Source organism: Paenibacillus thalictri (assembly GCF_004307995.1).
GTDB classification, from domain to species: domain Bacteria; phylum Bacillota; class Bacilli; order Paenibacillales; family NBRC-103111; genus Paenibacillus_AF; species Paenibacillus_AF thalictri.
Genome location: NZ_SIRE01000032.1, coordinates 1 through 111,009 on the forward strand (window position 1 = coordinate 1; position 111,009 = coordinate 111,009).

Sequence of the window (111,009 nt, forward strand, 5' to 3'; positions counted from 1 at the left end):
TTTTCAATGCGATGCTCTTCACAACAGGTCCTTCTTTTTTCGACGTTACATCCAGCGAGCTGCTGATCATGTTTTGTTTGCCGTCCATGAACACTGTTGTAATTTTCGATGTGCCGTCTTTGACGCCAACTACCCAGTTGCCCGCTACGTCAGCCGCTTGCGTGTCGCTCGAAGAGACGGACACGATGTTTGACGGTACCGCTACTTCTTCGCCGCTGCTGTTTTTCGCTTTAACTTTCACTTCTTTGGCGAATCCTTTGTAGTTGTCGTACACGTTCTTCGCTGCTCCGCCCGCTGCGTCCCCGGCTTTGAAGTAATCGTCGGTGGCCAGCAAGGTGTTGTTGGATTTATCCAAGTACGCTTCATACGTGATCTTGTTGTTCACGTTGTTTGGATCGAGCACTTCCATCGTTGTCGACAGGTTGTTCACTTCGACGTATTTCTTATCGGCGATCGTAGCTGTTCCCGCCGCATCTTGTTTGTACAAGGTTGCTTTGAACGTGTAGGATGCCGATTTAGCCAAATCCGTCGTGTAGAATTTGAACGATTTGTCAAAGATGCTGTCTACGCTATCCGACGAGTTTTTCGCCAGTGTAAAGTCTTTCGTGAGTGCTGTGCCGATCGTGTTTGGCTGCATCACGTATTTACGGGCCGATGTGGCATCGTTTTGGTCCACTCTTTGCTTGCTTGCCAGGCTCGTTGCTCCCAAGCTTGCTGCGTCGCCGCTGTTCGCTGTGAGCGAATATCTGACGAGGAATTGGCCGTTGGTGTCGTATTTCATTTCGCTGCCGAATTGGTCGTACACCTTCAGCTTCATTTCATTGTCAGTGCCGGCGATCATATATTTTTTCGGTGTTGTGGAGAACTTAATACCGTCGGCTTTGCGTTCGTCATATACGTTCATGTCCAGCTTCGTGCTTGCCGATGGGTTGTCCTTCAGTTGCACGGTGATCGATGCGGCGCCTTTGTTATCTGCGCTTTGGATCGCAATCATACCTTTGTGCGCGCCGGAGTTCGAGATCGGCTGGTCAGCGAGCTTGATGCCGCCGCTGGCGAAGATCGTAAATTTGTCTTTGTTGTCATAGATGTCTTGACCGGTCAGCACGTTGCCCGCTTGGTCTTTTACAACCATCGGCACATACATTTTGCCGTCGACTTCATCGTCGCCTGTGGGTACGTCGCCTTTAGCCAAGTTGTAGTTGTAGGCGCCGAATTCAAGTGTATTTGGCACACGAGTTGCGCCGATGGCGATTTTTTTCGTTACGGATTCGCCGGTGCCGTTAGCATAGACGCTGATCGTAATTTCTTTGGCTTTATCCGATACGGAGCGCAGTTTCAAGTCCGCTGCGTCGTCGCCAATTGCGTTATCCACGTAAGCGCCGGTGTCGCCTTCGTTGCCTTTGGCCAAGTCTCCGTCAGGAATGGTTACAGTGACACCTTGGTTTAACTCGTCTTTGTTTTCGATACGCAAGCCGTATTGGTCATATACTTTGGTATCCAAGTACGCATAACCGTTGGCGTCGATCGACTCCACTTTGTTGCCGGAGCTGTTCAACAGGTCGCCGACTTCCACTTTGGATACGATACTCTTGTCGCCCAACGTAAACGATTTGTTCACTTGTTTGTTGCTGTCTTGATGGATGATCGTCAAGGCGATGATGCTGTTGCGGTCAAGTCCTTCAGGAAGCGTCAGGTAAAAAGCTTGTTCGCCGCCGATTGGCGTGATCGTGCCGTTGCTTGTGAACACGTCGAATTCGCTGGCCGGCATTTGTGTTTTTACGCCGTATTGGTTGGTCGCTTTGAAGTCAACGCGCAATTTTTTGCCAGGGTTGTTCGGCAGTGTGTCGCTCGACGTCAAAAACTCGATTTTTTCGATTTTTTCTTTGTTTGTTGCTACTTTAGCTGTTTTGTTTGCTTCGTCGATGTTTTTCAGGCCGCTCAGTGTGACGGTCCAGTTCGAGTCGTCAAACTTGCTGTCGAACACCAAGGTAGCTGTCATTTTTTTGTCGTCCCATTTCACTTCGTAGCCACCGTTTACCGCCGCGCCGTTCTTTTGAACGTCGAAGTGAACAAGGGAAGTATCTTCTACTGCGCCGTTTAATTTCACGGTCATTTGGTTGGCGTCGGTAGCTTTTAAGGAAGCAATCGCGTATTGGCCGTTAAAATGCGGCACGTATTGCTGTTTGGCTTCGTATGAAGAAAGTACCAGCAGATCGCGTGTTGCCGCGGTGGTGCCGCCGAATTTGCCGTCTTTGCCGTTTTCCAGCAGTTTATCCTGCAAAGCTACAGTTACGTAACCTTTCGCCCAGTCGGACACGGTGTCGTCTTTGACGCCTTCGGCTTTTTTCGCCGCTTCTTCTTGTCCTAAACCGCGAACCAGGAAGGTAGCCAGTTGTTCTCTGGTTACTTCGCCGGCCGGATCGTATTTGTCTGCTGCCACGCCGTCCGTCAGGCCTGCTTTGACGATCGCTTCGATGTAAGGAAGCGCGTAGCCGTTAGCCGGGTCGGTTGCTTTGACGTCAGCGAAGCTGGATGTTTTTAAGGTGTTGTCCACCGGCAAATCAAACACCAGTGCGGCCACTTTTGCAAACTGCGCACGGTTCATTTTGTCGGTCAGGCCAAACGTGCCTTCTTTCACACCGTCAAAAATGCCGGCGGAAATCATCGTATCGAATTTTGCCTTCGTTGCTGTGTCCAGGTCTTTCAAGTCCGTGAAATCACCGGTCGATTTTGGTGCCGCTGCAAGGGCCATCGAAGAAAACATCGAAAAGGCTACAGCCAAGGACAAAATCGTAGATAGGCTCTTTTTCATATGTGAAGTACCTCCATGTAGTGGGATTTTTTTGATTTGGGCAAAACAAAAAGCAAGCACGAATTGTACGAGTGATGCAACCTGTCAACCTGTCGGTGGGGCATCGGATCTATCAGCTCGTCTATCACTATCGCGTCTCGCTTGCTACATGAATGAGTATACTATGATTTCATCCGCCGAGTCATCGCAAAGAATCTCCCATGGAAGGAATGTCATTGGCAGCCGATCATTTGCCGTGCTTGTCCGCGAAAAATCGCTTGGTGCCTCGCGCGGTTATTGGTTGCGGCGGGCGCCAGACTGACCCAAATTCATCACGGTTTTTATGCGTGCTGGGCGATATAGCTGTTCGGTGCTTTAAGATATTTCAGGCGCGTTGGATGGGAATGAGCCTGGGGTTCCAACCGCCAATTAAAATCATGGCCCTTGAAATGAAATACGAAAAGGGTCGGGCCATGATTTTAAACGCGGCCGCTTCGCTTTTCCACCCCAGGCTCATTCCTTGGCTCTACGTCGTGCTCATTTGCAACTTAAAGTATGAACCCTACTGGCGCTGCGCGCGGCTGGGTTGGCCGAACTTAGCGTCTCAATTGCTGATGTAATCCGGCAACCTCGCGCGGCAGATGTACCCCAGTAAAAAAACCTATAGCAAAACCTTAAGATAAAATGCACCGCTTTGATATCCAGCAGTGCAGAATCCACACCTACTTAGTTTTGCTTTCATCGTATCGAGTGCTTTAGTTAGATTAATGAATAGCGCGGGTAACCTTGGCTACTTGACTGGTCCTTTTGCTTACGATTGTTTCTTGCAGGGTAACCTTGTTATTGGCTAGTCCTTTTCTTTGCGATTGTTCCCGCAGGGAATAAAAAAAGCATCCTCAGCCTTTCTTAATGAAAGGTGAGAATGCTTCATGGCGAATGTCTTGCTACTGAAAGACTATCTGCGATAAGGGCGTTTGGCGCGAGGCGGGCCTAATATCTCCGCCCACATTACGCCTTCGATCTGCCGTGAGGCCGCCATATTCGGCGTTAGAAGCGGCGGAACCGCGGCGGAACCGGAAGGCTGTGCCGAAACCGCAGGGCCGTCTAAAGGGCTTTCAGGCACGTCAAACGCGTCGGTTATGCCCGAAGCCGGAACACGTTGCGTCAAGTCGGCCGAAATCGTACCCGAAGCACCGGATGGCCTTGTCGATGACGGGCGTTGTCCCGCAACCATCGGCCGTGTCTCCGACCGGGAAGCATCATTTGGACGCAGCTCGCGGTTTGCAGGCCGTTCGGTGTTCTGTCGCAGGATCATAGGCCGCTCCGTTCGCTCCTGCTCAGCATCCGGACGGCGTGCTTCTGCAGAACGGTCCGCGGCCGCAGTCGGCCGTTTGGACGACAGCGGCACCCGCGGCTTCGGTTCACCGCCGAAAGGCGGCATCCCGCCTCGCGGCGGCTGCCCGGATCCGGACTTCCGTTTGCTGCGGAAAACCGTATAGATCGCGTATATAATCAGCAGGAGATACCAATTTTGCAGCAAAAATTGAATTAGATTCATGTTCTCACGCTCCTTCCGCGCCGGGATCGGAGTAATGCCGGAGCATTACCTCCTTATTGTTCCTTATCCGTTTTGTTCGGATCGGCCGCTTTGCTGAGCGAAGAACGCATCTGCGTATCCGCATCGATGTTTTTGTAATTCATGTAATCCATAACTCCGAGTTTTCCATCCTTTAATGCATCGGCCATAGCCAGCGGCACCTGAGACTCCGATTCGACCACCTTCGCCCTCATCTCCACAACACGCGCTTTCATCTCTTGCTCTTGGGCAACCGCCATAGCGCGGCGTTCCTCCGCTTTTGCTTGAGCGATGCGTTTATCGGCTTCCGCTTGTTCCGTTTGCAGCTGGGCGCCGATATTTTTGCCCACATCCACGTCGGCAATATCGATCGACAAGATTTCAAATGCCGTACCGGCGTCAAGTCCTTTTCCAAGTACAGTACGGGAAATCATATCCGGATTTTCCAGTACGTCTTTATGCGAGCTGGATGAACCAACCGTTGTAACGATCCCTTCGCCTACGCGGGCGATAATCGTTTCTTCACCGGCGCCGCCGACAAGCCGGTCGATATTGGCGCGTACGGTAACTCTGGCGATAACTTTAACTTCAATCCCGTTTTTGGCTACGGCGGATACCGTCGGCGTCTCAATGACGCGCGGATTAACGCTCATTTGTACAGCTTGAAGCACGTCGCGGCCGGCAAGATCGATGGCTGCAGCCCGTTCGAACGGCAGTTCAATGTTGGCTCGATGCGCGGCGATCAGCGCATTGACCACGCGGTCCACGTTACCGCCTGCCAGAAAGTGGCTTTCCAATTGATTAATCGTAAGCGTTATCCCGGCCTTAGTAGCCTTAATCATCGGATTAACGATTCGACTTGGAATAACACGGCGCAGCCTCATTGCAATCAGCGTGATAATTCCAATGCGGACCCCGGACGCGAGCGCCGAAACCCACAACATAATCGGCACAAAACTTAAAAACACCCATAACACGATAATGACAAGCACGGCAATAAGCAGCAAATATACGATTGGATCCATTCACATTCCTCCCGAAAATAAGTTCAGTGCGGACAAAGCAAGCCGGATGTTTCCAGTTTCGCTATAACCGGCTTATCTTAAACATCCTTTCCTTACACCTTTCTCGCAACAACAACGCGAACTCCTTCCACGCCGACCACATAAATGTCCGTTTGCGCGGGAATGAATTCTCCATTCGTCACAACATCCACCCGTTGTCCTTGAAACAACGCCGTTCCGGCCGGTCTGAGCGGGGTGATCGCCGTACCCGGCTGCCCAAGCAAGCCCATCTTCGACGGAGTGGACACATAACCTTGCTCCGTCCGCAGCTCATCCCGCAAAATAAATTTGTTCCACACTCCGCGGTGTTTGAACAACCTGACCACGATGATAATGATCACCAGCGCGATAGCCGCGGCGATGCCCAGCGAGATTACAGCGCTAGCCGTATTGTATGCGGCCATGACGACACTGCCGAACAAGCACAGTATGCCCGCTACGCCCAGCAAGCCGAAGCTGGAGACGAATAATTCCAGTATCAGCAAAACGATGCCGAGTGCAAAAAGCGCCAGTTCCTCTCCTCCCGCAAAGCCGGCGATGTAATGTCCGAAGAAATACAAGCCGAAACCGACAAGACCCAAGATCCCCGGCAGCCCGAATCCCGGCACGAACAATTCGATCGCCACACCGGCAATGCCGATGACAAGCAGAAGTGTTGCGATGTACGGTTGCACGAGAAAACGGGCCAATGTTTCAGCGGGTGATGGAGAAATCATCAACTCAGGATGATGATCCGCGTTCAAAAAATGTTTGACCTCTTGCAAGTTTTTGGCGACCCGGTCGGCGTAACCGACTGCATAAGCTTCTTCCGCGGTCAAGCTGACTAATTCCCCTTGCTGAACGGTACGGTTCAGCCCTGGCAAAGATACTCCGACATTTTTGTCGACCATCGCTTCCGCGATTCGCGGATCGCGCTGTCTCAGCTCCGCCGCGGAACGCATTTCGCTTGCCCAATGCGACACCACCTTGGCGCTTTCCACCTCGCGGCCCGTTCCGTCCACAACAGCGGCCGATCCGATAGAGCTGCCCGGCTCCATCATGATGACACCAGCGTTCAGCGCAATATAACTGCCGGCCGATACCGCCTTGCCATGAACAAACGCAACCGTCGGGATTTGGCTGCCGCGAACCAGTTCGCCGATTTCCTCCGCCGTATCAACCCTGCCGCCAAGTGTGTTGATATCCAGCACAATGTACATCGCGCCGGCTTCCTCCGCTTCGCGGAATGCCCGCTGCATAAACTTGTACAAGCCGCTTTCAATCGATTGATGCACGGGAATGACGGCGACCGGCGCACTTCCCGCCGTATTCGGCGAAACCGGCATGTCCCGCGGCGCGGCGGCAACCGAAGTTAACGGGAACACAGCCCCAATCAACAGCCACAACGCCAGAATAGGCCGAAAAAATGTAAACGATGAAAACACGCTTATCCCTCCGTTTCCGCTGCCTGCATAAGAACGGTCGGCAGCCGCTTTGACAGCCATTTTTCGCGGAGACTGCACGGGCACATATTACTCCCGTTATTAGTGTATACGAAATTGCGGCAAAACTGTTTCAAATTATGTTATTTTGCAATAAAAAAACACTTCCCGTGACAGGAAGTGTCTTTCTTTTGCATTATGATAAGCTTTGCTGTACAAGCTGGTTAATCAGCTTGCCGTCAGCACGTCCTTTTACCTTAGGCATTAAAGCGCCCATAACTTTCCCCATGTCCGCTTTAGAAGAAGCACCCACTTCTTGGATGGTCTGCTGTACAATGGCTTTAACTTCTTCTTCAGACAACTGCTGCGGCATGTATACGGCCAGGATATCAAGCTCTGCTTTAAGCCCATCGGCTAAATCGGAACGGCCGGCTTTTTCAAATTCATGGAGGGAGTCTCTTCGCTGTTTGATCTCCCGATTTAGAACGTCAAGCACTTCGCTGTCATCTAAGGTTCTGCGCTGGTCAATCTCGATATTCTTGATTGAAGCCCGAACCATACGGATTACGGAGAGTTTAAACTTGTCTTGACTCTTCATCGCTTGCTTCATATCTTCGTTCAATCTCTCGCTTAAGCTCATTTAACCTAAAATCCTCCTAGAACTTTCTCTTGCGAGCAGCCTCGGATTTTTTCTTGCGCTTTACGCTTGGCTTCTCGTAATGCTTCCGCTTTTTAACTTCTGCTAAAACGCCATCCTTAGCGATGGAACGCTTAAAGCGGCGAAGTGCAGCATCTATCGTTTCATTCTTGCGAACTCGAGTTTCTGACACCAGTTTTCCCTCCCTCCGAAACAGACCGTCCAAGACGATAAAAAAACAAATCACTCAAACTTAATTATATGTGAAAAAGAAAGTGGGTGTCAACCTATGGAATGAAGTATCTGTTACTTACCGTTCAGAGGGCCCAATTTTTCCCCTCCAAGCACGTGAACATGCAGGTGGAACACAACTTGTCCGCCGTCGGAACCGCAATTATTCACCAGTCTGTACCCGGTCTCGGCAATGCCGGTTTCAGCCGCTACCTGCTGAGCGGCACGCAGCACTTCGCCCATAAGTCCCCAATCTTCCGGCCCCACATCGTTTATCGAAGCGATATGTTTCTTCGGAATGACAAGCGCATGGACCGGAGCCGCGGGTTGAATGTCGTGAAATGCGATGACATGTTCGTTCTCGAACAGTTTCTTGGAAGGAATCGTTCCCTCGACAATTTTACAAAAGATACAATCCATATTTTCTCTCCCCCCTTCCCTGTCACGCAAAAAGAAAATGTCTTTCTACATCATACCTAATTTTTCCGCAAAAAGAAAATCCGTAGTCTGTAAAATTATGTGACAATACGGCAAAACTTTTTTAGACTCTCAGTCTATAATTATGTGGACTGCGCCGCCGCTTTGGCATATACTAGTTACGAACGTACGCTTCGGCATGGAGTGTGATTGTATTGGCAGAACTGATGAGGGATTCCACCCGCAAAAAAAGGCAGTACATGATCGATGTTGCCTTGCGGATGTTCAGCGAAAAAGGGTTTGAAGAAGTGTCAGTGGACGACGTCATTGCCGCAACCAATACGTCCAAAGGCACTTTTTACCACTATTTCAAGAGCAAAGACGAGATCATCCGCGAAGTTCCGCGGCGGCAGGATGAATTGATCCGGGCTTGGATGAATGAACCGCCTTCCAAGGTCACTTCACTGGAAGGGCACGTTAACCGGTTGTTTTTAGACTTGGCGTACAATATTCATAAACATCCGAAGCTAATGCGCAGCCTGATGGCGATGTCGCTGCAAACGGCAGTGTCGCCTTGTGCTGTAAGAGAACATTTTCGTCTGCTGTCCGAGAGCTTGAATCATTGGCTGCCGGATCCAAACAAAGCGGAGCTGCTAGTATCAACGTATAAGGGGACACTACTTACATGGTGCACGAACGAAGAAGGAGACCTGGTGCACACCGTGCGGGAACAGCTTGCACGCGTGTGGTCGGGAATCAGAACCGACCAGCCGGTTCCTCCGATCGCGCTTGAACCCCGAATCAAGGAGGAGACATCTATGAAAGTGGCTATCATCGGCGGCGGCTTGGCGGGATTAACCGCGGCAGCCTACTTATCCGAACAGTCCGGCGTGGAAGGCGTACTTTTCGAAAGAAGCCCGCAACTCGGCGGCAGAGCCTTTACTTACGAAAAATCGGGATTTACTTTAAACTACGGCGCGCATGCCATTTACGGCATCGACCGCCATACGATATCCGATATGGAACGGGAGCTCGGTCTTTCCTTCAGCTCCAAACAAGTGGACAAAAGAAGAGTCATGTACGCCAAAAACGGCCAATTGACACCGGCGCCGCTTGATTTTGTGAACCTGATCCGCACGGAACTGCTGAGTCCGATTCAAAAAATGCGCTTTGTCGGCGAAATTTCCGCCATTATCGCCAATATTCATAACCTCAAAAATTACGCTACGCTTGGCGACTATTTGGCCGCTTCAGGCGCGGACGAGGATGTTAAGGAACTTTGGGAGCACCTGGTTTGCTCCAACTTCTTTATCGCTCCGGAAGATGCGCGGAAAGTTCCGGGACCGGTAATCAGCGAATATTACCACAATCTGTTTATGTCCGCCCGCCCGGTTAACTATATTTTGGGCAGCTGGGCTGTCATTACCAACCAGCTGCGGCAAAAGATCGAGCTGGCCGGCCGCTGGGAAATCGCCCTGCAGGAAGGCGTCGACGGCATCCGTTATGCCGACAGGCAGTTTTACTTAAAAACCAAAAACCGCGAGCTGGCGTTTGACAAAGTTATTTTCGCGATGCCGGTGCAGCAGGTTGTGAAGCTGCTTAAAGGAACAGCTTGGGAGCCGTTTCTCGCCCCTTACGAAAACAACAGCGCAACCGAAGTTATGGTGTACGACATCGGCCTTAACCAAGTGGCGGCCCGTCCGTTCAGCTACATTAGCGACATGGACAACAAGCTGTTTATCAGCGACGTATCGGCCACTGACCATACGCTTGTGCCGGAAGGCGGACAGTTGCTCCAAGGCATCGCTTATTTGAACGATAATTTCGAGGACGAAGCGGAGCGCAAAGCTTATCTGGAAAGCAAAACATCGCAAATGGAGCAACTGTTCGACCACTATTACCCGACCTGGCGCGAACATGTCACAGTTAAACGCGTATCCAAAAAAGCGATGGTTTCAAGCGTGAAAAATATCGGTACAAATAACCTTGTTCCGGTGAGAATCGAAAATATGCCGTTTTATTTTTGCGGAGACGGTTGCGTAGGCAAAGGAGAGCTGGCGGAAAGAGCTTTCTCCAGCGGCAGAAGCGCGGCCAAGCTGATATTGGAGGATGCGGCGCAGCCCGCGCTGGCCAGATAAATTTAAGCCGGCAGCGAAACGACGGCTTGCAGCGTTCTAAAAAATGCGGCGGCAAATTGAGCCGCTGTGGAGATGACCCCGGACACAAACGTGCCGGGGTTATTTGTTTGTTCTGGCAAAGCGGCGGCGGCGTCCGAAGAGGAAGCAACTGCCGCTGGATGCGGCGCTAATGCAGCGCCGGAAGACGCAGAAGATGCGGATAACGAGGCGTCCAGAGAAGCACTGCCGGAAGACGCGGGCTGCAATGCGCCTGGCGAGGCGCCTCCAAGCGTTGCGGGGGATGCCGGACCGCCCGAAACGGCGGGATCCGCGGAGGCGCTCAGCCCAAATTGAGCTGCCCGCAGGGTATCTCCGGCCTTTCCGCTCTGGGCCGAGGCTTGAAGGCCGCTGGCCGTAATTTGCACCGTACGGGAAGTGCCGTCATAGTTCACTGTGCCGCCGAACGTTTCGCCGACAAATCGGGCCGGGGCCATCGTATACCCGTTGACCAGTTGAGCGGGCGTATCCAATTTAACGGGTGCGCCGTTTTTGTAGGCGATATCGTCGCCGATGCTTAACACGACGGTAGTCGGCCCTTTTTTGGCCGTCGCCGTTTTGGTCTCCGCATTCCAGGATACGGATGCGCCGAACGATTCGAAGATGGCGCGCAGCGGCGCAAGCGTGCTGCTGTTGATAATAACCGGAGGCTGCTCGTAACGCTGGTCTTTGCCGTTGATCGAAACCGATACTTGCGACGACAGCGGGAACGATTTGCCGGACGTTTTTTCGCCGTCTTTATTGTACACGTTCAAAGTAAGCACAGAGCCGTCCGGAACTTGGCCGGCATTCAGCTCAATGCCATAAGGCGCTGTTGTCTGAGTGGCGACCGTTGCGCCGTTAAGCACGTACTCCAGCTTGCCGATGGAAACATCGGGCGTTTTCACAAACGGGTTGATTCGCGTTTTTTTGGCGAAGGAGACAGATCCGTCCGCTTTCACAAACCCAAGATCGCCGGCAGGTTTAGCCCCGTTCTTCACTTCACTCAAATAATAAGGGTTGGAAATGATTTGCGTGTAAGCGGCTTTCATATCCGGATTGGCGCTCAACAAATAATTGTTGCGGGATTCCCTGTCTTTGAGATCGACATTGTACCAGGTGATCGCCTTCAGCCGCGGGTATTTAAAAGGCATTACCTTGTACAGCCGGTCCATGTTGAGCAGCGCCCAATCGGTGAACGATTCTTCGGCGCGGTGAGCGTAATGCGACACGGCCGTTTCGCTGATCATAATCGGCTTGCGGTCGGCGTAGGTCCGGTACAGCTCGTCTAGCCGCTCAACGGGGCTTGTCGCTTGCATATTGTCGGCGTTCGGATCGCCGTTTTCATAGGGTTCGGTATACAGGCTGACGCCTACCCAATCGACGTAATCGTCGCCTGGATAATAAGGGTCCATCGAATGAGCAGGAACGTCGTTGGGGCTCCAGACCATCGCCACATTTGGCGCTTCCTTGGCCATTACGTCATGGACAAGCCGGAACTTCTCGATATACTTATCCGGATCGCCGTGCCAAACAACCCAATTACCGTTCATTTCGCTGGCGTAACGGAGGAAAATCGGGATGCCCGACGCTTTCGCCTCACGCGCCCATTTATGCAAATAATCGTTGTCCTGAACGCTGTCCAGGCCGTCACCGGGTTCCCAGGCGATCTGCAGCGCTCCGCCCGCCTCTTTGGCCCGCTGCGCGTAAGCCTTCGGAAAATCCTTGCCGACTTGAGAATACGCTAAATAGATGGCATGTTTTTTGCCGTACACTTTCTCCGCGCGGTTAAAATAATTTTGCATCTCAGGGTCTTGTTCGGAGTATAAACCGATGTAAAGTCCGTATTCCGGTTCGAATTTGGCCAGCTTGCCGCTTGCCGGAGCGGCGTTCTTCCGCAGCACCTCTTCGTCCGTCACCGACATGTACGCATCAACCGTTGTGCGGATTTGCTCGGCGCGCTGGATTTTGACCGCACCCCAATCTTTGCCCGCCTTCAGCCAATATTCGTTCTCAAGCTCGTAATAGCGGATGGCGTCATCATATTGCCCCGCCTGATCGTAATAAGAGTCCAGCTTGCCGCAAAATAAAGCGGCGTTTTCCCAATCCCCCGCCGAGACGTAATAATCGACCAAAAACTTCCAATGCGGGATCGCTCCCGCCGTATTGCCCGCGTTTACAGCTTTCTCCGCGGCCTGCCAGCGGTCCCATACGGCATCGGCGTTAGCGGTTTGCGGCAAGCCGATCCCGCCTGCGGCAATGGCAAACGACAACACGCAAGCGGCGACGGTCGACAACCATTTATGCATCATTCCGGTACGTTTCATAATAAAACTCCTCACTTTATAACAACAAATGATATGATTTGTTTCGATAGTAAGGCAAAGCGCAAGGGAAGTAAAGCGTACAACCTAAATTTGGCGAAAAAATCAAATAACTTGAGGGGCGGTGTTAAGGCAAGTTCGTTAAAATGGCACACCTGCTTCCCGGGATCGAGAAGCCCCGATTGTACGATCAGCGTGAAGCAGATACGACAGAAATGACACGTACTGCGGGTAAACAGGCTGCGCTTATCTATGAATACGATCCGCTTTTGGGAAACATGTCCTGGGGCGTAGGAAAACGAAAACCGGCAGCCAAAAATGGTGCCGGTTCTGTATGTATAGAGTCGATCCCCCGATCAACAGTGAAAAAACGTCTCCCAGACCTGGTCGGAAGGAGAATACCTCGAGGCGTTGTTTAGAACGTTTCGATACGCACCCGGCTGCCCCGCCCGCCCGGCTCTGCCGGATCGACGATCAGCCGCCGCGGCAGACGTGTTTTGAGCTCAGGCACGTGGCTGATGACGCCAACAGTCAAATTATCCATGTGCAGCTTCTCCAGCGCCGCGATGACCGTTTCCAGCAGCTCCTGATCGAGTGTACCGAACCCTTCGTCCAAGAAGAAAAATTCAAGCGGATATTGCCCCTTCAGCTGAATTTGCGCCGACAAGGCAAGCGCAAGCGCAAGCGAAGTCAAAAAGGTTTCTCCGCCGGACAACGTGGATACCGGACGCCGGACGCCGCCGCCCGCATTATCGCGAATGACGAAACCGCCGCCGGAATCGACCTCAATCGCGTATTTGCCGCGTGTCAGAACGCTGAGCCGTTCGGAGGCCGCGCGGCTGACCTGCATCAGCTGCTCTTCCGCAACAAATTCGACAAAGGCATTGCCGCGCAGCACCGTCTGCAGCTTGGACAACCGCTCCAGCACCGTCTGATAGTCGAGACGCCGCACCTCAAGCTCATTCCACCGGCCGTGTTTGGCCGTCAGGTCTTCATAGTCACGTTCCGCTTTCGCTTTCAGCTGAAGCGCCTGCTCGTTGGCCTCTCTTAGCCCGGCCAGCTGCGCTTCGAGCTCTGCCCATTCGTCCGCGCCAATGGACCGGCCCTGCAGCTTGCCTTGCAGCTCGGCCAGCTTGCCCTTTAGCTGCGCCAACGCGCTGTCATGGGCCTCCGCTTCGGCGGCCCATGCGGCTTTGTCCGCTGCGGGCAGCAGCCGCTCGCGCAGCTCCTGCGCGCCCGCGAAGCCGGCGGCGGCCAGCGCCTGCCGCCACTCGCTCTGCGCCTTGGCGGCGAGCTGCTCCGCCGAGGCGCACGCCTGCTGCGCCGCCGCTTTAACGCGGGCGGCCGCCTGCGCGGCCTCGCGCGCCCGGTCGAGCGCGAGCTTCGCCGCCGCGGCCGCGGAGCGCAGCTCGGCCAGCTGCGCGGTGGCCGCGGCGATCTGCGCGGCGGCACGCTCGCCGCCGGTCAGCGCGGCCAGTTGCCGCCGCTTCTCGGCCAGCCGCGACTGCGCGGCGGCCAGCTGCGCGCGGCGCTCGACCAGCGCCAGCTCCAGCGCGGCCGCCTGGCGCTGCTGCCGCTCGATCGCGGCCAGCCGCTCCTCGATGTACGGCACGCTTTTGTCGATGCGCCGCCGCAGCTCCTCGGCTTGCTCGTCTTTGCCGCGCAGCTCCGCAAGCCGCTGCGCGGCCTGCTCCGGCGCCAGCTGCGGGAACGCCGCGCGCCAGGCGTCGCGCCGCTGGGCGAGCGCATCCGCAAGCGCAGCGCGCTTCTGCGCCGCGCCCTCGGCGAAGGCGGCCAGCGGCTGCGCGGCCGCTTGCAAGTCGCGGAGCGCGCCGTCCAGCTGCGCCGCTTCGCGCAGCAAACCGTGCAGGCCCGGCTCCAGGCCGGCCGCCTGCGCAGACAATGCGGAGGCGGCGTCTTCCGCCTCCTGCAGCTGCCGGCGGAAAGCGCCGACGCTGACGCCGTCGCCTTCCGCCGCCGGAGCGGCCTCGCGCTGCGCGGCATCCAGCTGCGCCGCAAGGCCGGCGGCCGCGCCGCTGGCGCCGGGCGCCGGCGCGCCCGCTGCGGCTGCTTGCTGCAGCAGGCCGCTCAGGCGATAGCGCAGCTGCTGCGCGCCGGCGAGCGCCCCGCGGGCCTGCGCCTGCAGCGCATCGAGCTCGCGCAGCGGCTCGTGCGCTTCGGCGGCCGCCGGGGCGGCTGGCAGCGCTGCGGGCAGCGGGTGCTCGCACGCGCCGCACACCGGGCACGGCTCGCCGTGCTGCAGCCCGCGGGCCAGCTCGGCCGCCATCCGGTGCAGCGAAGCGGCGCGGTCCGCTTCGCGCAGCTGCTCGGCGAGCGCGGGAGCGGCCGCAAGCAGGCCGTCCAGCCCGGAGATCAGCCGCTGCGCTTGCACAGCGGCTTCCGTGCAGGACGCCTGCCAATCCGCAAGCCGCTCCTGAAGACCGGACCGTTCCTCCCGCAGCTGCCGCGAACAAACTTCGTTCGCTTCAAGCTGGTCTTTTTGCCGGGCCAGCTCCGCATCCTGGGCGGTCAGCTCTTGCTCCAGCCGGGTCAGCTCCCGCTGCTGCTGCACCGCCTCTTGGGCGGATTGCCTGACATCGGCGGTCACTTCCGCCTGCTTCAGCTGGTCTTTCAGCTCGGCTTGGCGAACCACCGCTTTGTCGCGCAGCTCGGTTTCCTTAAGAAGCGAGCCTTTTGCCGTCTGCAGCTCCGTTTCCTGCGCAAGCGCCTGCTCCTCATGCTGCCGTTCGGCCAATACATCGGCTTCCAGTTCCTGTTCCAGCTGCAGCGCCTGCTCCAAGCGGCTGATTTTCACCGAAAGCGGCGCTTCATGTTCGGCTAATGACTGGTCGGCTGCCAACTGTCCGCTTTGCGCATGGGCAAAAACGTTCTGCGCAGCCGCTTCCGCCTCCGTCTCCCGCCTCAGCGCTTCGCCGCGTTCAGCCACTTGGCGCTCAGCATATTCCTGCTGCTCCAAATACGGCCGGGCTTTCTCGGCACGTTCGGCGAACGCCAAACGCCGCTTCAGCTCTTCCACCTGCGGTGTTTTTGCATCGGCGTCGGTAAGACGTTTCAACGTTTCTTCGCTTTCTTCCTGCCACAACTTCAGCTGCTTCGACTGCTCAACGTGCTTTTCCTGCGCGGCCAGCCGGACGCGCACTTCCTCCGCCCCGCCTTCCGCGGCGCGCCACCGCGCTTTTGCCGAGGCCAGCGCTTCTTCGGAAGCATCGCCCAGACCAAGCTGCTCTGCCGCGATTTCTTTCACGGCAACATCTTTCTCTTTATACATCGATGCGACTTTGGCGGACAGCTGGTCTCCATAATTCTCCAGATGGAACAACCTCTGCAGCATCATCCGGCGGTCTTTCCCCGTCAAAGTGAGGAATTCCGCAAACTTTCCTTGTGGCAGCACGACGGCCCGGGTAAAATCCTGCATCGACAAACCCAAAATGTTCTGTACCTGCGCGGTGACGTCCTTGGCTTTGTCGGCCAGCACGACCGGGCCTTGCGCTTCCATCTGCACGATGCGGCTTAGCGTATTGTTGACCGACGTTTCGCCGCTTCGCTTGAACTGCCGGTCCACCCGGTAAGTTTGAACACCGGCTGCGTTTTGCAGCTGAAACGTAAACGAAACGGACAACACGTTTTCCGCTTGGTTCATAATGCCCTGCGTGCCCCCGGCGGCACGTTCGACACTGCCAAACAAAGCCAGCGTCATCGCGTCGAGGATCGACGATTTGCCGCTGCCCGTCGGGCCGAATATGCCAAACACTCCCGCTCCGCAAAGCGCGGTAAAATCGATCTGCTGCGTCTCGCGGTAGCTCTGCAGGCCGGCAATTTGCAAATGAATGGGTTTCATCGTTTATCCCCCTCCGCTGCGGCAGCCGGTTCTTGTTCCAGCAGCTCCAGAAACATGCGGGTCAATTCCGGCTCCGGTTCCGCTCCGCCTGTCTGCCTCCTGTAAAATCGCCGGAACAGCTCGTCCAAAGGCAAGCTGCTCACCGCGCCGGCCTGCGCCGCCGCAATTTCCATTTCCGGGTAAACCGGCCTGATATTCAGCAGCCCTTCATGCGCTTGGCGCAGCCGTTGAATTTGCTCCATGCCCAGCGCTTCGGACACATGCACCTCCAAATCGATCCACGCCCCGGCATCCCGGCCTTCGTCCAGCCAGCGGTGCACTTCGGCCAGTCCCTCCTTGGCCCGCCACACGACAACCGGTTTGCCGCATGACAGCAGCACCTCTTCCAGACGGGCCGGTTTGCCCGGCTCGACATCCAGCACCGTAACCGACTTGGCCTGTCCCGCCTCGGAAAAGCTGTACGCCAACGGCGAACCGCTGTAGCGGAGAATGTCCGGCGCCTTCATCGTCTGCGCCCGGTGAAGATGACCCAACGCCACATATTGCGCCCCGGCGCATAATGCCGATGTATCCACTGTGTAAGCGCCGCCCACTTGAATCGGCCGCTCGGAATCGGATTCCGCGCCGCCCAGCACGTACAAGTGGCTCATGATGAGATTCACCGTATCCGGGCCAAATCGTTTGGCCTGCTGCGCCACAATGTGCTTCACCCGGTCGGAATAAGCGCTGCGCAGCGCTTCTTCTTCCGTACTGTCCGACAATAGCTCGCGCAGCCGCGATTCAGAAGGGTACGGCAGCGCAAACAGTCGCGCCAGCTCCCCTGTGCGTTTAATGCCGATATCAAGCAAATCGGCCGTCGGCAGGCCAATCAGCGTAACCCCGTGCCCGGACGCCAGCGGAGCCGCAGCCGCCAGCCGGTCGGGATGATCGTGATTGCCGGCGATTACGGCAATCGGACGTTGCCCGCCGTCCGAAAGACGCGCCAGGCTGTCGTAAAACAGCTGTTCCGCTGCGGCGGGTGGATTAACCGAATCGTAAACGTCGCCGGCGACAAGAACGAGGTCAATCCGCTGATCGCGGACGATCGCCGCTAGTTCGTCCACAAACGCCTCCTGCTCGGGCAAACGGCTCCGCCCTTCCAACGTTCGCCCGAAATGCCAGTCCGCCGTATGTAAAATACGCATTTGTGTTCCTCCGATCAATTATCGTTCCTATGCGCTTCGATCCTGCCTGATTTTCGCGTGAAAAATGAGCCCGTACCACTTACCGCACAGTTGGAGTTCGAGCGCCGACATGCGCCGCAAGGACGGGCGCTCGGGGTTCTTGCGCGTTGAAAGTACAGCCGGCTTGTCGGCAGCCGCCGCAGACATATCACATGTCCACCAGTTGCGACCCGTCGAACAAATACAAATATTTGCCGACCACCGGCCGCTTCCAAATATGCTCTATCGCTCTCGCATACAAATGAAGCTGCAGACGGTAACGTTCTCTCACCGTTTGAACGGTCGTTCCGTGCATCGTGTCGGTTTTAAAATCGATCAGCACGATCCCCTCCGGCTCTTCGAACAAACAGTCGATAACGCCTTGGATCAGTATCGTTTCTTTGCCGGTCGTTTCGTCCGCATACGCGTAAACCTCATCTGCGGCCAAGCCGTAGCTGAACGGAATTTCCCTGCGGACATGCGGCGAAGCAAGCAATCTTTGCCCAATCTCGCTGCGAAAAAAAGCGGCGATGACTCCCGGGTCGATCTCTTTGCTTTGCTCCATCGTAATCAGCTGGCGTTCGGTCATGCCAAGCAATGTCTTACGAATCGCCGCTTCGTCCGGCTCCTCCGTCAGCGGAATATGCTGCATGACGGCATGATACAAGGTGCCGCGTTCAGCGGCGTTCATTCGCTTCTGCTCCAAAAAACGCGGCCGGCGGACGATCGCCGGGCGGTATTCGGATGTGCCGCCGTTCCGACCTTCGCCACGGGCCATCTCAAGCCGGAGACCTTCCGGCGCCTTGTCTCCCGTTAGCCCCCTCTGATCTGCGGCATTTGCCTGTGCAACCTCTTCCGCAAAAGCCATCTGCAAGGCGGCATCGCCTTCTTCCTGTAAAAGCCCGTTGTAATCCCCGATTCGCTTCAGCTCCGTCACTGACGTTTTGGAAAATAACGTATGGGCTCCTTCGTATGCATAAGACCACGATAACCGGCGTTCCGCTTCTTGTCCCCATCCGCCTGCTGCCGGAACGGTCTCCAGACGCTGCAGCAGCGCTAATCGTGCTTCATCCGGCAGTACAGCCGGCGCCGCCTCCTCCAGGTAGGAATAAGGCTCCGGCGAGACGATCCGAACCTGCCACCGCGAAGCTTCATCAAGCAAAAACGGCTGCGCGCGGTATTGCACGCCCGCTCGCTCGCGCAGCGCCCGGCCGTGAGGATGGCGGATTGCCGCAGGACCAATCCAATCGAGGTAGCTTTTGGCCTGCGCCAGCAAGAAGTCAGGCAGCGCCTGTTCTGTGCGCTCGAGCATCCTCCCCCACAGCTGCAGCCGTTTGTCCAAGCCTTTTACGGTGCCAAGCAGGAATAACTTCTCCCTTGGCCGGGTCAACGCGACATATAACACGCGCATTTCCTCCGCCAGCGTCTCCAGCCGCAGCCGGCGGCGAATCGCCAGCGCCGGAAGCGTCGGATACCCGACACGCAGCTCCGTATCGGCAAAGCGGGGGCCAAAGCCAAGCTCTTTATGCAGCAAAAAGCTGTCGTTTAAATCCATCTGATTGAACATTTTAGCCAGCCCGGCTACAAAGACGACGGGGAATTCCAGCCCTTTGCTCTTATGTATCGACATGATCCGGACAACGTCTTCTTGCTCGCCAAGCGCCCGCGCGGTGCCAAGATCGCCGCCCGTTTCTTTCATCCGCTCAATGAACCGTAAGAAACGGAACAATCCCCGCAGCGAAGTTGCTTCATATTGCCTGGCCCGGTCGTATAGCGCCCGCAAGTTCGCTTGCCGCTGAACTCCGCCCGGCATCGCTCCGACAAAATCGTAGTAACCGGTCTCCCGGTAAATGGTCCAGAGCAAATCGGAGAGCGCGCCGCTTCGCGCGAAGGTCCTCCATTCGTCAAGACGGGCGAGAAACCGCCTGAGTTTGTGGCGTAATGCGCCATAAGGAACGGCCGTGGAACCGCCCTCGCTGTCTTTGTCGTCCGTTTGGTTCCCGCTTTGTGTGGTGTTTCCTTCGGCTCCATTGTCCGCGCCGGTCCCAACGTGCAAGTTATTTCCGATCTTCCCATCGGAACCGTAGGCCGGCACTCCTGTTCCGTCTTCTTCGGGTCCATCTTGTACAGAGTCATCTTGTACAGAGCGATCTTGTTCAGAATCCTCTTGTTCGAATCCTTCCGCCGCTCCTCGGGCCGCCGCCCGTTTGACGGCTTCGTAAAACGGCATGCCTTTGCCGCCGATACGGATTTGCGCCAGCTCCTCCGCGGAAAGCCCGACGATCGCTGAACGCAATACCGAAGCCAGCGGAATGTCTTGATACGGGTTGTCGATCACCTTCAGCAGCGACATCGCCACTTCCACTTCGACCGCCGAAAAATATCCTGTATTCAGCTCGGCATAAGCGGGAATCCCCTGCAAGCGCAGCTCCTCGATAAAAATCGGCGACCAAGCCTGCGTAGCGCGCAGCAAGATCACGATATCCCGGTAAGTAGCCGGACGCATCCCCTGCAGCCGCGTGTCGAATACCTCAAATGCCGGCTCGCCGCTGCCGTCTTGGCTCAGCAGCCTGCGAATATGGGAAGCTATAACTCTGGCCTCCAGCTGCGCCGTATCCAGTTCCTGCCCTTCCAGCGGGTCGGCGTCTGCCGCCGTACCCGCCGCATCGGCTTCATTGTCTTGCGCCGATTCATCGGCCGCCTCCGCATAGTCGGAACCCGTTTCGGCGTCTGCCGAACGGTCGATCAACAGCAGCTCAACGGCGCAGTCGTTCGCCGCACCCGCAGGATCCGGGTAGTACTTCGCCCCGTGGACAAGCTCCGCTTTGTTGTCGTAGTTGATCTCACCGACGGTCTCGTTCATCAGCTGCCGGAAAATATAGTTCACCGCGTCGACAACCTCGCGCCGGCTGCGGAAATTGCGCGCCAAATCGATGCGCTGTCCCAGTCCCGCGCCGCCATCGTCATACGACTTGTATTTCTCCAGAAAAAGCCCCGGTTCGGCGAGCCGGAACCGGTAGATGCTTTGCTTGACGTCGCCGACCATAAACCGGTTGCCCGGAGCGGGGCGCGAGATCAGCTCCACAATCGCCTCCTGCACCCTGTTCGTATCCTGGTATTCGTCGAGCAGCACTTCCTCGAATTGCTCGCGGTAATCCAGCGCCGCCGGCGAAGGAATCAGATGGTCCGGAGCGGAGTGCACGCCGCACAAGATCTGCAAGCAATAATGTTCCAAGTCGGCAAAATCGACAAGACTTTTATCCGCCTTAGCCTTCCTGTACCGTTCGGCAAATTCGCAGACGATATCGGTCAGTACTTCCATTAGCGGCGCAATGGTTTGCATTTCCTCAGCAAACTGCTGCGGGCTGCGTCCGAACAACTCCTCCTGTATGCCTGAAACCTGCTCTTTTACACGGTTTCTCAGCTCTTTTACCTGCTCCTGCAGCGATTTGTCGCAGGCATCTCCCCGCACCGCCTTCAGCTTCCCGAAGGAACAGTCTTGAAAAGCGCGGTACGCATGCTCCCAAGATTCATTGCATCCGTCCGTTAAGCGGGCCAGTACCGCCTGATCCTCTCGCAGGTTGTCCAAATAAGGAGCCGGTCCTCCCGGAAGCCCGGCCAATTCCATGGCTTGGCCCAGCAAGTCCGCTGCCCCGGCCAACTCCAGCCGCACACCCGCCAGCAAGCTTATCTTCCAAGGATCGGTTCCCCCGAGTTCGCCGCCAAAAAGCGCTGACGTTTCCTTCAGCCAGCGGTCGGGCCATGGATGGCTGCGGGAGAAATCATAAAGCCGCTGAATCAACCGATACAGCGGTTCGTCGCTGCGTTCCCCGGAGAATGAATCGACCAGCCGCCAGAAGTGGCTGTCTTCCCCGCTGCTGCCGTACCATTCCTCGAGCAGCTCATCCAGCACGTCCTGGCGCAGCAGCTCGCTTTCCGTTTCATTGGCGATCCGAAAGCCGGGGTCAAGCCGGATCAGCTGGTAGTGCCGCCGAATAACGTCAAGGCAGAAGGAATGCAGCGTGGTGATGGAAGCTCGTCCCATCAAGGCAAGCTGGCGGCGCAAATGCTCCGATTCCGGCCGGCTTGCCAGCGTTTTCTCCAGCGCTTCGCGGATACGTTGCCTCATTTCGGCCGCAGCGGCCTTCGTAAACGTGGCGACCAGCAGCCTGTCGACGTCGACAGGCTGTTCCTCATCGGATATACGCCGGATGATGCGTTCCACCAGCACGGCGGTTTTTCCCGATCCGGCCGCAGCCGCGACCAATAAATTTCGGCCCTTCAGCGTAATGGCGTCCCATTGGTCATCTGTCCATTTGCTGTCTGCGGGTTTTGGCACTTTCATGATCACTCGCGATCCTCTCCTTCCTTCTGGGCTTCGCGTTCCAGCAGCTGCCAAGCGAAATCTTTGCCGAGAGGGGCAAACGACGCGAATCCGTTGCCCTCAAGCAGCGGGTCGAATTGGCATACCGGCCTGTAAGAGCAAAATTGGCAGGCGGTTTTTTTTCGCATGCGGTACGGCGCGATATCGACACGTCCGGACGTAATTTCGCTGCCGATGCGGCGGATCGTTCGGCGCACGTATTTGCGCAGCGTAGTCCACTGCTGCTGGGTCGCCACCGACGATGCCTTGTAAAAGCTGCCGTCCGTTTTCATCGCCACCGGAATCAGCTGGGAGTGCCCGCTTTTTCCGGCAAGCTCACCGTCCATCAGCAGCACGGCTTCTTCATCGGCCAATACGAGCCCCTTCATTTTGTAGCGTTTGGCCAGCTCCTTCTCGATTTCATCCGCAGCAGGAGCGTTTTTACGCGTTACGATCGGATTATGTACGTGAAAATAAAGCACTCCCGCCGGCTCGGCTTTTGTCCCAATCCACCGGTCGGCATATGTCAGCACGACATCCAGATATGTCAGCATCTGCAGCGAAAGCCCGTAATACACCTCGCTTAAACCAAGCGAGGTCGAGCTGGATTTATAATCGATCACCCGCAGCAGCGTCCCGCTTGCCGTGTCCGCCTTATCGACACGGTCGATTCTTCCGACGACCTCCATCTCCCCGCCGTTGTCCAGCCGGAACATCATCGGCGGCAGCGGTTCCCCGGGGCCGAAACCAAGCTCCAGCCCAACCGGCACAAACTCGCCGCGTTTGGCATGTTCGCCCAATACCGCAGCTGCGCGACCAACCGTCGCTTTCAGCTTGCGGGCGATGTAATGATACCGCTTGGAGCTGAGCAATATTTCGCCTTGCAAACGCGGAGCAAGCGCATCGACGACTTCCGACGCCCGGCTCCGGCATTCTTCTGCGGACAGCGCGCCCCAATCGATCCCTTCCCGCATTACCCGGTCGGCAAATTGGCTGAGCGCCGCATGGAACAACTGCCCGACATCGGGCGCTTCCAGGCGGTATACGCGGCGTTCGGCCAGCCTGAGGCCATGCGAGGCAAACTGCGAGAACGGACACGCAACAAACCGCTCCATACGCGAAACGCTTGCTTTTAACGTGCCTCCATACAACTCCAGGCTTGTTTGCGGAGACAGCGAGGTTTCGCCGTTGGAATATGCCATCGCGCTGACAACCCGCTGCAGCCGCCCGTGCCACTCGGGACGTCCTGCAAACCAGTTGTACGTGTCCCACCACAAATCCGCGATCTCCGTGCCTTGTACCGCCTGTTTCAACTGCACGGATAAATAAGAAAGCGCGCGGCCCGGATGTGCGATAAAATCCGCTTGCTCCCTGACGTCCATCGATGCAGCCGGTTCCCCGGGCACATAGGTTTCTTTGACGCCCGGGAACAGATGGCGCAGCTGGCGGATGATGTCCGACGGCAGCAGCGATTTTCCTTCCTCATCGGCCTGCGGATAACTGATCCACAGCCGGTCCGACGGCGCGCACAACGCACAATAAATCAGAAATTGCTCGTCCAGCAGTTTTCTTCTGCTGTTTTCCGCCAAACCCAGTCCGGCAGCCGCCAGCTTGTCGCGTTCGCTTTCCGATAAAATGCCGTCTTCGCTAATTCGCGCGGGCATAACGCCGTCTCCGGCTCCCAGTATAAAAAGCTGCTTGACCGCTCCGGAGCGGGTCCGGTCGATGCTGCCGACAAGCACTTGATCAAGCGAAGGCGGCACAAGCCCCAGACGAATGCTTTCCAATCCGGTTTCCACCAGCCTGGTAAAAGATTCGAGCTCCACCTGTTCTTCGCCCATCAGCTCGACCAGTTGGTCCATCATATCGATCACACGATCCCACACTTGGGCGTGTTCTTTGGCTTTCTCCGGCATTCCGGAACGCAGCGCCTCCTGGCTCCAGCGTTCCAGCCGCTCCGCCGCATCGAGACCGGTCAGCAAAAAGTACAGCGCTTCGACCTGATCGCGCACGCATTTGGCCTGTTTCATCTGTTTTTGAAACGCCAGCAGCGGCCGTACGATGCGGCTGCGGCATTCGTTGATCGTCTGGTTTTCCCGCTCTTCGGCGGCGTTCAGACCCGGATCTACGTCTTCTTCCAACGCGCTTCGCCATGCAAGGCGCCAAGGCTCGTTGTCCGTCCAGCGCGAACCGTGGATTCCAAACGCCAAGACGGCGTTCTCCAAGCGGTTCATGTCGTCGCGGGTGATGCGCGGGGCGCCCTCCTCCCATGGCAAAGGCAGGAAAAAATCGGTTTTCACACAGCGGAATACGGCATCGTATTTCCAATTGTATAAAATCACTTCCAGCGCCGAGCGAATCAGCTCCACCAGCGGATGGTGCAGCACCGACCGCTTCTGATCGAAAAAATGAGGGATACCGTAATCGGTTAGCGCAGCGGAAAGCAGGCCGCCGTATTCGTCCATATTCCTGACCCGGACGGACAAATCGCGCCAGCGCAATCCTTCGTCGCGCACAAGCCGCACCATTTCACGGGCGGCCGCCTCCGCTTCGGCTCTGCGGTTCGCCGCGCCGTTCAGCGCCACTTGGCTGCGCATCGGCTCCGGACGGAAAGGCCATCTGATCCGCTTGTCCCAGCTGTTCTCCAAATGAGCAAGCATAGGGCTGCGGCTGAACCTCGCAAGCTCCGGCGAATCCAAATAAACCGTCTCCCGCCGTTTCACTCCAAGACGATCGGCGATTTCCTGCAATTTTGCCATCGTCCTCGCCGTCGGGTGGAACAACGCCAGTTCGTCCGGCTGCTCGCCAGCCCCGTATTCCCGGTCCAGGCATAACGTAACCGTCACATCCCGTGCGTGCAGCATAAGCTGCTCCAGCCCGGCAAATTCCTGCGGGGTAAACCCGTTAAAGCCGTCGACCCACACTTCGGCCGAAGCAGCAAACTCCGATTCGGGAAGCTGCCGGGCAAGCAGCGCCAAGCAGTCCTCGCCGTCCAAATACAGCTTGGACAGCTCCGTTTCAAACGCCCCGTACACCAGCCGGATATCGTGAAGTTTATCCTCCAGCGTTCCGGCCGTTTCCCGTCCGGCGGCTCCGCTTGCGAATTCGCCAAGCCGTTCTCCCGTAATACAATAACGTTTGAGTTCGGTAAACAACTGATTCAAATTATCGATCACGCCCAGCTGGTCAACCGATGCGTGAAACCATTTTAATTCGTGCTGATGCTGCAGCATCAGCTTATGTAAAAGCAGCTTTTTGCCCGTGTCGTCAATCGGCAGCCGCGCCGTCCCTCCGGTCTCCTGCATAACCCGCCAAGCCAACCGCCGGAAGCTGAGCGCCTGCGCTCTCATCATGCCGCCAAGTTCCGGCGTCGCGACAAGCTCGTATTCCGCCTGAAACGTCGCTTGCTCAGGCACTAACATAACCAGCGGATGACCGGCCGGCTCCGCCTTCAATTTGCCGCGGATCTCATCGAGACAAAACCGGGTTTTGCCGCTGCCCGCTCTTCCAATTACAAAACGTATCGCCATATGTACAAAACCTGCCTTTTTTCCGCTAAGAATGCGAGTTCCAAAAGTCGGTTTTTCATCACCGAGAAGGTTGCATGAACCCGATCATCTTCCAACTCTATTATTCTACCATATTTGCGCATTGTCCGGGAAAAGGCAGGTTATGGCACAAAAAAACGCGAAGCTTCCGGCTGCGGAAACATTCGCGTATTATTTCGCTTTTTCAATTCATCAGCATATACAAAATTTTTCCGGCCCATACGGCCAGCAGCAGCCACACGGCGACAAACAGCGCGGCGGCGATCCAATTTTTCGGTTTGCCTTTTTTTCTTAACGCCTCCGCTTGCACCCGGCAATCGGCGAGCACCGGTTCGGGAATCATTTTTAAAGCTAAGGCGATGCCCAAAGGAACGATGATCAGATCGTCCAAATACCCAAGCACCGGAATAAAATCGGGGATCAAGTCAATCGGGCTAAAGGCATACGCAACGACGCAAACGGCAAACCATTTGGCATACCAAGGCACTCTCCGGTCTCTATAAGCAAAAACAAGCACAAATACATTTTGCTTGATGCTGCGCGCCTTGCTTTTCAGCATGGCAAAGGCTCCCGCCGTTTTCATCGTTCCAGCCCCTTTACAGTTCCTACCTTCACTTTATGTTCTTTCCGCCTTGGACATGCCATCCTTCTATGAAGAAGGCATATATTTATCGCGATATTCCTGCGGCGTCAAGCCGGTATGTTTCTTGAACACATGAATAAACGAATGCGCCCTCTGATAACCGATTTCCGCGGCGATTTCATAAATTTTGGACTGGCTGTTCAGCAGCAGCTGCGCCGCTTTCTCCATTCGGATCCGGTACACGTAATCGCTAATATTTTCACCTGTTTCCAGCTTATATATTTTCGAAATGTACACCGGGTGCATATACACATGCGCGGCAATCGCCGTCAGCGACACATCTTCCGCCAGGCGGCTCTCTACAAACGCCTGCACTTCCCTTACAAGCTGGGCTTTCGAATCTTTTGCTTCGCCTTCCGCATCGATGCGCAATCCGTGCAGCACTTCGCGTGTCCAATCCTGCAGCTGCTCGAAAGAACGATAAGCCGTACCTTGAATGAGCTTATCGTAAGCGCCCCCGATCAAATCGGCTAAATGGCGGCCGTTTTTATGAGCGAAATGGGATGAAGCCGAGGAGATGGCGAAAAACACCTCAAGCCGATGATCCTGCGACTCGCTCCAATGGAGCCTTAGTTCGCCGAAGATACGCTCGCACCTGTCTTCAATTTCTTTCCATTTACCGGCTTCCATCAGCTGCGTCAAAGTAGGCAGCTCATACAGGCTAACCAGCGTCTGTATTTCCGCTTGATCATCCGGCCCGTCCGCAACGGTAAGAAAAAGCTCCTGCTCAACGCCGACGCGTTTGCGCATCGCGGACAGCAATTCGGCATATAATGCCGACAAATCGCCGGGAAATACGCCGCGGCGGCTGAGCAGCACCGTCACTCGCCCTTTTAAATAAGCCGCTACCGCTTCCTGCAGCTGTCCGGCTGCCCGTTCCAGCTGCAAGCGGGCGGTTTCCAGGTCCAGCCGGGCGGGGGGCTGCTGCTTGATTACGAACACAAGATAGTCGTGGGCATCCTTGCAATGCCACAGCGCAAACTGCGGATCAAACAGCTCTTCGGCCATATTGCCAATCGCATATTCCAGCAGCGCCAAGCTATGGGCATCATATTGCATGAAGGACTCCTCCAGCCGGAGCAGCATAATCCGGAACGTTTCACCGTAAATCGCCGGAAGCTCCAGGTGAACCATCCGTTCCTGCAAGCCCGTCTCGGAGTATCTTTTACCCAGCAGCAGCTCATTAAGCAGGTTGCCTTTGAGCTGCGGCAAGTTTTCACGAAGCGTACGCGCAATGCGCTCCCGGGAAATAACCGCAGCCCATTCCTCCTGCAGCTCCCCCAGCACCCGCGATACCGCGGCGAGCAGCTCCTTATCCGTAACCGGCTTGAGCAAATAATCGGCAGTGCCTCGCGTAATCGCTTCTTTTGCATATTCAAATTCGGCGTGCCCGGAGAGCAAGATGCATTTCGTTTTACGCCATTGCTGCTGAATGTGTCCGGCCAACTCCAAACCGTCCATTCCCGGCATGCGGATATCCGTGATCACCAAATCGATCGGCCGCGAAGCCAGCAGCTCCAGCGCCTCGTATGCGGAGAACGCCTTATGCACCTCGGTTATTCCAATCGATTCCCACGGCACCATAATAGCCAGCCGCTCCACCACGTGCGCTTCGTCATCCACGATCAGCAGTTGGCTCATCGTTGGGTCCCCCTCCTTCCTTGCTTCGTGTCCAACGCAAAGTGACCTTCATTCCTCCCGCAGCCGAATGGGCAATGATTAGGCCCGCGCCTTCCCCGAACATATACTGCAGCCGCTGGTGGACATTCCAGACGCCAAAGCCGATTTCCCCGTTCAAAGGGGCCTCAAGACGCCGCTCCAGCTCGCGCAGCGCCTCCTCCGTCATGCCTGCGCCGTTGTCCTCCACCACAAGCTCGATCCGCTCGCCGTTTTCGACGCCATAAATACGGATCAGCCCTTCTCCCGGCTTTTTCTCAATGCCGTGAACGATCGCGTTTTCCACAATCGGCTGCAGCAGCAGGCGCGGAATGCGCATTCCGAGCATCGTTTCGGGAACGTCGATTTCATACTCCAGACGGTGCATCCGCAGATTCTGGATCGTCAAGTAGTTGTCCACCAGCTTCAGCTCGTCCTTCAGCGGCGCTGCCTGATCTTCGATGCGGGTTGTGTAGCGGTAATATTCGGCCAGATTTTGCGCCATCGCCACCACCGCCTCCGTATCGCCGAGCATCGCGGTATTGATTACATAAAACAAGCTGTTATACAAAAAATGCGGATTGATTTGCGCCTGCAGCTGCTTTAACGTCGCTTCCCGCAAGCGCAGCTTCTCGGCATACACCCGCTCCACCAGCTCCTGAATTTGCGCCGCCATCTCGTTAAACTTGTCGAACAAATAATCAAACTCGTTGTTTGCTTTATTTTTCACCCGAGCCGAAAAAACGCCTTGTCCCAGCATGGTCACGCCATGCATCAACCGCCGGATCGGATACTGTACATGGCGGTACAGCAAATAAGCGGCAAGCATACTCATCGCCAGCAGCAGCGCAAGCGTCGTATAAAACAAGATGCTGGTCTTGGTGATCGGCGCCAAAATATTTTGCACCGGCACATAATCGACTAAATACCAGTCCAATTGGCTAGACTTCACATAGTTGACGTAAAACTGTCTGCCCTTGAGTTCGGCGACCCTATTGCCGATGGCACCAAGCTGCTGCTTGGACAAAATCGGCAGCAGCTCGGCGAGCATGTCAGTCGCGGAGCTATTGTTGGTAATCGGCTCCACACCCGGCTTGTAAAAAAACGGGTCGCCCTTGCCGCCCGCTTTCACCTGATCCAGCATCGTCGATATGTTCTCGCTTGGAAATCCGACCTGAATCATCGCCGTTATATTTCTCGGATCGGTCGCTCCCACAGGCTCCACTATTTGCCGGATGAACTGCATGTGCACCGGCTGCCCGGCCGTCTTGGCGCTGTTTGCGCTTGAAACCTCCACTTCGGGACTGAGCTGCTGCGGCACGTAGGACCAGCCGGGAATCGGCGCATATAAGGCTACATCGTCTTTGCGGTAGCTTTTGAAAATATTGGTTGACACGACACGGTTCTCTTTAGGCAAATACAACGTCAGTTCGTTCATCCATGCACTGGATACGCTTTGCAGTCCGATGCGCTCGGCGATCCGGGGTTGTTCCTTCAGCGCATCGTAGCCCGTCCCTTGCCCATGATCGACAAAATCGCGGATATACGGGTCCGCGCCGAGAATGACCGGGAACATCGAAAGCTGCTCAACCGTCGAATCAAATTGACGCAGGAAAAAGGACAGCTGATTGAGGCTGGAAGATTGAAGTTCGTTCTTCACCACGTCAACGCTGACCTTATTCGAATAGCTGTATAAAATGAGAACCGGCGTGAGCAAAAGCACTATCAGTACGATGATTCTTGTAAAAATCGTCTTTTTTCCGATCATCCGTTTGCTCCAGCCTTATTAAATCTTTCAATGCAAATCAGCCTTTTACCGCACCTGCGGCCAGACCGCTTACCACATAACGCTGAGCGACCAGCGCAATGATCAGCACCGGCAAGGTGATGATGCAAGCCGCGGCCATTAAAGCGCCCCAGTTGATTTCCGAATACGACATAAAGTTAAATACCGCAATCGGCAGCGTTTTTGTCTTGTCTCCTGCAAGTATAATCGAGAACATGAAATTGTTCCACGAAAAGATAAACGACAAAAGCGACGATGTAATCAAGCCGGGTCCGGAAATCGGCAAAATGATCCGCAGGAACACCTGCGTTTTGGTGCAGCCGTCGATTAAGCCCGCTTCTTCGATTTCCGTAGGCAAACCGGCGAAAAATGAAATCATGATCCAGATGATAAACGGCAATCCGACCAGCATATGGCTTAAAATGAGCGCTGTATACGTGTCGACAAGACCAACGCTGGAGAAGATGATAAACCAGGGAATGAGGAACGTAATCCCCGGAATGATTCTCGCTACGAGAATCGTAAGCCCCATCTTGTTCATATGGTAGCGGGCGATCGCGTATGAGGCCGGAAGCCCCAAAATCAGCGAGCCGATGGTCGAGCCAAGCGCTACGATAAAGCTGTTGACAATAAACCGCATAAAATCGTACTGCTGAAACACGCTTGTATAGTTTTTGCCTGTCGGCGTAAAGATGAAAAACTGGCTGGTGGACATGATTTGCGCCTGAGTTTTAAATGAGGCGAGCAGCATCCACAAAAACGGAAACGAAAACAGAAATATAATAACGAAGGTCAGCAGAGAAAGCAGGGCATTTTTGGTGCGTTCGTTCTTTCTCATACCGTCACCTCCAATTTTTTTCGAATCCAGATAAGCAGCAGAGTGAAGAGCATAACGATCAGGAAGAACAAAACGAGCAGCGCGGAAGCCATACCCAGCTTAAAGTACTGGAAGCCCAGGACATAACCGTACAGATTCAGCGTTTCCGATGCGAAGTTCGGACCGCCTTGCGTTGTCGAATAAATGATGTCGAACGTTTTCAGCACGTCGATCAGACGCAGCATGACCGCAACGATGATGGTCGGAGCAAGCAGCGGCAGCGTAATTTTCGTGAACTTTTGCCAAGCGGTGGCGCCGTCCACGTCAGCGGCTTCGTACGGATCGGTCGGCAGCGTAGCCAGGCCGGCCATCACGATCAGCGCAATCAGCGGCGTCCATTCCCATACGTCAATGATGACCAGGGACGGTATAACCTGATGCGGGTCAGCCAGCCACAACAGCGGCGACAATCCCATTGATTTGATCAGCATGTTCGCCACGCCGATCGTCGGTTCGTAAATGAGCAGCCAAACAAGACCCATAGCGACCGGAGTCGCTACCATCGGCAGCAGGAACAATGTTTTGACGATATTTTTGCCGCGGAATTCGCGGTTCAGCAATAACGCAATCGCTATACCCAGCACCGTTTCAAATACAAGTGCGAGAATCGTAAAATAAAATGTCGCCCCGGTGGCGTGCCAAAATCGTTGATCTTGCAGCAGCGCCAGGTAATTGGCCATACCTACCCATTTCGGCGGCGTTGTCGCAGACATACTCCATTCGAAGAAGCTGATTCTAACCGTGTACACAATGGGAAACACCATCATAAGGAGAACAAAGATGACCGCAGGCAAGGTGTATATCCATTTTAAATTGCGGTCGAACCAGTTCATCGGCATTGTTGATTCATCCTTCCTTTATATACTTACTCATCAACGACCGGCAAGGCCGGAGGTGCTTGGTGTTATGTTTTGGGGGTCGTAACTATTTTTTCAAAAAGTGATGGAGGGTAAGGGATGGCACGCAGAGTTTACGTCCGCCTTGAAAACCGTGTTTATACCACAAGGTATAATCAATAGAAACGCGGTTTTCACGAGCGGCGGAGTGCCACCCCTTTTCCGGAATCACGGTTTATTGAAAAAATAGTTACGCACCGGCTTCCTAGCCCAGCATTCGGACTTGCTTGCCGCCCCCACAACTTAATAAGATGTGCCGTCTCCCAACGAAGCCGGCACATCCCCATAACTTCTTGATCCCGCTATTTATTTGCCTTTGTCTTTGTCGATAATCGCTTGAAGTTCTTTGTTGGCGGTTTCTGCGGCGGTTTTAATGTCGCCTTCGCCGGTGATTCCTTTCAGCACAATCGCGCCTACGGCATCGCGGGCTTCGCCTACGCTGATAACGGTCGGACGGTCGTGGTCGACTCCGCCTTTTTGCGATTCCTTGATGACGGTTGCCAGCTCGGCCGGGAATCCTGTACTGCCTTCCGGTTTGTCCCAAACGGATTGGCGCGCGCCTGGATTGCCTTTTTGTTGAGTAGCAAGCACAACATCTTTGCTGGTCGCCCATTTGATGAATTCCCACGAAGCGTCTTTGTTGGCGCTTTTCGCGTTCATGGAAAGACCCCATGAAGTGATGTTGTAAGGTTTGGAGCCCGCTTTGCCGGCCGGGAATACAGCAAATCCGACTTTATCGGCTACCGTCGATTTGGACGGATCGGTCGCATTTTGATAAATCGAGTTAGCGTCGGTATAAAACGCCACTTTGCCTTGAGCGAAAATACCGATCGCTTGCGGCCAAGACATGTTCAGCACCCCTGGAGGACCGTAATCCTTAAGCAGCGTCGCATAAGTCGTAAACGCTTTGATCGCTTCCGGCGTGTTAACTGTCGCCTTGTCCCCTTGCATAAAGTCGCCGCCTTCGGAGTACAGGAAGCTGGACACCTGGGTGATGAGCGGAGAACGTTGGCCGCGCGCTACAAAGCCGTACATTTCGCTTTTCGGATCGTGCAGCTTTTTCACAGCGTCAACCAGCTCGTCCAATGTTTTTGGCACCGGAATGTTGGCTTTTTGCAGCAAATCTTTGCGGTAGTACAAAATTTCCTGCTCGGTGATGATCGGAATACCGGCCAGCTTGCCGTCTACCGTCGTGGTGCTTACAGCCGTTTTATTAAAATCGTTGAAATCGTAGTCGGCGTCTTTTTTGGAATAATCGTCAAGCGGCTGCACCCAGCCGTTTTTGTAGAACAGCTTGCCTTCTTGCAGCGGGCGGTACATAAATACGTCCGGAGTGGCCGCGCCGCTCGTAAATTGTACGGTCAGCTTTTGTGTCAGCTGATCCTCGAAAAAGCTCTGCACTTCCACCTTAATGCCGGTTTTTTCTTCAAATTGCGGCAGCAGCGGTTTGATGGCTTCGCCCCAAGGATGGTTCGCTGTAACAAGCGTCAGTTTTTTGCCTTCAAACGGCTTGGCCGCTGTCTGACCGTTGCCTCCGGCAGCCGGCGCAGGAGCGGGCGTTTCTGTCTTGTTGCCGCAGCCCGCCAAAAGACCGGACGCCACAACAGCGGTAAGTCCGATATGGACGACACGCTTCATTGATTTTTGCATAATGGTTTGACCCTCCTCAAATGCTTGTCCCTCCGGTAAGCGGTTTACTTTGCCGTCTTTCCGGTGATACATTTAGACTAACCGATCTTATATTTTGTATAAATAACGGAAATTAAACATTGATAACGCACTTTCAACAGGTTGTGCCGAATCGGTAAAAATAGATCATCGGCTTTAAGGAGGGTTGCGTAATGAGCGGTAAACAACGGCAGCGGCGGTACGAGGGAATCATTTTTGATATGGATAATACGCTGATCGGGTCCAGGATCGAATTTGGCCGGATGAAATTCGAGGTTCACAAGCTGCTCTGCAAGCATCGAATTCTCGAAACCGGGAGCGAGCCCGGATCGCATACGACAGTCACGCTGATCGATTCGATACGCGGACACGAAAGGTTTACACAGGAAGTTGAGTTTGCCGTATGGCAGCGGATTGCGGATATTGAAGAGGAAGGTATGGTTGGAGCCCGTCTTGAGGAAGGAGTGCTGGAACTGCTCGAACGGCTGAAGGGGCGGATCATGCTGACCGTGCTGACCAATAATGCGGGGAAAGCCGCGCAGAAAGCGCTGCAGGAGACCGGCATCGAACCTTTTTTCTCCGAGATCGTCAGCCGGGACGGGCTGCGTGCTTTAAAACCGGCACCGGATGGGGTCGCCGCGATTTTAAACCGCTATCCGGAAACCTCCCCGTCATCCTGGCTGTCTGTCGGCGATTCGTGGACCGACGGCTTAGCCGCGCAAACAGCCGGGGTCCCGTTTGTCGCTTATGGGGGGAACCCGGCTGTTATGACAACGCGTGGCGTTAAGCCGCTTGCTTATATTCAGGATATTCGCGAGCTGCTGTATTTGCTGGAGATGTAGCCGAAAATTACATTTTCCGGCATTGTAATAGCGTTACGGCATGTGCCGGCACGACCCACTTCCGCACATCCGCTTCCTCTACAGCCGTCGATACGGGCAAGAGCCGTTCGGGCGCGTCCGGCGTATTGGCGGCATAGATGCGGTCGTGAGCCAGCGTCCATACGCCGGTCAGCCGATAACCGGCAGGAAGCTCCAGTTCGAGCTCCGCTTCATCTTCCTTATGGCGATTCACCACGGCGATGTTTAGTTCGCCGTTCTCGCGAATAACCGCCGAAGCGTCAACAAACGTTTCAGCTGTCGGTTCATGAAGCGCTGCGGCCGTTTCGTTCATCCCCGGGTTGTTGATTTGCGGCGGCGGAATGATCATGGCCGGAGCATCGATCCGCACCCCAACCGACTGTCCCGTCATCCATGCCGCGTATTGCTGAAATACATGGAACAGCGTCGTTTTGATCACCATATCCCCGTCTACCGAAATGACCCCATTGCCGTTGACCAGGAACACATAGTTGGCCATTCCGACCGAGTCGCCCAACCGGATCATCGCGTTAAAAATACCGGCGGCAAACAGCGCATCCTGCAAATTGCGCGGACTGTTGCGGTTTAAGCGGTAGCTCCCGGTTTTCTCCGGGTCCGGTTCATAATGGCGGATGTTCCATTCATCCATCGAGATTTGAATCGGACGGTCCACCTGAAGTTTGTTTTGTACGGTGGCAATTTTGATCGTTTCGGCCATTTTGCGCAGCTGCTTCTCGAAATAAACCGGTGTAAATACGACGGGATAATATTCGTCTCCACTCTCGCGGTCCACGGAGCTTCCATATAAATGGAAAGTTAAATAATCCAAATATTTTCCAGCTACAGCAATAACCTCTTGGTCCCAATCGGCATCGCTGCCATGATGGGAACCAACGCCCAATAAACGCAGCGAAGAGTCGTATTTCTTGTAAAACTGCGCCCAGTTGGCCAGCTTATGAGCATAATCGCGGGCATTTAACCGGCCGGCCTCCCAGTCGCCCCACGTTTCGTTGCCGATTCCCCACAACTTGACGTTATACGGCTCGGCCCGGCCGTTTGCTTGGCGCCACTGCGCATCGGCGGTCTCGCCTGCTCCGTTGCAGTAATCGATCCAGCGCAGCGATTCGACCAGCGTGCCGGTCCCCAAGTTGACATTGACATACGGCTCCGTCCCCGCCTTCTCGCACCACTGCAGAAACTCGTCGGTCCCGAATTTATTGGACTCAAGTCCTCCCCAGTGCCAATTCACCCGGGTAGGTCTGGTTTCCCTTGGACCGACGCCGTCCCGCCAATCGTACAAATCGACATAACAGCCTCCCGGCCAGCGGACGACGGGAACACCGAGCTCTTTAACCGCTTGAATGACATCAAGCCGATTCCCGATGTCATCCGCTTGCGGCGATTGATCGTCCCAGACCGAAGGATATATGCAGTTGCCCAAATGTTCGAAATATTGGCCGTAAATATACGGATTCACTTCGCCGAGACGTTCCTCGGGGCATATTTTCAAATGCGCTTTCATGTTGTAATCCTCCCCGCGTTGCTGTCGTTTGCCTTACCGGCAAACGGATTATGATGGCTTGCCGTTCCGCCCGACCCGTCGATTTTCGTCAGGCGCAAAGCGGGATCGACCAGCTCTTCCGCTTCTTCGGTCATCAAATATTGGCCTTGCTCGAGCAGCCGGCTTCTCACCAGCTTCACATCCACCTGCCGGGTCGTCAAATTGCCGGCGAGCGCAAGCGCCGCAGCCGTACCCGCTCCTTGACCGATCCCCATTGCCGTCGCCATGACGCGCACCGAACCAAAAGCGTTGTGCGTGGCGGAAACAGAACGGCCGGCAACAAGCAGATTGTCGAGGCCTTGGGGGAGCAGACTGCGGTACGGAATTTCGTACACCGCCTTGCCAGAGCCGGTGAATACCTGCTGTTCGCCTTCAGGCGGGTGAATGTCGATCGCAAACGTGCCGCAGGCGATGCCGTCGAGAAACGCCCGGCTGCTGAGCACATCTTGCTCCGTCATCGTATAATCGCCGACGATATGGCGTGTTTCGCGCACGCCGACCTGCACTCCCGTATCAAGCACATAAGCCTGCTCGAATCCTCCGATATACCGTTTCATAAACTCTGTGACGGCCCATGCCTGGTATCTTGTCTCCATCTCCGCCCGCGTCAGATCGAACACATCCGTGCCGTCGATGCCCTGCAGCCGTGTGCAGTTGATCGCAAATTGGCCTTCCTGCGGCAGCTCGTACATGAGAATGCGCGGTGCGGCGTCTTTCGGGTACTCCCCCCGCTCCATCGCTTCTTTAATAATTTCCTTCATGCCGAGAAATGCCAAAGCGTTCTGCGCATCGATCTCTTCATCGGTCGGCGCATCCTTGAGCAGATGGCGATTTTGTTTCATCCACGCCTTAAGATTCGGGATGTTCACACCCGCCACCCGGTAAAACAGTGTCACCGGCTGCATCGCGCCGTCGGTTTCGCGGCCTTTGATGAACGGTGCGCCAACTCTGGCGACCACATCCGCATCGGCAGAGCAGTCGATCACCAGCTTGGGACAAATCGCCTGGCGGCCGGATTTGTTTTCCACAATGACCGTCGTCACGTTTCCGCTGCCATCCGTATAAGCGCTCGCAAATGTAGAATGGAGCAGCAGTTCCACCCCGGCCTCCTGCAGCAGCTCAAACAAAACAAGCTTCATCCCTTCAGGGTCAAATGGCGACATCGAGGCATTGTCAAAGGTCAGATCGGTTACATGTCCGGGCGATACCGTTTTGGACACCAAGCGGTCCACCAGCTCGCCGGCGACGCCGCGAATGACCTGCTTCCCGTTCACATCGTGAAACGTAAACATCGGATTCACCATCGCTACCGTCAAGTTACCTCCCACAAAGCCGTAACGCTCCACCAGCAGCACTTTCGCGCCGTTGCGGGCTGCGGCGACAGCCGCACCGATACCCGCCGGACCGCCACCGACCACCAGCACGTCGGGTTCCGCAATCACCGGCACATGCAGTGCCGGCTCGTCAAAATATTTCATGTATACTCCACTCCGTTTCCGTCAAATTGATTCGCTCTGCTTATTTTTTCGTTGTTTTGTACCAGTCGTTTACGGCTTTCACAACATCGCCGCCCCCGGAAGATTCCCAATCCTTGATAAATTTATCGAAATTATCGACCGATTCCCCGCCGAGCAGCAGCTTGATGAAATAATCGTTTTCCTTTTGCGTCAAAGCGGCCTGGTTTTTACCAACCACTTCGATCGGCGGCATAAACGCAATCGGATTCCTTTTCGCATATTTGTCAAAATCTTTATTGATCGCGCTAAACGCTTCAAACAACGTTGGGGTGCGACGCAGCCTGGCCAGCCACATATCGGCGTATTTGACCTCCTGAATACCGTCGAGGAACCAATACGCGTTGCCCCGCTGCTCCGTGAAAATCGGCATAATCGGGCTGTAAACGCCGTTTTCTTCATTAAACGTCTTGCCTTTTTCGCCCATAGTCAAAAAGGTAAACGTATCCATCTGCAGCTTGGCGTCCATAAACTTGACGGCGTCTTCGGCATGTTTGGAAGACTTCGGAATCGCATGCACGTACAGCAGCTTATCTTCCATCTGCACGCCCGACTTGCCGTCGGGGCCTTTGAGCGGAAGCATGTAGCCCATCTTGCCGCTCGGGATATTTTTCGTAAAAGCCGCATTCATATTGGATGCGTCATTCCATGAGCCCGAAATCATCGCCGCTTTCCCGCCGACGAATTTCTCCTGCGCTTGCGCCGTTTTATTAACCGCCCAATCCTTATCAAGCAATCCTTCGGTGTACAGCTTGCGCATAAACGCCATGTAGTCCTTCATTGCCGGCTGCTTGATGCGCGGAAGCAGCTGCCCGCCGATTTCCGCCCAGTCCGTGTATAACCCCAATCCGCTGTAGATCATATATACGTCCATGTTGTTGCCGGTCAGCGGAATCATGTCGGGTTTCTTCTCTTTGATCGTCTTCAGCGTTGCATACAATTCGTCAAGCGTTTCGGGCATCTTCAGACCCAGCTCGGTCAATATGTCCTGGCGGACAATCATCGTTTTTTCGATGTTGGGCCTTTCGTTTTTTTGCGGCACGCCGTACAGCTTGCCGTTGTATTTCCCCAGCTCCCAGGATGACGCCGAAATCGCCTGCTTCATATTGGTGCCGTATTTGTTTACCAAGTCGTCGATCGGCTGCAGCGCCCCTTGCGCAACCAAGGTATAAAACTGCGAAGGCGTCAAGTCCAAAATGTCGTATTCCGTGCCCGAGGCAATCTCGATATTCAGCTTCTCCTCCGGTTTGTCTTTGGGCAGCACGGCGTAATTCACCTTGTACCCGGTCCGCTGTTCTACATCTTTGGCAACCGGATCGGCATTCGGATCAAATGCTACGTTAAAGCCAAGCACCTTCAGCGCCGGCTTCGCTTTGTTCGCATCCGCCTGGGCTCCGGTTTCGCCCGCTTTTGTTTCGGGTCCCTTCGTTTCCTGCTTTGCGCCGCCCGCCGAGCAGCCGGCAACCATCGCCAGCGCCACAGCTGCGGAGACAAACGTCCCCATCTTTAATTTGCGTTGCTTCATGTTGTGCAGCCTCCCTTGTCATCTATTTATATATTTTAAGGCATAGCCCCAAAATCGTAACCAACTATGTGCTACCCCTTTACCGAACCTACCGTTAACCCGTGCACAAAATATTTTTGCAAAAAGGGGTACACAAGCAATATCGGGAGCACGGTTGCGATCACCGCTGCCGCCCGCAAGCCTTCCGGCGACAGACGCAACCTCACATCTTCAGGCTGCTGGGCCAGCACGTCTTCGGTATTCGAAAGCACATCCTGCAAATAAATTTGCAGCGGCTTCAAACTGACGGAATTGATGTAAATTAGCGGGTGAAAATAATTGTTCCAGTAGCCCACCGCATAAAAGATGCCCAGCGTCGCCACCACCGGCAGCGAAATCGGCAGCACGATGGAAATAAGGATGCGGAAGTTGGAAGCCCCGTCCATTTTGGCCGATTCCTCGACGCTTTCCGGCAAACCTTCAAAAAACGTTTTGCAAACAAATAAATTAAACGGCACGACCAGCAGCGGAATAATCATCGCCCACACGGTATCCAAGAGGCCCAGCCCCTTCATCAGGATGTAGCCGGGTATGATCCCGCCGTAAAACAACATGCTGAATACATACAGCAGCAAAATCGGCTTGCGCCCGCGAAATTCCGGTTTGGACAGCGGGTATGCGGCCATAATCGTAATCGCCATGCTCAGCAGCGTGCCGATTACCGTAACAAACAACGTCACCTGAAGCGCGTCGAAAAACCGCGACTTGCCAAACACAAATTCAAACGCGCCCATATTCAAGCCAAGCGGGTAAAACGTAACTTTGCCTGCCATGACGGCTGCCTGATCGCTGAGCGATTTGGCCAGCACATGAAGAAACGGCAGCAAACAAATCAGGCCAATCACGGTTAAAACGATCACATTTGCCGCATCAAACAAGCGGTTGCCCAGCCCTCTATCTCTCATCTACAGCCCCTCCTACCATATGCTTCTGCCCAAATAACGGCGGCTGAGCCCGTTGCTGGACATAATCAGCACAAACGATACAACCGATTCAAACAGCCCCAGCGCCGTCGACAAACTGAAATCCAGCTTGCCGAGACCGATCCGGTACACGTAGGTTTGGATAATGTCCGCCACTCCGTAAACCGCCGGATTGTACATCACCAGCACCTGCTCAAACCCGGCGTTCAGTACCTGACCGAGACGCAGTACAAACACCAGCATGATGACCGGAACGATGCCGGGTACCGTAATATGCCAAATTCGTTTGAACCGGCCCGCGCCATCGACAATCGCCGCTTCGTATTGCTGCGGATCGATGGACGTCATGGCGGCGAGAAACAAAATCGTATTCCAGCCGCTGTCCTTCCAGCCGTCCGTAAACACAAGCAGCGACCGGAACCAGCCGGCGTCGGAAAAAAAGCTGACGCTCTCGATGCCAAACGCCCCAAGGACCTGATTCACGATGCCATACGAGCCCAGCAAGGAGAAAAACAAGCCAAATACAATAACCCAGGACAAAAAATGCGGCATATACACGATGGTTTGAACCCACCGTTTCATCCATCCGATCCGCAGTTCGTTAAGCATCAAAGCGATCAGGATCGGCACCGGGAAAAGAAACACAAGCTTGTACAAGCTGATCAGCAGCGTGTTGACGATTACCTGTAAAAAAGCGGGTTCGTGGAAAATCCGGGCAAAATGCTTCCAGCCGACCCAAGGGCTTTTCACCACGGAATCAATGATGTTGTCCCCGATAAACAAATTAAAATCTTTAAAAGCCAACGTAAGCCCGTACAAAGGAATAAATTTGTATATGACCAGGAACAGCAATCCCGGTATCGACATCAAGTACAAATCGGGGTTTTTGACGGCATAATGCCAGAAGCCCGACCGGCTTGTGCGTGGTTTGCGATTATCCCCCCTTGCGGCATGATCTGTCGGTGTCACTGCGGTTTTGCTCATGAAATCGTTCCTTTCCAAGAAAGGGTTTACACCGCCTTCTTTTTGCTCTTACAATAGTGGCGTGGATGAAGCTTACGTATTTATTGTATATAGCCTTGGAATTTGGATAAACGGGAACGGATTACGATTTCAGGTGTTCCTTTCTAGAAAACGCCTATTTGCGGTGAAATCGTCCAAAAAAAACTGCGGACCGTGATCCGCACTTGCAGCTTTTGCTTTTAAGCTGCTATCTTACGACAAAGGGGAATGTATATGTACCGTGTGCTGATCGTCGACGATGAAACGTCGGTGCGTTCGGGCTTGCGCGATTGCGTCGATTGGGCGGCGCTTGGCCTGGAGCTTGCCGGCGAAGCGGAAGACGGCGAAATCGCCCTGCCGCTTGTCGCCGCCCGCTCCATTCATATCGTGCTGACGGATGTGCGGATGCCGCATATGGACGGGATCGCGTTGGCGGAAAAGCTGCGTGAAACCCATCCGTCGGTAAAAATCATCATGATTAGCGGTTTTGGGGATATCGATTATTTAAAATCGGCGCTGAAGCTGGATGCGATAGACTACATTTTGAAGCCTGTACGGCTTCAGGAGCTGCAGGAGGTGCTTGCCCGCGTCGTATTGCTGCTGCAGGAAGAAGATGAGGCCAGACATAATCGGTTGGCTCAGCAGATGAAGCTCAACCAAAGCATCCCGCTGCTGCGCGAACGATATTTGACCACGCTGGTCGTGGACGGGATCCGGTCGCACGAATCGCTGGAGGAGAAGTTTCAGCTGCTGAACATCGACTTGCCCGTTCAAGCCGCCCGTCTTGGCGTATTTGTCATTCGCATCGACGATTATGCCGCCGCCCTCGCCGGGATGCCGGAGCGGGAGAAGCAGCTGCTGTCGTTTGCGCTGCTGAACATTAGCGAAGATATCGTCAAAGCCGCCTATTGCGGCCATACGTTCGAGACCAAGCCAGGCGAATATGTCGGGCTTGTGCATTTCAGCGCCGATCATGAAGAAGAACAGCTGTTCACAACGATCGAGGAATGCAGAAACCAAATGAACCGCCTGCTCAAAATTAATGTGACGATCGGGGTCGGCTGCACCGTACGCGACTGGGTTTCGCTCCCGGAAGCATACCGTACCGCTGCCGAAGCTGCGGAACACCGCTGGTTTCTGGGCAAAAATCAGATCATTACGATGGATTCGCTGGCTGCCGTTCCCGGTCCGCACCAGCAAACGGTGCAGCTTGACGTACGCTCCTGCATTTCCGTGCTCAAGGCGCCGAATTGGGAAACGGTCGAGCGTTATGTCAGCGAAGCGTTTGGCAAAGGCCACGGGGCCGCTCCCGTCCAGCACGGCCGCAATCTCTGCATGTATATGATCATCGCCTGCTCGGAGCTGCTGCTGGAGCTTGACGCTTCCGCCGGGACGGTGCAGACCAGCGAACGGCAGCTGATGAACCGGCTTTCCGGAATCGAGACGGTGGCCGAACTGAAGCTGCTGCTGCTGCAGCATGTCCGTTTGGCTTACGATGTCGTTGCCGATAAACGCGAACATAAAACACGCAACGTGGTGACGCTGATCAAAAGTTATATCGATGAACACTTTGCCAAAGATTTGACGATCGCCGAAATCGCCGCCGCCGTTTATTTGACGCCAACGTATATATGCCTGCTGTTTAAGCAGGAAACCGGACTCACGATCAACGATTACGTCATTGAAGCGCGTTTGCGCAAAGCGAAACAGCTGCTGGCCGACCCGAGTTATAAGACATACGATATTTGCTACGCCGTCGGGTATAAAGACCCGAGTTATTTCAGCAAGCTATTTAAGAAACATACGGGGCTGACTCCCAGCGAATTTCGGGAGATGCCGGTATGAGAAAACGGATCGCTTCACTGCTAAACGGCATCTCCAAGTCGAGCATGGTCAAGAAGGCGCTGCTCATTTATTTGATTTTTATTTTTTTGCCCAGCTGCTTGCTGATGTACGGATATTACCAGAAAACGTCCGCCATTCTCGAACGCGACATGAGCGCGTCGATGCTGCAAACGCTAAAACAAGCGGAATATAACATTTCAGGCCGGCTTGAACTGATCGAGAACATTTCCGACGGATTTATCGCCAATCCGGATGTTTTTGGATTTTTGTCTGACTTGGCAAAACCGTCTTATTTGCAATACGGAGATTTTCAAGCGCTGGAAAAACTCGTCGGCAGCGGAGAGCGAAACCGGGATGTCCGGCAAATCCGCATTTTCGTCCAGCCCGAGCTGCTGTACGCCAATGAATCGCTGCATTTCTTCCCGCTGCGGAACGTTCAAAGCGAAAGCTGGTACGCCAAAATAAAGGCCCGAAACGGTGCGGTGTATTGGGGGGGAACTCATCTGCAAAGCTATCTTGGCGGCGATGCCGCCTACGTCGCCTCGGCGGCGCGTGTGCTGCACGACCCGACCAACTACGACAAAGTAATTGGTGCGCTGGTGATCGACGTGAAGGAGCAGCTGCTGCGGCAAATTCTCGATCATATCGAGTTGGCCCCGTCGCAGGAAGTGTTTATCATCGATAAAGAGGGAATGATCGTTTCCTACCGGGATCATGCCAAAATCGGCACACCTTCCGATTTGTCGGCCGAACAAATAAGCTCAATCCAAGGGCATGAGGACGGTTATTTCAAAAGCGATGCCGCCGGCGCCGGCATCACGGTATTGTACCGCCATATCCCGCTCTCCGAATGGACGATCGTAGCCAAACTTCCATCCGCCGAAATGTCGGGCGAAAGCATAGCGCTCACGAAAATTTCCGCCGTCATTATCCTTGCCGGTTTTTCAATCGTGTTCATCCTTATTCTTGTACTCGCCTTTGCTTATGCAGCCGAAAGGTTAAGCCGCAGAATCCGCGAGCTCATTTTGACGCTGAAGACGGAAGGCATCGGCCGCCTCGATTCCCGCAGCAGCAGCGACCTGCGCGAGCTGGAGCAAGGCGTAGCGCGTATGGTCCAGACGGTGCACGACCTTACGGCCGAATCGTATCAGGCCAAGCTGCTGGAGCGGGACGCCCAGTTGAACGCGCTGCAAGCCCAGATTAACCCGCATTTTTTGTACAACACGCTTGACAGCATCCACTGGATGGCGATCCGGCGACATGCGGACGACATCAGCGATATGATCGAATCGTTATCGGCGTATTTCAGGCAAAGCCTCAGCAAGGGACGATACATCGTTACATTGGATGAAGAGCTGCAGTTGATCCGCTCGTATATGTACATCCAAAACAAACGCAATGACGACGGGATTCATATGGTGTACCGCATCGACGACGCAGCTCTTGTATGCTGCATCCCGAAAATGATTATTCAACCATTGGTTGAAAATTCGGTGCTTCACGGCATCAATCAGAAGCGGCCGAAACACGGCGTAATTACGATTACGGCCGCCTTGGATAAAGACAACCTGATCATTATAGTGCAGGACGACGGCGTAGGCATTTCCGCAGAACGTCTCGAGAAGCTGCTTGACGCTCCCGCCGACCCCGCGGCCATCCAAAACTTCGGACTGTACAACGTTCACGAACGCATTCGCTTGTATTCCAGAAACGAACCGGGCTGCGGGTTGACGATTGTATCCGAGCCGGGGAACTGGACGCGGGTAAGTCTGCTCATGAAAATAACCGGCCCTCGCCCTAACGGGCTGACCGGTTAATTGTCGCAAGGAGACGGCGCCGCAACGCGGGCCTTATACTAAGGCGACTCGCGTCTTGCCCCGGAACTTAATCAGCAGCAGCGGCCTGGAATTGGAGACAACTGGGCGTCTTGAGCCGTACGCAACGGAAAAGCTGTTTCTGCTGCGGGAGGGCACCGATGGCGTCGACACGGTTTTGTTATTTTGCGTCATCACGCCGCCATTGGAGATTTGCAGGTTCGGATTTTTGCCGTTGACACTGCAATTTGCAAATTTAGTCCGGCTGTAACGGGCAAGCGTGGAGATTTGGCCGTTGATTTCCGGCGCTTCCATAATCCACTCCGCGGACGTTTGCGGCCCGGTATACGTTCTGACCGTTCGGAACGTCCAATTTCTCGTGTGGTTGGTCAGCCGGATCGACCATTTTTTCCCGCTTAATTTCCGAATGCTGGCGCTGATGAAATCGCCCGGTCTGACGCGAAGTTTGATTCTCGTTTCGGCAGCGGGGAGTATTTCCCACCAGGCGTAATAAAGCGCTTTGCCCTTTTCGAAATCGTGCTCCGTGCCGGTCTGGATTAATGAACTGTTGTTATAGCCGTCAATCCCGATCCATGCGGAGGAATACGTCGATTTTTTGCTGGGGCTCACCTTTGGTACGACCCAATTTGCGGTTATCGAGGTGAAACCTCCTTTTCCCCGGGTAATGGCGTAACCCGACCAATTGCTGGATGTCCACCCGAATCCCGAGCTGCTTGCCTGCTTCTGACTTAAATTATACACAGTGCCCCCGCGGCGCACTTGTTTGCTGGCCATCGCTGAATCCTCCTTATGCGGCTATGCTACATTCAATGCCGGATTCAGCCTGTTGGTTCGTATAAAAATACGTTTACTTGCTCAATAATTGCACCACGTCATCCAGCTGTGCGGACAACGACATCACATCGTAAGAAAACCATAGATCCGGATTGACGGTGTAAACCTTATTGTTTTTGAAGGCGGGGAGGTTTTTCCAAAGCATGCTGTCATCCACTTGTTTAAGAAAATCGGGATCGTTGTCGAACCTGACCAGGAACAAGCGGTCCGCCGAAGCGTATTCGGGCAGCTTCTCCAAAGAAATCTTCATGCCGTTTTCATGTCCTTCCTTGCTCCATTCTTTCTTAACCGTCTCCGTCATCGGGAAATGCAGCGTCTCGAACAACGTATAGGCCACATTGCCGCCGCCGTACACTCTCAATTGCCCTTTCTCATATCCGCCGATCACAACAACGCCAAACGTTTCTTCTTTTTTTACATAAGAGGCAAGTTTGGCTCTTGTTTCTTCGCCTTTTTTATTAAACGTTTGGATCCATTCCTGCGCTTTCTCTTTTTGTCCGACTACCTCGGCTACATCGTTGAAATGTCGGAAAACATCGCTGCCCTCCCATTTAACAACGACAGTCGGCGCGATTTTGTTTAATTGATCGAGCTGCCCTTGCAGCATTTCCGTTGCGATAATCAAATCGGGCTGCAAGGCCAATATTTTTTCCATATTTGGGCTGCTTGCGGCGCCGATATCCTCAATTCCGGCTATTTGATCTTTGACGGATGCAAAACTTGTCAGCAGATGCGTCGCGGCTCCCGCCGGTTTGACGCCCGCAGCCAGCAGCTCCGGTAAATACTGCGTTGTAATTACCCGTTTGGGATGAGCGGGAACGGATATTTCCCGGCCAAGCGCATCCTTGTATATTTTTGTGGAGCCGGTCTCGGAAGAAGCGGACGCCGCATCTCCCGTCCCGGCCGGAGCCGGACCGCCGCAAGCGGTCAGCAGCGCAGCCAACAGCATCAATATACACAGCCGCTTGGCTGTCGTTTTATTCCATAAGTGAACCATGTTTTTTCCCCTTTCTTCCTGTTGCGATATCACAATCCTTGTTTGCGTGCGCTCTTACGAACCGAACTGGGCCTCATGCAGCCGCGTATAAATACCTCCCGCCGCAACCAGCTCCTGATGTTTCCCTTGCTCGGCGATGCCTTGTTCGGTCACCACAACGATCCGGTCGGCGTTTTTTATCGTGGCCAGCCGGTGTGCGATGATCAGCGTTGTCCGCCCTTCCGACAATTCGGCCAGCGACTGCTGAATCGCTTTCTCGGTTTCGGTGTCAAGCGCGGAAGTCGCCTCGTCCAAAATAAGGATCGGCGGGTTTTTCAGAAACATCCTGGCGATCGCCAGCCGCTGCTTCTGGCCCCCCGACAGCTTCACGCCGCGTTCCCCAATCACGGTCTGCATGCGGTCCGGCTGGGAGTCGATAAACGCCTGCAAACGCGCCCGAAGCGCCGCTTCCCGGATTTCCTCCTCCGTTGCCTGCAGATTGCCGTAAGCGATGTTGTCATAAATCGTTCCCGCAAACAGAAATACGTCCTGTTGTACAATGCCGATTTGGCCGCGCAAAGACGCCAGCTTCATCCGGGCGATGTCGATTCCATCCACCGTAATCGTACCCGCCTGCGCTTCATAGAAACGCGGCAGCAGGCTGCACAGCGTCGTTTTCCCGGCGCCGGACGGCCCGACGAAAGCGACGGTTTCCCCGGCGCGGATCGTCAGATCGACGTTGTTCAGCACCTTCGCTTCGTTATCGTAGCCAAATGTTACCCCGCTGTAGCGGATGTCGCCGCGCAGAGGACCGGGATCCATCGCGTTGGGCGCGTCGGCAATGTCGGGTTTTGTTTCGAGCAGCTCCAAATAACTTTTGAAGCCGGCCATGCCTTTCGGGTAACTTTCAATAACCGCATTGATTTTATTGATCGGGCCGAGAAATACGCCCGACAGCAACAGGAAACCGACAAACTCCCCGCTTGTCATCTCGCCTTTCACGACAAACCATGTGCCGCACACAAGCACAAACAAAATGACAAACCGCATCAGAAAATAACTGGCCGAAGCGTTTTGCGCCTGGATTTTGTACGATACGAACTTGGTCTGCCGGTACTGCTCGTTGTTTTTGGCAAACTGCGCGGCTTCATGCTGCTCGTTGGTAAATGCCTGCACAACACGAACACCGCCGATGCTATCTTCCACCCGCGCGTTAAACTCGCCGATGTCCTTGAACATACGCTGGAACGCGCGGATCATTTTGCGGTTGAAATAAAGCGAAAGAACGATTAACCCCGGTATGACGACCACCGAAAGCAGGGCTAGCTTCCAATTGATCATCAGCATCAGCACAAAAGCGCCGATCAGCGTCATCGCCGCAATAAATAAATCTTCCGGCCCATGATGCGCCATTTCCCCGATTTCCATCAAATTGCTGGTCATACGGGCCAGCAGATGGCCGGTTTTGTTGTTATCGAAAAATCGGAACGACAGCTTCTGCACATGGGCAAACAGCTTTGCGCGCATGTCCGTCTCAATGTTAATGCCCAACCGGTGCCCCCAATACGTAACGATATATTGCAGCAGACTGTTCAACGCATACATCGCCAGCAAGCCAAGGCAAGCCCACAGGATAAGCAGCCATTTGCCGCCGGGCAGCAAATCGTCGATAAACTTGTTAACCGCCAGCGGAAATCCAAGCTCCATCACCGCCGAGGAAACGGCGCAGCCAAAATCGATCAAAAACAACGTTTTATAAGGCTTATAATAAGCAAAAAATTTGCGCAGCATGTCCATCCGCTCCTTCCTCCTTTCGTCATTTCATCCTCCTTTTGTCCTGGACAGCAGATATAGAAAATACGGCGCTCCGATCACGGCCACAACGATGCCCGTCGGCACTTCCGCCGGCTGCAAAATCCAGCGTCCCAGCGTATCGGCGGCAATCACCAGCAGAGCGCCGGTTAATGCGGAAGCCGGCAGCAGCGTCTGATGGCTCGGACCGACCAACCGCCGTGCGATATGCGGTGCGATCAAGCCAACAAAGCCGATGCCGCCGCTAACCGCAACACACGATCCCGCCAGCCCGACCGCAGCCGCCAGCAGCGTCAATTGCTCTCTCGGCACACGCGCGCCAAGCCCGGTCGCCGTCGCTTCTCCGAGATGAAGCACATTCATCGTCCGGGCTTTGCAGATGACAAATGGCAGCAGCACGACAATAAACGGCAGCAGCGCCAGCACGAACTTCCAGTTGGTTCCCCAGATGCTGCCTGCCATCCATGTGGCGGCAAACTGATATTTATCCGGGCTGATTCGGAGCATGAGCACAATTGTCACCGAACTGATGCCCGCTGCCACAGCCACGCCGGAGAGCAGCAACCGGGTCGGCGACAACCCCTGGTGCCGCTTATAGGACAAGGAAAAGATCAGCGCAGCGGTCAGCCCCGCGCCGGCCCATGCCAGCACAGGCAGCAGAAATACCGGGGCGGCGGCCGTTGTCGGAAAAAATGCGATAAACAGCAGCACAACCAGCCCCGCACCGGCGTTGATGCCCAGAATGCCGGGATCGGCCAGCGCATTGCGCGATATTCCTTGCATGACGCAACCCGATACGGCAAGCCCTGCTCCGATTAATACGGAAATCACGATGCGCGGCAAACGGAAATCGAATAAAATCAGACGTTCCTTGCTTGTCCCGCCCCCAAACAATGTGCGCAGCAAATCAAACGGAGAAAGGCGGGTGAAGCCGGTGTTCATACTAAGGATAAAGACCAGAACGATCAAGATCACAAGTGCCATCAGAATGGCAGCATTTCGCTGGCGGATACGCCTCTCCGCGTGTGTCAAGGCGGTTGCTTGCAGCTTCACAGCTCTCTCTCCTCCTTGCGCGCCAAATAAAGGAAAAACGGTACGCCAATCAGCGCAATAATCGCACCAACGGGCGTCTCATGGGGCGGGTTAAGCATTCTGGCCGCCAGATCGGCGAATACGACAAGAAGCGCGCCAAGCACGGCCGAACAAGGGATGATCCAGCGGTAATCGACGCCAACCAGCCTGCGTGTGATATGCGGGATAATCAGTCCTACGAAGCCGACCACTCCGACAGCCGAAACCCCGGCGCCGGCCAAAATAAGCACGATAGCGGCTCCGCCCAGCTTAACCAGCCCGGTGCGCACGCCAAGACCTTGGGCCACATTGTCCCCTAGACTAAGCATCGTAAAGGCGCGAGACAAAGCGAAAGCCCCAACCATTGCGACCGCTACCCACGGGAACATAATCTTCAGCTGCAGCCATTTCGTACCCGCGACCCCACCCGCATACCAGAACGCAAGGTCCTGGCCGATGCGGTAATACAACGCCACGCCTTCGCTAAGCGCCGTCAGCAGCGCCGATAAGGCAGCTCCGGCGAGCACCAGCCTGATCGGCGTAAGCCCCCCTCTCGCAAGCGAACCTATGCCGTAAACAAGCGCTGCACCAAGCCCGGCGCCTACAAACGAATACAAGATCAGATACATATACGGCAGCCCGGGCACAAAAGCAAAACAAAGCGCCAGCGCAAATCCGGCGCCCGCATTAAGGCCAAGCAAACCCGAATCCGCCAGCGGGTTGCGCGTCATCCCCTGCATGATTGCGCCGGCTACGGCAAAGCAGGCGCCAACTATCGCCCCCCCAAGCACGCGCGGCAAACGCAGCTCCTGGATAATCTGATGTTGCGTCAGATGCCGATTAAAACGGAAGACCGCTTCCCATACGGTTGCAAAACGGATATCTTCCGCGCCAAGCGAGACGGAAAGCAGCATGCCCAAAACAAGCGCCGCCAAACCGCCGGTCAGAATCAGCGTCGCCGCCCATGGACGGGAACGCCATCGAACTGCCGGCGCAGCGCCGGCGGGTCCCGCTTTATCGTTATCCGCTACCTTGCTACGAATCATATAAGCCACCTTTTTCATATTCGCCATCTTTACGATCCTCATGATATTGGCAGCATGACAGCACCAATAGGCCGCTTCGCCAAGAAGCCGCCTATGCTGCACGTGCGCATCGCTATTTCTTGCCTGTGATCGCCGCGACCACGTCGTCGATTTCCCTGCTTTCGGCGATAGGTCCGGCAGAAATCCAGTGTCTGGCCGACACTTTAAACAGATGGTTTTGTTGCACCGCCGGCATTGCTTTCCATACCTGCAATTTCTCAATTTCCTTCGAAGCGGCGACATGCTGTTGAAATTCGGCTTCCGTTTCGAGCGAATAACCGTATATGGCGAACACATAATCCGCGGTAATCGTCGGCAGTTTCTCCAGCGACAAATTCATGCCCCAATCGTCGGCAGTTTGCTTCTGATAATCAATCACACTTGCGTCGGGCTTTAAGCCGAGATCCCTGTACACCAGATTAAAGCTTGGAAAAAACAGCTGCAGCTCCTTGTCCGAAGGACGAATATAAGCGACCGTTTTATCCGCTCCCACCGCACCGGCAATCGCCGCTTTGGCTTGCCCTATTTTCTCGTCATGGGCCTTGATTACGGCCTGCGCTTGATCTGCAAGTCCCAATATGCTGCCGATCGTGACGATCGACGTTCTCCACTCTCCCGCGTCCAAAGCGACGGTCGGCGCAATTTTGCTAAGTTCGGCGTACGATTTTGGATCGACGGCATTTTTGTTAATCAGGATAAGATCCGGCTGCTGCGATAAAATAGCCTCCAAATTCGGTTCCCACGTATTAAACGTCGGCACCTTTAATTCCTTGAGCTGGGCGCTCAAATAATGACCGTCCACACTGTATGCGTAAACCATCGGGGCTTTCAAAGCCAACATGATATCTTCAAGGCCATGTACGGCGACACGCTTAGGGTGTGCGGGAACTTCTGTTGTTCCCAAGACGTGCTTCACTGTTTGCGTCTGCGACTCGGATGTTTTGCCGGCAGACGGCGAAGCGGTCGCTTGGTTGGCGGTGCTGCTGTCTGCCCCCGCCGTATTAGAACCGGCGTTATTTCCGCAAGCAGCGGCAATGATAACGGTAAAAAACAATATAAACAGCAGCAGCGTCCGCCCTATTATTTTATTTGCAGCCTGTCGTGCGCTCCGCTCAACACCAACGGTTTTGTCATGAAAAAGCATATTCCCCTCCAAAGATGATAGTGATAATCATTATCGATTATACAATTATATATCACGATCCGATGGGATAGGAATATGAAATGGTGCTTACTTTACTCTCACCCGCGGGCACAAAATAACAAGTCCAGTTGCTGCAAAAAACGATAATGCTGATACGCCGTATATTCCATAATCGGTTCGCCAAACCAGGTTAAGCCAGACGTCACATATACATGGCGATTTTGGACCGCATTCAGGCGCTGCCAATGCTCGGATCGCTTCAGCCGGCTCCAGTTCATTTGCGACTGCCTATCCTTCATGACATTCATCAGCACGACATCCGCCATGAAGTCAGCGAGCTGTTCCGCTTCGATAAATTCGGTATATCGGATCCGCTCGACACCGCCGGCACAGCCTACCTGCAAATCGTCATAGAGGACGGTTCCGGCTCTTTTGCCCCAAATTTTGATTCCTCTGGCGGAGACATGAAGAATAAGCAGACCACCCTGCCTGAAAGCATCAGGAATCTTCTCCCGTACGGCGTCGGCTTTGTCATCGTAACGCGACAGCCATTTCTCTCCCTCCTGTTCTTTGTCCAAAAACCGGGCCGTCATTTGCAGATGTACACGCCATGTTTCCTGCTGCCACGGCAAAAACAAGACGGGAGCGATTTGCTGCAGCTTAATCTTCTCCTCATCGGTAATCATTTCCTCCAAAGCGACAATCCGGTCAGGGCGGGCCCGCCACAACGCTTTTCTGTTAAACTCGTAATCGTGGCTTAAAGGAACCTTGACATCGTAACGGTACCGCTTCCGGTAATCATCGGTCCAGGATTGGTCGATCGGAGCCGCATAAGGAATGATTTGCAGAGCCAGCAAATGGCCGAGATTGGGCCAACTGTACGCGGCGGTTTTACATTTGCGGTTGGCCATATAGATGCTCGGCGAAATGCCGACATGTTTTTTGAACTGGCTGCTGAAATAAAGCGGATCTTTGTAGCCGACTTCACCTGCAATATCCCGCAGCGAACGGCCTTCCTCCATCAGCAGTTTGGCTTGGTTCGTGCGCAACTCGGTCAAATAATCAATGACGCTTTGGCCAAATCTGTCTTTAAACGATCTCATAAAATGGTACCGGCTCATGCCGGCCGACTCGGACAAACGTTCGACCGTAATTTCGTCCCGGTAATGACTTCTCAAATAATCGCGGGCCTGGTCCAGCGCATCCTCGTGGTGTCCCTGTTTTTTGAGCAGCAGATGCAGCAGCTCCTGAAACCCGGCTTGGCTGACCAGACGATCCGTCGCATCGCCGCTATGCCAATGTACGGTTATTTTCTCGCAAACCCCGATCAGACGCGCTGAAGCAGTTGCGATCGTTTCCTCCGACACCCATGATATAAGCGCCTGCTCTACCCCATTTTCCTCCGGCATGTATATATCAAAATGAAATCCGTACAGCACCTGTTCCCCGTCGGACGGATATCGCAGCTCTAACCGCTGGCCCGGCCGGATGACATGTACGATCCCTGGAGTTATCGGAGACAATATACCGTCAATCACGATATTGCCGTGCCGTTTGGCTGCCGCAATCAGCATATACGAAGGGGCGGCGGCATGCAGCAGACGAAAGGCGTCTTGCTTGTCGTTTTCTTCAAACACATGAACCAGTCTGATCCACATGCGGCTGATCCAATCCGAACTTGCCGGTCCGGCAGGAAACGGCTGATGATCGTTCGTCATAAAGCATCCCCTTTCATGTGAAATGTTGAAGCACTTCATGAAAATAGTAACTGATAATCATTCTCGACGTCAATTATGAGCCAACCGCGCAGGTTCGACCGCCGCCATGCGGCGCCGTGACCACGCTCAGGACACGTGTTGAGAATTGAACCTCCGCTTCCCTTAACACGCCAAAAAAGCTTCCGCCACCCGCAACGGGTGACTGGAAGCTTATCAGCTGTTTTTATCGGCTTATTACCTGGAATATCGCAAACTTCAAATATTGGCCTTCGTCTACGCCAAGAATGGACGGATGGTCTTTGCCCGCGCTGCGGAATTCGACAAGACGCAGCAGCTTGCCGGCATCAACGGCCGCCTCATGCACCGCTTCCAGAAACATGTCGGCATGCATATGGTACGAGCAGCTGGCGGTTACCAGAAACCCGCCGTCATTAACAAGCTTCATGCCCTGCAAGTTGATGTCTTTGTAGCCGCGTTTCGCTCCCTCCACGGCGGTCTTCGATTTGGCAAACGCCGGAGGGTCGAGAATCACGACGTCCCAAGTACGTCCTCCTGTAGTCAGCGGCTTTGAGGTGTCGACCTTCTTCAGCGCTGCCTGACCACGCTCCTGACGTTGCTCCTGCCCTTTGACCTGCTCGCGCAAATACTCGAAAGCGTCGGCCGCTACGAACTCCACACGGTCAGTAAAACCGTTCAGCTCCACGTTGCGTTTCGCGCTTTCGATCGCATGTTCGGAAATATCGAGGCAGGTCACTTTTTTCGCGCCGTATTTGCAGGCATGCAGCGTAAAGCTGCCCGTATGCGAGAAGCACTCCAGCACGGTAGCGCCGTCCCAATACGGGAACGTCACTTCTTTGCCGCTTTTGTTCAGCGGAACACGTTTGATGCTGCCGTCTTCGGCAGTAACCTCTTGTAACGTGATGCCGCTTGTCTTGCCCCATCCGGTCATCAGCGGCTCCAGCGCCGCGCGGTTTTCCCGTTGGTCGAAGAAATATCCGGTTTTCTGGCCTTGCACGATATCGACTACCAGGCGCAGGCCGTTTTCCTTAATTTCCACCAGCCGCGGGCATTCCCCGTACAGCAGGCCGGTCTTCTGCTCCAGCCCTTCCAGCTCGCGCACCGGCACGTCGCTGCGTTCGTAAATGCCCGCCGGAGCAATCACTTCGGCAAGCGCCGAGACAATATGGTCGCGTACGCGGTCCATGCCCAGCGACAGGATCTGCACGACCAGCACGTCCGCGAACTTATCGACAATTAATCCCGGCAAAAAGTCCGCTTCTCCGTAGACAAGCCGGTACGAATCGCTTTCCTTAATGAAGCGGCTGCGGAGTTCGGCGCAGCGGCGAAAGCGCTCGGCGAAATATTCGTGAGTCAGCTCCTCAAGAGGCTTATAAGAGACGACACGCACTGTAATTTGCGATGCGGTGTTGATAAATCCTGTCGCCAAATATTGGCCTTGCGCGTTATGTACGGCAACAAGCTCGCCGGCAGCGGCTTCGCCTTCGATGCGGTCGATTTCATTTTTGAAAATCCACGGGTGGCCTTGCTCGACCCGCTTATTCCGTTTACGGTTTAAAATAACGGTTGCCATGCAGCGATTGATTCCCCTGTTCTTGGTTCAATTTCGATCGGATGATTAATAGGAAGAAGAGCCTGTTACCCCGTTAACAATAGCGACCCCGGAGCTTGTGCCCAATCTGGTTGCTCCCGCTTCGATCATCGCCAATGCGGCCTGCAAGTCGCGCACTCCCCCGGAAGCCTTAACGCCGATATGAGAGGAAACCGATTCGCGCATCAGACGAATATCGTCCACAGTGGCGCCTCCCGGACCAAAGCCGGTCGAGGTTTTGACGTAATGCGCTCCCGCTTGCTCCGATAGGCGGCATGCCGTCCGTTTCTGCTCATCGTTTAAAAAGCCGGTTTCAAAAATTACTTTAACGATCGCCTTGCCTTCCACCGCTTGCACCACTTGACGGATGTCGTCTTCCACCGCGCCGTAATCGCCTTCGAGCAGCTTGCCGACCTGCAGCACCATGTCGATCTCGTTTGCTCCGTCTTCCGCAGCTTGCGCCGCTTCGAACGCCTTGGCTTTGGATTGCATCGCGCCTAACGGAAAACCGCACACAACGCTGATGTTCACCTGCGTTCCGGCGAGCAGTTCCTTGCATAACGGCACCCATACGCCGTTCACGCACACGCTGTAAAATTCGTGCTGCTTTGCTTCGCCGCACAACTTCTCGATCGCAGCGCGGCCCGCATCCGCTTTCAATAATGTATGGTCGATATACCGTGCGATATTGCCAGCTTCAATTGCCATCTTACTCCACCTCGTAACCTAATTTTTCCAACGCCTTTTTGACCACCGAATCATTATTGCCATATCCATTATGCACCTGCTGATGCCAAGCTTCAAGCGGAGCAAGCCATTCCACGCCGCGGATTTCCTCCACCTGCGCCGCCAGCTTGCCGCCCGTATGCTCGACCAGAAAATAATGCACCTCTTTATCCACTAAACCGATGCCGGACATCGTATATTGATAACGAATCGTTTCCAACGGTTCGACAATCCGCCCTTCAATGCCGGTTTCCTCGACGATTTCGCGGAGCGCCGTTTGCTCGATCGTTTCCCCGGCTTCCATCTTGCCTTTTGGCAGCGTAATTTTGCCGTAGCGGTCTTGAATCATCTGCACCTCAAGCTCGCGTTCCCGCTGCTTACGGAAAACGACGCCGCCTGCCGAAATTTCTTTCATCCGAACCACCCTTCCGTGTGAGTAGAAAAGTTGCTGAATACGAAGAACTTTCGCTGAAACGATGAAACTAACAGAAAGGATTTTACCCCGCCGGACGCGGGACAAAATCCCTGTTTTCGTGCATTATCCGTTTACGACCTTAGCCTGAGACAACAGTCTGACACATTCGCCGCGGCTTTCGTTGACCCCGGCTTCGGTCAGTTTTACTTTTACAATATCCCCGATCCAATCTTCGGAGCCATCAAATACAAGCTGGATGTAATTGTCGGTATAACCCGATACGAGACCGCTGTTCGGCATTCCTTTATAGCTGCGCTCGGGAATGACTTCAAGCACTTGGCCGACAAATTGTTTGGCATAAGCGAGCTGCATTTTTTCCGAGAGGTCAATCAACTCGTGCACTCTAGCGTTTTTAATTTCCTCGTCGATCTGGTCTTCCATACGCGCCGCCGGCGTTCCCGTCCGCTTGGAATAAGGGAACACATGCATTTCGGAAAATTGCATCTGCTCCATAAACCGGTAGCCATTGCGGAACATCTCCTCGGTTTCGCCAGGGAAACCGACAATCACGTCGGTTGTAATCGCCACACCCGGCATCGCCTTATGCAGCTTTTCGATTTTGCCGCCGAATTCGGCCGTCGTATATTTACGCCGCATCCGCGCCAACACCGAATCGTCGCCGGCTTGCAGCGGAATGTGCAGATGGCGGCACATTTTATCCGAAGTGTTCAGCACCTCGATCACTTCGTCGGAGATTTGGCTGGCTTCAATCGAACTGATCCGCACCCGGCGCAGTCCGTCGACCCGATCCAAATCGCGCAGCAGCCGCCCGAGGCTGTAGTCCTCTATATCTTCCCCGTAACCTCCGGTATGAATACCGGTCAGCACAATTTCATTGTAGCCCGCTTCCACCAGCTGGCGCGCTTGCTGGATGACGCTTTCCGGCTCCCTGCTGCGCATCAGCCCACGCGACCAAGGAATGATGCAGAACGTGCAGAAGTTGTTGCAGCCTTCTTGTATTTTCAGAAACGCCCGCGTGCGGTCGGCAAAATCCGGAACGTCCAGCTCCTCGAACGTACGGGTTTTCATAATATTGCGCACCGCATTGATTGGCTGGCGGTCCTGTTCGAATTGACGGATCAGCGGGATGATTTTATCCCTGTCCTGCGTCCCGATCACCATATCGACGCCCGGAATCGCCATAATTTCCGCCGGCGACGTTTGCGCGTAACAGCCGGTAACGGCGATAATCGCTTCCGGGTTGCGGCGTACGGCGCGGCGGATCATCTGCCTGCTTTTTTTATCTCCCGTATTGGTTACCGTACAGGTGTTGATCACATAAACATCGGCGGTCGATTCAAAATCGACCTGCTCGTACCCATCCTGCTTAAACAGCTGCCAGATCGCTTCCGTATCGTAAAAGTTCACTTTGCAGCCTAATGTATGAAATGCCACTGTAGACATCGTTATACTCCTCCCATCTCGCCGGCTTCATATAAAATGCACGTCAGGCCGACAATTGCGGCCGTCTCCGTGCGTAAAATGCGTTTCCCTAAACTGACCGGCAGACATCCTGCGGTTTCCGCACGGGCCACTTCCTGCTCCGTAAAGCCGCCTTCCGGACCTATGATCAGCATGATCTTCAGAGACCCCGATCCGTCCGGGCGGCTATACAGCTTGCGCAGTGCGGGCTTTAGCTGCGAACCGCTTTCCTTCTCATAGCATATCCAAGCTGCGTCCATTTGCTTCGCCGCCTGCAGCAGCTCGTTCCATCCGCAGGCTTGGGCCACGACCGGAACCCGGCTTCGATGCGCTTGCTCGGCTGCTTCTTTGGCAATTTTCTGCCAGCGCACAGTCCGCTTTTCTTCTTTTTTGGCGTCGAGCTGCACGATCGTACGTTCCGAGGTAAACGGCAAAAAGCGGGCTGCGCCCACTTCGGTTCCTTTTTGAATCACCGTTTCCATCTTGTCGCCTTTCGGCAGGCTCTGCGCGATCCATACTTCAACGGCAGGCTCGCGGTCCATCGGCAGCAGCTCGACAATCCGGCATGTCGCCTGATCCTTCTCCAGCCCGCTGATTTCCACAAGCGCTTCCCGCTGCTCGCCGTCGCTTACGATAACGCGGTCGCCTTCTTTGGCGCGCATCACTCTGAGCAGATGGTGCGCGTCGTCGCCGGTGATCACAACATGGTCCTCATGGAACTGTCCGGCCTCGATAAAATAGCGCTGCATAGTTAAGCCACTCCAAACAATCAAATTTCATCATACAACGTTCATCAGGAAAATACCATCGATTCGCATGGTCCGGTCAGGGCCGTCACACAAGGAAAAATCGCCTCAAACAGCGGCCATTCCGGCTACATCCCGAAAAGCCTGCGCAGCAGCGAATCCATCGCGAATAAAATGACATTGCCGAACGAAAAAATCGGCCCTAGCGTGACACGGGCCACCGGCGGAATAAACACCATCAATAAGAAAATATAAATCGCCCATTGCTCATATTGTTTGATTTTCAAACGAAGATGAAGCGGCAAAATATCTTCCAAAATCCGGTAACCGTCAAGCGGCGGCAATGGAATAAGGTTAAATAAGAACAACGTCATATTAATCGTAATGAGAAAATTTAAAAACATGCGAACCGCTTCGAATACGCCGTTGGACATATGGGAGGTTAATCCGAATTTGCTCAACGTATGGACTGCGAGCAGCCCGACAAAACAGATCACCAGATTGCTCAGCGGCCCGGCGAACGAAACGGCGATCCCCATCAGGCGGGGATGCTTGAATTTCGCGCGGTTGACCGGCACCGGCTTGGCCCAGCCAAAACCGGCGATCAGGATCAGCAGCGTACCGATCAAATCAAGATGAACCCGCGGGTTCAAGGTAACCCGGCCTAAGTTTTTGGCGGTCGGGTCACCGAACAAATAAGCGGTATACGCGTGGGCAAACTCGTGAAGTGTGAAGGCAATCAGCAGCACCAGCAGCACAAACGGAATTTCATCCAGCGAATACCGAAAAAAATGGCTTAAGTCCATAGGCCTTCACCTAACGCTTTCTCGCCACGATTGCTACCCAGTCCGAATCGTAATTGCGCTCTACGATCTCGAATCCGTGTGCCGTTAGCGCTTGAACGATGTCGGATTCCTTGCTTTGAATGATGCCGGAAGCGATGTAATGACCGCCGGAAGCGAGCACATCGTATACATCCTGCACAAACAGCAGCAAGATTTCCGCTAAAATGTTAGCGACAACAACCTGCACCGGCAGCTTCACGCCAAGGCTTGAAGCGCTACCCTCCTGGCTTTCTCTGAACACCTGCAGCAGATCGCTTTGTTTGACCGTCGTCTGCGCTTCAAGACCGTTTAGCTTAATATTCTCCGTTGCACTGGAAACCGCCACCGGATCCAAGTCAACCGCCAGCACGTGCCGAGCGCCAAGTTTGGCGGCTGCAATCGACAGCACGCCGGAGCCTGTGCCGACATCGATCACATCGTCGCCGGGACGAATAACTTTCTCCAGCGTCTTCAGGCATAACGAAGTGGTTGCGTGTGTGCCCGTGCCAAACGCCATTCCCGGATCCAGCTCGATAATCAGCTCCTCCGGTCCGCCTGCATACTCTTCCCATGTCGGCTTGATAGTCAGCCGGTCGGAAATACGCAAAGGCTTGAAATACTGCTTCCAAGCGTTGGCCCAATCTTCCTCGTCCACCAGGCGGAGCTCATAGGTCGGATTGCCGGTATCGATATCAAATGACGTGAGTTCTTCAATTGATTGCTTCAACTGCTCGATGATGCCGTCCATCTCGAGCAGCTCGGAGAAATAACCTTTAATCACCGCACGCCCTTCGGGAATGTCGTTAAGCGGCAGTTCGTACCATTGGCCAAACGATGTATCGCGCTGTTTATTCAGCGTCCCGGATTCCTCGATGGAAACTCCTCCGGCGCCCAGCTCATGCAGGAAATTGGAAATCATTTCGATCGCCATTTCCGTTGTATTGATCGTAATCTCATGCCAACGCATAAAAATGCCATCCTCCTGTCGTATACCAAAAAAAGCGCATTACGCCTATTGTACTACAACTGGGCATAAAACGTAAAATGCAAATGCCATCCGCCGTTTCCACATAGACAGGCCGGGCATAAGATGTACCGGACAACAACTCCAGGAAGGGAAGGCAGCCCATGATTAAATCGAATGTCAAATCGTACAAATACCGGGTCGGCAAAAACACCTATCTCGTCATCCACATCTTCCAAACGGCAAACGCGCAAACCGATTCCGGCAATGTCATTGCCAGCAACGCGGCGAACATCAAAATCATGAAACAGGAGGGATCCCGAAACCATGCCAAAGTCTCAAAAAAACACAAAAAAACGCTCCGATAGAAACAGCGTTGTAGTCAGACAAAATACGCGGGCCAGCACCGGACAAGGCGGCAATGCCTTCGCCATCAATGCTTCGGATGTGGGCGTAGTCAGAACGGACGTCAGCCCGAAAAACTGATTCACACCAGCTCCCCCATCTTCATGTGCGAAAAAGACGTCTCCGGCACACCGGCAAAAAAGCGGTGCGTGGAGACGTCTTTGTTTATATAAGTCCAACCGGATATTTCCGGCCGGCTTATTTTACTGGCTTGCCGTTCACGTGGTGTGTTATAAGCCGGCTCTCCCGGCTTGCACGATACGATCCATCAAAGCATTCCACGAGCCGTCCACCGTCTGCCTCTCGGGATGTTCCTCGAACCATCTGACCGTACGCTCCATACCTCGTTCAAAAGGAACCGTGGCGCAGAAGCCGGGTACGAAACGTTTGATTTTACTGTTGTCGAATACGCCGCTGACAGCCTTGTCGCCGTGCAGATTGCCCTCTTGCTCCGGCGATACGGAAACAATCACATCCGATGCGACATGTACGAGATTCGGCCGGACTCCGGCCGCTTTGCCGATCGCCGTATAAATCTGATTCCAATCCAATACTTCATCGGACGTAATATGAAACGATTGGCCCACAGCCTGGGACAACCCAAGCAAGCCGACAAACCCTTTGGCAAAATCGGTATTGTGGGTCATCGTCCACAGAGAGGTGCCGTCCCCGTGAACGACGATCGGTTCCCCCCTGCGCATCCGGTCGACCAGCGACCACGGATGCTGCCAGCTGTTTAACGCTGCGGGAATCATCGTGTCACCGTATGTAAACGACGGGCGAACGATGGTGACCGGAAAACCTTCTTCCCGGTACGCATCCATCAACATGTTTTCGCAGGCGATTTTATCCCTGGAATATTGCCAATACGGATTGTGCAGCGGCGTCGATTCGGTAATCAAATAATGCGATGGCGGCTTCTGATAGGCCGAGGCCGAACTGATAAAGATATACTGGGCCGTTTTCCCTTGAAACAATTGGATATTGTTGCGAATATGCTCAGGCGTAAACGAAATCCAATCCACAATCACGTCAAATTCATACCTTTTCAGCGTTTCCGCGGCTTCGGCGGCCCTTATATCCCCTACGATCACCTGTGCGCCTTGAGGGACAAACGGGCGCCGCAAACCTCTGTTGAACAAATACAGCTCCAGCCCTTGTTCCGCCGCCCGTTGGGAAACGGCTTCGCTGATCAGCCCCGTTCCCCCGATGAACAACACCTTCACCTGAAATCGCCTCTCTTTTGCTTAAGTTCTTTTCGCTTGTGAATCCGCAGCGGCGGCCTCCATCAAACCTTTGATATATCCGACGCCGAACAATCGGCCCAGCACCTCATAACCCGGATGGGCGTTGTCTTCGCCTTCCATGGTAGGCACATGGTCGGGCCTTGCCGGCCCGTTATAACCGACCTCATAATACGTTTTCATCGCTTCCAGCATGTTTGTTTTACCGTCGTCGTGGAATGTCTCTTCGAACTTTTCGGCTGTGCCGCGCACATCGCGGAAATGGACGAAAAATAGTTTGTTTTGCGCGGCAAACTTGCGGATGACGCCGGGGATATGCTCTCCGGCCGTCGCCAGCGTGCCTTGACATAACGTGATGCCGCTGTATTCGCTGGGCACCAGATCGATCGCCCGCTGCAGCGCTTCTGCGCTGCGCAGTATACGCGAGACGCCGCGAATCGGAGAAATCGGCGGGTCGTCGGGATGAAGCGCCAGCTTCACCTTCGCTTTTTCCGCGACAGGCACAATCCGCTCCAAATAATATTTAAGATTGTCCCACAACCGCTCCTCCGTGACGATCCCCGCTTCGGTCAGCGGCGCATTGCGCATCAGCTCATGCTCGTAACTCGATACTAGCGCACCGCCGCGTGTACGGGTTGTCGTGGATGTGCGGAACCAATTGAACTGTGCCATAAAATTATAACATAATACGGAAATGCCCACCGCACCCATGTTGGAAATAAATTGCTGCATCACTTCGATTTCTTCATCGCGCCCGGGCAAGCCAAGTTTAATATTGTTTGTCGGAGGCGCGGATTCGATCACCGTCAAATTCAGTCCGAATTCTTCAAACCGGCGTTTCATATGAAGCAAATTCATATATTCCCACGGCTTCCAGCCGTTCTCCTCGCGGGGCAGCGGACCTACTGCATAATTAACTCCCATCTGCTTGGCCAGATGCCAAAGCCGGGTCGGGTGGGAGGGAAATATTTCAGCGAGCTGCATAGCGTTCACTCCTTCTCGCGGTTTATTTTTTTCCGAGCTTCATTTCCGTTTCTTTGCCTTTGGCCGCAATTTTATCGTAAGCTTGCTCGATCGTTTGTTTGTTGAACATAACCGCTTCCATCTCGGTCTGATACGTTTTGACGAAATCTTCCCAGCCCGGGGGCGCAGGATAAAACGGCAAGGCCTTGCCAAGCGCCACGTCGAGCAAATCTTTGCCGATCGTATCGACCCGTTTCAGATCCGGCAGGAGATCTTTATAGATTTGTTCGTTGATCGGAATACCCCGTGTTGTGCCCAGCGTTTTGCCCGCTTCCTTATCGGTAATGAACCATTTGACGAATTTCTTCGCTTCCGCTTTGTATTTGGTCGAGCTGCTGACACTGAGGAATATCGTGGCTTGCGCCCAACCGCCGCCCGACGGACCGGTCGGATTGTTCACAACCGCCACCTTGCCCGGCAGCAGCCCTTCGAGCACACTGACGGAACCGACCGTTGCCGTTCTGGTCATCACCGTACCGGAGCCAAGCGGGTCGCTTTTCGGATCGTTTTCTTTAAAACCCGACTGTACTTGCGCCGGAGGCACGGTATTGTTTTTGCGGAATTGGTCGTATGTTTGCTGGAACTTGAACCACAAGTCCTTATCCAGGCTGAATTTGGTCCCGTCTACCATCATCGGGCCTTTGCCGTTGGAAGTTTGATAGAATTGGTACCACTCCCAACTGCTGGTGCCGTCGGTAATGCCGTATTTCTCTTTGGGCAGCTTGCTGCGGGCCTCTTTTGCGAAAGCGAAAAACTCGTCCCAGGTCCAATCTTTGGCCGGAATTTTGACGCCGGCGGCTTCCAGCTCCGCTTTGTTGAATACGATGCCGGAACCGTTATGAGCGAGCGGAATCCCGTACAACTTGCCGTTGTAGCGCAAATTATCCAAAATTTTCGGATCGACGATGCCTTTCAAGTCAACATCCGACAAATCTTCAAGCAAACCGCGTTTGGCATAATCCTGAATGTATGCCCCGTCCATCTGCAGCACGTCGGTCATCGATTTCGAGGCGGCCAGTGTGGTGAGCTTTGTCCAGAATGCGTCCCAGGCCAAATATTCCGAGGTAAACTTCACGTTGGGATTTTGCTGGGTGTACAGATCCAGCGCCTTTAAAGTCGCCTGATGGCGGGCATCCGTCCCCCACCACATGATTTTCATATTGACCGGGCCCGAGCTTTTCTTGTCCCCGTCCGCCGCCGGCGGTTTGTCTCCCGAGCCCCCTCCGCCGCCGCAAGCTGTAAGCGCCAATACCGCAGCCATTGAAAAAATCGTCATCCCCGCTATCCGTTTTTTTGCCAGTAGCATGTCCCGATTCCCCTTTCGAACGTTCAAATATGTATTGGAACTACCCCTTGATGCCGGTAGTTGCAATCCCTTCCACGAAATGCTTTTGCGCCAAAAAAAACACGATTACGGACGGCACGATGGACAGCAGAGACATCGCCAGCAGCTGCCCCCACTGAATCTCGAACTGGTCGACGAACATGCGGAGCCCGAGGCCGACGGTATATTTTTCGATGGAGCTTAAATACAGCAATTGTCCGAAGAAGTCGTCCCAACTCCATATAAAGGTGAATATCGCTACAGTGACCAATGCCGGTTTGATCAACGGAAAGATGATCCGCAAATAAATGCCGTAAACCGAAGCCCCGTCCATATGAGCCGCTTCGTCCAGTTCCCTGGGAATACTGCGGATAAACTGCACGAGCAAAAAGACGAAAAATGCGCCGCCGCCAAAAAAATGGGGAAGTATAAGCGGCACGTAGCTGTCGACCAACCCCAGATTGTTATAGAAAATATATTGTGGAATGATCGTCACTTGTCCCGGCAGCATCATCGTCAGCAGCAGCACGGAAAACCAGAAGCCGCGCAGCTTGAAGCGCAATCTCCCGAATCCGTAAGCGACCAGCGAGCTTGTAATGACAGCCCCCAGCACGTTCCAGAATTCCATCATCAGCGTATTGGCGAAAAACGTAGTGAAGCTGTAATCGGCGGAGAAATTCCAGCCCTTCGAAAAGTTGCTCCACATCGGCGTTTCCGGCCATATCGTAGGCAATACCATCTCCGACGTTTTCTTTAACGACGCGCCGATCCACCACAACACCGGATACAGCATAAAAAGCGACAGCACAAGCAGCAGCGTATGGTTAACGGTTCCTTTGGAGTACCAGCTTCTCATCGCGGATCGCGGCCTCCTTCCGCTTCATAATAAACCCAGTATTTGGAAACCAAGAAGTTAAGCGCTGTCAAAACGGCGATGATGACAAGCAGTATCCAGGCCAGCGCCGAGGCGTAACCCATCTGATAGTTTTTGAACGCTTTCTCAAACAGGAACAACGCATACATGTAGGTGGAACCGGCCGGTCCCCCGTTGGTAATAATAAAGGCCGACGTAAACATCTGGAACGAACCGATAATGCCCAGCACCAGATTAAAAAACATCACCGGAGACAGCATCGGCAGCGTGATGTGCCAGAACTTGCGGAGCGGCGTGGCTCCGTCAACGGATGCCGATTCATACAGATCCTGCGGAATTTGCTTTAATCCTGCGAGAAAAATGACCATCGTTGAGCCGAACTGCCACGTGTTCAGCAGCACCAGCGTCAAAAGCGACGTGTCGGGATTGGCGATCCAAGCGATGCCCTGAATTCCGAACCAGCCAAGCATGTGGTTGACATATCCGTCGAGACCAAAGATATTCCGCCACAGCACGGAGACGGCAATACTGCCGCCGATCAGCGAAGGGAAATAAATCGCCGTCCGGTACATTTGAATACCACGCAAGCTTTTGTTCAGCAGGATCGCAACCATCAAGGAAAAAAACAGCTTGAGCGGTACGGACAAAATGACAAAAGCGAAGGTAACCTTAAGCGCCTGACGGAACATCCGGTCGTTGAGAAAAATATCGGAATAGTTGCCGAATCCGATCCATGAGGGGTCGTCGAGCAGGGAATATTCTGTGAAGGAGAGATAGAAGGAACGTACGATCGGCCACAACGTCAGCAGCAGAAACCCAAGCAGCCAAGGCGCGATAAATAAATAACCCGCCAGGTGATGTTGACCGGATACGTTTCCTTTGCGGGCTCTGGTTACAACCGATTGTTCTTGCACAAGCGCTTTTGCATTCATGAATATGCCCCTTCCTGTGAACTACACAAAGATCATCTTTGTGTATCCAAAATATCAAATCGACATTTTCCTGCACAGTAGGGGAATTATTGAATTTGTTTGATTTTTTTAATTCGGCCATTCGAGCGAATCGCGATACTCGCTGGGCGACAGCCCTGCCTTTTTCTTGAATATTTGACTGAAGTAACGGGGATCGCTGTACCCGACCTTTTCAGCTACCTCGTAATTTTTCAAATGCGTCGTCTTCAGCAATTTCTTCGCTTTGTTGATCCGGATGTCGGTCAAATATTCGATAAACGTCACGCCCATGTTCAGCTTAAACAATGTGCTGAGGTAAGCCGGGGTGATATACACCTTTTCCGCCACATAATGAAGTGTCGCTTTCTCATATTCACCTTCCATGCAGGATAACGCTTTTTTGATAATAATCCGGTTCAGATTTTCGTTGGATCCGTTTAATTCGGCAAGATGCTTCAGGCAACAAGCGGCGTATCTTTTCACTTCCGTAAGCGTTTGCAAATGAATGGCCGAAGTCATATCTTGTCTGACCGCAGAGCCGGTCTGGCCGATCGACGCTTTGATCCGCAGTTCCAATCCGATCAGCAGTTGAATCGTGCAGTTATTGACCTCCTCCCGCTGCAGCGGACCGTCCTGCAGCAGCGCTTTGTAAAATTCTTCGACCGCTGGCTCGATGCCATCCGGCTGCCCGTCGTGGATGAGACGGAACAATTCGTCTTCTTTGTCCTCAGGGTAATTCGCCGTATTTGTATAAGGGGACACATGGTTAAAATAAATAACCTCGGCAAGACCCCGGTAAAATTTATGCTTGAGCGCGTTTGCCGCTTGCGTGTAGCTGAGATGCAGTTCCGAGAGGCGCTGGCACGGATTGCCGATACCAGCCGTTATCGTGAGGGAGTGAATCCTGGAGTAGTAGCTTTGGAGTAAAGCATGCAGTCTGACGATAGCCGCCCTGTCGTCCCAAGAAAACAGCACGCTGATATGTCCGATTTCATCCATGAACACCGCGCAGTTGCCGGGAGCATGCCGTTCGATCATGTTTTGCAGATCGGAGGGCGCGTGGCCGCCGCCGATGCCTGCGTTTGTTGCGAGTTCGGCGGCGTTGAATTCGAACAAAGCCAATGTCGGATAAGAGAAGCAAGTGTGAAGGCCTCTTGCCGCCAGCAATTCTTTTAATTGTTCGGACGGTGCGGGGCCCGAGCGGATCATTTCGGCAAGCGTACGGCCGCGCGGCGCGCTTATCGAGGTTTCCCTATGTTTGACTGCAACAGATGAGGTATTGCCCTTGTTCATATCCCGTTCTCCTCTCGCCTGAAAAGATGGTTATGAAATACCCGCTGCCGTATGTACTAATTTGTGTACTGCTTATAAAAATCAAAACCCCGGATCAGCTTTTCTTCGGTAAGCTCGATATTTCCCGTCTTGATCAATTCGAGAATCTCGGTATGCGAGTCGGGGAGGCTGTAGCCTTTATGGTCCTTGTTGGTTACCGTAATAAACCTCATGATTTTCATTCTGATTTTGCTCCAGATGTCCAAGAATAGCTCATTCCCGCATCTCTTGTAAAAATACCCGTGAAAATCCATGTCCATCTCGACCAGTTGAAACGGATCGCCCTTGTCGACCGCGGCCCGCATGCCATCGACGATTTGCTGCAGAGCGTCGATATCGTGTTCGGTCATCTGCTTCATCATGCCTCTTAACGCATGGCCTTCCACAAGCTGCCGTAGCTCGTAAATATCGCGGATTTCTTTGGCGGTAATTTCCGAGACAACGGAACCTTTATTCGTCTTGCCGATAATCAAACCTTCCTGCTTTAAGCGTTCCAGCGCCTCTCTGACGGGTGCTTGGCTGACGCTGAATTCTCTCGCAATATCAAGCACGATCATCCGGTGTCCCGGGGGAAGTTCCCCTTTCATGATTTGCCGTTTCAAAATCGTGTGTACATGCTCGCTTAAAGAAATCGGTGTTTGCGTGATGTTTGCCGTTTCCATTCCTGCATCCCTCGTTTGCTGCAATAATGTCCTGCTCAACTATCGATTATCGATAATTTGATACTAAAAGCGCTTCCACATTTTGTCAAGGCACCTTATAAAAAACAAAAAAAACAAACAAAATGATAATTTTTCACCATCGAAACGGGTGACCCGCAATAGGTAAGATAGACATAAATGTGTGTCAATCGCTTAAATCTGCCCAATGAGGTGCAATCTATGCAAAAAACGAACCTTGGACGAACCGGCATGCAAGTCGCCAAACTCAGTTACGGGACAATGGAAATAAGGGGTCCCCGCGTGTGGAACGGACAAAAATACAGGCCGGTATCGGAGCCATTCCCCCGATTCCAGCCTGTTGTTGAGATTAAATTACGCCACCCGCCTGCTGAATGACACGGCGGGCTTGTTCAAACATGTTCTCGTCGATTACCGCGCTGAGCACGATGTCCAGTCCATCCACCGCGCCAAGGCCTCCTTGCCCGCCATCGCTCATGCCGCTTGCGTCGATGTCAGCCGCGGCCAGCACCCCGGTATCCGGAGTAAAATCTCCGGACTCGGTAATGGACCCTAGTCCCGGAAAATTGCCAGCATACATGTTGATCGGTCCCGTGCTGCCTTCGCCCGGATATTTGTCAAACCGCTCCACCGACACATCGATGGCGCGGAGCGCATTCAGCTTGGCTGCAGCGCCTTCCGCTTGCTCCGGGCTATGAAAATAAGCAAGCAACCCCTTCTCAGCCATAACGGTTCACCTACTTTCCTTCTTGGCGGGCATCGGCTTCATCAGCCCGCTCAGCTGCTTTCAGATCGGCCGCATCCGCCTGGTCGGCGGAAAATTCGACGTCCTCATTTTTGGCGATCGGCAGCGAGTTCCCTTTGTTGTTATGTTTCACCATGAATGCGCAGTCCTCCTGATCGTTTGATGGCTGTGTCAACAAATATCATCCGCAAAAGGCTCCGCCCTTATACCTTTGTATGAATCTCGCCCAAGCCACTTCTCCGTTAACGGAAGACCTGTCCGCACAAAAAAACCGCGGCATCCATTACGTAAAGTAACAGACGCCGCGGCTAGTTCGAACTAGTCCCCTAGAAACGCTTTTTTCATTCGTTCAAAAATCGATTGGTGCTGCTCGTGCGTGTTCTCTCCCGAAAGCCTGGAGAATTCGCGCAGCAGCTCTTTTTGCTGCTCGTTCAAAGTGGTCGGCGTAACGACGACCACCTTGACATGCTGATCGCCCTGACCGTAACCGCGCAGCTTCGGAACACCTTTGCCCTTCAGCCGGAAGTACGTGTCGGTTTGTGTGCCTGCCGGTATTTTCAGCTTGACCTTCTCGGTCAGCGTCGGAATTTCGATTTCATCGCCTAACGCCGCCTGAGCAAATGTAAGCGGCACCTCGCAGTAAATATCGTCGCCTTCACGCTCGAAAAAGTCGTGTGGCTTAACACGAATCACTACGTACAAATCGCCGGACGGGCCGCCGCGTGTGCCGGCTTCCCCTTCGCCGCTGACGCGCAGCTGAGCGCCGTCGTCAACTCCCGCCGGAATTTTGATATGAATCGTGCGCTGCTTTTTCACCTTGCCGGTTCCTTGGCAGCCGCTGCACTTGTCTTTAATGATTTGTCCTTGGCCGTTACAGGTCGAACAAACTCTGCGGTTTACGATTCTGCCGAAAGCTGTGTTCTGAACCACTTCCTGCTGTCCGCTGCCGTGGCATGTGGAGCATGTCTCCGGTTTTGTGCCCGGTTTTGCACCTGAGCCGTGACAGTGGTCGCACGTTTCCGTACGCGGGATATGAAGGTCCGTTTCTTTGCCAAAAACGGCTTCTTTAAATTCAACGGTCATCGTATACTGCAGATCGCTGCCGCGCTGAGGCGCGTTCGGATTTCTGCGTTGTCCCCCGTTGCCGCCAAAGAACATATCAAACAAGTCGCCGAAGCCGCCAAAATCGGCTCCGTTAAACCCGCCGCCGCCCATGCCCTGATTCGGGTCTACGTGGCCGAAGCGGTCGTACGTCGCTTTTTTCTGGTCGTCGCTTAACACATCGTAAGCTTCTTTTGCTTCTTTGAATTTCGTCTCGGCGTCATCCGCCTTGTTGACGTCCGGATGGTACTGACGGGCAAGTTTGCGGTAAGCCTTCTTGATATCATCGGCCGAAGCATCCTTGCCAACCCCAAGCACCTCGTAGTAATCGCGTTTACTCATCGTTCCACTCCCATTCTTGAAGCCATCAAACGTGGAAAGTCAAAGCCAAGACGCAGCTCGGCTTTGACGTAATAGTGCGGTGTGATTATTGATTTTTCTTCTCGTCGACCACTTCATAGTCGGCATCAACGACATTGTCTTTTTTCGGGCCGGATTCCGGACCTGCTCCGCCTTGCTCCTGCTGAGCTCCGGCTTGCGCTTGTTCATACAGCTTCACGGAAAGCTGCTGCACCACTTGCGTCAGCTCTTCGGTCGCTGCTTTGATTTCATCGAGGTTGTCGCCTTCAAGCGCTTTTTTCACTTTATCTTTTGCCGCGTTGGCTTTGTCGGTTTCCTCTTGGCTTACTTTGTCGCCAAGATCCTTGATCGTCTTATCTACGGAGTAGACAAGCTGATCCGCGTTGTTGCGGGCTTCGACAAGCTCTTTGCGCTTGCGGTCTTCGTCGGCATGAGACTCGGCGTCTTTCATCATGCGGTCGATTTCATCATCGCTGAGGCCGCTGGACGAAGTGATCGTAATTTTTTGGCTTTTGCCTGTGCCTTTATCCAAAGCCGAAACGTTAACGATACCGTTGGCGTCGATATCAAAAGTAACTTCGATTTGCGGAATGCCGCGCGGCGCAAGCGGAATGTCGCCAAGCATAAAGCGGCCGAGCGTTTTATTGTCATTAGCCATCGCGCGTTCGCCTTGAAGCACGTGAATTTCAACGCTAGGCTGGTTGTCAGCGTACGTCGTATATACTTGCGATTTGGTTGTCGGGATCGTCGTATTGCGCTCGATCATTTTGGTGAACACGCCGCCAGCGGTCTCGATACCCAGCGACAACGGAGTTACGTCGAGCAATACGACGTCTTTGACGTCGCCTGTCAGTACGCCCGCTTGTACGGCTGCGCCCAATGCTACGACTTCGTCCGGGTTAACGCCTTTGTGCGGCTCTTTGCCGATCAGGCGTTTGACCGCTTCTTGTACGGCTGGAATCCGTGTGGAACCGCCGACAAGCACCACTTTGTCGATTTGATTCGGAGACAAGCCGGAGTCGCTTAACGCTTGGCGAGTCGGACCCATCGTTCTTTCAACAAGCGCTGCGGACAGCTCTTCGAATTTGGCGCGTGTAAGATTTAATTCCAAGTGCTGCGGAACGCCGTCAACAACCGTAATAAACGGCAGGGAAACGGTAGTTGTCAGCACGCCGGACAATTCTTTTTTCGCTTTTTCCGCTGCGTCCTTCAAACGTTGAACGGCAGCTTTATCTTTGCCAAGGTCGATGCCTTGTTCTTTTTTAAATTCGGCTACGAGATAGTCGATAATCACTTGGTCGAAGTCGTCGCCGCCCAAACGGTTGTCCCCGCTGGTCGCTTTTACTTCGAAGAAGCCGTCGCCCAGCTCAAGGATCGATACGTCGAATGTACCGCCGCCGAGGTCGTATACGAGAATCGTTTGATCTTCCGATTTCTCAAGACCGTAAGCAAGCGCTGCCGCCGTCGGTTCGTTGACGATACGAAGCACTTCCAGACCGGCGATTTTGCCTGCATCTTTAGTCGCTTGACGTTGGCTGTCGTTAAAATAAGCCGGTACCGTAATAACCGCTTGGGTTACGGTTTGGCCCAAATAAGCTTCCGCGTCGGATTTCAGCTTTTGCAAAATCATCGCCGAAATTTCTTGCGGGGAATATTCCTTACCGTCGATCAATTCTTTATGATTCGTTCCCATATGGCGTTTGATCGAAATGACCGTGCGGTCCGGGTTGGTAATCGCTTGGCGTTTGGCTGTTTCGCCGATCACGCGTTCGCCGTCCTTTTTAAAACCTACAACCGAAGGTGTCGTGCGGTTGCCTTCGGGATTCGGAATAACGACAGCTTCGCCGCCTTCCATAACGGCTACGCAGGAGTTGGTTGTTCCTAAGTCGATGCCGATAACTTTGCTCATGGAATAGTTCCTCCTTGTTACTTTCAAATTTTATTATTGAATCATGGCATGAATGCGGGTTACATGCTGACCTTCACCATTGCCGGGCGAATGACCTTATCTTTCAGGATATAACCTTTTTGCATTTCCTCCACAATGGTTCCTTCTTCATGCTCTTCGGACTCCACCTGCATTACCGCTTGATGAAATTCCGGATTAAACGGCGTTCCCACCGTCTCCATCCGCTGCAGGCCTTCGGTTGCGAGCACCTGGTCCAACTGACGGAACGTCATATCCAAGCCCTTCAGCAGGGCGTCAAAATCTTTGTTGTCTTTACTTGTTGCAAGCGCACGCTCAAAGTTGTCCACGACAGGCAAGAGCTGCTCAATCAGCTTCAAGGAAGCGTATTTGGCAAATTGCTCTTTCTCGTCGCGTGTGCGGCGTCTAAAATTATCGAAATCGGCTTGTGCGCGCAAAAAACGCTGATTGTTTTCCTCGGCCAGCTTAAGTGCCGCCGCAAGTTCGGCATGTACCCCGCCTTGCTCCTCGGAAGCAGTTTGCTCACCAGTGTCAGCGCCTTCCGGATTTTGTTCTCCGGCTTGCTGTTTAGCCGCCAATTCTTCTTCGCCTGCATGACCTTGCTCTTTTTCCTCTGTATTCAAAACATGTCACCTCCTATTCATACTAAACCTTTGCATTTTATGTGTTTTATGTGAATCGGACAACGGCGTTTGTTGGTGCAGACAATTAGTCCTCCGTGGAATCCGACCTCATTTTGATAACGGTATGTATCCGCAGCACGGCCGTCGCCACCTCCGCCGCAGCCTCCAACGCATGCAGCTTGACCGGGGCCGGATCGACAATCCCCGCTTCAAGACAGTCTATCGTTAAACCGGTGTCGCAGTCAATGCCGATTGAATCGATGTTCCTCGCGATTTGCGCCGCTTTCACCTCTTCGACCTTCTCCAGCGGATTGTACCCGGCGTTGACGACTATCTGCGCAAGCGGTTTGCGCAATGCCTGCGCAGCGGCGCTTACGCCAAAACCTTCCATACCCTGCACGGTTTCACGGTAGCGGTCGAGCTGATGGGCGACGGATATTTCCACAGCGCCGCCGCCGGGCAAATAGCCGCCTTTCAGCGCAGCCTGGACAGCCGATGCGGCGTCTTTGGCAATACGCAGCCGCTCGCCGACGATCTCGCTGGTGCTTGCGCCGACCACCACGGAAGCGGTCATCTTGCCGTTGCCTTGCTTGATCCTGACGCATTCCATCCGCTCGTCATAAGCGATGTAACCGGCATGGCCGAGATATACAGGCAGATCCGTTACCGGCTTCTTTAATGCGCCTCGGCGGACCGGCTTCGCCCCTGTGTATTCGCATATACGGCGAAGCTCGGAACGCGGCACGCGCTGCAATATCATGATGCCGTGGTCGGTGCAAAACTGCTCCGCTTCCGGATCGACACCCCGGTCCGCAACAATCAGCCCGATCCGCAAATCGGTCAGTTTCTCCAAACTGGCGCGAAATTGCTCCCGCAGCTGCAAATAGGTTTGAAAGCCGGACTCGGTCATCAGCGCTTCCTCATCCAGCGTTTCGGGCTCCAACGCATCTTGCAGCACAAGTACGGGACCCGTGAACGGCTCGAAATCAAGCTGCGAATTCATCGGCACTTTGGGAATCAACAAACCCGGCCATACTTCGCTAGCCGTTTTCCCATGAGCCGTAACGAGCTCGGAAAAGCGAAAGCCCTCTTCCTTCAGCTTGTCGTCGCCAAGCTGCCTGACTGCGTCGATAATCAGCCTGGCGATGTCATGCTGCTCCCGTCCGGCAATAAATGCAATCCGGTGCAGCATCGGGTCGTCGCAGCCCTCAATTATTCGGGCACGCTCCCGAAATGATTCCAGGGCGCGCGCCACCCCGTCCTGAATGCCCCGCACCACCTTGGCTACGGGTACTCCGCGGGTCACCTGCGCAACGCCTTCGGCGATCATCGCTCCGGCCAGCACAGTCGCCGTGGTCGTACCGTCCCCTACTTGCAGCTGCTGGGCGCGGGCGACTTGAATGAGCAGCCGCGCCGCGGGGTGGGTGACGTCCATTTGCTCCAATATCGTAACGCCGTCGTTGGTAATAATCACTTCGCCGTGAGCGCCGACCAGCATCGTATCAAGCCCTTTGGGCCCCAGCGTGCCCTCCACCGCGGAACAAATCGCTCTTACCGCACCGGCGTTATTAATCAGCGTGGCGTACTTTTCCTCATTATCGTGAGTGCCCTGTTTGATCTGGCTCATTTGTACCAGCGTCCCATCACGACGGCCAGCTCTTTCGAGAACCGGTCGAGCAAATGTATGACCCTTGCGTATTCCATTCGTGTCGGTCCCAATATGCCAATCGTGCCTAAGGTATGCCCTTCAACCGAATAAGTTGCCGTAATCAGACTGCAATCGTTGATCGCTTCATTCCGGTTTTCTTCGCCGATGCATACCTGTATGCCGCTGGGCTTCTCGGCGAACAGCTTGACAAGAGATTGGGTTTGGGAGAGCATATCAAGAATAGTTTTCACTTTTTCCACATCTTTAAACTCGGGCTGAATGAGCATATTTGTCGTGCCGCCCAAAAAAACCCGGTGTTCCTCGTCGTTATCCAGAACACTGTTCATCATATTTAATAAGTCTTCATAGCCGGAAACATAACGGCTCATTTCCTGGCTGATTTCATTGTACAGCTTCGATTTGAACTGGTACAAAGGCACGTTGACCAAACGGCTGTTCAGCAGATTGACCATCTTTTCGATTTCCGCCATTTGTACGCCTTCAGGAATCGTAACCGTCTTGTTCTCCACCTGGCCCGTATTCGTTACGACGATAGCAACCGCCGTTCGGTCGTCCAAAGGCACAAATTGCAGCCGCTTGAGCGTCGTATTAAACACTTCCGGCCCAAGAACAATCGATGTATAGTTAGTAAGCTGGGACAAAATCATCGCGACCTGCTGAATGACCTGCTCCATCTCTTGAATTTTTTCGGCAAAGAAATGCTTCAGCACGTCGACGTCCTGGTCACTCGTATGATGAAAATGAACCAGATTGTCTACATAATAACGGTATCCTTTGTTAGAAGGAATCCGTCCGGCGGACGTATGAGGCTGCTCCAAAAAGCCCATTTCCTCAAGGTCCGACATTTCGTTGCGAATCGTGGCTGGACTGAAACCGACATTTCCTCTTTTGGAGATGCTGCGTGAACCGATCGGCTCACCCGAACGAATGTAGTCATCTACGATGGCGCTAAGTATTTGTTTTTGTCGTTCTGTCAACATGTCGGAAACCTCCTAAAAGTTTTGCGTAAGCAAAACTGGCTTCGTAAGCATTTCACTTTGAGCTTTCTGTAAGAAAGCTAGCATCGTAAGCATCGGCTTGGTTTTGCGTAGGCAAAACGATTACCCCGCCTTGCCCGTTCTTTCCGGTCGTTAGCACTCTTGAAAGAGGAGTGCTAACTCATAATACAAAAATAACAGACCCTAAGGTCTGTTGTCAAGTCAATCCAGTCGTTTGAGCACGGCGATTTCATCGCAGCAGTGCAGCTTTTTACAATGAATGCAGTCCGTCCAAACTTTCTCCGGGAATATTTCCTTTTGCACGACGCTAAAGCCGTTTCTTTCGAAAAAAGCGACCTCGTATGTCAGCGCCATTACCTTGGTAATGTTCATCTTTCTTGCTTCCTCTACCAGCCGGGTCACAATCATTTTGCCGATGCCCTTACCTTGGTAACCGTCGCTTACGCCAAGCGAGCGAATTTCCACCAGATCCTGTCCGAGGCGGGTCAACGATCCGCAACCGATAAACTGCCCGTCTTCGTCCACAGCGATAATAAACGAATCGATCTGGTCGTTCAACGCTTTCTTGCTGCGCGGAAGCATGATCCCTTTCTCCGCGTAGCCATTGATGATTTCATATAAATGATCGACGTCGTCCGCCGTTGCTTGTCTGCAGCTTACCGTTGTTGCAGTCATCCACCGTTCCCCCCACCGCTAAAAGTATATGAATAAATATACAACGAAACGTATAAAAAATTCAATCCCTTATTTTGCATCTTTTTCCTCGGACAGAAATTCAGCAAACACTTCGTTGCCCAGCAGCAGTCCCTGCTCCGACAAACGGCAGCCGCCGTCCACGACATCCAGCAATCCCTTGCCCCGCAGGCGCTGAATCGTATCGCCGAATACGGCGTCCATATTCTCGCCGAACTGCCTGTGGAAATCCGCGTCGCGCACCCCTCTCAGCAAACGCAAACCGACCATCATAAAATCCTCCATCGCTTCGCGGCGCGTCACTTCAAACTGGTCCAGACGAGGCAGCTCAGAGCGTGAGCCGTCGATATACGGCTGGATTCCTTTAATATTCACATGCCTCTCTCCATGCACATATCCGTGTGCGCCGGCGCCCAGGCCATAATAACTGTGATTGAGCCAATAAGCGCTGTTGTGCCGGCTTTCGTAACCCGCACGGGCGAAATTGCTGATTTCGTATTGCTCATATCCGGCGTTCTTCAGCCGTTCCATAATAAGCAGAAACATCTGCAGTTCTTCATCTTCGTCCGGCAGCGGCAGCTGATTTTTGTGATACAGCGTGTGGAACAGCGTGTTTTCCTCCACTTTTAAGCTGTAGATGGAGTAATGCGGCAGCTCCAAACGCAGCGCCTCATCCAACGTAGCGGACATCGTTTGCAGCGTCTGCTTGGGCAGTCCGAACATCAAGTCGATCGACATATTCGTAAACCCGACGCTGCGGGCATTTTCCAAACTGCGGTAGACGTCGTCGGTATTATGAATGCGGCCGATTCCGGCAAGCAGCTCGTTATCGAATGACTGCACGCCAAAGCTGATTCGGTTTACGCCGCCTTCCTTCATCGCCTGCAGTTTTTCCGCATCGGTTGTTCCCGGGTTCGCTTCCATCGAAAACTCCAGCGAGCCGCTTGTCGTATCAAAGTAGGTGCGCACGATCCGCAAAAACTTCTCCATCTGATCCGGAAGCAGCACGGTAGGCGTCCCTCCGCCGACAAAAATCGTATCGATCCCGCCCGGCGGCACGGCTTTTACCGTCCGCTCGATCTCGCGTTCCAGCGCATCAAGGTATTCGTTTACCGGCTGGCCTTTCAGTACATACGAATTGAAGTCGCAATAATGGCACTTATTTGTGCAAAATGGGATATGAATGTATACCGCACGCGGCGTTGTTGTTTTTCGGGCATCTATCATGGCAATCACCCCCGCTTTTCTTCCAGATTTAAGAAAGTAGTTCAAAAAGAAAGTAACCCACCTCATCATAAAGCCGGTGTGGGTTACTCCCTCTACTATATAATACCGCCTGATCGATAACGATCAGTTATCGTCGATCTTCAGTACCGCCATAAACGCTTCCTGCGGCACTTCCACGCTGCCGACCTGCTTCATCCGCTTCTTGCCTTCTTTCTGTTTCTCCAGCAGCTTGCGTTTCCGGCTGATGTCGCCGCCGTAACATTTGGCAAGCACGTTTTTGCGCATCGCCTTGACGGTTTCGCGGGCGATGACTTTCTGGCCGATCGCCGCTTGGATCGGCACTTCGAACATTTGCCGCGGGATCAGCTCGCGCAATTTCTCGCAGATGATCCGGCCGCGGTTATACGCGCGGTCGCGGTGCACGATAAACGATAAAGCATCCACCTGTTCGTTGTTAAGCAGGATTTCCATTTTAACAAGATTGGACCGCTTGTAGCCGGACAGCTCATAATCAAACGAAGCATAACCCTTCGTGCTTGACTTCAGCTGATCGAAGAAATCATATACAATTTCCGAAAGCGGAATGTTATAGGTCAACGTAACACGAGTCGTGTCCAAATATTCCATGTTGATGAATTCGCCGCGTTTGCCTTGGCATAATTCCATAATCGCGCCGACATAGTCATTAGGAACGATAACCGCAGCCTTGACATATGGCTCCTCGACATAGTCGATTTTGCCCGGCTCAGGGAACAAAGATGGATTTTCAATGCTGATCACTTCGCCGTTCGTCTGAGTGACTTTGAACACCACGCTAGGCGCGGTAGTAATCAGCGGAATGTTGAATTCGCGCTCGATCCGCTCCTGAATGATTTCCATATGAAGCAAGCCGAGGAAGCCGCAGCGGAAGCCGAAGCCCAGCGCCGTCGACGTTTCCGGTTCAAAGCTGAGCGAGGCGTCGTTCAGCTGCAGCTTCTCCAGCGCTTCGCGCAAATCATTGTAATCCGAAGTCTCGATCGGATACAAACCGCAGAACACCATCGGGTTGATTTTGCGGTAACCCGGCAGCGGTTCCAGCGTCGGGTTCTTAGCGTCGGTGACCGTATCGCCGACCCGTGTGTCGCCGACATTTTTAATTCCCGCGACGATAAATCCGACATCGCCGACCTGCAATTCGTCCACACTGCTCATGCGCGGCTTAAACGCGCCGACTTCGATGACTTCAAACGTTTTCTCCGTCGCCATCATTTTGATTTTGGAACCGGATTTAATCGAACCGTCGATGACACGCACGTAGACGATTACGCCTTTGTACGGATCGAAATGCGAGTCGAAAATGAGCGCTTTCAGCGGCTTCTCGGGATCGCCCGTCGGCGCCGGAACCTTCTGCGTGACCTGCTCCAAAATTTCTTTAATGCCGATGCCCGCCTTAGCCGAAGCCAACACGGCTTCGCTTGCGTCAAGACCAATCACGTCTTCGACTTCCTGCTTGACCCGCTCCGGATCCGCCGAAGGCAAATCGATCTTATTGATGACTGGCAAAATCTCCAAATTGTTGTCGAGCGCCAAGTAGACGTTGGCAAGCGTCTGCGCTTCGATACCCTGCGCCGCGTCAACGACCAGCAGCGCGCCTTCGCAAGCGGCCAAACTGCGGGACACCTCGTACGTAAAGTCGACATGGCCCGGAGTATCAATCAGGTTCAAAATGTACTCTTCACCGTCGTCCGCGCGGTAATTCAGCCGCACGGCCTGAAGTTTAATCGTAATTCCCCGCTCGCGCTCCAGGTCCATCTGGTCGAGCACCTGCTCCTGCATTTCACGGGAAGAAAGAGCGCCCGTATACTCTAAGATCCGGTCGGCAAGCGTCGACTTGCCGTGGTCGATATGCGCTATGATACAAAAATTTCTAATTTTCTTTTGTCTCGATTGGATGTCCATCGTCCGTTTCCTCACTAACCTGCTAATGTACAATACTTTTCATTATAGCAGTTGTAAGGGAACGTTAGCAATGCGTGAGTTCGCCGCACCCGCAATTGCCTATGAAGCACGCAGCCGCGGGGCGGGCCATCCGAATCTGAAAGGCGGCGCCGCAGCCGCTCAGCCGAAGATCCCGTCAAGCAGCGACACAAAAAATTTAATCCCATGGTAAGCGATGATCTGCAGCAAATCGCCCGCTTTGTTGCTGACCCGGTTGATCCCCGAATCGGCGGTTACCTGTTCCCGCTGCGCCACTTCCTGCTCCGGCTTCGAATTGGAGGTTTCCGGCTTTTTGGCCGGCTGGGCGGCCTTGGCTTCAGGTTTCGCCGGCGGCTGTGCCGCAGCTGCCGATTTGACCGCGCTGCCCGCGCTTGCGGGTCCTTGCACCCGCTCAACGCCTTTGCCTGCCAAGTCGACGCCAAAAAAGATGCAGAAAGCGGCGATAAGCGAGATGATAAACAACTTTAAATAAAATTTACCCATCGTCCTCACCCTTGCTTTTTACTGTCTTTGGAATCGGCCGGAGCATCTACCTTCTGCACGTTAAGAATAACTCCCGAGATCGCTTCCGCCAGCAAATCCGCGGTCCGGTAACATTCCTCAAGCGAATTGTACGGCCCGCCGACTTCGATCAGCACGTTGTTCGGCGAAAAATTCTGGTTGTACACGCCGTTGCCGTCAGCCGACTTGGCATGAATGCCTTTGGAGATGCCCGGATGCTTCGACTCCAGCGCATCGTGAATTTTCGCGGCAAACTGCTCGTTTTCTTTCCAGCCCGGGTTTTTGCCGCCGATGATGAAGTACACTTGGGCATAATCTTTGCCGTCGATGGTGACCGTCGTCTTGTCTCTTTTTTGCGAATCGCGGTGGATGTCGAAATAAAATTTCAGGTCGGAATGTGCCGCTAAAGCGTCCTGCAGCGTTTTTAAAGAGTATTTATAGGAATACGCGTATTTAAAATCTTTAATCACCGAAGGATAATTCGTTTCGGAATGAACTGCCCCGATGCCGTCCTGCTCCAGTTTCTCCGCCAAACGTTTGCCGACCAGCGTCACATTTGTTTTTGCGTCAAAAGCTTTATCCGGATCGCTGACTCCCGGCAGCTCGGGCAAATACGATTCCTGGTTGTGCGATTGGTAAATAAAAGCGATGTTTTTGCCTGCCGTCCGCGGAGGCGATGCGGTAACGGGCGGAGCCGGTACCACTTCCTTCACAGGCTGCGTCTCTACCGGCGTTGTTTCCGGAATCGCCGCCGCTGTGGCTTTTTCCAGCACCTCCAGCTTGGGCCCGTAATCTTCAGGCGTATCGTTGCCGGTGCTGATCCCTTTTCTTAAAACGACCGCATCCTGCGACAGCCCCGGCACCTCGCCGGCAAGCATCGTCTTGGGGTCATTCGGATTGACCCCGGTGAGCAAATTAAACAGAAAGCCGGTCACGTTGTGCTGGGAGAATGTAAACGACTGCCGGTCCTGCTGCATCCGGGGCAGCTCCATCGCCATCATATCGATAAAAAATTGACTGGAAACCGAAGACGAGACCCCTTTCATCGATGAGGAAGGCGCCGTATTCCCATATTTGGACTGTGCATATCCCAATATGCCCAGCAGTACCAAAAAAACAAAAGTATATGCCATGAGCCCAATAAATACTTTGCTCATCATCCCCGCTTCGCCGCCGGTTTTCCGCTGATTGTTAAGGCGTACCGCCCATTCGCTCCATTTCATTGGATTTCCCTCCTAAACTTATATGCGTTGTCCTGTTCCATCTGCTGACGGGAATTCGGGACACAAGTCCAATTGGTGCTTCTAGTATTCAATCTATGAGGACAACTCAGATGCTAGAACCTAAAAATCTATGAATCTAGCGAAGCGCAAAAAAGGCCCTTTGGAAAAAATTATTTTTTCCATCGGACCGTATGATTATAGTTGCAGTGATACCCCGTTTCCTGGATACGCTTTAGCATTCAGGGATAACAGCTGAGGCGGCATCATTGACCGCCGGTTCGCGTAGAGTTCCGGTACTGCTTGGGGGAATGGTTAAAATTTTTCTGAAAGGCGCGGTTCAAATTGCGCTCCGAATATCCGACCATGCCGGCGATTTCCATCACGCTGTGGTCCGTTTCCGCCAGCAGCCGCTTGGCCTTCTCCAATTTGAATTTCATCACGTATTCGATAAACGAAACGCTGGTCTCTTTCTTAAACATTCTGCTTAAATAAGACGGGCTGAGACGGACAAGCTCCGCACACTCGACAAGCGTTGGCGTCCCCTCATGCTCCTCGATATGCCGGCATACTCTGCGGACCGCATGCTGCACCTCATTGGCGCGGAACTCTTCGGTAATGTGGCGGTAAAGCGGAAACAACGTTTCGATAAACCAATCCTGTACCTCTTGAGAGGTCTGTCTGAGTTTCAGCTGTTCGAACAAATTGCTGTCCAACTGGTCCATCGCCCCATACCCTTCATGCTCCAATGCCTGAATGACCGACGAAAGCAAGACATGGTAACACTGCATCACCGTATCGTAAGAATCGGAAGTGCGGATCGTGCGGGAAAACTGCAGCAGCAGTTTCTCCGCTTCCGCCAGCTCGCCCCTTGAGAGCGCTTCAATAAGCAGCGTTTCCAAAGACTTCGGATAATTAAACGAAAATACTTTCTCCCTTGCAACCGATTCCGGATCATAAAACAGCACAGCGTCGACTTCCTCCAGCAGCCGCTGCTGCAGCGCAAGCCGCGCTTCCCGGTACGATTCGTGCAAGCTCCCGATCCCTTCGCGCCCGCCGCCGATTCCAACGGAAACCGTAAAAGACATATAGTTTTTGAGCGAAGCGCACACTTCTTCCGCAAACAGGCCGATCAGCCGTTTCTGTTCGGAGGGATCGTTTTCCGTTTCGGCGAAATGAACAATCGCCGCGCTTTCTTTTCCATCGAGATCGATAATGTAGCCCTGCAAGCCGGGATAACGCTCCAGCAGCTCAAGCATCACATTATTGACGGCAAAAACGATTACAGCCCCTTCGTTTGGGAGGAACCTTTTTTCCTTAAACAGGTTGTCCACTTTCACGATCATCGCCACATAAGTTCCGGCTTGCGGAATATGGTACAGCTGCAAATAAGGCTCGGCGGCCTTCCGATCGAATCGTCCATTTGATTTCAGCAGCTTGATTAAGAACTGGTCGCGGAGATTGGGTTGAACGGACTTCACATAACGGTCCAGCGTTTCCGCCTGCTCATTAAGAAAGGAGAGACAGGAATAAATAAATTCGATTTCATTTTGCTTGGCGCCTGCGGTTTTACTTTCTCCGACGGACCGGAGTTTTTCTCCATACTTCGCCAGCTTATCGATCGGGCTATACACTACTTTGGACGCCAAATAGGTAAGCAGCACGCCAAGACATAAACATAAAAGCACGGATAACGCAACAAATGCGCGAATCCAAGCAAGCTGCCCTGACAATACTTCTTCCGGCATCGTGATGACGTATACACGGTCAAGCGCGGTCTTGTGATACATGACCAGAAGTTTGCCTTTGTCATAAGTCAACAAATCGTATTCGCTGGCCCCATCTTGGTTCAGTATCCATTTCAGCATGGGCACCCGTTCGGCCGCTTGGCCGATTGCCGCATTGTCCGATGAATGCAGCATCACTGTCCGATCCGCGTCCATGACCAGCAGCGATTGTTGTAAAGCATTCTGGCCCGTGTTGAACAACTGCTTCCGCAGCGCATCAATCCGCACATGAATCAGCAATGCGCCCTGCGGCGCTCCAATCTTCATGACAGGCAGCAGGCGTACGTAAGTCATCGAACCGTCAGGCCCGATGCCCGGGGTATACACCCAGCTGCCTTGCGTTTTCATGGAAAACACTCCCCGCAGCACATCTTTTTGCGGGGAGTTTTCAAGCGACGCCGAGCCGTATGAGCTGGATAAAACAACATTCGAAGCGCGTTCGTAAAACACGATTTCTTCAATTAAATTATCTGAATTTTTTTGAACCAGAAGCGCGTCCATAATCTCCGTCTGCTGCACATATTGGCTGGCGAAATCCCGTTTGCTAAGAGCGGAGCGGATCATGGAGCCGGCGGACATTTGCAGCGATTCCAGCTCAATGCGGGTGAGCGCATTTTCCATGCGCTCCTTCAACTGGTCGAGAGAAGAGCGGCTCTCCTCCTGAAACTGGTGGGATAACTTGCTCATGGCAAAGTGATAATAGCCGGTTCCCGATAATACGATTGGAACCGCCACCGCGATACAGCCCAGCCATATCATACGGCGCAAGTAATTGGTACCGGCAAACAGCATATCGGCCTTCGCCCGTAATGCCTCCCACCATCGTTTCATGCGGCTTCCACCCTCCAACTCATCGTGTTGTGCAATTACTTAAACGTTTTGTAATGCTCCGCGAATTCTTTATATGCCGTTTTCGTTTCCGGCAAATTGTTGATTTTATCCACAAAGCTGCGGTATTCGTCCATGCTGATTTGCCCGACGATTGCTTTGGTCACGTTTGCTCTCCACTCATTTTCGTATTTCGACCACACGTTGATCCACGAATCGGAGATCAAATAACGGAACGGATCGACCAGCCCGATCTCGTCGTATTTTTCCACTTCCTTGATCTTGGCGTCGTTGTAAGCTTTATTTCCCGAAGCGCTGATGACTTTGCCCCATTTCTCATAAGCTAGCACGCCAACGCCTTTGCTTGTTGTGTTGACTTCTTTGATGCCTTGATCGGTCAGCACCTTTTGACCGTCGACGACTTTATAATGAACATCGGGAAGCCCGTAATAAGAAAAGTCGCTAATTTCCTTGGAGGCGGTCATTTCAAAATAATCAAGCAGCTGTTTTACTTTCGCTTCCGGCACTTTTTTGGAAATGAGGAAACCGCCGCCGCCGCCGATCGCCAAATCGATTGCGTAGCCTTTCGGGCCCTTCAGCGTAAGGTTGACGATTGTCGGGTTGGGCTGTCCGGTCTTGGCGATTTCGTTCTCCCATTCTTTATCCCACCAAATGCTGCGGGCATAAGAAGCGGCGCGGCCCGTCTTAAACAGCTCCTCCGCTTGGGTTCTTTTCATTACGGAAAATTCTTTGGCCAACGCGCCTTCTTCGTAAAGCTTGCGGAACCAGGCGACCATATCGCTATACTGCGGCGTCAGGTTCGTGTAGATGAGCCCTCCTTCCGCGTTGTACGTAGGTTCGACCGCTCCGAACGCAGCAGCAAACGCCGTATCGCCGTCGTTGATGATGACGCCGTTGCCGATCAAGCCCAAGGTGTCCTTTTTGCCGTTGCCGTCAGGGTCGCCGTCGGCGATCTTCCTTAATGCCGCTTCATATTCATCCAACGTCGCGGGCTCGGGAATATTCAGCTTATCCAGCCAATCCTTGCGCATTTTGATGCCGATGTCGACTCTGGAGCGGGAACCGGGCAAAGAGTATATTTTCCCGTCGACCATTCTGTATTTGAAGGCATCTTTGACGGTATTGTTCTTCAAGTTAGGATATTTGCTGAAATCGCCGAGAAACGGCGTCAAATCCCAAAACGCCCCGTTTTTGATCGCGCTGATCAGCGTAGGGCGCTTAAAATCCGGCACGGCGACGACTTCCGGCAAATCGCCGGAGGCCAGCAGCAGATCCAGCTTGGTGTTCAAATCGCCGGCGGGCACCCATTCCACCGTCAGCTTGCTGTTTGTTTTTTTCTGCCATTCCGCCCAATACGCGTTGTTCATATCGGGCGCATCATTATACAGCCCTGCGAACATTTGGATGGAAAGCGGCTTGCTGCTGCCGGCGGCGGCGGCCGGATTGTCCTGCGTTTGCTTTGTTTCTCCTCCGGAACAGCCGCCTGCTGCGGCTAAGACGCACGCTAAGGCCAACATGCCGGAAACCCGCCAATTCGATTGCTTCATCATTGTTTATCCTCCTTTTGCAGCCATCCCTACACGGCTTTTCCAACATAACATCTCCCGTATAGGGCGCTTTTACCAGTCATCATAAACAAAGAGACGCAAGCAAAATACAGACATTTCATTTTCCGGCAGAGGAGAAAAATTGTCCGGCCGCACAGCCCGCCGCACCTGGCGAATCCGCTGTATTTAACTCTCATGACAAAAAAAGTCCTGTTTCATCCGCTCGCGGAATTCGCTTGGCGCACAGCGGTTATGCCGCTTGAACAGCTTGTAAAACTGGCCCATGCTTGGAATGCCGACGGCAAGGCCGATCTCCGTCATGCTCATATCGCGAGTGAGCAGCATCCGCTCCGCTTTCTTGATGCGCTTGTAATTCACATAGTCTACAAAAGACATCCCCATGACTTGGTGGAAGTGTCTGATGAAATAATGGTAGCTTAAATTGAGCAGCCGGCATATATCATCCACCGCTATTTTTTCATGAAGATGAAGTTCGATGTAATCGATCGCCGGGCGCAGCCGGATCATATCGTTGTCCCGCGACACCTGCAAATAACCTTTGGTATCGCGGCGCAGCAGGAGCAGCAGCAAACGTTTGATCGCAGCACTGATGGCCAGCTCGTAGCCCCGTTCCCGCTGCTGCGTCTCACGGTAAATATCCAGGATCAGCGAAAACGCTTCCTCACGTGCAGCCGGCTGCTCGCGAAATATATAGTTCAGCTTGCCCAGCGGTTCGGTCAGCTCGGCAAATGCATTCAGGTAAGGCATGGAGCCCGGCTCGAAATGCTGCAGCAAATCGATCTGAAACACAATAAATGTAAGCCCGGAAGCGTGGGCTTTATGCACCCGGTGCAGCTGCGAGGAACCGAATAAAACGAGGTCGCCGCGCTCCAGCGTCCCGTACTCGCGTTTCGTCTGAAATCCGATGCTGCCTTCCGTGACGGCAAGGAATTCGACTTCCCTGTGATAATGCCACGGCCAATGCTCGGGGATGCCAAAAGTCGCGCCGTGTGATTGAATCTCCCATATTTTAAGAAACAGCAGCGGATTCTGGTAATTTACAATTTCCTCCCGGACAGGGTCCGGATGCGTTTCGGCTGGCATCGTCATGCGGGTTCACCTCTTATTTAAAAATCGCTCGAAAAACAGTTTTCACCATGAAGTGTAATCGCAACTACGCATAGAATCAATGCATTTTTTTCATGCTCGAAAAGGAATGACATTATCGAGCACATATTGAGCAATTTTGCGAGTATCTTTTTGCAGCCTGATTTTCTATACTCGGGGTGAGAAAAATTGTATTTTACCTTTAGGAGGAACATCACATGGATCAGCCGATTCGCGTTACCGTATGGAATGAATTTCGTCACGAACAAACCAATGAAAAGGTGCGCTCCATTTATCCTGAAGGCATTCACCGCGCGATTGGAGAAGGCATCTCCGGGAACTTTGAAATCGGTTACGCCACCTTGGATGAGCCTGAGCACGGGCTTACGGAAGAGCGGCTGCGCAGCACCGACGTGCTGATCTGGTGGGGGCACAAAGCCCATAAGGAAGTAAGCGACGAGATTGTGGACCGCGTACAGAAACGTGTGCTCGAAGGGATGGGGCTGATCGTGCTGCATTCGGGCCACTTCTCGAAAATATTTAAAAAGCTGATGGGCACGACCTGCAATTTAAAATGGCGTGAAGCCGACGAAAAGGAACGGCTGTGGGTGATCTCGCCGGGACACCCGATCGTCGAGGGCATCGGCGAATATATCGAGCTGGAGCAGGAAGAAATGTACGGGGAGCATTTTGAAATTCCGCAGCCCGACGAAGTGATTCTGGTCAGTTGGTTCGAAGGCGGCGAAGTATTCCGCAGCGGCTGCACCTTCCATCGCGGACAGGGCAAAATCTTTTATTTCCGACCCGGCCACGAAACGTATCCGACATACTACAACCCGCAGGTGCGCAGGGTAATTCAAAACGGCGTGTTGTGGGCGGCCCCGACCCGGCGCGAAACGCCGGTATACGGCAATTACAAACCGCTTGAACCGATTAAAGCGAAGCAGCATTCCTAATTCCTAAACTTATACTTCAAACCGTACACAGGAGACGATAACGATGGAAAACAACACTTATGCGAGCGGGCACAAACCGTTCCGCATCGTGCAGGTCGGCTGCGGAAAAATGGCAGAGCGTTGGGTAAAATACGCACTGAGCCGCGAGGATGCGGAAATCGTCGCTTGCGTGGACATTCGCCTGGAAGCCGCTGAAGCGATGGCGGCCAAATATGAATTGTCCTGCCGCAGCTTTACAAGCGTGGAAGATGCGCTTAAGGCGACAAACGCCAACCTTGTCTTTGATGCGACGATTCCCGAGGTCCATAAACAGGTTGTCACGGCGGCGATCGGGCACGGCTGCAACGTGATCGGCGAGAAACCGATGGCCGTTACGATGGAGGATGCCGTGCAGGTCGAGAAGCTTGTCCGCGAGTCGGCCAACAGCTATTCCGTCATGCAAAACAGGCGGTTCGACAAGCATATCCGCGCGCTGCGCGGGATGTTGGAGGCCGGCGCCATCGGCGATCCCGGCCAGGTGACGGCAAACTTCTTCATCGGGCCGCATTTCGGCGGATTCCGTGAAGCGATGGACAGCCCGCTGCTTGTCGATATGGCGATCCACACATTTGATCAGGCGCGCTTTTTGCTGCAAGCGGACCCGGTTTCGGTATACTGCCATGAGTTTAACCCGAAGGGCTCTTGGTATCGCGGCAATGCTGCGGCTGTCTGCATTTTCGAATTCTCGGACGGGACCGTATTTACGTACAACGGGTCTTGGTGCGCAGAGGGAGAACCGACGTCATGGCAGGCCGATTGGCGGGTTGTCGGCTCCAAAGGCACGGCGTTTTGGGACGGCAACAACGCTCCTTATTGCAGCGTAGCGTCTGAAGCGGAGGACGGGAAGCTGCTGCGCGAATATGAGCGGATTGCCCCTTCCAAGGAATGGGCCGGCCGGGAGGGTCACGACGGCTGCTTCGACGAGGCTTTCGCAGCTTTGCTGCAAGGCCGGACGGCCGAAACGGACAGCTCGGACAATATTAAAAGCATGGCGATGGTATTTGGCGCAATCGAAAGCGCTCGTACCGGGCGGAAAGTGCGGATCGATTCCTTGCTGTAACCGAAGACGAAACAAAAGGACTGCAGCTTCTGCTACTTTGTAGCGGAATCTACGGTCCTTTTGTTTGTGAACCGGGACGTGCGCCTATATCGAATGATTTCGGGCCGGTCCCTATCGGTGTCACGATCTAGCCGATATGCCGGCTGTCTTCGGCCGCAGCCGCTTGCAGCGCTTGCAGAAATCGGTCCACTCCCGCAAGACCGTCCTGCTTCAGCACATTCAGCAGCTGCGTGCCGATGATGGCAATGTCGCATTTGCCCTGCAGAAACCGGATGTCTTCGCTGTTCTGGATGCCGAAGCCAACCGCAATCGGCGTTTGCGCGACGCTGCGGACACGGGTCAGAAATTCGTCAGTGCTTGTGCCAAACGCCGTTTTCGAGCCGGTTACGCCTTTGCGCGCCGCACAGTACAAAAATCCGCCCGTCTGTTCCGCCAAATAGGCAAGCCGCGTATCGGTCGTATACGGCGTGGCCAACAGCACCAGCTCGATGTCACAGTTCCGGCAAGCATGAAGCAGCTCAGCGCTTTCTTCGGGAAACGCATCGGGCACAATTAAACCGCGAATACCAATTTCCGCGCAGTCTTTCACGAAATCGTCAATGCCATATTGCAAGATGATATTGTAATAAGTCATAAACAAAAACGTCAGCTGCGGAAAATCAGCCGTTGCCCGCTTGGCGAATTCGATGCATTGCTTGGTTGTGGTCCCGGCGGCCAGCGACGCTTGATTCGCCTGAAGAAATACAGGTCCGTCGGCAATCGGCTCGGAGAAAGGAATTTGCAGTTCGACCAATTCGACGCCATGCTCATGAAACAGCCGGATCATCTCATAATTCGTATCAAAGTCGGGATATCCCAAAATTTGATGGGTCATCAGCTGCATACTTTTGACGGAAGTTTTGGCGGCGATTTGCTCAGCGAGCCCGCTGCGTGAACTGCTCGTTTTTCCGGTGGATAAATGCTTTCCATTCTTCATCCTGCAATCCCTCCGCTATATTAAAAATATCTTTGTCGCCCCGTCCCGACATATTGATCAAATACAAATCATCTTTGGAAGATTCGGTGATTTCTTTAAAAGCTCCGGCAAAAGCATGAGTAGACTCCAACGCGGGAATCAGCCCTTCCGACTTCATCACCAACTCCAGCGCCTCGACGACCTCCCGGTCGGTCGCCGCCATAAACCGTACCCGCTCCCGCTCCGCCAAATCCGCCAAAATCGGCGAAACGCCGATATAGTCCAAGCCGGCGGCGAGACTGTACGTATCGTTCATTTGTCCGTCGCGGTCCTGCAGAAACACCGTTCTGTAACCTTGCCACGCCCAGTTTGCCTTGGCCATATGCGATTCTGGCCGCATGTTTGCCGGAATCTTCGCCTTGGCCTCCCGCTTCGACGCCAACAAGCTCCACTTCTTCATCCGGACAAAAGGCTTGAAATGCCCCCAGCGCATTGGAGCCTCCTCCAACACACGCGTAAACCCGGCTTGGCAGCTTGCCCGTCGCATGCAGCAGCTGCTCCTTGGCTTCAATCCCAATGATCGATTGAAAGAAAGCGGCTATCGACGGGAAAGGATGCGCCCCCGACGCCGTTCCCATCACATAATGCGTCGTTTCAAAACTGGACACCCAGTCTCGTAACGTTTCGTTAATCGCATCTTTCAGTGTTTGCGAACCGTAATCGACGGCAACGACATCCGCCCCGAGCCGCCTCATCCAAAAGACGTTGGCGAACTGTCTTTCCATGTCCTCCCGGCCCATATAAACGGTCGCGGACAAGCCTAATTTGGCCGCTACCGTTGCCGTCGCCACGCCGTGCTGGCCTGCTCCCGTTTCGGCGATGATCCGGGTTTTGCCCATTTTTTTGGCCAACAGCGCTTGGCCGAGGGCATTGTTCAGCTTATGGGCTCCCGTATGATTCAAATCTTCACGTTTGATATAAATTTTCGCCCGTCCGAAATGCTCCGTTAGCCGGTCCGCATAAGTCAGCGGCGTCGGTCTGCCGGAGTAATCGGCCAGCAGCGCGCAGTATTGCCGCCAGAACGCTTCATCGTGCCGGATCGCCTCGAATTGCTCCTTCAGCTCCTCGAAGGCCGGCACCAATATTTCCGGAATAAACGATCCTCCGTAGTGGCCGAAATACCCATCTTCCGAATAGATAGCTTGCTCGGCCGGTGCCGTTGAAGACAAAACCCTTCCTTGTTTCGCAGCCATATTCCGTTTCCCCTTTCGTTGCAGCTTAAGGCTCACCTAGTGCGATCGGACTTCAGCATCTCCCGCGCCGTAGCGGCGTCCGTCACCAAAATATCGATCCACTTGCCGCGTAATGCGGATGTGATGGCTTCGGCTTTTCCCGCGCCGCCGGCGATGGCGATCACGTTTGAAACGGCGCGCAGCTCTGCCGCCGTCAGGCCGATCAATCTGTTTTTGCCCGGAAAATCGATTTCCCTGCCGGCTTCGTCAAGAAAGGAGCCGCACAGATTGGCAACCGCGCCGAGTTTTTTCAATTCAGCGATTTCGCTGGGCTGGAACGATCCCGATTGCACCATCGTCGCATTGTCGCCGATCTCGCCGATACCTACCACAGCAACACGGCTTTTCTGCGCAAGCTCCAGCACTCTGGCTATTTCCGGCTCCCCGCGCAGCAGCGCTCCCGTTTCCGGGCTGGATACGACCGCAGGAGAATGCATCATCCAATACTTCGATTTCAGCTTATTGGCGAACGCCATCGCATTGGAGCTCGCATGCCAGGCCGCTCCTTCCGGTCCCCAGCCGCCTACCAGCGGCACAAACTGAAGCCCCTCTCTCGCAAAATAATCCAGCTGCTCGGCTGCAGCAGCTACGGAACGGCCGGCCATAACGCTTACGATATCGTCCTCTCTCAGCACCGATTCGAGCAGCGCTCCGCTTGCCCGGCCAAGTCCGGCGTACAATTTTCCCGGATCTCTTTCGGCTTCGGTACAATCGACAACCAGCGCATCTTGGATGCCGAAGGTTTCCACCAGCATTTTTTCCAGCTCCTGTTCGGCCGAGAACGGATTATGAATCGATATGCGCACAACCCCTTCGTTTTTGGCGGCTGTTAGCATCCGGCTGACGTGAGGGCGCGAAATGCCCAAACGTTTGGCGATATCCAGCTGGTTCAAACCGTCTTCGTAATAGAACTGGCATATTTTCACCAGCATGCGAAACCGGTCTTCGTTTATGTCCGGCATAAACCTCATCACCTCCATGTACATATGTACTTATATCGAAATTATGTACCATTGGAATTAGTATACATTTGCACCACAACATTTTCAAGTCCGAATTTAGGCTCAATCGATACTTTTTGGCGGAAGCCAATCTACGCTTCTATCCCTTCGGTTTGGACCTGACAATGCAAAAAAACGCCGGCAGAAGGAAAGTCTCTGCAGGCGCTTGTATGTGTTTGGATTGGATTATACCGCTGTCAACCGGGTCAACCACAGCCGCGGCTTGTTAATACGCGAACTTGTCTTGAGCTCACGAACGATGAAGCTTCTCCAGCGCTTCAGCCTCCGTTTTCGTGAAAAACACGCTATCCCCTTGGTTACACTCATAAATAAAATCGTTTAAGCTCTTGCTGTTGTAACGGCCGAATTCGCCGACAATGGCAATTCTCATCTTATAGTTCGTATATTTTTGCAAAATGCTTCCGGCAAGCCCGGTTTTAAGCTCGAAGAAATCTTCACTGAGATGCTCTTTGCGCAGCACCATATTATCGCAGTCGGCAGTATAACGGACACTTGCCATTACATCCAATGCGTCGTCCACAGTATGGATGATCACAGTGTCACTGGCGATGACAGCCGCCTTCGAGCCGTTTTTTTGATCGATTGAAATTTCCATGACTTTATATGTCGCCCCTTCCGCTATTTCACGACTATTTTCACTTTAGTGCCGTCGGGATACTTCTCCAGCTGGTTGCTCACCCACGACCCCGCGCCGCGGTTATCGGCAGGGGAAACGTAGCGGATATCCGCATTGGCTCCGCCTTCCCGGCACATCGCCATCGGCCACTCGTCCCGGTCGTAGCCTTTTTTGGTCGGCACATTTTTAAGCGACTGCTTGCGGTGTTCGTCCGCCGCCTTGCGGTCGATCGTACAAATCGAAGACTCTCCGTTTTCTATGGCGTCTTTAATATGAGCTGCAGTTTCCGGATAACGGTCCGAAGGAAAAATAAGCGTATACGCCGCTTCAGCTTCCTGATTGAAAACGGGGATATACTGAAACACGGTTTGTCTGTTCAGGATCAGGCAGAAAACGACGATGAATAATAATGCGGCAACCGTTTTTTTACGTTTCTTTTTCATAATATGATTCCCGTCAAGCCTTTCTAAGCTGGATTATTTTTCATCTTATCATATTCGCTGCGGAATTGCCCGTCTCACCCCTCCACCGCAGGACTTGACACTTTGGACAGTTTGCGTGCGCAACCAAATTTTTCTTGAAAAAGAACGGCTCGTGTTTTATGGTTAATAGAACTATTTTTTTGGAGGGTGTGCAGATGGGCGCCAATTACATAGACCCGATTTTACTGTCCATTCCGGAATGCTTTGAAAGCGAGCGTTTGCTGCTGCGCGCGCCATTATGGGGGGACGGGAAAGCTTTATACGAAGCCGTAACGGAAAGCATCGAGCAATTGCGGCCGTGGATGCCTTGGGCCGAACATCTGCCTACCGTCGATGAATCCGAATCCAACGTCAGGCGGGCGCGCCTGAACTTCCTGGAGCGCAAAGATCTCAGGCTTCATCTGATCCACAAAGAAACGGGCCGATTCGTCGGCTGCAGCGGGCTGCACCGGATGAACTGGCAATCCCGCAAATTTGAAATCGGCTATTGGGTGAGTACGTCATTCAGTCAACAAGGGTATATCACCGAAGCTGTGAGTGCGATTACCGAATATGCCAAAACGGAGCTGCAAGCGGCGCGTATTGAAATTCGCTGTGACGCGCGTAATCTGCGAAGCGCCCGGGTTGCCGAACGGTTAGGTTTCACGTTGGAAGGCGTACTTCGCAGCGATGCGTGCGCCGTAGACGGTTCACTGCGAGATACAATGGTATTTGCCAAAGTCCGGGGTGCGGAGTATTAAATCCGGCCATGACGGCCGATGGAGGATAAAACAAAAAGAGGGGCGCCTTTTGTTAGGCCTACCCCCTCTTTTGCGCATTCCGCGTAAATAAATTGTAGTTGTATGATTACTTAAACGGGTATGTCCAGTACCGTTCCATCCCAAAGCGTTCTTGGAATTCCCTGGATGTATAATCCTTGTCATCCGACAGCTCCGCAATCTGGAATTGCGACCGGTGCGCCTTAATCGATTCCATTTTCTGCTTCAAAAAAGCTTTGACATCATGGAACACGTCGGGTTTGCCGATGTTTTCCTCCAAGTTTTTGGCGAAAGCCATGCAATACACCGGCGGTCTTTGGTCCTTGGGCAATCTACCCACCGTTCGGATGACGGCGGCTCCGCAAGCATCGTGATCGGGGTGAACGCTGTAACCCGGATAAAATGTGATGACCAGCGACGGCTTAAGCTCTTGAAGCAGCGCATCGATACGCGCGTCGAGCAGCGCCTGATCCTCGAATTCAATCGTTTTATCATGAAACCCCATCATCCTCAAATCCTGGATGCCAATCGCGCGGCACGACGCTTCCAGCTCCAGCTTGCGGATGGCCGGGAGCGTAACCCTTGTGGCAAAAGGCGGGTTCCCCATATTCCGTCCCATCTCGCCTAACGTCAGACATGCGTAAGTGACCAACGCGCCGTCTTGTATTTCTTTGGCCAAAGTACCCGATACGCCAAAAGCTTCGTCATCGGGATGCGGCAGCACTACAAGAATATGTCGTCCCATGAATGTTTCATCTCCTCGTCCGTTAGAAAGGCTCTCGGCTTAGCTGCAAAGATACGACCAGTTTGCCCTGGCTGTCGTGGCCTGCCATAATCAACCGTTCGGGTTCGCTTTCTTCGAAATGAGTCAGCCCTTCGGAATAAGCCCACCCTTGCGGCATCTTTAAACCCACCCGGTAAGGTCCGTTTCCCGAAATCGATCCATGTGTATAACGGATGAGTGCGTTGGTTATGAAATTCGCGGCCGGATGCTTGGAACTGTCGCGATGGGCGGCGTAAGCCCCCGTAGTCATCTCGAGGTGAATATACAGATCCTGATCCTTAAGTGTATCCAGCCTCCGCTGTACTTCCGATGGATTAATAAGCTGCATCTTAACCATCCCTCTATTATAAACAATTTATAATGCTCATCTTTCTCTTTTTAAGATTAGAAAACTTCATCTTCGATGTCAAGCGGGCATCCGGATGATCAAGCAGGCGCCTTAAATCTCCCCGCGCAAAAATCCCCCAGACTGCGCATCCGAGGCCACTGAAAAAGTGAACGCTGCATATGCGCATGGGGGATGTTCATTCGTCCGCTACAGTTCCTTGACGGCGATATCGCCGGAGTGTGTGCGGATTTTGATCGTGGCTTGATCTTTTCCTTTTGAATCGGGGGCTTTCACCTTGCCGGAGGAAGCTCTAACATCATACATTCCGGCAAAATCTTTGGCGGCGGTAAATGTCACATTCCCCGAGGTTGCGTTGATATCCGCATTGGCTATTGTTTTTTGCTGAATTCTAACGTCGCCGGAGGCCGATTTCACGCTGGAATTGCCGGATAACTCGTCGATCCGGATAGAACCCGATGACGCAGTGATACGTGTATTTCCGGTGACCCCGGTACCTTCGATATCCCCTGAACTGCATTCCAGCAAGATATCCTGCCCCGTTAATCCGTTAAATGCAATGTCTCCGGATGACGAGCCGATATGAATCGTTTTCCCCTTCACATTACGGTAATCGCCGTCTCCGGACTTCAGGCTGAACAACGCATTGTCCAGCAGCTCTTGTTCGGGCAGCGCTACGGTCACATGCAGCATCCGATCGGAACCGCCAAACCCGGAAAAACCCCATTTTTTATTCGTATTCAAATCCAAGCTCAGCGAATTGCCGGATACGCGCGCTTCTTCGATCTTTTGCGCTACGTCTTCGTAGGCCGTGCCGTTGATTCGCACATAAGCCCCGCCACCTCCGTCGCTTTTAATAAAATCCACCGTCATATCCGTCGAGCCGCCGCGAATATCCACATTTTTCAGCTCTCCCGGTCCAACCGTCCATTGTTTATCGACGTTAGCCGCCGCAGAAGACGAGCTTAAAAGATCCGTATGGTAAGATGCCAGCCAGAAAAGTCCCAGCAAAATAAATCCTATTGCCAATATCGTTCTCATCGCCACGTTCCTTTCTTTACGTCCTATGCCTTATGATAAGGCTCCCCGCCTTAAAAGTCGCCGGGCCTCGGGCTGATTTTCGGAAGTGAAATCATCCGTCTTGGGACTGACTCAAAACAAAAAAACGGCATTTCTGCCGTTAGTTCCCCTCATTAGTATAGCTGCCATTCATCGGAACGGACGGCATGCCTCCGCCTTCCATAAGTGGCCTGACCCGGCCGCTTAATCCTTCAGCTCCGCGGCATGCGTCACCCGATTCCGGCCCCCGGCTTTGGAGGCGTATAACGCCCGGTCCGCTTTCGTAATGATCGTGTTGTCCGTATCCGACTCCGTCAACGTGGCCGTGCCGATGCTTACCGTAACGGCGCATTCGCTCCAAGGAGCCAGCTCGATCGCGGAACGCAGTTTCTCTGCAAATGCCTTCACCTGCTGTTCCTCCAAGCCGGGCAGCAAAATCACAAACTCTTCGCCGCCAAACCGGGCTACGGTATCAATCTCTCTGGACCCGGCCTGCATAATGCCCGCTAATTGCTTCAGCACCCGGTCCCCCGCATCATGTCCCAGCGTATCATTGATGCGTTTGAAATGATCCGCATCGACGATGCAGAGCGAGCATGGAGAAGCTTTCTCCGCGAACAAGGCGATACTTGCAGCCAAACGTTCCTGAAAAAAGCGGCGGTTCTTAAGGCCCGTCAACGTATCGGTTGTAGCCAGCCGCTCCAGTTGTCCGTTCAGCACAATCAGCTCCTGCCGTTTCTGCTCATTTTCCCGGTGTAATGCTTGCAGCTCCGCGATCACTTCGTCTTTTGCTTTATATGCTTCCTCCAATTTCGTCTTGATGTTGCGCAGCTCCTGCTCGTATTGGATTCGTTTGCGCATATGTACAAACACACAATCGATAAGCTCTACGCCATCCTGCTCATACCGTCTACCGTTTAAAAGGACGTGGATGTCTTGGCCAGAACCCGATTTTAAAGATAAGTACATTTCATCCACATGCCCGTACAACCGGATGAAAGGATAAAAATACGTATGAAAGAAAAATTTATTGGCCGCGCTTAAGATCGATTCGATATGTTTTTCGATCACGTCCTGCGCACTATAATTCAGCATGTTCAAAAACGTTTCGTTTGCCGACTTCATCAGCCCGTCGCTTGTCATCGTCACAAAACCGCAAGGCGCTTGGTGAAAGCGCTCTTCCATTGCTGCTTCCTCCTCTGGCCCGAATCCGGCGTTTTAAGATACGGAAAGATACTGCTTGATGAATTGCGTTGTCTCCTCCGGATGGCTTAAGTGAGGGTAATGGCCTTTGGCCTGCATAAATTGAATCGTGCTGTTCCCCAGATGCCGGTGCAGATACTCTCCCACTTCGCGCGGAGCGATACTGTCTTCGGAACATTGCAATATGAGCGCAGGGACCAAAGCTTGCCCCAAATCGGCCCGGTGGTCGGAGAAAAAGGTCACTTCAGCAAAGCGGCGGGTAATATTCGGATCCGTCGCACAAAAGCTTTCTTCCAGCTCCTGCGCAAGCTCCTGCCGATCCGCGTTGTGCATGACAATCGGCGCCAAATAACTGGCCCAGCCGACGAAATTCATCTCCATCATATCGAGCAGCGCGACAATATCGTTTTTTTCAAACCCCCCGTAATAATTCGGGAGATCGTTTAAATAACAAGGAGAAGGCCCAATCATCACCAGCCGTTCAAAATATTCCGGTTTGCGGATCGAAGCAAGCAGGCCAATCATCGAGCTGACGGAATGTCCGACAAATACAGCTTGTTTAATGTTTAAGGCTTCGCAAATTTCCAGCACATCCTCCACGTAACCGTGCAGCGTGTTGTACCGCTCGTTGCGGTAAGCTGAAAGCACGGACCGGCCGGACCCCACATAGTCGAATAACACAATCCGGAACTGATTTTCAAAGAAAGGAACGATGAATCTCCACATATTCTGGTCGCAGCCAAACCCATGCGCCAAAATCATCGTCCGCTCCCCTTGACCGATTATTTTCACGTGATTGCGAACAAAAACATCTTGTGACATTACATTCTTCTCCTTTAGATCAAAGATACGAAAACTAAAGACCCTTTTATAATTGACTTCCGCTTAATTAAGCAGGTGATTTTCCCATTACAGAAAAATACCCCTCTTGTTTGGCAACATGGAGGTGTCAAAAAGCCATGTAAACAAAAAAAAGGCGTACCAAGTTACATGGTACACCAAAATTCGCCAACTGAACAGGGTCAAACACGATAACGAAGCCGACGGCGCTTCTCCAGCATGATTTCGCTCACTTAAGCTGCTTTTTCACTAGCCTCGCCGGACCCCTCGTTTTTACCCTGAAACCATTATTTGTCCTTTAAAATTCCTAAATATGCTTTCCATGGCCCAACGTCGGTTCTATACCTCTCGGCCATGACCCTCACGATTTGCGTGATATGCGTTAAATCGTGGACGACCCACGTGGAGAGCAGCTCTCTTAACTTCACGGAGCCAAAGGCGGGATGCAGACCGGTCAGTTCCAAGTCCGGCCCCGATTGGATCAGATCCTTCAGTTTCGCGATATTCTCCATCCTTATCCGCTTAAATTCCAGCAGCGCCTGCTCCGGCGATCTTCCCGATTGTTCTTTCAGATGAGCATCGCGGTCAAACGGCGGAAACGGCTTGCTTTCGCCTTCTTGGAGCAGAAACTGCACCCGCGGGATCCAGTTGGTGTTCTCGCCTTCGATCAGGTGCTCAATCACTTCAGACGCGTTCCAAGTTCCTTCGCCTTCATTGCATTCCAGCCATCCCGCAGACAAGCCGGATAAAAAATATTCCAATGTCTGAGGCGTGCGCTCCAAAATCTCGATAGCTTCTTTAGCATTAAAATTCATGCGGCTGGCGCTCCTTTCTGGAACCTTTTCGGAAACTTTTCCGGCCTTTACGGCGAATCTACATACCGCTGTTTGGCCGAGCTGATGCCAAATAAAATCATCAAGACGGATACCCCAAATAGGATCCACAGCGGCGGCATCCAGCTGCCTGATCTATCATGCAAATACCCGAAAAAAGACGGGCCGATCGCCGCAAGCAAATACCCGACCGATTGCGCCATCCCCGATAATTCCGCAGCCTGCTGAGCGGTGCGCGTACGCAAGCTGAAAAACATCATCGCTAAACTGAATACGCAGCCGATGCCAATTCCCAATACGCTAATCCATAATACGGCCAGCTTGATGCTCCCGTAAAGCAGCCCCATAAACCCGATCACAAACATGACCGCAGAAAAATAGACCAAGGGCCGTTGATTGGACATCCGCCCGGCTATAATGGGAACCGCAAGCGTAAATGGAAGCACCGCCAATTGCATGATGGACAGAAGCCAACCTGACTGGCCGGGACCAATCCCTTGCGCGCCGAGAATTTCCGGTAACCACGTAATAATAACATAGAAAACCAGGGATTGCAGTCCCATAAACAAGGTGACTTGCCAAGCAAGCGGAGAACGCCACACACGGGTTTCGCCGCGGGAAGGCTGCTGCCGGACAGCCGTTTGGGACTGGGGACGTTTTCTGGTCTGGGGCAGCCAGCATAAAACGGAAATCAAGCTTAACGCGCCCCAGATGCCAAGTGCCCCCTGCCAGCCGAAGCCAGCCCCCACGGCCAAAGGAACGCTGATTCCGGAAGCAACGGCGCCGCAAAGATTCATAGAAACCGCGTAGATCCCTGTCATGATGCCGATACGTTCGGGGAATTCCCGCTTAATAAGACTTGGAAGCAGTACGTTGCACACCGAGATGGCCAAGCCCAGCAGCGCAGTTCCTGTAAACAACGCGATAGTTCCGGACAACGAACGTATAAGGATGCCTGACGTCAACAAAATGATCGAAGCAAGAAGAACCGGCTCCACCTTAAACCGCTGTGCCAGTTTGGGCGCAAGCGGCGAGAAAAGCGCAAAAGCAAACAAGGGCACCGCCGTAATCGCGCCGGCCAGTGTATTCGATATATGCAAGTCATTGCGAATAAGGCCTACCAAGGGCCCTACAGAAGTAAGCGGAGCCCGGAGATTAACGGCAATGAAAATAATTCCCGCAATAAGCGCCCACGGCATAATCCGGGCGTGTGAATGTGAAACGGAATGAAGGTCCTCCGTGCTTTGGATTTGATCTGATCTGCTCATGATGAATGCAATCCTTCCCTGGACAACTCAATGTATTTATGAACCGCGCCGGTCGCCTTCGCAGAATCTTGTTCGATAATCGCCTCGACAAGCTCTCTGTGTATTTGTTGATAAAAGTTCGAATGAGTCTTCATTTCCGCAACGCTTTCGACTGACGTCCGCAGAGCGTCGGTCATATGCTCGTACAAATCGATAAATAAGCTGTTATGCGTCGCTTCTACTATGGTTTGATGAAGTTGGATATCCGCTTGCGCATAGGACACAATATTCCCTTCCAAAACTGCTTTATCGCATGTATCCAGATGAAGCAGCATGGCGTCCATATCCTCTTGGGTGCGGCGTATCGCCGCCAGCCGGGCGGCTTCTTGTTCCAGCGCGTCCCGCAATTCCAAGGTTTCCAGCAAGCTGGACTGTTTGATCCGCCGCTGCAGCACAACGCCCAGAATGCTGGCCGAACAAACATAAGTTCCATCGCCTTGCTTCGTTGCCAGCAGGCCTGCATGGACCAAAGCTCTCACGGCTTCTCTTACCGTATTGCGGCTGACGCCAAGTTCGGCGACCAATTCCGGCTCGGCGGGGATCCGGGCTCCAACCGCCCATTGTCCCGACTCAATCAACGTTTGAATTTGTAAAGCCACTTGTTCAACTAAAGTGGTCCGATTTGTTTTTTGCAGCATGATTGCACGAATACCTCCAAACATAGGATGTTTGACCGTTAAGACTATTATAGGCAAACCTCCTTGCAAAAGTCAACCTCCCTCATCGGCAATCACCGACAGAGAATGTGCTCCTTCAAAAACAAAGAGGGCCCAAAGCGGCCCCCTTACGCTGCAAATTTCGGTACGGCTAGTATGTCCCTTCCCTTGTGCCCTTAGCTTAACTGCTGGCTGACTAAATAATAATAAAGTCCCTTGGCCTCGATCAGCTCGGCATGGGAACCGGACTCCACAATAGCGCCGCGGTCCAAAACAACGATGAGATCCGCCTTCTGTACCGTGCTTAGCCGATGGGCGATAACTAGGCAGGTACGGCCCTTCAGCATCGTATCCATATTTTGCTGGATAATCCGTTCCGACTCGGAATCCAGCGCGCTGGTCGCCTCGTCGAATATGAGAATGCCCGGCTCCCCTAGCAGCGCCCTCGCAATCGCGATCCGCTGCAGCTGGCCGCCGGATAAATTTAAGCCGCCTTCGCCGATAATCGTTTTAAAACCTAGCGGCAATGCGGTAATAAAATCGTAAGCGCCTGCCAGCTTAGCCGCCGTTTCCACCTCTTCCAGCGTAGCGGAGGGAAAGCGGATCGCGATATTGTCCTGTATCGTTGCGCGAAACACGCGGTTTTCCTGCTGCACGATGCCGATTTTGCGGCGCAGCGAAGCGGCATGAATTTGCCTGATGTCGTGCCCGTCGAGGCGGATGGTTCCACTTGTCGGGGCGAACAATTTAGTCAGCAAATTTGCGAACGTCGACTTGCCCGCTCCGCTTCTTCCCACAAGCGCAACGGTTTGACCCGACTCGATATTCAAATTGATTTGCTGCAATATGTCAGGACCGTCCTTGCTGTAACGGAACGATACATTATCGAATTGAATATGTCCTTTCAGCGCCGCCAATCTGCGCATATTTTGCGGTTCGAGCTCTTCCGGGGGCGCCGCGAATACATCATCGATCCGTTCCATCGAAACTCGCACTTCCATGATATCGTTAAGCATCATCAATATTTGCGTAATCGACTGCGTAGCGGTAAAGTAAACCGCCAAGAAAGCGACAAACTGCCCCACCGTCAATTCCCCTCGCATGACAAATACCGCACCTCCGTATAACACCAAGGCGTTGCCGATCGTTTTGATAAAATCGGCGATCATCTCCGATGTCACGACAAGGTTTATCGCCTTAATCCGCTGCTTTAAAGCGAGCTGCAGCTTATCCATCAGCTTCCAGCCGATGGCCGATTCGGCGGCCAGCGCTTTGACGGTGGAAATCAGTTTGATCGCTTCCACCATGGTGGTCTGCGACTCCGCTTCGGCTTCGAACTGTTTGCGGCTGTTTTTCCGCATCAATGGCGAGAAAAGCAGCACAAGCGCCGCGTAACACGGGATAATGGCAAAAGCGATCAGCGACAGCTTAACGTGGTAGATCAGCATCAACGTGCCGTAGATCAGAACCGTCAGCAGATCCAGCAGCAGCTGAACCGCTCCGGACGTCAGCATCCGGCGTATTTTCTGGTTTTCGCCCACCCTGCTGGTCAAATCTCCAATCGTACGCGCCAAAAAAAACGACAAAGGCAAACTGAGCAGATGTTTGTAAAAATCCCCTAACATCGTGATGTCAATCTTCAGCGCGATTTTTGCCGATATAAACGTCCGGCATGAGTTCGCGGCGATATAACAAACGGAAAGTCCTAACATGCCGATCAGCAAACTTCGCAGAAGATCGTCGTATTTCTCTACCAGCACCTTATCTACGATCACTTGGGTAAAAATCGGAATCGCCAGCGCGGCCAACTGGACGAGCAATGAGGTGATAAGCAGCGACAGCAGCGCTTTTTTGTTCGGCGTCAAATAGGAAATAAACCGCGATACCGGACTGCGCCTGCGGTCTTCGGAAACAAGCCGCTGCGTCGGCGTCAGCGTCAAGATCGCCCCGCTCCAGCCTGCCTGGAAATCGGCCCTGCTCATCTTCTCCAGGCCATAGGCGGGATCGCCCACGATTACATGAGTTTTTGTCACTTCGTATACAACGATGAAATGCTCGCCTCTCCAATGTGCGATGGCCGGCAAGCTCATCGCAGAGAGCGCATCAAGCTGCGTTGTAAAACCTTGCGCGGCCAGACCGAGCGATTCCGCCGTCTCCGTCAAGCCGTACAATGTGCTGCCGGAACGAGACATTTCCGTCTGCTCCCGGATGCGGTTCAGATGAATGCGCGAGCCATGGAAGGCCATCACCATAGCCAGGCACGTCGGGCCGCAGTCCATTTCATTTTGCTGCAGCAGGATCGGATATTTCCGCAGCCTGAATCGTTTGGCGGGCTTCGGTTCAACCGTTTTCCAACGGACCGCCCCGCTATATGCTTCCTCCGGCCGATCCATCGTTTCGTCTTGCTCATACTTCGATGCATTGGATGCATAATGCGAAGTAATTCGCTCGATCGCCGTTCTCAGCTTCGCATGCTCCACAATCATCCGGTCGAAATCAAGCTTGCTTAACCGGAACAACTGCACGGGCTGAGTGGCAATCACCGTAGCTTTACGCCGCGCCCCGGTAAGCAGCGCCAGCTCGCCGAAAAAATCGCCGGGAATCAGCCGATTGATGATCGTCCCGTCTTCGTCTTTGACAACCTCGCAGCGGCCTGAGTGAACGATATAAAAAGCGTCCCCTTCGTCTCCTTGGCGGACGATCTCCTGCCCCATTTCCGCTTGGACCACAGTCATTCGCTCAAGAAAACTGCGAATCGCCCGGTGATCGTCAAATGACAGCAGCGCCGTCCGTTTTAGAAACATCATGACAGCGCGGGAGGACATGTAAGTAACGAGCAGCTGTTCCAGCCCGGGATTGTGTTGCAGCACCTCGCGAAGACGCTCCAGCGGGATTGCCAGAAGACGCACAGTTCCCGCCGCGCTAAAGGTGATGGAAACTTTAGCAGGTTCGCTTCCGTTATCCCATCCGAAGCTGTCTCCCTCCCGCAATAATCCGAGATTGATCTCCGTTCCGCTTGCCGGCTCGTCAATCATTCGGACTTCTCCCGATACGATGCAATAAAGAAACCCCGATTCGGTCCCCTTCTCGTGAATCGTCTGTCCGATCGAGAAACGGGCGATTTCCGCATCGCGGGAAAGCCGCTGTTTTTCATCCAAACTAAGCACGCCGAAAAAAGGGAACTGCTCCATGTAACCGAGTTTTCGGCCCATCTCCATCGATTCCGTATCCATCCAGCCCGCATCCCCTATGACTTAATCTTGTTCCCATAGCGGAATGTGTGAAGATGCTTGCTTTCGCTTCAGACAAAGCCACTCTTCAAACAAGATCCGCTCGATTCTCGCCCGGATGTCCGCGTCCAACTCCGCCGGATACATTTCCTCCAGCTTCACCACATAATACTTCTTAGCAACCTCAAGCGGTCCGGCAATCGTTCCGGGCACGGCGCCAAACATATGCGCAGCTACGGCCCGCGGCAGCTGCGTTCTCTCCACCCGTCCGATAAAACCTCCGGCGAGCCTGGTTGGTTCGTCCGCCGAATAGTGCCGCGCAAGCACATAAAATTCGGCTCCCTCCTGCGCTTTAAAAGCAAGCTCCCGCGCAAGCCCCCGCTCGGTTACGACAATTTGCGAAACAGCCGCCGCATCGAACTGAGACCGGTTTTCCGCAAAATACCTTTCCACCTTGCCGGATGTTATGTGCTGCTTGACTCGTTCCTTCAACACCTTCATCCGGGCGTTCCTGGCCAAATCCGCTGTGGTAAGCGAACGCGCCGCCAGCCATTTTTCCACGTCAGCAGCTTGATATAGCTCTTTTTCCACCCGCCAATCGACGACGGCTGCCTGGACATCCTCTTTGTCGGCCGTGATGTGATGCTCTTCCGCATAGGCTTCGATGAGCGCATTGTCCATATAATCGTCTATAGCGCGGAAGGTCCCTTGCATAATGGCGCTTCGCAGAACGGCGGCTAACGAATAGCTTTTTCCTTCCAGCTCCAGAGCAACGATTTGATCCAGAGACACATTGTGGCCCTCCTTTGCGTTTACGGTCACCTTCGTCTAAATAAAAACGCGGGAATATCTCCCGCGCCGTGTACCGCAACATCAAGATTTACAGAGCTCTTTAAATAAACCTGCCGCCGCTCACGTTTTTTGCTTCTTCTTCGGTCAATTTTTTGGACAAATCGTCGAGCTTAATTTCCGCCTCATTGTTTGTTTCCACCGACTCTTTATCCAACTCTTGTTTCTTTTCCTGTTCCATGGTATTCACCTCCTTTATGTTTTCAGTATAAGAAGGTCCAATAAAAGATTTATAAAAGACTAAGCCTATAAAAGACTAAAAACCGTGCAGCATCAAGGCTTCACGGTTTTTGGTCAAGGTATGGAAATATTTTATTTTCTATCGGGCAAGCGGCTGATCAACGAATCATAAAGATGGATCAGCTCCTTGGACGGGCGGATGCCAAGCTCACGGCTGAGCAGCTTGACATAATCGGTATACAGGGCAGTCAATCCCTTCTTGTCGCCGCTTATCTCGCGTATGATCATAAGCTGGCGGATAACCGCTTCGTCCAGCGGATTGCGGTCGCTGAGTTTAAGCAGCAGCTTGGATGCCGCGGTTGTATCCTGCAGAGAAATAAGCGCCGCGGCAAGCCGTTTAACAAACGAAACGTACATGTCCACGTAACGTTCGGTTTCGTGAATGGCCCATACATACGCTTTATCCCCGAATAGATCGCCCGTGTATAACCGCTCGACCTGTATCGCTTGCTCGATATTTTCGGCGTTAATCGTCTGCAGCCGCTCCGCTTGTTTCTCAAATTGCACGTAATCGATCACAGGATCCTTTAATTCTAGCGCATAACCGTCGTTCTCCGAGCGAATGGCATCGCGAATGCCCAGCGGCTCCAGCGACTTGCGCAATTGATACACGGTCGTATTCAAATAATTTTCGGCATTGGTCCGATGCATGCCTCCGAATATGTCCGTGACCAGCCTGGAACGCGGTATCCGCTTTCCGCAATAAAGCAGCAAATAAGCGAAAAGCTCGGCGCATTTCCGCGAGATCCATTTGACACGGCCGGTTTCGCTGCTCACTGCAACATCGCCTAACGCCGTTAAAACGATGCGGCCGGAAACGGCGGAATCCGGTTCTGCCGGCGGCTGCGCATGAAACACCCTGCGGTTTGTCAAAGCGCGCTGTACCGTTCTTTGCAGCCGCTCCTGGGATACCGGTTTGACCAAGTAATCAAGCACGGACAGATCATACGCAGCCAAAGCAAACTCCTTATGCGACGTGACAAAAACGACCTGCACCGGAGAAGCGGCGGCTTCCAGCCGGGCCGCCAGCTCCATGCCGCTCTGGCCCGGCATGGAGATATCGACGAAAGCCAGTCCGATATCGGTATGTTCCGCCAAAAAGACGGCCGCAGATCGCGTATCCGCAAAAGCCCCCGCCACATGAACCTCGGGCAATTTATCGAGCATTTTGCGTAATATGAAATGCATCGCCGGCTCATCGTCCACCAAAATCACTTTCATCGGTATTCCCCTCCGTCCCTCCATCGTCGAAGCCGTCCCGCGCATCAGCCAAGGAGGGCAAGGTAAATGAAAATGTCGTACCGATGCCCGGCTCGCTGTTGAACCACAGGCGTCCCCCGTGAATCTTCACAAATTCGCGGGTAAGCGCCAAGCCAAACCGGGTATCTCCCGAATCATCCCCGGAAACCATGGCTTTTAAGAAAGGCTCTTCCAGATGCAGCAGTTCCGCTGTCAACTCGTCGATTCCTTCCCCATTGTCTGAGACCGACACAATGACCCGATCGCCTTCCAGCACCGACCTAATCTCAATGCACCCGCCAATGCCGGTAAACTTGATCGCATTCGAAAGCAAGTTCCGCAAAATGAGATCGAGCATTTCCTTATCGGCCTTGACCATTAAGTTGTCGTCAACCCGCTCCGTCATTTGAATTTGCTTCATGCCGGCTTTGGCGCCGGAAAGAAATAAAGCCTGCCGTACGACCTGCTGTAAATTCCAGCCTAACGGACGAAATACGACCTTGCCTTTCTGGCTGCGATACCAGTCCAGCAAATTTTCAACCAGATGAAACGTGCTTTGCACCTGCCCCTTCAGTTCTCTTACCAATTCGGCATGTTCAAGATCGGCAGCCGCCAGCTCGTCGCCCAGCAGCTCGGTCAAACTGACGAGGAGTGCAATCGGATCGCGAATATCGTGGGCCACGACGGTGAACAGCTTATCTTTAAACGCGTTCAGCTCGGACAGTTGCTGGGCGTTCTCGCGAAGCCGCGCCTCGCTATTTTTCAATTCCGTTATATCGTTAAACATCAGCATTTTGCCGATGAGCACATGGCCCGTATCATAGATCAGCGACAAACTGCAGGTATAATATTTCTTCCGGTCCTCACGGAACCTGTCGAACGGAAAACGTTCGTCCTTGTCGTTAACCGCGCGAATGCGTTCAAACAGCTCGGGATAAGGGGACAACACTTCGCCCATAGCGGCGGGATACCGTTTCTTCCGGCCAAGCTCGGGAAGCACCTCTTCAGCCGCGCTGTTATAGCTGACGATTTGGTTCTCGTAATCGAACAACACGACCCCGTCCCGAATCGTTTCGAACACTTTGGCCATCGCCAGCGGCGTTAACCGCAGCAAATTAAAGCGCAAAATGCCAAAAACGTAAGCGGCGCCGGATATGGCGAATCCAAAAGGCGTCAGGTCGACGCTCAGCCCGGTCCAGAAAAACAAATTGAAAAACATGGGAGCAAGCGCCCCCAGCAGAAGCACAAGAATTTGCTTTCTTACGATCGGCAAAGACCGCCAGTACATGGGAATAAACAACAGCACCCCACACAATAAAACGAAATAATTGTAGACAGAATGCACCTTATACCAGGGGCCTTTATCCGTCGTATACAACGGAATGGTCCCCTCATCGTTCAGGTTATAACGTTCATAAACCAGATGATGCCAATCGTTGGTCAGCTGGAGTACAAACACCGCGGCAGGGACAGCAAACAACGCCAACGCGAGAATCTTGCGATATCGGGCCGCCGTACCCGTAAATTGTATGACTTGAAAAAACCACAGCGTTGTGACAAAAGGAATGCCTACATACTCGATATGAAGCGACCACTTTACTTCGTTCAAGTCACGGCTGAGTACCTCAAAAGCGTAGCCAAACGCATAAAAAGCGGCCGCCCACATGATCAGTACCATCGTTTTGGAAACCGGAAGATGGCGTTTGCGGTAACACAAGACGGAGACAAACACCATCAGCGCCGTTGCAAGAAAAAGCAAACTCGACATCAATATTTTCATGTCCACGGCCGGGTCTCCCTTGAGAAAAAATGACAATCATCCAGCAAAAATAGGATATCATCTCCGCCATAAGGTGTCCACGGCCATAATTGACTGCAAAAGCCCGGCTTTTTCTCTGAAATCACCCTCATAGTAGCATTCTAATCTATCCGGATAAAAGAATAATAAAAGACTTGGGCGTATATAACGAAAAAAAACGCGCAGCACCAAGGCTTCGCGTTTTTTTCCGTGCAGAGAAATATTTTATTTTACAGGCAATTACTGCGTTTGCCGGAACGGGTTGTTAAACGACTTGGGGATTTCCGATTGGAACCGCAGCAGATTTCCTTTGGTGGGATGCTCAAAGGCCAACACATGTGCATGAAGACCGAGCCGGTTAAGCGCCTTGGACTTGGAACCGTATTTTTTGTCGCCTACGATCGGATGCCCCAAATCCTGCATATGGACGCGAATCTGGTTTTTCCGGCCCGTTTCCAAATGCACCTCCAATAAGGAGAAGTTTTTATCCACCCGGATCGTTTTATAATGAGTTACCGCATGCTGACCGTCGTTGGGGTAAGGACTGGAATACATCTTCAGCGTGCTGCTTTCCTTCAGCCAAGAAGAGACGGTGCCTTCCGGTTTCGTGACCCTTCCTTCAACCAATGCGATATAAGAACGTTCCTTCACCATGTCCTTCCAGGACTCTTGCAGCAATTGCTGCACCTTCTCGCTTTTGGCAAACATCATGACACCGGAAGTATCTCGATCCAGCCGGTGCACCACAAAAATTCTCCCCTTCGGGTTTTCCGTGCGGACATGCTCGGTCAGCTGCCGGTAAGCCGTCATTTCATTTTCCTGAGGCGAGGCGATGGACAACAGCCCTGCGTTTTTATGAATGACGATAATATCTTCATCTTCATGCAGGATGCTCAAATCGATCAGCGGCGGCTTTTCCGTTGCCCTTTCTTTGTTGATGGCTACCGTTTGGCCGGGCTCGAGCAGGCGGTTGTATTCCGTTGCAACGCTGCCGTTCACCAATACTTGCTTATGGGCCAATAGCGATTTAATCGAGTTGCGGCCCTGGCCCGATAATTTATGTATTAAAAAAGGCAGCAGCTCCATCGACTCGCTGACGGTAAATTGGCGGATCGCGGAACGTTTGGCCTGCGTGGCGTTCCTCTTATTGTGATGCATATGTGAAACCTCCTGCTTTGTTTCTTCAACTATACCATAACAGCACGTATTTTGCCCGAGGACAACAAAAACGCCAAAAAGCTTTGATTCCCTGCAGCGCAGAAAATCAAAGCCGGATGAAGCCGAATTACCGATAGCCAGGAGCAGACTTAGCTTGACGGAGAGCCCAAAGAGTAAATCCGACTCCGACAACGGTCACAAGCGAGGCGGCCAGTGGAACGGCAGGCAATCCTCCGCCGATTCCAGAGCTGATCACAAGACCTCCGATGTAGGCTCCCATCGCATTGCCAAGGTTAAACGCCGCGATATTTAAAGTAGAGGCCAGTGTGGGAGCTTCTTTGGCCGTATTGAGCATATGCAGCTGCAAACCCGGCACGGTCCCAAACGCCGCGACGCCCAACACAAATACAGTAATGAGGGCGAGAACCTGGTTCTGATCCGTTATGCTGAATATCGCCAACACAAGCGTCAACAACACGAGGATTGCTGTAAGCGAAGGCAGCAGATTGCGATCCGCCAATTTTCCGCCGTAAATATTGCCGACCGTAATGCCAACGCCGAACAATACCAAGATGTAAGAAACGGCGTTGGACGAAAACCCCGTAATATCGACCAAAATCGGTGCGATATAGGTAAATACGGCAAATACGCCGCCGAATCCGAACACGGTCATCAGCAAGGCAATATGAACCGCAGGCCGCCGCAATACGCTCAATTCCTGACGGAGGCTGGACCGCTCCGCTTTCATCCGCGGCACAAGCATGGCGACACCAACCAGAGCGGCCAGTCCGATGGCGGAAATGACCCAGAAGGTAGAGCGCCACCCGTATGCCTGACCGATGAAGGTCCCGAAAGGCACCCCCAAAATGTTCGCGAGGGTAAGCCCGGTGAACATGACAGCTATCGCTCCGGCGCGTTTTTCCTTCGGAACAAGCGCTGCGGCAACGACCGAACCGACCCCGAAAAACGATCCGTGAGTTAACGCGGCGACGATCCGCGCGACCATAAGAATTCCGTAATTTGGCGCCGCTGCCGCTAACCCGTTGCCTGCAATGAAAATGATCATCAGCAGGATCAAAAGCGCTTTGCGCGGCATCGTATGCGTAGCGATCGTAATGACCGGGGCCCCTGCGGCGACGCCGAGCGCATAACCGGTAATGAGCAGTCCCGCCGACGGGATGGATACATGGAGATCGGCCGCCACCTCCGGCAGCAGTCCCATGATGATAAATTCCGTCATTCCGATAGCAAATGCGCCCAATGTGAGCGCGTATAAAGCGACCGTCGAGCTCTTTCTTGAAGAAACAGCCGCATCGCCGACCGTACTGTTTGTACTCAATAGTTCCCCCTCCTTAAACCGCCATATATATGTTTCAGCGATTTCTGTTTTTTAGTTTAAGGCCGGAGACATTATAAAACAAATTATGAAATTATGATTTATTCATAAATATATTTATACATTGGCCGTCAATATGCGGTCTGATCAGGCTAGCAAGTATTATGCATGGTCGCGAATCCTCTTGGCGATAGCGCTTATTTCCGGCAGATGTCTATGCTTCATTTTGTAAGCTATAAACAGCTCATTTGTGACGCTCATATCTTCAAAAACGATTTGGATCCGCTCATTCGCCGAATTTTCCAGCAAATAGGTAGGGATTAAGCTCAAGCCTTCTCCTTGCTCAACCGCATTGATAATCAAATGCAAATGCGGTATGACATGCACCGGCTTGATGAGTGGGCGTTTTTTAAAATGCTCGCGCCAAAATCTGCGGATAATCGGCAGCTCCAAGCCGTAGCTGATCCATTTTTGCGAGAGAAGCCACTGCTCCCGCTCCTTGAGCTGATCGGAGGCAATGACCTCAAGCCCTTTCGGGGCGATCACGACAAAATGCTCGTCGAACAATTTCCCGTATTCAATCCCGGGAGATAAAAATTTCTTGGACGTAACAATCATATCCACCTTGTCCTGCTCCAGCAATTCCAGCAAATAATCGGCAGTGCCAAAATAAGAGACGGTGCACGTTTTGAGCTCAGGCAGCAGCGGAAGCAGCTTGACGCCGTAAAATTCCGGTGCGGAAGCGATCCGGATCACTTTAAGTGTAGGCAGCGATGCGGCTTTAAAGCTCATTGTTGTCTCCTCAAGACATTCGATCAGCGGAGCCAAGTGGGTATAGAGCTCCTTGCCCCTTTCCGTCGGAATCATTTTTCTGGCGGTCCTTGTAAATAAAGCTTCCCCCACTTCCGCCTCCAACGACGCCAAGTGCTGGCTCATCGCCGGCTGGGTCATGATCCGTGTTTTGGCGGCTTCGGAAACGGAGCTATGTTTATAGATCGCAATAAAACTGCGATACCATTCAAAATCGACCATCCTTTTACCTCCTCGTATAGTATTTCTTAAAGATTGTTGTTGAGCCAATTTCCAGTACCCTAGGGTACTGGCGGCCACCTTCAAAATTTCCAATTTGATCTTTGAAAAATGAAAAATAAATGAAGATTCTTAAA

At 53.3% G+C, this 111,009-nt stretch carries 88 protein-coding genes and 2 pseudogenes; 9 read left to right on the top strand and 81 right to left on the bottom strand.

All coding sequences use genetic code 11. The features are described 5' to 3' along the window. On the bottom strand, positions 1-2,812 hold a 2,812-nt coding region (locus tag EYB31_RS33245; protein WP_131017895.1), incomplete at its 3' end, for an S-layer homology domain-containing protein. A gap of 200 nt (positions 2,813-3,012) precedes the next feature. On the opposite strand from EYB31_RS33245, the gene EYB31_RS33250 reads away from it, so the two are divergent. After that, complete coding sequence (locus EYB31_RS33250) at positions 3,013-3,411, top strand: hypothetical protein (RefSeq protein WP_165452748.1); 399 nt, start codon at positions 3,013-3,015, stop codon at positions 3,409-3,411. 335 nt (positions 3,412-3,746) lie between these two features. On the opposite strand, the gene EYB31_RS33255 is transcribed toward EYB31_RS33250, so the two are convergent. From EYB31_RS33255 to EYB31_RS33280, 6 genes are all read right to left on the bottom strand, one after another. Then, on the bottom strand, positions 3,747-4,349 hold the full coding sequence (locus tag EYB31_RS33255) for a hypothetical protein (RefSeq protein ID WP_131017897.1): 603 nt from the start codon (positions 4,347-4,349) through the stop codon (positions 3,747-3,749). A gap of 53 nt (positions 4,350-4,402) precedes the next feature. Beyond that, the gene (gene floA, locus EYB31_RS33260) at positions 4,403-5,392 is read right to left on the bottom strand and encodes a flotillin-like protein FloA (RefSeq protein ID WP_131017898.1); all 990 of its coding nucleotides are present in this window, start codon (positions 5,390-5,392) and stop codon (positions 4,403-4,405) included. Positions 5,393-5,484: 92 nt separating this feature from the next. Continuing rightward, on the bottom strand, positions 5,485-6,915 hold the full coding sequence (locus EYB31_RS33265) for an NfeD family protein (protein ID WP_240763138.1): 1,431 nt from the start codon (positions 6,913-6,915) through the stop codon (positions 5,485-5,487). Positions 6,916-7,048: 133 nt separating this feature from the next. Continuing rightward, the gene (locus EYB31_RS33270; protein WP_131017899.1) at positions 7,049-7,492 is read right to left on the bottom strand and encodes a GatB/YqeY domain-containing protein; all 444 of its coding nucleotides are present in this window, start codon (positions 7,490-7,492) and stop codon (positions 7,049-7,051) included. A 16-nt stretch (positions 7,493-7,508) separates the two neighbouring features. After that, on the bottom strand, positions 7,509-7,682 hold the full coding sequence (gene rpsU, locus EYB31_RS33275) for a 30S ribosomal protein S21 (RefSeq protein WP_010491812.1): 174 nt from the start codon (positions 7,680-7,682) through the stop codon (positions 7,509-7,511). A 113-nt stretch (positions 7,683-7,795) separates the two neighbouring features. After that, positions 7,796-8,140, bottom strand: coding sequence for a histidine triad nucleotide-binding protein (locus tag EYB31_RS33280; RefSeq protein ID WP_131017900.1), 345 nt, complete (start codon positions 8,138-8,140; stop codon positions 7,796-7,798). A gap of 203 nt (positions 8,141-8,343) precedes the next feature. Here EYB31_RS33280 and EYB31_RS33285 point away from each other — a divergent pair, with 203 nt between their 5' ends. Then, complete coding sequence (locus EYB31_RS33285; protein WP_240763139.1) at positions 8,344-10,275, top strand: FAD-dependent oxidoreductase; 1,932 nt, start codon at positions 8,344-8,346, stop codon at positions 10,273-10,275. A gap of 2 nt (positions 10,276-10,277) precedes the next feature. Here the strand turns inward: EYB31_RS33285 and EYB31_RS33290 are convergent, their stop codons facing one another. From EYB31_RS33290 to EYB31_RS33340, 11 genes are all read right to left on the bottom strand, one after another. Further along, entirely contained in the window at positions 10,278-12,617 is a 2,340-nt protein-coding gene (locus EYB31_RS33290; protein ID WP_131017902.1) for a stalk domain-containing protein, read from the bottom strand. Between the two features lie 412 nt (positions 12,618-13,029). Continuing rightward, entirely contained in the window at positions 13,030-16,473 is a 3,444-nt protein-coding gene (locus EYB31_RS33295) for an AAA family ATPase (RefSeq protein WP_131017903.1), read from the bottom strand. Beyond that, the gene (locus tag EYB31_RS33300; RefSeq protein WP_131017904.1) at positions 16,470-17,657 is read right to left on the bottom strand and encodes an exonuclease SbcCD subunit D; all 1,188 of its coding nucleotides are present in this window, start codon (positions 17,655-17,657) and stop codon (positions 16,470-16,472) included. The genes EYB31_RS33295 and EYB31_RS33300 overlap by 4 nt, the downstream gene beginning before the upstream one ends. Positions 17,658-17,844: 187 nt before the next feature. Next, a complete protein-coding gene (locus EYB31_RS33305; RefSeq protein WP_131017975.1) occupies positions 17,845-22,020 on the bottom strand; it encodes a UvrD-helicase domain-containing protein in 4,176 nt (1,391 codons plus the stop codon). A 2-nt stretch (positions 22,021-22,022) separates the two neighbouring features. Further along, on the bottom strand, positions 22,023-25,568 hold the full coding sequence (gene addB / locus EYB31_RS33310; protein WP_131017905.1) for a helicase-exonuclease AddAB subunit AddB: 3,546 nt from the start codon (positions 25,566-25,568) through the stop codon (positions 22,023-22,025). A gap of 202 nt (positions 25,569-25,770) precedes the next feature. Beyond that, entirely contained in the window at positions 25,771-26,169 is a 399-nt protein-coding gene (locus tag EYB31_RS33315) for a YkvA family protein (protein ID WP_131017906.1), read from the bottom strand. Positions 26,170-26,235: 66 nt separating this feature from the next. Continuing rightward, positions 26,236-27,870, bottom strand: coding sequence for a response regulator (locus EYB31_RS33320; RefSeq protein ID WP_131017907.1), 1,635 nt, complete (start codon positions 27,868-27,870; stop codon positions 26,236-26,238). Then, positions 27,845-29,653, bottom strand: coding sequence for a sensor histidine kinase (locus EYB31_RS33325; protein ID WP_131017908.1), 1,809 nt, complete (start codon positions 29,651-29,653; stop codon positions 27,845-27,847). The genes EYB31_RS33320 and EYB31_RS33325 overlap by 26 nt, the downstream gene beginning before the upstream one ends. Positions 29,654-29,690: 37 nt before the next feature. Beyond that, positions 29,691-30,509, bottom strand: coding sequence for a carbohydrate ABC transporter permease (locus EYB31_RS33330; RefSeq protein WP_131017909.1), 819 nt, complete (start codon positions 30,507-30,509; stop codon positions 29,691-29,693). Then, the gene (locus EYB31_RS33335; RefSeq protein WP_131017910.1) at positions 30,506-31,387 is read right to left on the bottom strand and encodes a carbohydrate ABC transporter permease; all 882 of its coding nucleotides are present in this window, start codon (positions 31,385-31,387) and stop codon (positions 30,506-30,508) included. The genes EYB31_RS33330 and EYB31_RS33335 overlap by 4 nt, the downstream gene beginning before the upstream one ends. A gap of 363 nt (positions 31,388-31,750) precedes the next feature. Beyond that, complete coding sequence (locus tag EYB31_RS33340; protein WP_240763140.1) at positions 31,751-33,094, bottom strand: ABC transporter substrate-binding protein; 1,344 nt, start codon at positions 33,092-33,094, stop codon at positions 31,751-31,753. 191 nt (positions 33,095-33,285) lie between these two features. On the opposite strand from EYB31_RS33340, the gene EYB31_RS33345 reads away from it, so the two are divergent. Then, positions 33,286-33,954 carry an HAD hydrolase-like protein gene (locus EYB31_RS33345; RefSeq protein ID WP_131017911.1) on the top strand — a complete coding sequence of 223 codons (669 nt, stop codon included), beginning with the start codon at positions 33,286-33,288 and terminating at the stop codon, positions 33,952-33,954. 7 nt (positions 33,955-33,961) lie between these two features. On the opposite strand, the gene EYB31_RS33350 is transcribed toward EYB31_RS33345, so the two are convergent. From EYB31_RS33350 to EYB31_RS33370, 5 genes are all read right to left on the bottom strand, one after another. Further along, entirely contained in the window at positions 33,962-35,494 is a 1,533-nt protein-coding gene (locus EYB31_RS33350) for an alpha-L-arabinofuranosidase C-terminal domain-containing protein (RefSeq protein WP_131017912.1), read from the bottom strand. Next, positions 35,491-37,011: an FAD-dependent oxidoreductase gene (locus tag EYB31_RS33355; protein WP_131017913.1), complete on the bottom strand. Its 1,521-nt coding sequence runs from the start codon at positions 37,009-37,011 to the stop codon at positions 35,491-35,493. Before EYB31_RS33355 ends, EYB31_RS33350 begins: the two co-directional genes overlap by 4 nt. 40 nt (positions 37,012-37,051) lie before the next feature. After that, positions 37,052-38,572 carry an extracellular solute-binding protein gene (locus EYB31_RS33360; RefSeq protein ID WP_131017914.1) on the bottom strand — a complete coding sequence of 507 codons (1,521 nt, stop codon included), beginning with the start codon at positions 38,570-38,572 and terminating at the stop codon, positions 37,052-37,054. A gap of 71 nt (positions 38,573-38,643) precedes the next feature. After that, positions 38,644-39,516, bottom strand: a complete 873-nt coding sequence (locus EYB31_RS33365; RefSeq protein WP_131017915.1) for a carbohydrate ABC transporter permease — start codon at positions 39,514-39,516, stop codon at positions 38,644-38,646. Positions 39,517-39,528: 12 nt separating this feature from the next. Next, entirely contained in the window at positions 39,529-40,518 is a 990-nt protein-coding gene (locus EYB31_RS33370; RefSeq protein ID WP_131017916.1) for an ABC transporter permease, read from the bottom strand. Between the two features lie 252 nt (positions 40,519-40,770). Between EYB31_RS33370 and EYB31_RS33375 the strand changes: the two genes are divergently transcribed. After that, on the top strand, positions 40,771-42,381 hold the full coding sequence (locus tag EYB31_RS33375) for a response regulator (RefSeq protein ID WP_165452749.1): 1,611 nt from the start codon (positions 40,771-40,773) through the stop codon (positions 42,379-42,381). Further along, entirely contained in the window at positions 42,378-44,198 is a 1,821-nt protein-coding gene (locus EYB31_RS33380; RefSeq protein WP_131017918.1) for a cache domain-containing sensor histidine kinase, read from the top strand. Before EYB31_RS33375 ends, EYB31_RS33380 begins: the two co-directional genes overlap by 4 nt. Positions 44,199-44,231: 33 nt before the next feature. Here the strand turns inward: EYB31_RS33380 and EYB31_RS33385 are convergent, their stop codons facing one another. The 14 genes from EYB31_RS33385 to prmA all read right to left on the bottom strand — a co-directional run bounded on the left by EYB31_RS33385 (position 44,232) and on the right by prmA (position 59,625). Then, a complete protein-coding gene (locus EYB31_RS33385) occupies positions 44,232-44,990 on the bottom strand; it encodes a G1 family glutamic endopeptidase (protein WP_131017919.1) in 759 nt (252 codons plus the stop codon). A 73-nt stretch (positions 44,991-45,063) separates the two neighbouring features. Continuing rightward, on the bottom strand, positions 45,064-46,047 hold the full coding sequence (locus EYB31_RS33390; protein WP_131017920.1) for an ABC transporter substrate-binding protein: 984 nt from the start codon (positions 46,045-46,047) through the stop codon (positions 45,064-45,066). 54 nt (positions 46,048-46,101) lie between these two features. After that, positions 46,102-47,817 carry an ABC transporter ATP-binding protein gene (locus tag EYB31_RS33395; RefSeq protein WP_131017977.1) on the bottom strand — a complete coding sequence of 572 codons (1,716 nt, stop codon included), beginning with the start codon at positions 47,815-47,817 and terminating at the stop codon, positions 46,102-46,104. A gap of 30 nt (positions 47,818-47,847) precedes the next feature. Next, positions 47,848-48,822 carry a FecCD family ABC transporter permease gene (locus tag EYB31_RS33400; protein ID WP_420819494.1) on the bottom strand — a complete coding sequence of 325 codons (975 nt, stop codon included), beginning with the start codon at positions 48,820-48,822 and terminating at the stop codon, positions 47,848-47,850. A gap of 65 nt (positions 48,823-48,887) precedes the next feature. Next, complete coding sequence (locus tag EYB31_RS33405; protein WP_240763141.1) at positions 48,888-49,955, bottom strand: FecCD family ABC transporter permease; 1,068 nt, start codon at positions 49,953-49,955, stop codon at positions 48,888-48,890. 112 nt (positions 49,956-50,067) lie between these two features. Further along, complete coding sequence (locus EYB31_RS33410; RefSeq protein ID WP_131017921.1) at positions 50,068-51,138, bottom strand: ABC transporter substrate-binding protein; 1,071 nt, start codon at positions 51,136-51,138, stop codon at positions 50,068-50,070. A gap of 98 nt (positions 51,139-51,236) precedes the next feature. Continuing rightward, a complete protein-coding gene (locus EYB31_RS33415; RefSeq protein WP_165452750.1) occupies positions 51,237-52,856 on the bottom strand; it encodes a helix-turn-helix domain-containing protein in 1,620 nt (539 codons plus the stop codon). A 223-nt stretch (positions 52,857-53,079) separates the two neighbouring features. Continuing rightward, the gene (locus EYB31_RS33420; RefSeq protein ID WP_131017923.1) at positions 53,080-54,447 is read right to left on the bottom strand and encodes a class I SAM-dependent rRNA methyltransferase; all 1,368 of its coding nucleotides are present in this window, start codon (positions 54,445-54,447) and stop codon (positions 53,080-53,082) included. 45 nt (positions 54,448-54,492) lie between these two features. After that, positions 54,493-55,173, bottom strand: a complete 681-nt coding sequence (deoC, locus tag EYB31_RS33425) for a deoxyribose-phosphate aldolase (protein WP_131017924.1) — start codon at positions 55,171-55,173, stop codon at positions 54,493-54,495. A gap of 1 nt (position 55,174) precedes the next feature. Beyond that, entirely contained in the window at positions 55,175-55,606 is a 432-nt protein-coding gene (locus tag EYB31_RS33430) for an NUDIX hydrolase (protein WP_131017925.1), read from the bottom strand. A 123-nt stretch (positions 55,607-55,729) separates the two neighbouring features. Beyond that, a complete protein-coding gene (gene mtaB / locus EYB31_RS33435; RefSeq protein ID WP_131017926.1) occupies positions 55,730-57,070 on the bottom strand; it encodes a tRNA (N(6)-L-threonylcarbamoyladenosine(37)-C(2))-methylthiotransferase MtaB in 1,341 nt (446 codons plus the stop codon). A gap of 2 nt (positions 57,071-57,072) precedes the next feature. Beyond that, positions 57,073-57,837, bottom strand: coding sequence for a 16S rRNA (uracil(1498)-N(3))-methyltransferase (locus EYB31_RS33440; RefSeq protein ID WP_131017927.1), 765 nt, complete (start codon positions 57,835-57,837; stop codon positions 57,073-57,075). Positions 57,838-57,962: 125 nt separating this feature from the next. Beyond that, positions 57,963-58,640, bottom strand: coding sequence for a site-2 protease family protein (locus tag EYB31_RS33445; protein WP_131017928.1), 678 nt, complete (start codon positions 58,638-58,640; stop codon positions 57,963-57,965). Between the two features lie 10 nt (positions 58,641-58,650). Further along, entirely contained in the window at positions 58,651-59,625 is a 975-nt protein-coding gene (prmA, locus tag EYB31_RS33450; RefSeq protein ID WP_131017929.1) for a 50S ribosomal protein L11 methyltransferase, read from the bottom strand. A gap of 161 nt (positions 59,626-59,786) precedes the next feature. Here prmA and EYB31_RS33455 point away from each other — a divergent pair, with 161 nt between their 5' ends. Continuing rightward, complete coding sequence (locus EYB31_RS33455) at positions 59,787-59,990, top strand: hypothetical protein (protein WP_131017930.1); 204 nt, start codon at positions 59,787-59,789, stop codon at positions 59,988-59,990. Positions 59,991-60,257: 267 nt separating this feature from the next. On the opposite strand, the gene EYB31_RS33460 is transcribed toward EYB31_RS33455, so the two are convergent. The 22 genes from EYB31_RS33460 to EYB31_RS33565 form a co-directional block, all read right to left on the bottom strand. Further along, on the bottom strand, positions 60,258-61,253 hold the full coding sequence (locus EYB31_RS33460; RefSeq protein WP_131017931.1) for an SDR family oxidoreductase: 996 nt from the start codon (positions 61,251-61,253) through the stop codon (positions 60,258-60,260). Positions 61,254-61,274: 21 nt separating this feature from the next. Next, the gene (locus tag EYB31_RS33465; protein ID WP_131017932.1) at positions 61,275-62,255 is read right to left on the bottom strand and encodes a mannonate dehydratase; all 981 of its coding nucleotides are present in this window, start codon (positions 62,253-62,255) and stop codon (positions 61,275-61,277) included. Between the two features lie 22 nt (positions 62,256-62,277). Beyond that, the gene (locus EYB31_RS33470) at positions 62,278-63,600 is read right to left on the bottom strand and encodes an ABC transporter substrate-binding protein (protein ID WP_131017933.1); all 1,323 of its coding nucleotides are present in this window, start codon (positions 63,598-63,600) and stop codon (positions 62,278-62,280) included. A gap of 40 nt (positions 63,601-63,640) precedes the next feature. After that, on the bottom strand, positions 63,641-64,474 hold the full coding sequence (locus EYB31_RS33475; protein ID WP_131017934.1) for a carbohydrate ABC transporter permease: 834 nt from the start codon (positions 64,472-64,474) through the stop codon (positions 63,641-63,643). After that, positions 64,471-65,424, bottom strand: a complete 954-nt coding sequence (locus tag EYB31_RS33480; protein WP_131017935.1) for a carbohydrate ABC transporter permease — start codon at positions 65,422-65,424, stop codon at positions 64,471-64,473. Before EYB31_RS33480 ends, EYB31_RS33475 begins: the two co-directional genes overlap by 4 nt. A 108-nt stretch (positions 65,425-65,532) precedes the next feature. Beyond that, entirely contained in the window at positions 65,533-66,735 is a 1,203-nt protein-coding gene (locus EYB31_RS33485; RefSeq protein WP_131017936.1) for a helix-turn-helix domain-containing protein, read from the bottom strand. 56 nt (positions 66,736-66,791) lie between these two features. Continuing rightward, entirely contained in the window at positions 66,792-67,436 is a 645-nt protein-coding gene (locus EYB31_RS33490; RefSeq protein WP_131017937.1) for a GntR family transcriptional regulator, read from the bottom strand. A gap of 367 nt (positions 67,437-67,803) precedes the next feature. Then, on the bottom strand, positions 67,804-68,181 hold the full coding sequence (locus tag EYB31_RS33495) for a hypothetical protein (protein WP_131017938.1): 378 nt from the start codon (positions 68,179-68,181) through the stop codon (positions 67,804-67,806). A 10-nt stretch (positions 68,182-68,191) separates the two neighbouring features. Next, entirely contained in the window at positions 68,192-68,335 is a 144-nt protein-coding gene (locus EYB31_RS33500) for a YfhD family protein (protein WP_131017939.1), read from the bottom strand. A gap of 182 nt (positions 68,336-68,517) precedes the next feature. Continuing rightward, positions 68,518-69,642, bottom strand: coding sequence for a molecular chaperone DnaJ (dnaJ, locus tag EYB31_RS33505; RefSeq protein ID WP_131017940.1), 1,125 nt, complete (start codon positions 69,640-69,642; stop codon positions 68,518-68,520). 85 nt (positions 69,643-69,727) lie between these two features. Then, positions 69,728-71,569, bottom strand: a complete 1,842-nt coding sequence (gene dnaK, locus EYB31_RS33510) for a molecular chaperone DnaK (RefSeq protein ID WP_131017941.1) — start codon at positions 71,567-71,569, stop codon at positions 69,728-69,730. Between the two features lie 59 nt (positions 71,570-71,628). Further along, positions 71,629-72,210, bottom strand: a complete 582-nt coding sequence (grpE, locus tag EYB31_RS33515; protein ID WP_131017942.1) for a nucleotide exchange factor GrpE — start codon at positions 72,208-72,210, stop codon at positions 71,629-71,631. Between the two features lie 85 nt (positions 72,211-72,295). Continuing rightward, a complete protein-coding gene (locus tag EYB31_RS33520; RefSeq protein ID WP_131017943.1) occupies positions 72,296-73,837 on the bottom strand; it encodes a TCP-1/cpn60 chaperonin family protein in 1,542 nt (513 codons plus the stop codon). Further along, positions 73,834-74,859: a heat-inducible transcriptional repressor HrcA gene (gene hrcA / locus EYB31_RS33525; protein ID WP_131017944.1), complete on the bottom strand. Its 1,026-nt coding sequence runs from the start codon at positions 74,857-74,859 to the stop codon at positions 73,834-73,836. The genes EYB31_RS33520 and hrcA overlap by 4 nt, the downstream gene beginning before the upstream one ends. A gap of 219 nt (positions 74,860-75,078) precedes the next feature. Beyond that, positions 75,079-75,552 carry an N-acetyltransferase gene (locus EYB31_RS33530; protein ID WP_131017945.1) on the bottom strand — a complete coding sequence of 158 codons (474 nt, stop codon included), beginning with the start codon at positions 75,550-75,552 and terminating at the stop codon, positions 75,079-75,081. A 69-nt stretch (positions 75,553-75,621) separates the two neighbouring features. Then, a complete protein-coding gene (gene hemW, locus EYB31_RS33535) occupies positions 75,622-76,797 on the bottom strand; it encodes a radical SAM family heme chaperone HemW (protein WP_131017946.1) in 1,176 nt (391 codons plus the stop codon). Between the two features lie 123 nt (positions 76,798-76,920). Further along, the gene (gene lepA, locus EYB31_RS33540) at positions 76,921-78,735 is read right to left on the bottom strand and encodes a translation elongation factor 4 (protein WP_131017947.1); all 1,815 of its coding nucleotides are present in this window, start codon (positions 78,733-78,735) and stop codon (positions 76,921-76,923) included. 159 nt (positions 78,736-78,894) lie between these two features. After that, positions 78,895-79,257, bottom strand: coding sequence for a DUF3679 domain-containing protein (locus tag EYB31_RS33545; RefSeq protein ID WP_131017948.1), 363 nt, complete (start codon positions 79,255-79,257; stop codon positions 78,895-78,897). A 5-nt stretch (positions 79,258-79,262) separates the two neighbouring features. Next, the gene (gene spoIIP, locus EYB31_RS33550; RefSeq protein ID WP_131017949.1) at positions 79,263-80,498 is read right to left on the bottom strand and encodes a stage II sporulation protein P; all 1,236 of its coding nucleotides are present in this window, start codon (positions 80,496-80,498) and stop codon (positions 79,263-79,265) included. A 263-nt stretch (positions 80,499-80,761) separates the two neighbouring features. Then, positions 80,762-83,113, bottom strand: coding sequence for a helix-turn-helix domain-containing protein (locus EYB31_RS33555; protein WP_131017950.1), 2,352 nt, complete (start codon positions 83,111-83,113; stop codon positions 80,762-80,764). A gap of 35 nt (positions 83,114-83,148) precedes the next feature. Beyond that, a complete protein-coding gene (locus tag EYB31_RS33560) occupies positions 83,149-84,681 on the bottom strand; it encodes an extracellular solute-binding protein (RefSeq protein WP_131017951.1) in 1,533 nt (510 codons plus the stop codon). A 183-nt stretch (positions 84,682-84,864) separates the two neighbouring features. After that, on the bottom strand, positions 84,865-85,788 hold the full coding sequence (locus tag EYB31_RS33565) for an AraC family transcriptional regulator (protein ID WP_420819493.1): 924 nt from the start codon (positions 85,786-85,788) through the stop codon (positions 84,865-84,867). Positions 85,789-86,003: 215 nt separating this feature from the next. Here EYB31_RS33565 and EYB31_RS33570 point away from each other — a divergent pair, with 215 nt between their 5' ends. Beyond that, on the top strand, positions 86,004-86,741 hold the full coding sequence (locus EYB31_RS33570; protein ID WP_131017952.1) for a ThuA domain-containing protein: 738 nt from the start codon (positions 86,004-86,006) through the stop codon (positions 86,739-86,741). 43 nt (positions 86,742-86,784) lie between these two features. Further along, positions 86,785-87,840 carry a Gfo/Idh/MocA family protein gene (locus tag EYB31_RS33575; RefSeq protein WP_131017953.1) on the top strand — a complete coding sequence of 352 codons (1,056 nt, stop codon included), beginning with the start codon at positions 86,785-86,787 and terminating at the stop codon, positions 87,838-87,840. 127 nt (positions 87,841-87,967) lie between these two features. Here EYB31_RS33575 and trpA read toward each other — a convergent pair whose 3' ends face one another. From trpA to EYB31_RS33600, 5 genes and pseudogenes are all read right to left on the bottom strand, one after another. After that, a complete protein-coding gene (gene trpA, locus EYB31_RS33580) occupies positions 87,968-88,816 on the bottom strand; it encodes a tryptophan synthase subunit alpha (RefSeq protein ID WP_131017954.1) in 849 nt (282 codons plus the stop codon). After that, positions 88,755-90,048, bottom strand: a pseudogene (gene trpB, locus EYB31_RS33585) (tryptophan synthase subunit beta). Before trpB ends, trpA begins: the two are co-directional and overlap by 62 nt. A 32-nt stretch (positions 90,049-90,080) precedes the next feature. Beyond that, positions 90,081-91,049 (bottom strand): sugar-binding transcriptional regulator, encoded by a 969-nt coding sequence (locus tag EYB31_RS33590; protein ID WP_131017955.1) that lies wholly within the window; start codon positions 91,047-91,049, stop codon positions 90,081-90,083. 289 nt (positions 91,050-91,338) lie between these two features. Continuing rightward, a complete protein-coding gene (locus EYB31_RS33595; RefSeq protein ID WP_131017956.1) occupies positions 91,339-91,704 on the bottom strand; it encodes a DUF4180 domain-containing protein in 366 nt (121 codons plus the stop codon). A 23-nt stretch (positions 91,705-91,727) separates the two neighbouring features. Beyond that, positions 91,728-92,168, bottom strand: a complete 441-nt coding sequence (locus tag EYB31_RS33600) for a NucA/NucB deoxyribonuclease domain-containing protein (RefSeq protein WP_131017957.1) — start codon at positions 92,166-92,168, stop codon at positions 91,728-91,730. 194 nt (positions 92,169-92,362) lie between these two features. Here EYB31_RS33600 and EYB31_RS33605 point away from each other — a divergent pair, with 194 nt between their 5' ends. Continuing rightward, positions 92,363-92,947, top strand: coding sequence for a GNAT family N-acetyltransferase (locus EYB31_RS33605; protein ID WP_131017958.1), 585 nt, complete (start codon positions 92,363-92,365; stop codon positions 92,945-92,947). A gap of 106 nt (positions 92,948-93,053) precedes the next feature. Here EYB31_RS33605 and bshB2 read toward each other — a convergent pair whose 3' ends face one another. The 17 genes and pseudogenes from bshB2 to EYB31_RS33680 form a co-directional block, all read right to left on the bottom strand. Beyond that, positions 93,054-93,710, bottom strand: a complete 657-nt coding sequence (gene bshB2, locus EYB31_RS33610) for a bacillithiol biosynthesis deacetylase BshB2 (protein ID WP_131017959.1) — start codon at positions 93,708-93,710, stop codon at positions 93,054-93,056. Between the two features lie 22 nt (positions 93,711-93,732). Then, positions 93,733-94,077 carry a YojF family protein gene (locus tag EYB31_RS33615; RefSeq protein WP_131017960.1) on the bottom strand — a complete coding sequence of 115 codons (345 nt, stop codon included), beginning with the start codon at positions 94,075-94,077 and terminating at the stop codon, positions 93,733-93,735. 207 nt (positions 94,078-94,284) lie between these two features. Next, on the bottom strand, positions 94,285-95,136 hold the full coding sequence (locus EYB31_RS33620; RefSeq protein WP_131017961.1) for a DUF4097 family beta strand repeat-containing protein: 852 nt from the start codon (positions 95,134-95,136) through the stop codon (positions 94,285-94,287). A 222-nt stretch (positions 95,137-95,358) separates the two neighbouring features. Next, on the bottom strand, positions 95,359-96,015 hold the full coding sequence (locus tag EYB31_RS33625) for a GGDEF domain-containing protein (RefSeq protein WP_338120004.1): 657 nt from the start codon (positions 96,013-96,015) through the stop codon (positions 95,359-95,361). Next, positions 95,995-96,342, bottom strand: a pseudogene (locus tag EYB31_RS41430) (PAS domain-containing protein); the annotation flags it as partial. The pseudogene EYB31_RS41430 and the gene EYB31_RS33625, both read right to left, overlap by 21 nt. Before the next feature lie 30 nt (positions 96,343-96,372). Next, positions 96,373-97,179 (bottom strand): alpha/beta fold hydrolase, encoded by an 807-nt coding sequence (locus tag EYB31_RS33630; protein WP_131017963.1) that lies wholly within the window; start codon positions 97,177-97,179, stop codon positions 96,373-96,375. A 305-nt stretch (positions 97,180-97,484) separates the two neighbouring features. Continuing rightward, positions 97,485-98,012, bottom strand: coding sequence for a DinB family protein (locus tag EYB31_RS33635; RefSeq protein WP_131017964.1), 528 nt, complete (start codon positions 98,010-98,012; stop codon positions 97,485-97,487). Between the two features lie 47 nt (positions 98,013-98,059). Next, complete coding sequence (locus tag EYB31_RS33640; protein WP_131017965.1) at positions 98,060-99,298, bottom strand: CynX/NimT family MFS transporter; 1,239 nt, start codon at positions 99,296-99,298, stop codon at positions 98,060-98,062. Beyond that, positions 99,295-99,975, bottom strand: coding sequence for a FadR/GntR family transcriptional regulator (locus EYB31_RS33645; protein ID WP_131017966.1), 681 nt, complete (start codon positions 99,973-99,975; stop codon positions 99,295-99,297). Before EYB31_RS33645 ends, EYB31_RS33640 begins: the two co-directional genes overlap by 4 nt. Before the next feature lie 194 nt (positions 99,976-100,169). Then, entirely contained in the window at positions 100,170-103,226 is a 3,057-nt protein-coding gene (locus EYB31_RS33650) for a peptidase domain-containing ABC transporter (protein ID WP_131017967.1), read from the bottom strand. 21 nt (positions 103,227-103,247) lie between these two features. Further along, positions 103,248-104,015 (bottom strand): peptidylprolyl isomerase, encoded by a 768-nt coding sequence (locus EYB31_RS33655; protein WP_131017968.1) that lies wholly within the window; start codon positions 104,013-104,015, stop codon positions 103,248-103,250. A gap of 100 nt (positions 104,016-104,115) precedes the next feature. Beyond that, positions 104,116-104,253, bottom strand: a complete 138-nt coding sequence (locus tag EYB31_RS40475; protein ID WP_165452751.1) for a hypothetical protein — start codon at positions 104,251-104,253, stop codon at positions 104,116-104,118. Positions 104,254-104,384: 131 nt separating this feature from the next. Further along, positions 104,385-105,533: a response regulator gene (locus EYB31_RS33660; RefSeq protein WP_165452752.1), complete on the bottom strand. Its 1,149-nt coding sequence runs from the start codon at positions 105,531-105,533 to the stop codon at positions 104,385-104,387. Next, positions 105,508-107,331 carry a sensor histidine kinase gene (locus tag EYB31_RS33665; protein ID WP_240763143.1) on the bottom strand — a complete coding sequence of 608 codons (1,824 nt, stop codon included), beginning with the start codon at positions 107,329-107,331 and terminating at the stop codon, positions 105,508-105,510. Before EYB31_RS33665 ends, EYB31_RS33660 begins: the two co-directional genes overlap by 26 nt. Positions 107,332-107,589: 258 nt before the next feature. Continuing rightward, positions 107,590-108,507: an RluA family pseudouridine synthase gene (locus tag EYB31_RS33670; RefSeq protein ID WP_131017971.1), complete on the bottom strand. Its 918-nt coding sequence runs from the start codon at positions 108,505-108,507 to the stop codon at positions 107,590-107,592. Positions 108,508-108,634: 127 nt separating this feature from the next. After that, positions 108,635-109,846: an MFS transporter gene (locus EYB31_RS33675; protein WP_131017972.1), complete on the bottom strand. Its 1,212-nt coding sequence runs from the start codon at positions 109,844-109,846 to the stop codon at positions 108,635-108,637. Between the two features lie 159 nt (positions 109,847-110,005). Continuing rightward, entirely contained in the window at positions 110,006-110,875 is an 870-nt protein-coding gene (locus tag EYB31_RS33680; protein WP_131017973.1) for a LysR family transcriptional regulator, read from the bottom strand. Positions 110,876-111,009: the final 134 nt, after the last annotated feature.

Bases quoted from the DNA above. Each gene is read 5' to 3' on its own strand.
- EYB31_RS33250 (WP_165452748.1), top strand. From the start codon at position 3,013: ATGGAAGGAATGTCATTGGCAGCCGATCATTTGCCGTGCTTGTCCGCG.
- EYB31_RS33255 (WP_131017897.1), bottom strand. From the start codon at position 4,349: ATGAATCTAATTCAATTTTTGCTGCAAAATTGGTATCTCCTGCTGATT.
- floA (WP_131017898.1), bottom strand. From the start codon at position 5,392: ATGGATCCAATCGTATATTTGCTGCTTATTGCCGTGCTTGTCATTATC.
- EYB31_RS33265 (WP_240763138.1), bottom strand. From the start codon at position 6,915: ATGGCTGTCAAAGCGGCTGCCGACCGTTCTTATGCAGGCAGCGGAAAC.
- EYB31_RS33270 (WP_131017899.1), bottom strand. From the start codon at position 7,492: ATGAGCTTAAGCGAGAGATTGAACGAAGATATGAAGCAAGCGATGAAG.
- EYB31_RS33280 (WP_131017900.1), bottom strand. From the start codon at position 8,140: ATGGATTGTATCTTTTGTAAAATTGTCGAGGGAACGATTCCTTCCAAG.
- EYB31_RS33290 (WP_131017902.1), bottom strand. From the start codon at position 12,617: ATGAAACGTACCGGAATGATGCATAAATGGTTGTCGACCGTCGCCGCT.
- EYB31_RS33295 (WP_131017903.1), bottom strand. From the start codon at position 16,473: ATGAAACCCATTCATTTGCAAATTGCCGGCCTGCAGAGCTACCGCGAG.
- EYB31_RS33300 (WP_131017904.1), bottom strand. From the start codon at position 17,657: ATGCGTATTTTACATACGGCGGACTGGCATTTCGGGCGAACGTTGGAA.
- EYB31_RS33305 (WP_131017975.1), bottom strand. From the start codon at position 22,020: ATGAAAGTGCCAAAACCCGCAGACAGCAAATGGACAGATGACCAATGG.
- addB (WP_131017905.1), bottom strand. From the start codon at position 25,568: ATGGCGATACGTTTTGTAATTGGAAGAGCGGGCAGCGGCAAAACCCGG.
- EYB31_RS33315 (WP_131017906.1), bottom strand. From the start codon at position 26,169: ATGAAAACGGCGGGAGCCTTTGCCATGCTGAAAAGCAAGGCGCGCAGC.
- EYB31_RS33320 (WP_131017907.1), bottom strand. From the start codon at position 27,870: ATGAGCCAACTGCTGATCGTGGATGACGAAGCGCACGTGGTGGAGCGG.
- EYB31_RS33325 (WP_131017908.1), bottom strand. From the start codon at position 29,653: ATGATCGGAAAAAAGACGATTTTTACAAGAATCATCGTACTGATAGTG.
- EYB31_RS33330 (WP_131017909.1), bottom strand. From the start codon at position 30,509: ATGAGAAAGAACGAACGCACCAAAAATGCCCTGCTTTCTCTGCTGACC.
- EYB31_RS33335 (WP_131017910.1), bottom strand. From the start codon at position 31,387: ATGCCGATGAACTGGTTCGACCGCAATTTAAAATGGATATACACCTTG.
- EYB31_RS33340 (WP_240763140.1), bottom strand. From the start codon at position 33,094: ATGCAAAAATCAATGAAGCGTGTCGTCCATATCGGACTTACCGCTGTT.
- EYB31_RS33345 (WP_131017911.1), top strand. From the start codon at position 33,286: ATGAGCGGTAAACAACGGCAGCGGCGGTACGAGGGAATCATTTTTGAT.
- EYB31_RS33350 (WP_131017912.1), bottom strand. From the start codon at position 35,494: ATGAAAGCGCATTTGAAAATATGCCCCGAGGAACGTCTCGGCGAAGTG.
- EYB31_RS33355 (WP_131017913.1), bottom strand. From the start codon at position 37,011: ATGAAATATTTTGACGAGCCGGCACTGCATGTGCCGGTGATTGCGGAA.
- EYB31_RS33360 (WP_131017914.1), bottom strand. From the start codon at position 38,572: ATGAAGCAACGCAAATTAAAGATGGGGACGTTTGTCTCCGCAGCTGTG.
- EYB31_RS33365 (WP_131017915.1), bottom strand. From the start codon at position 39,516: ATGAGAGATAGAGGGCTGGGCAACCGCTTGTTTGATGCGGCAAATGTG.
- EYB31_RS33370 (WP_131017916.1), bottom strand. From the start codon at position 40,518: ATGAGCAAAACCGCAGTGACACCGACAGATCATGCCGCAAGGGGGGAT.
- EYB31_RS33375 (WP_165452749.1), top strand. From the start codon at position 40,771: ATGTACCGTGTGCTGATCGTCGACGATGAAACGTCGGTGCGTTCGGGC.
- EYB31_RS33380 (WP_131017918.1), top strand. From the start codon at position 42,378: ATGAGAAAACGGATCGCTTCACTGCTAAACGGCATCTCCAAGTCGAGC.
- EYB31_RS33385 (WP_131017919.1), bottom strand. From the start codon at position 44,990: ATGGCCAGCAAACAAGTGCGCCGCGGGGGCACTGTGTATAATTTAAGT.
- EYB31_RS33390 (WP_131017920.1), bottom strand. From the start codon at position 46,047: ATGGTTCACTTATGGAATAAAACGACAGCCAAGCGGCTGTGTATATTG.
- EYB31_RS33395 (WP_131017977.1), bottom strand. From the start codon at position 47,817: ATGCTGCGCAAATTTTTTGCTTATTATAAGCCTTATAAAACGTTGTTT.
- EYB31_RS33400 (WP_420819494.1), bottom strand. From the start codon at position 48,822: ATGGCACTTGTGATCTTGATCGTTCTGGTCTTTATCCTTAGTATGAAC.
- EYB31_RS33405 (WP_240763141.1), bottom strand. From the start codon at position 49,955: ATGATTCGTAGCAAGGTAGCGGATAACGATAAAGCGGGACCCGCCGGC.
- EYB31_RS33410 (WP_131017921.1), bottom strand. From the start codon at position 51,138: ATGCTTTTTCATGACAAAACCGTTGGTGTTGAGCGGAGCGCACGACAG.
- EYB31_RS33415 (WP_165452750.1), bottom strand. From the start codon at position 52,856: ATGACGAACGATCATCAGCCGTTTCCTGCCGGACCGGCAAGTTCGGAT.
- EYB31_RS33420 (WP_131017923.1), bottom strand. From the start codon at position 54,447: ATGGCAACCGTTATTTTAAACCGTAAACGGAATAAGCGGGTCGAGCAA.
- deoC (WP_131017924.1), bottom strand. From the start codon at position 55,173: ATGGCAATTGAAGCTGGCAATATCGCACGGTATATCGACCATACATTA.
- EYB31_RS33430 (WP_131017925.1), bottom strand. From the start codon at position 55,606: ATGAAAGAAATTTCGGCAGGCGGCGTCGTTTTCCGTAAGCAGCGGGAA.
- mtaB (WP_131017926.1), bottom strand. From the start codon at position 57,070: ATGTCTACAGTGGCATTTCATACATTAGGCTGCAAAGTGAACTTTTAC.
- EYB31_RS33440 (WP_131017927.1), bottom strand. From the start codon at position 57,837: ATGCAGCGCTATTTTATCGAGGCCGGACAGTTCCATGAGGACCATGTT.
- EYB31_RS33445 (WP_131017928.1), bottom strand. From the start codon at position 58,640: ATGGACTTAAGCCATTTTTTTCGGTATTCGCTGGATGAAATTCCGTTT.
- prmA (WP_131017929.1), bottom strand. From the start codon at position 59,625: ATGCGTTGGCATGAGATTACGATCAATACAACGGAAATGGCGATCGAA.
- EYB31_RS33455 (WP_131017930.1), top strand. From the start codon at position 59,787: ATGATTAAATCGAATGTCAAATCGTACAAATACCGGGTCGGCAAAAAC.
- EYB31_RS33465 (WP_131017932.1), bottom strand. From the start codon at position 62,255: ATGCAGCTCGCTGAAATATTTCCCTCCCACCCGACCCGGCTTTGGCAT.
- EYB31_RS33470 (WP_131017933.1), bottom strand. From the start codon at position 63,600: ATGCTACTGGCAAAAAAACGGATAGCGGGGATGACGATTTTTTCAATG.
- EYB31_RS33475 (WP_131017934.1), bottom strand. From the start codon at position 64,474: ATGAGAAGCTGGTACTCCAAAGGAACCGTTAACCATACGCTGCTGCTT.
- EYB31_RS33480 (WP_131017935.1), bottom strand. From the start codon at position 65,424: ATGAATGCAAAAGCGCTTGTGCAAGAACAATCGGTTGTAACCAGAGCC.
- EYB31_RS33485 (WP_131017936.1), bottom strand. From the start codon at position 66,735: ATGAACAAGGGCAATACCTCATCTGTTGCAGTCAAACATAGGGAAACC.
- EYB31_RS33490 (WP_131017937.1), bottom strand. From the start codon at position 67,436: ATGGAAACGGCAAACATCACGCAAACACCGATTTCTTTAAGCGAGCAT.
- EYB31_RS33495 (WP_131017938.1), bottom strand. From the start codon at position 68,181: ATGGCTGAGAAGGGGTTGCTTGCTTATTTTCATAGCCCGGAGCAAGCG.
- EYB31_RS33500 (WP_131017939.1), bottom strand. From the start codon at position 68,335: ATGGTGAAACATAACAACAAAGGGAACTCGCTGCCGATCGCCAAAAAT.
- dnaJ (WP_131017940.1), bottom strand. From the start codon at position 69,642: ATGAGTAAACGCGATTACTACGAGGTGCTTGGGGTTGGCAAGGATGCT.
- dnaK (WP_131017941.1), bottom strand. From the start codon at position 71,569: ATGAGCAAAGTTATCGGCATCGACTTAGGAACAACCAACTCCTGCGTA.
- EYB31_RS33520 (WP_131017943.1), bottom strand. From the start codon at position 73,837: ATGAGCCAGATCAAACAGGGCACTCACGATAATGAGGAAAAGTACGCC.
- hrcA (WP_131017944.1), bottom strand. From the start codon at position 74,859: ATGTTGACAGAACGACAAAAACAAATACTTAGCGCCATCGTAGATGAC.
- EYB31_RS33530 (WP_131017945.1), bottom strand. From the start codon at position 75,552: ATGACTGCAACAACGGTAAGCTGCAGACAAGCAACGGCGGACGACGTC.
- hemW (WP_131017946.1), bottom strand. From the start codon at position 76,797: ATGATAGATGCCCGAAAAACAACAACGCCGCGTGCGGTATACATTCAT.
- lepA (WP_131017947.1), bottom strand. From the start codon at position 78,735: ATGGACATCCAATCGAGACAAAAGAAAATTAGAAATTTTTGTATCATA.
- EYB31_RS33545 (WP_131017948.1), bottom strand. From the start codon at position 79,257: ATGGGTAAATTTTATTTAAAGTTGTTTATCATCTCGCTTATCGCCGCT.
- spoIIP (WP_131017949.1), bottom strand. From the start codon at position 80,498: ATGAAATGGAGCGAATGGGCGGTACGCCTTAACAATCAGCGGAAAACC.
- EYB31_RS33555 (WP_131017950.1), bottom strand. From the start codon at position 83,113: ATGAAACGATGGTGGGAGGCATTACGGGCGAAGGCCGATATGCTGTTT.
- EYB31_RS33560 (WP_131017951.1), bottom strand. From the start codon at position 84,681: ATGATGAAGCAATCGAATTGGCGGGTTTCCGGCATGTTGGCCTTAGCG.
- EYB31_RS33565 (WP_420819493.1), bottom strand. From the start codon at position 85,788: ATGACGATGCCAGCCGAAACGCATCCGGACCCTGTCCGGGAGGAAATT.
- EYB31_RS33570 (WP_131017952.1), top strand. From the start codon at position 86,004: ATGGATCAGCCGATTCGCGTTACCGTATGGAATGAATTTCGTCACGAA.
- EYB31_RS33575 (WP_131017953.1), top strand. From the start codon at position 86,785: ATGGAAAACAACACTTATGCGAGCGGGCACAAACCGTTCCGCATCGTG.
- trpA (WP_131017954.1), bottom strand. From the start codon at position 88,816: ATGAAGAATGGAAAGCATTTATCCACCGGAAAAACGAGCAGTTCACGC.
- EYB31_RS33590 (WP_131017955.1), bottom strand. From the start codon at position 91,049: ATGCCGGACATAAACGAAGACCGGTTTCGCATGCTGGTGAAAATATGC.
- EYB31_RS33595 (WP_131017956.1), bottom strand. From the start codon at position 91,704: ATGGAAATTTCAATCGATCAAAAAAACGGCTCGAAGGCGGCTGTCATC.
- EYB31_RS33600 (WP_131017957.1), bottom strand. From the start codon at position 92,168: ATGAAAAAGAAACGTAAAAAAACGGTTGCCGCATTATTATTCATCGTC.
- EYB31_RS33605 (WP_131017958.1), top strand. From the start codon at position 92,363: ATGGGCGCCAATTACATAGACCCGATTTTACTGTCCATTCCGGAATGC.
- bshB2 (WP_131017959.1), bottom strand. From the start codon at position 93,710: ATGGGACGACATATTCTTGTAGTGCTGCCGCATCCCGATGACGAAGCT.
- EYB31_RS33615 (WP_131017960.1), bottom strand. From the start codon at position 94,077: ATGCAGCTTATTAATCCATCGGAAGTACAGCGGAGGCTGGATACACTT.
- EYB31_RS33620 (WP_131017961.1), bottom strand. From the start codon at position 95,136: ATGAGAACGATATTGGCAATAGGATTTATTTTGCTGGGACTTTTCTGG.
- EYB31_RS33625 (WP_338120004.1), bottom strand. From the start codon at position 96,015: ATGCGCAAACGAATCCAATACGAGCAGGAGCTGCGCAACATCAAGACG.
- EYB31_RS33630 (WP_131017963.1), bottom strand. From the start codon at position 97,179: ATGTCACAAGATGTTTTTGTTCGCAATCACGTGAAAATAATCGGTCAA.
- EYB31_RS33635 (WP_131017964.1), bottom strand. From the start codon at position 98,012: ATGAATTTTAATGCTAAAGAAGCTATCGAGATTTTGGAGCGCACGCCT.
- EYB31_RS33640 (WP_131017965.1), bottom strand. From the start codon at position 99,298: ATGAGCAGATCAGATCAAATCCAAAGCACGGAGGACCTTCATTCCGTT.
- EYB31_RS33645 (WP_131017966.1), bottom strand. From the start codon at position 99,975: ATGCTGCAAAAAACAAATCGGACCACTTTAGTTGAACAAGTGGCTTTA.
- EYB31_RS33650 (WP_131017967.1), bottom strand. From the start codon at position 103,226: ATGGATACGGAATCGATGGAGATGGGCCGAAAACTCGGTTACATGGAG.
- EYB31_RS40475 (WP_165452751.1), bottom strand. From the start codon at position 104,253: ATGGAACAGGAAAAGAAACAAGAGTTGGATAAAGAGTCGGTGGAAACA.
- EYB31_RS33660 (WP_165452752.1), bottom strand. From the start codon at position 105,533: ATGAAAGTGATTTTGGTGGACGATGAGCCGGCGATGCATTTCATATTA.
- EYB31_RS33665 (WP_240763143.1), bottom strand. From the start codon at position 107,331: ATGAAAATATTGATGTCGAGTTTGCTTTTTCTTGCAACGGCGCTGATG.
- EYB31_RS33670 (WP_131017971.1), bottom strand. From the start codon at position 108,507: ATGCATCACAATAAGAGGAACGCCACGCAGGCCAAACGTTCCGCGATC.
- EYB31_RS33680 (WP_131017973.1), bottom strand. From the start codon at position 110,875: ATGGTCGATTTTGAATGGTATCGCAGTTTTATTGCGATCTATAAACAT.